The following is a 113,597-nucleotide window of genomic DNA, read 5'->3' as shown; positions in this document are numbered from 1 at the left end:
CGCACATGACGATCAACAAAAACGCCATCCCGAATGACCCAGAAAAGCCATTCGTGACCAGCGGCGTGCGCATCGGCACACCGGCCATGACGACCCGCGGTTTCAAGGACGAAGAAGCCCGCGCCACGGCTCACCTGATCGCCGACGTGCTGGACAAGCCGCTGGACGAGGACAATTTGGCCGCCGTGCGCGCCAAGGTGCACGCCCTAACCAGCCGCTTCCCGGTCTACGGCTGATCGGTAGGCACGATGAAATGCCCTTTTTGCGGTCACCTCGAAACCCAAGTGGTCGAGACACGGCTGGCCGAAGACGGGGATTTCATCCGCCGTCGCCGTCAATGTGGGGCGTGTGAAAAGCGCTTCACCACTTACGAAAAGCCGGAAGTTAACTTTCCGGCCATCGTCAAAAAAGACGGCCGACGCATCGAGTACCAACGCGAGAAACTGTGCGCCAGCCTCAACCTGGCCCTGCGCAAGCGGCCTGTCAGCACAGAACAGGTCGACGGTGCCATCGAGCGCATCGAAGAAAAGCTGCTCAACCTGGGCAACCGTGAAGTGGCATCGCACCACATTGGCGAATTGGTCATGCGCGAGCTGAAAAAACTCGACAAAGTGGCCTATGTGCGCTTTGCCAGCGTGTATCGCAACTTTGAAGACATTGACGCCTTTAAGACGCTGGTGGACGAAGTTCAAAGCTGACGCGCCAAGCTCGCCCTGCCGACAGGACGGGCACCCGCTTAGGGGCAGCTCGGCGGTGTGTACTTTTGCAAGCGAGGCTTGCCCAAGGCATTGCTGACCACTTGCCAACCCACCAACGACGAGGCCTGGCAAAAGCGCCATGTTCCAGCCATGAAAGCCCCGTTGGTGCTCATGCTGCGGCCCTCGGCACCATAAGAAAAGTAGGCCTTCACCGTATTGGTGACACCCAATTGCACGACCGGTGGCACCGGTGGATGTACTTCGATCACCACCTCCCCTGAATCGTGCAGGCCATTGTCGTTGGCATCCACAAACACCAGCCAGCCTTGCTGCCATTGGCCGTTGGCATCGCATGTGCCATCGGTCGCCCTGGCGCACAGGCTCACCCGCTGCTGACGGCGCAAGGCCTCTGAACGGGCCAGGACCAAACTGTCCAGAAACCCTTCAGCCTGGGCTTGCAGCTGGTGCCGTGCCCGCACGTCCGACAAAGCAGGTACTGCCATGGCGACCAAAATGCCGAGCAAAGCGACCACCACCAAAGCCTCCAGCAGGGTGAAGCCCCTCGCGCTGCAGTGGTCGCAGGGAGCTTGACGGCGTGTGAAGAAAGAGCTCATGGTTTTCTCACGGGTGATTTTGGACAGCCATGCCCAAACAAGTTGCTGCATCTTTGCGGACTGTACAAGGTGAATACATAAGACCACAATTCACCGACACATCAGGGAGACAACGCATGCCAATGCCACGAAGGGGCCCAAACACCCTGTTGAGCACATGCAGCACACGCAGCATCCGCAGTACAGGCTGGACGTTGACCGAACTGCTGATCAGCTTGGCCCTGATGAGCGTGCTCGCTGCGCTGGCCCTGCCCGCTTACCAGCAACAACAACGCCAGGCCAGACGCACCGATGGGCAAGCGGCCTTGCTCCAAGTGCAAATGGAACAGGCCCGTTGGCGCGGCTCACATGACCACTACGCCGACTCGCTGACGGCCTTGGGCTGGTCAAGCGACCGCTCCCCTTTGGGACATTACCAAATCACCCTCTCAGATGCCACAGCCGATGGCTATACCGCGCAGGCCGTTGGCCTGTTTGGCCAGGCGGCAGACCGCGACTGCAACCCTTTGCGCTTGAGCTGGCAGGGCACGGCAACCGCCATCTTCGGCGCGGGCGAATACCCTGACAGCGACCCCGCTCGCTGCTGGCGGCGATGACACACAAACAACGCCCGCTTGAAAATGGCGAAACCTTGATAGGTCTGCTCGTCGGCATGTCGGTGGGTTTGGTCGTTCTGGCCGCAGGCAGCGCCATGCTGGCCAACCACTTGCGCGGTCACCGCGCTGCCTTGCAAGACAGCCACTTGCACACCGACCTGCGCTCGGCCACGGACTGGATGGCCAGAGAACTGCGCAAGGCCCAATACTCAGCCAACGCCTGGCAAACCCGATCCCCCACGGCTTGCGATGACCCTTTTTGCCAAGATGGGCAAGACTTCAGCATCGAGGGCAGCAAGATCGACTTCAGCTATGACCGCAACCACAATGGCCAGCGGGACAACGACGAATGCATGGGCTTTCGCCAGGTCGGCACCGCACTGCAAGCACGCAGGACATGCAACGCCAGCGGGAGTTGGCAAGCCATCACCGACAGCGCCAATCTGAGCATCACCGCGTTGAACTGGCAACTGCACTGCGAAATGCGCAATGGCTGGCTGCACCGCAGCGTTCAAATGGACTTGGCGGCGCAGTGGCCCGGCGATGCCTCTCGACAGGTCAGCCTGTCGCAAACCATCCATTTGCGCAACGACTTGCCCACCAGCAAGCAGGCGCTGTTTTGCCCATGACAAACCACCATCCCTCAAGGCCCCAAAGTGGGGCCATCACCTTGCTGGTGGCGATTGGCCTGGTGATTCTGGCCAGCTTGACCAGTTTTTACAGCGCTCGCAGTGTGTTGATCGACCAACTGGCCAGCCACAACCACGCACACGCCAGCCAGGCCAGACTGGCGGCCGATGCGGCCTTGGCGAGTGCACAGGCCGCGATCGCGAACAGCAGCCTCAATGCCCATGCGCTGTTGACCACGCGCACCGTCTGCCCTGCGGGAATAACCGGCCCTCAGTGGCAATGCAGCGCCCTGAGCGTCATGCCACACCCCGCCCTGCCCCTGGCCGCACTGAGCGCCACTGCCGTGCGCGATCTGCTTCAGTCACCGCACGTTCTCACGGTGCAAGCCAGCGCCAGCATCGCTGGCCAAAACAGCCATGCACACGCGCGTGAAAGCTTGTTCGTGCCCTTTGTGGCCCCCGCGCCGGGTTTGGCTGCGCCTGCAGCGCTGGTGCTGAACGGCTGTGTCAGCGAAGCAGCAGGTGCCAGCCTGCGCGTGTGCCCCCTCAGCCAAAACGGTGAGGCCTGCAACGGCACAGCCATAGCGCCTGCCTTGCAAACGCACTTTGTGGTGGACACCGACCACAACGGCAGCATCTCCAGTGCCGAAAAAATTGCCTGTCTGGCCATCAGACCCATCAGCTTGCCCGGCGGGGGCGCGCAAACAGCGCCCAACACGGCAGTGCCGCGCAGCCCCTGCACACGTGCCGCCTGGCGAAGTGTGCTGGGCGACATCACAGACCAACAACTGCAAGCCTGGTCCAGCGCCCAAGAACGCAACGGTTTGACAGCGCAAACGACACCCCCGCGCTCTGTGTACTGGATCGACAGCCCCGCCGACTGGCAGCAAAATGTGGGCACATCAGCCCACCCGGCCCTGCTGGTGTTTTCTGCCCAAGCCTGTGCCCAGCGCTGCCCGCGCATGGGCACCAGCGTGCGTGTTGTGGGCAGCGTCTTGCTTGACTCTGGCTGCGACGATGAAAAGTTGCGGGGCTGGCAAGCGGGGACCATCGAGGGCCAACTGGTGGTGGAATCGGGCATGCCCGAGTGGCGCTCTGGCACGGTGTTGGCCCGCCCAGAAGGCCGCAATGCCTACATCCTGAACTGGCCCGAAGGCATCGATGCGACTCGGGTCCAGCGCATCAATGGCAGCTGGAGCGAGGGCACGCCATGACAAACCACGCCCCCGCCCAGCAAGGCATGGCCTTGATCGAAGCCCTGATCGCCTCGGCTGTCTTGGGCATCGGGCTGGTCGGCGCAACCCAGTTGACCCTTAAAACCCTCCACATGGCCAGCGCAAGCCGTCAACACACTGTGGCACAACACCTGGCCCAAGAAGCCATGGACTGCTTGCGTTCACAGGCCAACGCCACCTTGTGCCCCGGTCAAGATGACATGCAGCTGCAAGGCGTGCGCTACACCCGACAAACGCGCATCACCCCTCGGGGTGACGGCTTGGTGAACGACTTGCAAGTCAGCGTGGAATGGGTAGGCAGCGGAACAGGCACCAGCAACAATGCCGCGCAAGGCAGCAAGGCCAGCACCCGCATCGAATGGCACAGCAGCGCCTCGACCATCCCTCTGTGGGTTGGCGTATCCTCGCCCTAGTCTGTGCGGCCAATTGGCCGCGCCACCGCATCCACCCATTTGCTGACCGCCGTGCCCACTTCGACCGTTCACCCCACACCCATGCAACACGCCCTGGATCTGGCTCGCCAAGCCCTGTGGCTGACTTCGCCCAACCCGCGTGTGGGCTGTGTGATCACCGCCGCCGACGGCACCGTGCTGGGCCAAGGCCACACCCAACGCGCTGGCGGGCCGCACGCCGAAATCATGGCGCTGCGCGACGCCGCTGAGCGTGGCCGCAGCGTGCAAGGGGCCACAGCCTGGGTCACGCTGGAGCCCTGTGCCCACCAAGGCCGCACCAGCCCCTGTTGCGATGCCTTGGCCACAGCGGGAATAGGCCGCGTGGTCGCCGCCATGACCGACCCCAACCCCCAAGTCGCGGGCCAGGGCATGGCCCGATTGGCCGCCGCCGGAGTGCAGACCGAAACCCTGGCCCCCGGCAGTGACATCGCCCTGCAAGCGCGCGAATTGAATGTGGGCTTTTTCAGCCGCATGGAACGTGGCTTGCCTTGGGTGCGCTTGAAGGTGGCCGCCTCGTTGGATGGGCAAACGGCCCTGCCCAACGGCCAAAGCCAATGGATCACAAGCCCCCAAGCCCGCGCCGACGGCCATGCCTGGCGAGCCCGCGCCTGCGCCATCCTGACCGGCATCGGCACCGTGCTCGAAGACGACCCGCAACTGAACGTGCGTGGCCTTGAGGTGCCCCGCCAACCGCACTTGGTGGTGGTGGACAGCCGCTTGGACATGCCGCTGACGGCCCAACTGCTGGACACCCAAGGCGCAGGGGAACATGCACGGCAGATTTGGGTTTACACCGCCACCAGCGAGCAAGCCGACAAACGCGCTGCGCTGACGGCTCGCGGCGTGACCGTGATCGATTGCCCCGGCTCTGGCGGCAAGGTCGATTTGGCGGGCATGCTGCGCGACCTGGCCCGACGCGAAATCAACGAACTGCACGTGGAGGCCGGGCACAAGCTCAACGGCTCATTCATCCGCGAAGATCTGGTGGACGAGTTGTTGGTCTACCTGGCCCCGCAACTGCTGGGGCCTGGCCAAGGCATGGCCTTTTTGCCTGCGCTGACCACCCTGAGTGATTCGGTCAAGCTGGCCTTTCATGATGCGCAGCGCATCGGGCCAGACTTGCGCTTGCTGCTGCGCCGGGCTTGAGCCTCAATAGTTGAGGGTCTTCACGCCTTCAGAAGTGCCCAGCAAACAGACCTGGGCTTTTTGCAAGGCAAACACGCCCACCGTCACCACGCCGGGCCACTGGCTCACGGTGTTTTCAAAGGCCACCGGGTCGGTGATTTTCAGGCCCTTCACATCCACGATGTGCTGGCCGTTGTCGGTCACCAGCGGCTGGCCGTCTTTCAGGCGCACAGCAGCCGTGCCCCCCATGGCGGCAAACTGGCGCATGACGCGGGCCGTGGCCATGGGAATGACCTCCACCGGCAACGGGAAAGCGCCCAAAACCTGCACCAACTTGCTCTCGTCGGCGATGCAGACAAACTGCTTGGACTGGGCCGCCACGATTTTTTCGCGGGTCAAGGCCGCGCCACCGCCCTTGACCATGTGGCCTTGATGGTCGATCTCGTCGGCACCATCGATGTAGACCGACAGGCTCTCGACCTCGTTGCAGTCAAACACCGGAATGCCCAGCGCTTTGAGGCGCACCGTGGAGGCTTCGGAGCTGGACACCGCGCCTTTGATCTGATCTTTCATGGTGGCCAGCGCATCGATGAATTTGTTGACCGTGGAGCCGGTGCCCACGCCGACGATCTCGCCGGGAACAACGTATTTCAGGGCGGCTTGGCCCACCAGGGCTTTGAGTTCGTCTTGTGTCATGGGGTCGGGTCTGGGTAAAAAAAGAAAGCTGCGCCGGGTTTGCGACAATCAACACCATTGTTGTCACCGCCTTTGCTGGCCGGAATTATCCAATGTCCTTGATCCCCTACACCCTCGCCCGCTCGTTTTTGTTCAAGATGGACCCCGAAGAAGCCCACGAACTGACCATCGAGGGCCTGGCACGCACCCAAAACACCCCACTCGACCGTGTTTACCGCCAACCCTTTGTGGCGCAGCCCATCACATTGGCGGGCCTGCACTTCCCCAACCGCTTGGGCCTGGCCGCAGGTCTGGACAAAAACGCCCGCTGCATCGATGGTCTGGGTGCCATGGGTTTTGGCTTTGTTGAGGTGGGCACCGTCACACCCAAAGCGCAGCCGGGCAACCCCAAGCCCCGCATGTTCCGCCTGCCCGAGGCGCAAGCCCTCATCAACCGCTTGGGCTTCAACAACGACGGGCTCGACGCCTTCATCGCCAACGTCAAGCGCTCCAAATTTCGCCAGCACGGTCGCCTGCTGGGTCTCAACATCGGCAAAAACGCCGCCACCCCCATTGAAAACGCCACCGACGATTATTTGATCGCGTTGGCGGGCGTGTACCCGCATGCCGACTACGTGACGGTGAACATCTCCAGCCCCAACACCAAGAACCTGCGTGCCCTGCAAAGCGACGAGGCGCTGGACGGCCTGTTGGGCGCACTGGCCGCACGACGCGAAGAACTGGCTGCTGAACACGGCCGCCGGGTGCCCATGTTCCTGAAAATCGCGCCCGACTTGGACGAGACGCAAGTGGGCGTGATCGCCGCCACCTTGCAAAAGCACGGCATGGACGGCGTGATCGCCACCAACACCACGCTGGCGCGTGACGCCGTGAGCGGCCTGCCGCACGCCGAAGAAATGGGTGGTCTGTCGGGTGCGCCGGTGCTCGAAGGCAGCAACCGCGTGATCCGCCAGCTGCGCGCCGCTTTAGGCAAGGACTTCCCCATCATCGGCGTGGGCGGCATCCTGAGCGGTCATGACGCCATTGCCAAAATCGAAGCCGGTGCCGACGTGGTGCAGATCTACACCGGATTGATCTACAAAGGCCCGGCGCTGGTCACCGAAGTGGCCAGTGCGCTTCAGCAGATGAGGCGCTGAGAAAAAAACAGCCTGCGTCCCGATTCACGGCTGCGCAGGGTGTTCTGTCAGATAGCGCCTCAAAGCCTGGTTGATGCGGGTTTGCCAGCCCTGGCCTTGGGCTCGAAAGGCCTGCAGGATGTCCTTGTCCAGACGGATGGCCACCTGCTCTTTGACGCCGCTGCCTGCTGGCCTGCCGCGTTTGCGGGCCAATGCCAGGCCATGTGCCAGCTCCTCGGAGGTTGCTGGACGGTCGTCCTCATTTTGGCCATCCCACACATAGGGAGCCTCGCGCTCGCTGACCTTCAAAGCCTTGATCACGTCTTTACGGCTCATCGCATTCGTTTTCGATCCAGACAAGGTACGCCTCTCTTTCTTCACGGCTGGCACGGCGGAAACTGATGATTCGGCAAGACCCATCACGCGCCACATGGACCACCGTCAGGACTGCCAAAAATCCCATCGCATACGACATGGACAAGGCTCGCGGCTCTGCGCCTCGGACCACCGGGATGTCCAACCTGTAACGGGAATCGAGAACCACACCTGCCAAGGCAAAGTCCAGCCCATGCTTGCGCAGGTTGATTTGCCTCTTGGTTTCGTCCCAACTCAGCTTGGCATCCATCTGATTAATGTAGATGCAAATAATCAAACCGTCAAGGCTTTTGAAAAGTGCCGACAAAGGAAGGGCATGCGCCCACAGGCTCATGCCCTTCCGACATCAGAGTTCCTTTGAATAAATGATGAACCCTGTGTGGCTGGCCACCTTGTCATACAGGGCTCGGCCAGAAGCATTGCCGATCTGCGTCGTCCAATAGACAAGTGGTCACCATTGGGCATGGTCCTCGCGCTCTATGGGGCGGATGATGATGTCCTTGTGCATGCCTGCTCAATCCTTGAAATACACCAGCTGGTGCGTGCTGGCCAGCAACTGCCCATCGGGGCTCCAGAGTTCGCCCGGCTGGTCAAAGTAGTCGTGGCGGTAGTTCAGCGCCTTGGCCACACCCAGCACATGGCGCTCGCACACCTGCTCCAGCAAGGCGCTGTCGGCGTGAAAATAAGTGGTCATGGACACCGTGCCAACCATCGCGCGACGGCGGCGACTGACGTAAATGCGCGGAAAAAAAACTGTCGCTCATGGCCGCCAGCGAGGCGAAGTCCATGGCCCGGGCGGGCTCGTCGCGCACCCACAGGGTGGAGCGCGAGTGGGTTTGTTCTTGCTCGTCAAAGGCTGTGGGGAACGCGCCTTCGACAAAGCGCATGTCGTAGCGCTGCGGCCAGGCGGGCATGCCTTTCACAGGCATGCGTTGCAAGGCGTCAGGCGCGGGCACGTTGGCGGGCATCTTGGCCTCCACATCCGACCTAGGTCTCGCGCCGCACCGCGAACACAGCAGTGGCGGTTGCCACCACGCCTTCAGCTTGGTGGGCTTCGATGATCCAGTGCTGGGTCGATCGATTGGTACGCACGGGCCGGGCCACAAAGCGGATGTTGCCATCGGCCACAGGAGCCGCAAAGTTGACCGTGAGCGCCACCGGATCGCCCAGGCGATCCGGGTGCAGCATGGCTGACTGCAGTAACTGCGCAGCGGTGGTGCCACCAAAAGGCCCGACCATGTTGGCGTAGGCCGGGTGGGTCGTGCCTGTGAATTCGTGGGGCGAGTCCTGAAGTGCGGAGGGTTTCAGGTCAATGGCTTCGTCAAGAGGTTGCATGCAGGGCTGTTTTGTTCGATGGATCGGGTGCGATCCATCAGAGGAGTTCGCCCGTAAGCCGCGCTGTCCCGAAAGCGCTCAAGCCAGCCGAGCGCAGACCTCGGCGGCAATCGCCAGCGAGCTGGTCAGCCCCGGCGACTCGATGCCCAGCAGGTTCACCAGGCCGGGCACGCCATGCTCGGCAGGGCCTTGGATCATGAAATCGGCTGCCGCTTCATGCGGGCCACTGATCTTGGGGCGCATGCCCGCATAACCCGGCTGCAAAGCGCCGTCTTGCAAATCGGGCCAATAGCGGCGCACCTCGTCATAAAAGGCATCGCCCCGGCGCGGGTCCACTTGCAGGTCGGCGGGGTCATCGACCCACTGCACATCAGGCCCGAACTTGGCCTGCCCGCCCAGGTCGAGCGTGAGGTGCACGCCCAAGCCAGCCGCCTCGGGCACGGGGTAAATCAAGCGCGAAAACGGGGCCTTGCCCGCCAGCGTAAAGTAGTTGCCTTTGGCGAAATGGGCTGACGGCAGCAAGTCTTGCGCAAGCCCCTGCATGCCCCGCGCCAGTGCCACGGCGTTCAGGCCCGCAGCGTTGACCAATGTGCGGCAGGCCAGTTCGGTGCCGTCTTGCGTGATCACGCGGATCGGGTGCGTGGCCGTGCCTTGCTGGAGGCCGATGCCTTGCACGGGCGAGAGCAGCGCCAAAAGCCCCCCTGCGTTTTCCAAGTCGCCTTGCAAGGCCAACATGAGGCCGTGGCTGTCCACCACGCCTGTGCTGGGCGAAAGCAAGGCCGCTTCGCAGGCCAGTGCGGGCTCCAATGCCCTGGCTTGGGCTGCGCTGAGTTTTTGCAGGTCATGCACGCCGTTGGCCGCCGCCTTGGCCACGATGCCGTCCAGCGTGGGCACTTGCTCGGGGCGCGTGGCCACAATCAGCTTGCCCATCCGCTGGTGCGCCACGCCGCGCTCGGTGCAATAGGCATAAAGCAGCCCCTTGCCCTGCACACACAGCCGAGCCTTGAGCGAGCCCGCCGGGTAATAAATGCCCGCGTGAATGACCTCGCTGTTGCGCGAGCTGGTGCCAGTGCCAATCGCGTTTGCCGACTCCAGCACCATCACCTCGCGACCCGCCAGCGCCAGCGCCCGCCCCACGGCCAGGCCGACCACGCCCGCCCCGATCACCACGGCATCGACTTGTTCCACATCCACCTCACACCTTGTTGGTTTTGATTGAATTGTGGCCGATCGGCTCACAGGTCCACAGGCCAATAGGCCACATCGGCCCTTACCAAGCCTCTGACACGCGCAAGACAGCCCTGTGCGCCGCGCACGGGCAGACTGCCCAGCATTCAACAAGGAGTCCTTTTCATGTCGCTGTTCCATCTGCACGGCAAAGTCGCCATCGTCACAGGCTCCAGCCGGGGCATTGGCCGATCGATTGCCCACCAACTGGCCAAGCAAGGCGCCAAGGTGGTGGTGTCCAGCCGCAAACAAGACGCCTGCGAAAGGGTGGTCAAAGAGATTGAAGCCGCGGGCGGCCAGGCCATGGCGGTGGCCGCCAGCATTTCGAGCAAAGAGCAGCTGCAAAACCTGATCGACCAGACCCGCGCGGCCTGGGGCCCGATCGACATTTTGGTCTGCAATGCGGCCACCAACCCCTATTACGGCCCCACCACAGGCATGAGCGACGAAGTGTTTGACAAGGTCATGCGCAACAACGTGCTGTCGAACACTTGGCTGTGCACCATGGTCTACCCGGACATGAAGGCCAAGAAGGACGGCGCCATCGTGATCGTGTCATCGATCGGCGGCCTGCACGGCTCGGCCATCATTGGGGCGTACAACATTTCCAAGGCCGCCGACATGCAACTGGCACGCAACCTGGCCGTGGAATGGGGTCCGGACAACATCCGCGTGAACTGCATCGCGCCGGGCCTGATCAAGACCGACTTTGCCAAGGCGCTGCACGAAGACCCGGTGCTGAGTGCCAAGTACAACAGCGAGACCCCGCTGCGCCGCATGGGTGAGCCCGATGACATTGGCGGGGTGGCGGTGTTCTTGGCCAGCCCGGCTGGGCAATACGTGACGGGGCAGACCATCGTGGCCGATGGCGGGATGATGATCCGCTGACTCTGCTTGGTGCTCGGGTGCTCGGGTGCTCGGGTGCTCGGGTGCTCGGGTGCTCGGGTGCTCGGGTGCTCGGGTGCTCGGGTGCTCGGTGCTCGGTGCATCGGTGCATCGGTGCATCGTAGAACGCTGATCACGGGCTGGGGCCGGGCACCTCATGAGGGCGTACCCAAAATCGGCGCTCGGCCCCAACCCATGCTCAGCTCGGTTGTCGATCTCATTTGTCGATCTCATTTGTTGATCCAAAGTCCACCCAAGCAGCAGACTGTTGGCTCTCTTCAATCCACTGGCACAGAGGTCGCATTCACCGTCCACCCCTCAATGCAAAAAGCCCGCATCAGCGGGCTTTTTGACATCGAGAAACCTTCGATCAGCCGAAGTTCTTCTCTGCAAAAGACCAGTTCACCAGCTTGTCGAGGAAGGTCTCGACGAACTTGGGGCGCATGTTGCGGTAGTCGATGTAGTAAGCGTGTTCCCACACGTCCACGGTCAACAAGGCGGTGTCGCCAGTGGTCAAAGGGGTGCCAGCAGCGCCCATGTTGACGATGTCCACCGAGCCGTCGGCTTTTTTCACAAGCCATGTCCAGCCGGAGCCAAAGTTACCCACGGCACTTTTGACGAAGGCTTCTTTGAAAGCGGCATAGCTGCCAAATTTGGCATTGATGGCCGTGGCCAAAGCGCCTGTGGGCTCGCCGCCGCCGTTGGGCTTCATGCAGTTCCAGAAGAAGGTGTGGTTCCAGATCTGGGCCGAGTTGTTGTACACGCCGCCGCTGGACTTTTTGATGATTTCTTCGAGGCTCATGCTCTCGAATTCAGTGCCTTTTTGCAGGTTGTTCAGGTTCACAACGTAGGCGTTGTGGTGCTTGCCATGGTGAAACTCCAGGGTTTCCTGGCTGTAATGAGGAGCCAAAGCGTCGATCGCATAAGGCAGTGCGGGCAAGGTGTGTTCCATGGGGATGTCCTTTTGTTGTTGCGGGTTAAAGGTAGACCAGCCTATTTTAGAGGCTGAGTGATCGCCCTTTGCAGGGGCAGGTCACTGAAAACTAAGGCCAAGCAGCGGCCACCGTCATGTTGTGGGGCTTGCGCACCGATTTTGGACACTTCCTGTTGAAAGCCCGTGCCCTAACGTCCCATCGCCGTCGTGGGGCGGGCCTGGGCACCGATTTTGGGTACTCCCTCATGAGGTGCCCAGGCCCGCCCCACGACGGCTTACCTGCATCCCCAAAAAATCGGCATCAGCCCATGCAGCCATTCGGCCGCAGAGATGCTCACCCGCAAAAAGCCAAGTTTCTCTGATGACCCAATCAGCCCTGAACCTTCAAAGGCACGTCGCCATCTGCCAAAGTGGCTCGAACGGCTTGGCCCGCTTGAAACTGGGCCGCGTGGGTCAGGGCTTGGCCATGCTCATCGCTGAGCCAGGCATAACCGCGTTCCAGCACCTGGCGCGGGTCCACCGAGGACAAACGCAAAGCGGCCCGCTCCAAGCGCTGGGCACGTTGTTGAACTTGCTGACCGCGATTGAAGCTCAGGCGGTCTTCCAGGCGGGTCAGCTGGTGGCCACTGCCGATGGCTTGGCTTTGTACGCCCGCCTGCAAACGGTGCGCCAGCCGGTCCAGCCACTGGCTGTGTTGGCCCAACAAAGCTTGTGGTCGGCTCAGACGGGTGGCCATGGCGTTCAGACGCTGAACTTGACGTTCGTGCTGACGGGCAAGGCCAACACCCCAGCGAGCGGCCACGCTGTCCAGCCGCTGAGCTTGCCGGTCTTGCTGGCGCAGCAGGCCCCGGGTCAACCGGTGCTCCAGCACAGACAAGGCCTCCAGGGCCACGCCACGGTCGGATGCAGCCATCTCGGCAGCAGCGGTGGGTGTGGGGGCGCGCACATCGGCCACAAAGTCGGCAATGGTGAAATCGGTCTCGTGGCCCACACCGCAAATCAGGGGCACGGGGCTTTGGGCGATCACGCGGGCCAGGTTTTCATCGTTGAAAGACCACAGGTCTTCCATCGAGCCGCCGCCACGCACCAGCAAGATCACATCCACAGGAGGGCTGAGCGGGTTGTCTTCTGCCGTAAAGGCGTAAAGGTTGAGCAGCGCCTGAGCCAGCGTGGCTGGGGCGCTGACGCCTTGCACCAAGGCAGGCACCATCAGCACAGGGATGTGCGGCACGCGCCGCTGCAAGGCGGTCATCACGTCGTGCCAAGCGGCTGCGCCAGGCGATGTGACCACGCCAATGGCTCGGGGCTGGGCCGGTAACAAGCGTTTGTGTGCGGGATCGAAAAGACCTTCGGTCTCGAGCTTGGCTTTGAGGCGCAAAAACTGCTCAAACAGCGCGCCCTGCCCGGCCCGCTGCATGGACTCGACGATCAATTGCAAATCGCCCCGGGCTTCGTACACCCCCAAACGGCCACGCACCTCCACCAGTTCGCCATCACGGGGCGCGAAGTCCATCAAACTGGCGGCGCGGCGGAACATGGCGCAGCGGATCTGGCCTGTGTCGTCCTTGATCGAAAAATAACAATGGCCGCTGGCGGCCCGCGAAAAGCCCGAAACCTCCCCACGCACCGTGACGGGGTTGAACTGGGCGTCCAGCGTGTCAGCCATGGCGCGGCACAGCGCTGAAACTGTCCACGCGCGGGGCTTTAAATCGTCATTCACAGGCATGGTGTTGAGGTTTCATCGGCGTTTGCAGGGTGTTTCAGGCGTCTAAACCAAGCCAGCTGAGGCAAAGTACTCCACAAGCCATGCCCTGGGCTGGGTTTGGCCAGTGCGAAGCAAGGGGCATCACTACAAAATTACAAGTCATTGATTTCATTCATTATTTTTTAAAATGACGGGTTAAATTTTGGAGAAATAATATACACCTGAGTATGCTGAAAAACACGACAAGCCAAGTTCTTCACAAAGTTATCCACAGAAATCTCGGCTTCAAGCAAACTTCCAAGCCGTGGTGATGGGGCAGCCAAGGCATTCACCGATAATCAGCCACGTTCGATACCCAAAAACGGGAAGGTATTTTTTTGTTGTCCATCATACAAGCCGCAGGTTGGCCCATTTGGCCCTTGATTTTGTGTTCCGTCTTGGCCTTGGCGCTGATCCTGGAGCGCTGCGTTCAGCTGCAAAGCGCCAAAATCATGCCCGCCCACATCCTGGCGCAAACCATCGAGGCAAGCCAACGTGGCGTGCCTTTGCCAGAGATGATTCAGGCCCTGGACAAAGCAGGTGCCATGGGGCCGGTTTTGGCCAGCGGGCTGCGTTGCCTGCATGACAACCCCAAAGCCTCTGGAGAAGACATCCAGGCCAGCATGCAAATGGCGGGGCGTTTGGCAACACAAGGGCTGGAGCGCTACCTGCCTGCGCTGGCCACCATCGCCTCTGCCGCCCCTTTGCTCGGTTTGCTGGGCACCGTGGTCGGCATGATCGACATTTTTGGGGCGCACACGGCGGCCAACAACCAGCCTGCCCTGCTGGCACAGGGTATTTCGGTGGCCCTTTACAACACCGCGTTCGGCTTGGTTGTGGCCATCCCGTCCTTGATGTTCTGGCGTTACTTTCGCGCCGTGGTGGACCGCCATGTGCTGGCCATGGAAGTGGCCGCCGAGACCTTTGCTCGGCATCTCAGCCGTTTACGCGCGTAAAGGCTGGCTGTGAATTTCAGACCCCGCCCCTCGTCCCCCGAACCCGAGATCAACCTGATCCCGTTCATTGACGTGCTTTTGGTCGTCCTGATCTTTTTGATGCTGACCACCACATGGTCACGCCTGACCGAAATCCAGCTGAACCTGCCCGTGGCCGATGCCAGTGCATCCAGCCAGCGCCCGCGCCAAATTATCTTGACGATCACATCACAAGGGCGATACGCCATCAACAAATCACCCGTCGGGGGCAGCTCGGTCGGTCATTTGGTGGCGGTGCTGACGCCACTGGCCCACAAAGACGCGATGCTGGTCATCAGCGCTGACGCATCGGCCACGCACCAAAGCGTGATCAACGCCATGGAGGCGGCACGCCGCAGCGGCTTGCCCAAAATCACCTTTGCAGCCCAATCGGCCGAAGTGCCGGGTTCTTGATTGGCATGGGCCTGTCCGCATTCCTTCACCAGCACTTGCCCCGAGTCTGGCAGCGACGCGGCCCGCTCGCGTGGGCCTTGCGCCCGGTGGCGGCCATTTATGGCGCACTCACGACACTGCGGCGCATGGCCTACGCCACGGGCATCTTCAAAACCCGGCGCGTACCCGCCTTTGTCATCGTGGTTGGCAACGTGGTGGCAGGCGGTGCGGGTAAAACCCCGGTCACCATTGCCCTTGCCAGGCACTTGCAGGCCAAGGGCTTGCAGGTCGGGGTGATCTCACGCGGGCACGGCCGCAAAACGCAGGACACCCGTGCCGTGACGCACGACAGCCACCCACTGGAGGTGGGCGATGAACCCCTGCTGATTCACCAAAGCACTGGCGTGCCGGTTTGGGTGGCGCGGGCCAGGGCCGATGCGGCGCTGGGCTTGCTGCACGCGCATCCGTCGGTGCAAATTTTGATCTGCGACGATGGTTTGCAACACCTGGCTCTGGCGCGCGACATCGAGATTTGTGTGATGGACGAGCGCGCCGTGGGCAACGGCTGGTTGTTGCCTGCGGGTCCCCTGCGCGAAGCCTGGCCACGCCCAGTCGATTGGGTTCTGCACACCGGTCCATCCATTTCGGGTGGCAGCCCACTTGGTCATTACCAAGCCCCAAGGCAACTGGCAGACCACGCCCTGACCTCGGATGGACGACACCTTGACTTGAGCGCATTGACCAACCGCCCACTGCACGCGGTGGCCGGACTGGCCAGGCCTGAAGCATTTTTCGACATGCTGCGCCAATCGGGGTTGCAACTGACCAGCACCACCGCCCTGCCTGACCACCACGACTACCAAGACTGGAAAGCCAACCCCAACCGCACTTGGGTTTGCACCGAAAAAGACGCCGCCAAACTCTGGCCGCACGAACCCGGAGCCCTGGCGATCCCTCTGGTCATCACCCCAGAAAACGGTTTTTGGTCAGCGCTGGATGCGCGCGTTGAGCAACTTTTGCAGCACTGACCTTTCCTAAACGCCCCTGGCTTGGGGGCCGTTATCATTGACAGCATGGACAACAAATTGCTCGAATTACTGGTTTGCCCAGTCACCAAAGGCCCTCTCGACTTCGACCGGGAACACCAGGAACTGCTCTCGCGCAGCGCTCGCCTGGCGTACCCGGTGCGCAACGGCATTCCGATCCTGCTGGAAAACGAGGCCCGCACACTGAGTGACGAAGAAATCGAGAAACTCGCGGCCCTGCGTCCCGCGCTCTGAGCTCCAGCCATGACCGATTTTTCGCCCCCCGCAGGCTCTGCCGCGGGTTTCACCGTGGTCATTCCGGCCCGCATGGCTTCTAGCCGCTTGCCCGACAAACCTCTGGCCGATATCGCAGGACTGCCCATGGTGGTGCGCGTGGCGCAACGTGCCATGCTGTCCAACGCCAGTCTGGTGGTGGTGGCCGCTGACGATGAACGCATCGTCGCGGCCTGTGAAGCGCACGGCATACGCGCCTTGCTGACCCGAAAAGACCACGTCAGCGGCAGCGACCGCTTGGCCGAAGCTTGCCAGCTGCTGGGCCTTGCGCCCGATGCGGTGGTGGTCAACGTGCAAGGCGACGAGCCGCTGATACCGCCCGCGCTCATCAACGAGGTGGCCCGCGTGCTGACCGAGCGCCCTGACGCCAGCATGAGCACCGCAGCGCACGCCATCGGCTCATTGGAAGAATTCACCAACCCCAACGTGGTCAAGGTGGTCATGGATGCCCGGCAAATGGCACTGTATTTCAGCCGCGCGCCCATTCCGTGGTGGCGCGATGGCCAGTCGGACTCGGGTTTCAAGGCCCTGCCTAGCCCGGCACCGCTGCGCCACATCGGGATTTATGGCTACCGGGCGGGTTTTCTGGCTTTGTTTCCCACACTGCCCCCCGCGCCAGTGGAAACCATGGAATCACTCGAGCAGCTGCGCGCCCTGTGGCACGGCCACCGGATCGCAGTGCATGTCACCGCCGCCTCACCCGGTCCGGGAGTCGACACCCCCGAAGACCTCGATCGCGTGCGGCAACTGCTGTTGACATGAGCTGAAAACCGGGGTTGTCCCCGTAAGCCAACTTTGAGGCTGGCGTGATATTCTCAAAAGCAATCTAGCGGCAGGCCCTCAGGCTTGGCTGGCAGAAACGATTTCAAACGATAAGAGGACCCTCCCATGAGACTGATTCTGTTGGGCGCACCCGGCGCCGGCAAAGGCACACAAGCCACCTTCATCTGCCAGAAATACAACATTCCCCAAATCTCCACGGGCGACATGTTGCGTGCCGCCGTCAAGGCCGGTACCCCCTTGGGCCTAGAAGCCAAAGCGGTCATGGAATCTGGCGGTCTGGTCAGCGACGACCTGATCATCAACCTGGTCAAAGAACGCATCGCCCAGGCCGATTGCGCCAATGGCTTCCTGTTTGACGGCTTCCCCCGCACCATTCCCCAGGCCGATGCCATGAAGGCCGCCGGCGTCAAGCTCGACTACGTGCTCGAAATCGATGTGCCCTTTGACGCCATCATCGACCGCATGAGCGGCCGCCGCTCGCACCCCGCCTCGGGCCGCACCTACCACGTCAAGTTCAACCCACCCAAAGTCGACGGCGTGGACGATGTGACCGGCGAGCCGTTGGTGCAACGTGCCGACGACCAGGAAGAAACCGTCAAAAAACGCCTGGATGTTTACAGCGCCCAGACCCGCCCGTTGGTCGACTACTACGCCAACTGGGCCAAGGCCGATGCAGCGGCAGCCCCCAAATACCGCGCCATCAGTGGCACCGGCAGCGTGGAAGAAATCACAGCCCGCGCATTTGCGGCACTGGCCAACTGATTTTTCAGCGGTCCCAACGAACAAAGCCCCGCACTGCGGGGCTTTGTTGTTTCAGGGCTTTAAGGAGACTTCAGCCCATCAAATCCAACATCAAACTCACCCGCGCCTTGTAAGCATTGAGCCCCGTAGGTGCCATTTGCAGCGCGGCGGCTTGTCCCACGATCTGCCCTTCGGCGCAACGGGTGGTCAAACGCACAGCCACACCCTCAGCCTGCGCCTGTGCCAGTGCCGTCAACAGGCTTTGGTGCACGGTGCCATTGCCCGTGCCTGCCACGACCAGGCCTTTCACGCCCGCAGCCACGAGGGCCTGGACTTGGCGGGCATCGCTGCCTGCATGGCTTTGCACCACCGCCACCCAGGGCCAATCGGCCACACTCAATGCCATCGCTTGGCTGGCATGGACATGCGCCATCGGCCAGCTGCCGGGGTCGGCCCAGCGCACACGGCCTTGCTCCACCCAACCACGGGGGCCAGATTCGCCGGAGCTGAAAGCATCGAGCCGATATGGGTGAATTTTTTGCACCTCGCGGGCATTGTGGATGCGGCCTGCGCAGACGGCCAGCACGCCGCGCGCCATCGGGTCGAGGACCACGGCAACAGCGTCCAGCAGGTTTTGCGGGCCATCGGGGGTCAAGGCGGAGGCCGGACGCATGGCACAGGTCAGCACCACAGGCTTGGTGGTGCGCTGCACCTGCTGCAAAAACCAGGCGGTTTCTTCCAGTGTGTCGGTGCCGTGGGTGATGACGATGCCGCCCACATCGGGCTGCGCCAGCCAGTGGGCGCAGCGCTGCGCCAACGCTTGCCAAGTGGCGTGGTCCATGTCTTTGCTGTCGAGCTGGGCGACCTGCACACACTGCAGCGAGTCACCCTGCAAAACGTCATTCAGACCGGGTATGGCGTCCAGAAGTTGTTGTACACCCAGCTGGCCAGCGGTGTAGCCCGTGTGGTCGTTGGCGCTGGCCGCCGTGCCGGCGATGGTGCCGCCTGTGCCCAAAACCACCACTTTCTTCATTTTTTTTGTGTCCAACACTTGCATCGCCTCAAAAACTGGTTAAAAATACAGTCACTGGATGAAACAACAGTTTAACCAGTATCCCCAAGGAGACCGCCATGATCGACAGCCCCAAACTCACCGCCCGACAGCAAGAAATTCTGGAACTGATCCAGAACACCATTGCCAACACCGGTGCGCCACCCACGCGTGCCGAAATCGCCAGCGTGCTGGGCTTCAAGTCGGCCAACGCGGCAGAAGAACACCTCAAGGCCCTGGCCCGCAAAGGCGCCATTGACCTGGTCAGCGGCACATCGCGTGGTATTCGACTGAAAGGCAGCAATCGCAATCACCTGCGCGCACCAACAGACCTGTTCAGCCTCACACTGCCTGGCTTGGGCCAATTGAGTTTGCCATTGATCGGCCGCGTGGCCGCAGGCTCGCCTATTTTGGCGCAAGAGCATGTAGACCGAACCTACCAATTGGAAAGCACGCTGTTTTCTGAACAACCCGACTACCTGTTGCGGGTTCGGGGCATGTCCATGCGCGACGCAGGCATCATGGACGGTGACTTGTTGGCCGTGAAATCGACCAAAGAAGTCCGAAATGGCCAGATCGTCGTGGCCAGACTGGGCGACGAAGTCACCGTCAAACGCCTGCGCAAGACCGCCAACGGCATCGAATTGCTGCCCGAAAACCCCGATTACCAAACCATTGTGGTGAACCCAGAAGAGCCTTTTGACATCGAAGGCTTGGCTGTGGGGCTCATCCGCAACACGCTTTTGATGTAACGCACTGGCTTGTTGCCCCAGGTGGCGGGCGCTGACGGAATGGTTCTGTCAGCCCTGAGGCAACAGGCTCTACAGCAATCCTGCCTGTGTCCAACCTCCATACTTTTCAAAGGTTTCACATGGGAATCGCTCTGCTTGCACTCTCAGGTCTTTTTCAAGGCTTCTCCAATTTCAACCGGGCCGCACCTTCGGTGGCCAAGCCCCAGCGCGGAAACGCTTACTTGAGGCCCGTCTGGACCTCGCGCAGAACGGCCTGCACGCCCCTCGGCCTCAAAACCTCAGCCCATCCTCACCGATTCCCGGCAACTGCTGCTGTTCCTGCCTTGCGCGTCTTGCGGGTTACAGAGAGTGATCAACGTGTCAAAGGGGCCGGTCGAATGGTGATTTCCGGGCGCATGGCCGATGTCTGCGCTGAATTGGACCGCTTAGCGGCCATCGAATCAGCGCAAGCCAGCGCTTAACCCAAAGAGCAGCCCCCGGCGACTGAACCGGGCCGCCTCGTCAGGGCACAATGTAGGGATGAACATTGTGATCCTTGACGACTACCAAGATGCGGTGCGCAAACTCGACTGCGCTGTCAAACTCGAAAATTTTCCAGCCAAGGTCTACACCAACACGGTCAAAGGCATCGGCCAGTTGTCTGTGCGTTTGAAAGACGCAGACATCATCGTGCTGATCCGCGAACGCACCCATCTGACGCGTGCCGTGATTGAAAAACTGCCGCGCTTGAAATTGATTGCCCAAACAGGTCGTTTGGGCGGTCACGTCGATCTGGCGGCTTGCACAGAACGTGGTGTGGCCGTCGCCGAAGGGGTCGGCTCGCCCGTGGCACCGGCTGAACTGACCTGGGCCTTGATCATGGCTGCTTCACGGCGTTTGCCACAGTACATTGGCAACCTCAAACATGGTGCATGGCAGCAATCGGGTCTTAAAGCGGGCTCAATGCCTGCCAACTTTGGCTTGGGCACAGTCCTCAAAGGCAGAACTCTGGGCATCTGGGGTTACGGAAAAATTGGTCAATTGGTGGCCGGCTACGGCAAGGCGTTTGGCATGGATGTGATGGTCTGGGGCAGCGACGAGTCGCGCACCAAAGCCATCCAGAACGGATACCGTGCCGCAAGCAGTCGCGCTTCATTTTTTGAAGAAGCCGATGTGTTGTCTTTGCATCTGCGCTTCAACGAAACCACTCAAGGCATCGTCAAAGGCGAAGATTTGGGCCGAATGAAGCCATCGGCCCTGTTTGTGAACACGTCCCGCGCCGAATTGATCGAGCCCAATGCCTTGATCGGGGCCTTGAATCGGGGCCGACCCGGTTTGGCAGCCATCGATGTCTTCGAATCCGAACCCATTTTGCAAGGCTCCGCCTTGCTGCGTCTGGAAAACTGCATTTGTACACCTCACATTGGCTACGTCGAAAAAGACAGCTATGAGTTGTATTTCGGCACGGCGTTCGACAACGTGGTGAACTTCATCAAGGGCACTCCGACCAACATCGTCAACCCAGGCGCTTTGCAAGTGCGCCGCTGAGCGCGCTCTGTTATTTCAATCTTCGATTTACCTTCACAAACATGACTCTCGCATTCTCCAAAGTTGCCATCATCGGTGCCGGCGCCATGGGCCGGGGCATCGCCCAAATCGCCGCACAAGCAGGCAGTCAAGTCTGGCTTTATGACACCCAAGCCGACGCCATTCAAAAAGCACGCGATGCCGTTTTCCAGCAATGGGACAAATTGCAAGAGAAAGGCAGACTGACTGCCGAAGCCGTTGCAGGTCACAAAAGCCGTTTGCTGGGCGCAAGCAGCATGCAAGACTTGGCCGGGTGCGAATTGGTGGTTGAAGCCATCGTAGAGAAGCTCGACATCAAGAAAAGCCTGTTCACCGAGCTCGAAAAAGTACTGGCCCCCACGGCCGTGCTGGTGACCAACACATCGTCGTTGTCAGTCACCGCGATTGCCGCAGCACTGCAACGCCCAGGCCAGTTTGCGGGTTACCACTTTTTCAACCCTGTGCCTCTGATGAAGGTGGTCGAAGTGATCGCCGGCCTCAAAACCGACCCCGCTGTCTGCCAGCGCTTGTCGGACTTTGCACGCCAGATGGGCCACACCCCTGTACAGGCGCAAGACACGCCCGGCTTCATCGTCAACCACGCAGGTCGTGGGTACAGCACCGAAGCGCTGCGCATCGTGAGCGAAGGCATCGCCGATTTCGCAACGATTGACCGCATCCTGCGCGACCAGGTCGGCTTCAAACTCGGCCCATTCGAGCTGTTTGATCTGACCGCACTGGATGTGTCGCACCATGTCATTGAGGCCATTTACCACCAATATTACGAAGAGCCGCGCTACCGCCCGAACGTCATCACCGCCCAGCGTTTGGCCGGTGGTGTGGTGGGCAAAAAGGTCGGCGAAGGCTTTTACAAATACGTCGACGGCGTGGCGCAAGTGCCCGCTGAGCCCCCCGTGCCCGTGGTCGACAACATCCCGCCCGTGTGGGTCTCGCCCCGCGCGGCACGCCGCATGGAACTCCTCCAGCTGCTCAAAAATCTGGGTGCCACAATCGAAACGGCCGCATCTCCATCGCCCGATGCACTGACCATCGTTGCACCGTTGGGCTTTGACATCACCACGGTGGCCGTGGTCGAGCGCCTCGACCCGGCCCGCACAGTGGGCATCGACATGCTGTTCGACGATGCCGCCACCAAGCGCCGTGTCTTGGCCACGAACCCCGCCACCCGCACCGACATGCGCGACGCGGCTCACGCCCTGTTCGCCCGCGATGGCAAAGCGGTCTCGGTGATCCGCGACAGCGGTGGTTTTGTCACCCAACGTGTGGTGGCCACCATCGTCAACATTGCGTCTGATATTTGCCAGCAACGCATCTGCACACCACAAGATCTGGAAACCGCTGTGACCTTGGGATTGGCTTACCCCATGGGCCCATTGGCCATGGGCAACCGACTGGGGCCAGACAGCATCCTCGAGGTGTTGTTCAACTTGCAAACCGTTTATGGCGACACGCGTTATCGCCCCAGCCCTTGGCTGCGCCGCCGTGGTGCGATCGGCTTGTCTCTGATGCACACCGAAGAATGACTGCACAACTGATTGGCACCAGCGAAGGTCAAACCCTGATCCTGACGCTCAGCAACCCCGAGTTTCGCAACGCGCTCGGGCCAGAAATGTACGCCGCTGGGGTGGAAGCCCTGAGCGTGGCCGAGTCCAACCCCGATGTGCGCAGCGTGGTCATTACCGGGGCCAACGGCATCTTCAGCGCAGGCGGCAATTTGCAGCGCCTGCAAAACAACCGCCAACTGCCGCCTGAGCACCAAGCGCAAAGCATTGAAGGCCTGCACAACTGGATCGAAGCCATTCGCACTTTTCCCAAGCCGGTCATCGCAGCGGTCGAAGGGCCTGCGGCAGGGGCCGGCTTTTCTCTGGCACTGGCTTGCGACATGATCGTCGCGGCCCGCAACAGCGTGTTTGTGATGGCCTACAGCGGCATTGCCCTGTCCCCTGACGGCGGCGGCAGCTGGAGCCTGTCACGCGCTGTGCCCCGCCAGTTGGCCACCGAGTTGCTCATGTGCGGCGAACGCATCGGTGCCGAGCGCCTGCAGCAACTGGGCGTGGTCAACCGCTTGGCCGATGCTGGCCAATCTCTGCAGCAGGCTTTGCAGCTGTGCGAACAGCTCAATGCCCGCGCCCCCAATGCATTGGCCAGCATCAAAGAGTTGTTGTCCGATGCCGACGGCAGCACCTTGAATGCACAGTTGGCGCGTGAACGTGACCAATTTGTCAAAAACCTGCACCACAACAATGCCGGCATTGGCATTGCGGCGTTTTTGAACAAGCAAAAACCCGAATACGAATAAAGCCGCCTGGTCCCCCAGGCGACAAAAAAACAATCACCAGTCACTCAAAGGACAGAGCATGGACGAGCCCATTCTGACAATGGAGGAAAGAGAAGCGATCAACAGTGGTCGCTGGTTCTCAAGCCTTTCACCCTCACTTCGTCACGACATACTTCGATGCGCTTACGTCAAACGCCACAAAGACGGCGACATGCTCGCTGCGCGGGGCGACCCACCCGAGCAGTGGATCGCCTGCGCCAAGGGCGCGGTGCGTGTCAGCTCGACCTCGGTGTCGGGCAAGCAGATCACGCTGACCTATGTGGAGCCCGGCATCTGGTTTGGCGATGTGTCGATCTTCGACGGAGACCGTCGCACACACGATTGCTACGCACACGGCGACACCACCACCTTGAATGTGGCCAAAGCCGACTTCAAGAAAATTTTGTCCCAGCACGTCGAGTTTTACGAAGCCATGCTGCGTCTGCAATCGCGCCGCATTCGCCAGCTCTATGGTTTGGTGGAAGACCTCAACACCCTGCCCTTGCGTGCGCGCCTGGCCAAGCAGCTCAACCACTTGTTGCGCAGTTATGGGGTGCCGAGTTTGTCGGACGCCAAAGCCGTGCGCATCAGTTTGCAACTGGCGCAAGAGGAATTGGCGCAGTTGCTGGGCGCCTCGCGCCAACGCGTGAACCAAGAGCTCAAGCAAATGGAGCGCGAGCTGATCATCCGCATCGAACCGGGTGGTTTGGTGGTGCTGGACCGCGACGCCTTGCTGGCCATCGTGAACGCGGATCACTGACACGCTCTTTTTTAAACCCATCACCGCTGGACTCAGCGGACACAGGTACCCCATGAGTGCTTTTGACCATTTCGTGGGGACCCGACCTGTCACGGGCACGCACGCCTTTGACATCCTGGCATTGGAAGCCTGGCTCAGTGCCAGACTCCCCGGTTTTGCTGTCCCCTTGAGCGTGGAGATGTTCAAGGGCGGTCAATCCAATCCGACCTACAAGCTCATCACCCCATCGCGTCAATACGTGATGCGGGCAAAACCCGGTCCGGTGGCCAAATTGTTGCCTTCGGCACACGCCATTGAACGCGAGTTCGCGGTCATGAAGGGGCTGTATGGCACCGATGTGCCGGTGGCCGAAATGCACGTGCTTTGCGACGACGAATCGGTGATTGGCCGGGCTTTTTATGTCATGGAATTCGTGCAAGGCCGCGTGCTGTGGGACCAATCCCTGCCGGGCATGAGCCAGGCCGAACGCGCTGCCATTTACGACGAGATGAACCGCGTGCTGGCGGCACTGCACAAGGTTGATTTCGCCAAACAAGGTCTGAGCAGCTACGGCAAACCGGGCAATTACATCGAGCGCCAGATTGGCCGATGGAGCAAGCAGTACGCCGCATCCATCACCCAGCCCATTCCCGAAATGGACCAGTTGATCGAATGGCTACCGCAAAACATCCCGGCCAGTGCCCAAGACGATTCGCTGGTGAGCGTTGTGCATGGCGACTACCGCCTGGACAACCTGATGTTCCATCCCACCGAGCCACGCGTGTTGGCCGTGCTCGATTGGGAGTTGTCCACGCTGGGCCACCCCTTGGCCGATTTCAGCTACCACTGCATGGCCTGGCACATCAGCCCCGGCACTTTCCGAGGCATTGGTGGGCTCGATCTGGCCGCGCTGGGCATCCCTGTAGAGGCCGAATACATCCGCCGCTATTGCGATCGCACGGGCTTTACCACGCCCGAAGCGCTGGCCAAAGACTGGAATTTTTACCTCGCTTACAACATGTTCCGCATTGCGGCCATCTTGCAAGGCATTGCCAAACGCGTCGAAGACGGCACCGCATCGAGCGAGCAAGCCAGGACATCGGGCGCGGGCGCCAGGCCCATGGCCGAGCTGGCGTGGCGCTTTGCCAGCCAAGCCTGACGCCGTACCCATCACAACGAATCCCAACCCTAGGAGATAGACCATGGATTTTGAATACACGCCCAAGGTCAAAGACATGCAAGAGCGCTTGCTGGCCTTCATGGACGAGCACATTTACCCGAACGAGGCTCGCTTCTTCGCGGAGATTGCCGAAAACCGCGCCAAAGGCAACGCCTGGGTGCCGACCCAAATTGTCGAAGAGCTCAAGCCCAAAGCCAAGGCTGCGGGCCTGTGGAACTTGTTCCTGCCCAAGTCCACACGCGCACCACAAGGTTTGTCCAACCTCGAATACGCCCCACTTTGCGAGATCATGGGTCGTGTGCCCTTTGCCGCAGAAATCTTCAACTGCTCAGCCCCCGATACCGGCAACATGGAAACGCTGGAACGTTACGCCAGCGAAAACCTGAAAGATGAATGGCTGGAACCCCTGCTGCGCGGTGAAATCCGATCGGCGTTTTTGATGACCGAGCCCGATGTGGCCTCGTCTGACGCTACCAACATCGAATGCGAGATCCGCCGTGATGGCAACGACTACGTTATCAATGGCCGCAAATGGTGGTCGTCCGGTGCCGGTGACCCGCGTTGCGCTGTGTACATTGTGATGGGCAAAACCAACCCCGATGCGGGCCGCCACGAGCAGCAATCCATGATCGTGGTGCCCGCCAACGCCCCCGGTATTACGGTGGTCCGCGCGCTGTCCGTCTTTGGCTACGACGATGCGCCGCATGGCCACATGGAAGTTTTACTCAAAAACGTCCGCGTTCCAGCCGAGAATATTTTGCTGGGCGAAGGCCGGGGCTTCGAGATCGCCCAAGGCCGCTTGGGCCCTGGCCGCATTCACCACTGCATGCGCACCATCGGCATTGCAGAGCGTGCGTTGGAATTGATGTGCCACCGTCTGAACACACGGGTCGCCTTTGGCCGCGAAGTGGCGCGTCAAACCGTGTGGCAAGAACGTGTCGCAGAGTCGCGTTGCATGATCGAGCAGGCGCGTTTGTTGACGCTCAAGGCGGCTTACATGATGGACACCGTGGGCAACAAGGTCGCCAAAGCCGAAATCGCCATGATCAAGATCGTTGCGCCTCAAATGGCTTGTCAAATCATTGACTGGGCCATCCAGGCCCACGGCGGCGGCGGCGTGTCGCAAGACTTTCCGCTGGCTTATGCCTACGCCCACCAGCGCACGCTGCGGTTGGCTGACGGACCAGACGAAGTGCACCGCAACTCTTTGGCCAAGCTCGAGTTGGCGAAACAACTGGCCTTGCCTGGTGAGGTGGACATGCCCATCACTCGCGGCAGCTGACGCCTTGAAGCCCCGCCGAATGGCCTGCAAAAGCACGCCGTTTGGGGGTGGCAACACGGTCCCCGCTCAGCTTGACGGCCTTGCCTGTAAAAAAGACGACTCGAATGTGAATCCAACGCGACTTTTTTACCGACGTCGTCAAGAAAGGGCTGTTTGAGGGTTAGAATATCGCTTGTCGGAGCGTAGCGCAGCCTGGTAGCGCATCTGCTTTGGGAGCAGAGGGTCGCGAGTTCGAATCCCGCCGCTCCGACCAATCACCTGAATGTATTCAGGCAATTCAATAACAAAGACATGGGTAGATTCTAAAAAATCCACCTTGCTACTTTGAACAAAAAAGGCCCGTAAGGGCCTTTTGTGTTTCCAGATTCTGCCCGTAGCTCAGTTGGATAGAGCAACAGCCTTCTAAGCTGTGGGTCACAGGTTCGATCCCTGTCGGGCAGACCAACAAGGATCACAGCCTGTTTCAGTTTGCGTAATGTGTTTTGCGGCTGGTATCGGTCAGCAAGCTGGGCAGGGTTTGCCAAGCTTGAGAGATGTCCTTGATCAAGGATTTGACTTCTTCCAAGGCGGTCAGGTCGTTGTAGGCATTGATGTGAAACAGCCTGCGCGTGACGTACGCATACAGCTCATTCAGGTTTTGAGCCAATTCACCCCCACGCTCAAAATCAAGCGCCCCTTGCAAACCCACCACAATGCGACCGGCACGGGCCAGGGCTTTGGACTTGTCTTCGATGGCGTTGTTCTGGATATGGCCTGTTGCAGAAGCAATACTCTCCAGCAATCCATCAAATAACATCTGGATCAACTGAATGTTGTCCGCCGTGGCCACGCCGGTCACCACCTGAACGGAACCATAGCTCTCAGCAAACTTTGAATATGCACGCATGAATAAAACCCCTTTACGACTTCAGTAACAGAGGAATCGGCGCTGGTCCGGAAAACTTGAGCCCGGTCCTGCCTTTCAGCACACATTCATTCAGATCACGAGCCACCCGGCAAATTAGCGGAGGCATCGGCCAAGCTGCCCGCACCGGACAGAGCGGAATTGCCGTTCGTGCCGGAAGACGGCATCAACCAATCCGACAAGGGACTGCTGGTGTCGAGCTGGGTTTTGCTGAGCAAATACTGCCCAGCTTCGTCCATGGAGGCCCGAATGGGCCCCCAGTCAGCCTCGGGGGTTTGCGCGGCACTCAAACCACATTGGTACAAGGCATTGGCTTGCGCTGAAGGAATCCAGGACTCAACCGCGCCTTTTGCGGTGGAAATGAGCTTGGTATTTTGCGGCTCGACCGATAAGCCGCGAAATCCGTCTTTGTAGCCCGCTTGGTACAGCGCCTCCATGTGCTTGGACAAAATCATTTGGTAGCGAGTGCGCAACTCTGTCAAGGCGTCGGGGTCCAAGCCCTCGGCATCCCGGCCCGTCATGGCATCCCACAGCTTTTTGGCGGCCAGGCCCATGAATGGGGAGGCCACGCGTGTTGAGTTTTCCGTGAGGGTGTTCATCACCTGACGGGTATCTTTCTCAATTGAATTGACCCTGTCGATCAAATAGACAATCAAGATCAGCGTCAGCAGCAAGCCGATCGCCATCAGCGCATTGAGCAAAGCATCCATGGGGATCAAGATGTCGCCGCTCCGTCAGGAATGGCAGGACTCGGATCGGCGTTGTCCAACGGTGCTTGCAAGGCCGCCTCAGCAGCCAGCTCTTGGCGCAAAAAGTCCAACACCTGGAACGGCTCAGGCAGTCTCAGTTCGTAGCGGCTGAGTTGATTGGCCAAGGCCTGCATGGCGTCAATGGCCTTGGGTGCAGAAATGTCCATTTTTTGGTACCGCGAGCCCAAGCCAAACGCCTCGACCACATACTCTTCGGGCAAATAAGCGCAAATCTCGGTGTCGCCAGTGCTGATCTGCTGGAATTTGGAGGGCACGGGGACTTCAGGCAGAGGCTTGCCGGCAATGAGCGCCACTCTGGCCAGCTCTTGCCAAGCCGCCGTTTGCTCAGCCCCGGCCACAAAGGTTTTGTCCAGATGGGCGCGGCAAATCAGGCCCATGCGCAGTCGCAAACTGCGTGCATCGCGGGAATCAGAGGCAAGCGACACCACTTTTTCATACGCAGCAACGGCACGCTGCATCTCGTCTGCGGGTTTGCTGCGGCTGAAAAAACTGAACATGGTGATTTTGATGTTTTTATGTAATTTGCAAATTTTGCCGCAATTTCTTGACCACGGCAGAAAGAATTTGACTGATCCTTGACTCGCTCACACCCAAAACCTCACCAATTTCCTTCAAGTTGAGCTCTTCGACGTAATAAAGGGACATGACCATTCTCTCGCGCTCGGGCAATTGGTCGATGGCCTGCACCACCGCATCCATGAACTCGGCCTCTTCCACCATGACCTCGGGTTGCATGGCGCTGTCGCCGGGCATGCTCATGACTTCGTCGTTTACCACCTCCATCGAGAAGGTTTCAAAACGTTTGGCTTGGCCCCGTTCTTTGTGAAACTCTTCAAGCTCTTTGCCCATGAACTGAGCCAACTCAACCTGGGTGGGCGCACGACCCAACTCTGCGGCCAGGACATGAACGGCTTCGTTTTCGCTTTTGTTGAAGGCCACGGCCGAACGCGGCAAAAAGGACTGCCGACGGACCTCGTCCAGAATGGCCCCTCGTACTCTGCTGAGCGCGAAATGTTCGAACTCGAAGCCTTTGGTGGGGTCAAAGGACCGCGCGGCCTCGATCAATCCCACCATGCCAACTTGGACCAACTCATCGAGCTCCATGAACGGCGGCAAGCGGGCTTTCAAGTGCACGGCCACGCGCTTGACCATGGGCATGTGCGCCAGGATCAAGGACTCGTGCCGATTTCCGACCTCTTCGTACAAGGAAACATTGCTCATGTGCGTCACCTGTCGGCAGGAACACGGAGCATGCGCTCCATGAAAAACTGCATCCGCCCAGAAGCAGATTGAATGCGTGGCAGTTGATCGAGCGCTTCGGCCAAGCCCCTGAAATCGCGCGCGGCAGCGCTGCCTGGCGCGTAATCGAGGACGGACTGGTATTTGCGCAATGCCTGTAGCACCAACTCGTCGCCCTCGATGGCATGCAAATAGCGAATCGAGATACCCAGAAAACGGGTGCACACGTCGTTCAGGCGGCGGTACAGCTGTCGCCCCTCTTGGGCGCTGCCCACCATATTGGGAATCAGGTAAATCTCGTCCAGCGACTGCTCGGTCGACATGACCTTGATCAGGCCATAGGCATCGGCAATCGACGAGGGTTGGTCGCACACCACCACAAAGCGGCGTTGGCAAGCGGCCATGAACTCGAGCACGGCGGGTGCGATGCCTGCGGCCACATCAACCACCAGGTAATCCACCGGTTCGTCCAGGCTGTCAAATGAATGGATCATGGTGGCAATTTGCCCCGCATCCAAGGCCGCGATGTTGCGCAAACCCGAGGCGCCGGGCACCAAGCGAACGCCTTGCGCCGTGGTGACCAAAACCTCTTGCAGGGTTTTGCTGCCATTGAGCACATGGCTGATGTTGAAGGGGGCATGGGCGCCCAGCGCGATTTGGGCATTGGCCATGCCCAAGTCGGCGTCCAGTAGCATGACTTTGTGGCCCCGCATCGCCAAGGCCACGGCCAAATTGATGGCCACGGTCGTCTTGCCGGCACCGCCTTTGCCACTGGCCACACCAATGACCTGGGGGAAACTTGTCTTATCCATGAACTGCCTTGGCGGCCGACGGGGCCGTCACAGCCCTTGACCTGACGGCGCGTGGCTTGGGTTGAATTTCAAGAGGTGCAGCCACCTCTTTTTTGACACGGGGCTTGCGCACCGCTTTGGCGGGCTGAACAGCCGCGCTCAGATGCTGAATTTCGGGCAACAAAGCCTGCAAAGGCGTCATGGCCAAAGCCACCAAACGCTCTGCACCAAACGCCAAAGGCGGCACATTGATTTTGCTGTCATCGGCCATGCAGGAAACAGCCAACGACTGGTCGCACAGGCCTTTGATCAAAGGCCACGGATAGGCGGCTTCGTCGACTTTTGTCAGCATCACAGAGGACCAGCGAATTTCTTTGTTTTGGAGAATTTTTTGCACATTTGTCACTGTAGCATCAACGGGCAACACCGCATGGATGCCCACGCCAACACAAGACTGAAGCTGTTGTGCCTGGGCCGCAAAATCAGCACCGGGGGTATCGATCCAGATGGTTTTCCCGTGCAAATCGTCCAGCAGGGTTTGCAGCATGGCCATGTCGGCGGCCCGGAAACAGGCGGCACCGGCTTGCGAAGCCAGCAACTGGATTTGTGACCAGGCCCCTGGGCGTTGATCGCCGTAGCTGATCATCACTTGTTTTTCGGCACCATGGGTCTGGGATGCGGCATAAGCCAATCGGCCCAGCATGGAGCTTTTGCCAGCACCCGAAGGGCCGCACAAAGCATGCACTCCGGCCTCAGGCACTTTGAGGGCGGGTCGGCTGATGGCATCCACCAACAGGCGCTCGACCACAGCCCAGGCCTCTTCGAGCGTGTCCAGCGGCTGAATGCTGTCGGTCAGCAAGGTACGCAAGGCCACGGGCATGCCCACTTCTTGCATGGCCATGGACAGTTTCTGGATGTCGCCCGACAGGCCCAGCGTTTGCTGCCAGGGCTGCATTTGGCGGGACAGCGCGAACTCTTTGCGCAAAGCCGCCATCTCCTGACGCAGCATGTCCACAATTTCGTGGCTGCGCTGTTGTTCGTAGTGCGCTGCTTGCGCCACCGATGGCTCGTGCAAGGCGGCACTGACGGCAGCCGACGGGGCCGTCGGCAAGGGGGCGACCTCTTGAATCGAAACCAGTGCGCGTGCCATCAAGCCGGATTGAGCGGTCTGAAAGTCCCCGCTTGTCACATCGTCAAGCGCACGGGTTGGCACTGCTTGGCCACTGGCGTTTTGAAAAACCTCTGAGAACGGCAAAAACTGGTCGTTGTCTGGCTTGAAATTGTTCACATCCATGCGGCTGGCGGTTTGCGTGGCGGGCATTTGGGCGGCTGCCGCCGCAACGTGCACGGGCTCGCAGGTCTCATCGACCGCCACAATCAGTTCGGTTTGCTGATCGACCCTCTGGCTTGAAATGATGAGGACATCAGGGCCATACAACTGAATGGCTTTTTCATTGGCGGTGCGGCTGTCGCGGGCAATGATGCGTTTGAGTTCCATGATTTATCAGGCCTTGGGTGCAGAAGGGTTGTTGCGTGGATCGGCTTGCACGGTGTTGATCACCTTGACGGCCTGGTCATCCGGAATTTCGCTGTAAGACAAGACCGTGAGGTCATTCACGCGGTAGCGAACAGCACGGGACATCCACGGCCGAATGGCTGGCGACACCACCAGCACGGCAGGCAGGCCCAGCTCTTCGGTGGCCCGCGCACTTTCGCGCAAGGCGGCAAACAGGCTTTCGGCCAGGCCGGGCTCTAACACCATGCCGGTCGCGTTGGTGTTTTGTTGCAGCACGTTATGCAGCAACTGCTCCAGTTGAGGGTCCAGCGTCAGTACCGACAAGGTGTCTTTGTTTTCAGTCAGGCTCTGCACGATCATCCGACCCAGTTTGGGACGCACCAACTGGGCCAGTTGGTCAGGGTCTTGAGTGCGGCCACACACCTCGGTCAAAGCTTCGACGACGGTGCGCATGTCACGGATCGGCACCGACTCTTGCAACAGGTTTTGCAAGGTGCGGGTCACGACACCCAAAGACAATTTGCCGGGTACCAGCTCTTCGACCAGCTTGGGGGATTTGGCAGCCAGTTTGTCCAGCAGTTTTTGAGCTTCATCGTGGCTCATCAATTCGGAGGCGTTGTCGCGCAACACCTTGTTCATGTGGGTGGCGATCGCTGTGCTGGGGTCCACCACGGTGTAGCCCAAAGCCCGCGCCTGGTCACGCAAAACGGGCTGAATCCACACAGCCTCCAGACCGAAAGCAGGCTCTTTGGTGGCCTGACCTTCCACTTTGCCGTAGACCTTGCCCGGGTTGATCGCCAACTCGCGACCCACCTTGACTTCGCCACGCCCACGCACCACCCCATTCAACACGATGTGATAGGCGTCCGGCTCAAGGTTGAGCGCGTCACGAATGCGCACAGGCTGCACCAAAAAACCCAATTCGGCCGACAGTTTTTTGCGCACGCCCTTGACGCGGGTCATCAATTGCCCGCCCGACTCGACGTTGACCAAAGGGATCAGGCCGTAGCCGATCTCGAGACCAATCAGGTCAACTTGCTCCACATCGTCCCAGTCCAGCTCTTTGGGCGCTTCGCTGGTGGGCGCAGCGGGTGCCGCCGCACTTTGTTCCAACTGCATTTGTTTGCGCATGACCATGAATGCCATGCCTGCAGTGGCCGCGGCCAAGGTCAGGAACACCAAATGGGGCATGCCGGGCACCAAACCCAAAATGGTCAGGATGCTTGCCGCAATGAACAAGGCCGGCACATTTGACAACTGGCTGGTGGCCTGCTCGGTCATCGACTCGGATGTGGTCACCCGCGTCACGATGATGGCGGTGGCCAAGGACAAGAACAAAGAGGGAATCTGGGCGACCAAGCCGTCACCAATCGTCAACAAAACGTAAATGCGGCTGGCATCGCCCACAGACAAGCCATGTTGACCGATGCCGATGGCCAAACCACCCACAATGTTGATGATCAAAATCAACAGGCCCGCCATGGCGTCACCGCTGACGAATTTGGACGCACCGTCCATGGAGCCAAAGAAATCCGACTCTTGCGCCAATTCTTCACGGCGTTTTTTGGCAGTTTCCTGGTCAATCACACCGGCATTGAGGTCAGCGTCGATCGACATTTGCTTGCCTGGCATCGCATCCAAGGTGAATCGGGCATTGACCTCAGAGACGCGCCCTGCGCCCTTGGTCACCACAAAAAAGTTCACGATCATCAAGATCACGAAGATGATGAAACCCACGATGTAATTGCCGCCAATCACGAACTCGCCAAAGGCGGCAATCACTTTACCGGCGGCCTCTGGCCCTTCGTGGCCATTGACCAAAACCACGCGAGTAGAGGCCACGTTCAGGGCCAAGCGCAACATCGTGGCAAACAACAGCACCGAAGGAAAGGACGAAAACTCCAACGGCTTGCGTGTGCCAATCGCGATCATGATGACCACCAGGCCGATCATGATGTTGAAGGTGAACAAGATGTCCAACAACAACGGCGGCAGCGGCACCACCAACATCGCCATGATCAACAAGACCAAAGCGGGCAGACCCAAACCCGCCAAATCAAAGCGAGAAAAGTTCTGTCGGATGGCTGACAGGGTCAAAGTGTTCATGGAGAAATGGGCGCTGAGAGAGGCAACGTAGATCTGGGGTGTAAAAGTTCCAACACCGTTAAGCAAAGGACGTGCCACACAAACCGACACCCTCCAACTGATCTGATCAATTCCATCCTGAAAGCTGGTGCGCAAATTGCTCAATCAGGTCATAGCACTGCAGAGCGGCAAGAAATTTCCGCTGCATCTGGATTCGATCAACCCGTCAAAACACCACACAAGACGCCTCGCCCATGACCATCGCATTGATTGACTCACCTGCCCGCGCCAGCAACAGCCCCAAAATGAATGCTTTGGAAGTCCAAAACGAACATGATTTGCGCACCGAACCCTCTGAGTTTGGTCAAGTCATGTCCGGCATCCTGAACCCGACGGCCCAGCCACCTTCTGGTGTGGCCCAAGCCCTGGCGGCAGCAAGCGCCGAGGCACCCGCCCTGAATGGGCAAACCATGGCCGACAGCAAGTTGGGCCTGCCCCCACTGATGAACCCATTGGGCGGCGACTTTTTGAAAGCGGTGCATTTAGGCCCTCACCTGAATGTCATCACACCCGAAAAAGTCGCACCAGACGACCAAAGCCTAGAGGCATTTGCCAGGTCTCAAGGCTTGGACGAAACTGCCGTTCAGTGGCTCATGGGCACAGTGCCAGTGATGCCCCCTGTGGGACTGGCCTTGCCCACGGCAGATGCAGCGGCCGCTGCCTTAGGCGCAACGGGCGCGGTCAGCACCGCAATCGGCAGCGAAAAAATCAACAATTTGGAGGGGACATCAGTGCCAGCAGCCGGCCTGTCTGGTGTCTCGACGGGTGACCCCTTGAAGTCAGCAACCGCCCAGAAACCCGACATCCAGATCACCGCCATCGCCCTGAGCAGTGCCGCACTGTGGGCCATGGCCCAACCCACGGAGCCAGCGCAAACAGCCACCGCCTCACCAGAGGCCATGCCTGAAACGGGACAAGTTCAGATCAATTTGATGACGCCACAGGCGCAAACGGCCATGTGGATGTTGCGCAATGCCATCCAGGCAAGCCCGGCCAAAGAAGTCGCAAGCCCCAAGACCGACGTCGCCATGAGCGAAATCGACCTGTCGCAAGAGGCCACGCCTGAACTGTTGGAAAGCCTGGCGCAAAGCATTGGATCTGACGCTGCCGGAGCGCAACCCACGCCGTTGTCTGGCCACTCAGGCCATCGACTGGAAATAAATACAGCCAACACCCAAGCTTCTCAAACCCAAGGCGACAACCCCACAACGGCAGACACGGGCAGCGCCCAGCGCAGTGAAAAAGTGCAAGAGCTGGCCGAAAAAATGGGCCAAGCCGTGGGCAAGCGCATCTTGTCTGAAATGGAAAACGGCCAGTGGCACCTGAAACTGTCGTTGCGACCTGCGACTCTCGGTCATATTGAAGTGGAAATGCGGATGCGCAGCGGTGAGCTTGATGCGGTGTTTACAGCAAACCAGGCCTTGACCCGGGAACTGCTGCAAGACGGCATGTCCAAACTCAAAGACACCCTGAACCAAATGGGCATGGATGTTGCTTCCATGCAGGTAGGCGATGGTCAAACCCAGAAACGTGGCGGAGAGTCGACACCCGGTCAAATGTCAAAATCGACAAATACCGAAAATGGCGATTCACAATCCACGCAGGCACAGCCGATCAGTGCGCCCCGAATGAAAATGGGGAAAGACGGTTGGGATGTATTGGTTTGACACGCAATCAATCAAGGAATCAAGATGGCAGACGAAGAAATTGAAGTTGAAGGCAAGAAAAAATCGCCCCTGATCAAAATCGTGGTGATTGCACTGGTGGCCATATTGCTGCTGGTCGGCACGGCCGTGGGCACCATGTTTGTCACCGGCTTTTTTGACAAAAAAGACACCCATGCAGCCGAACAAGCGCTGAAACAAATGGAAGAAGGCGCGGCAGACAGCAAGGCCGGTGCCAGCGAGCCAGCGCCACCGCAAAAAGTGGCCAAGGAAACCCCCGAACTGAAACGCTTTGAAAACAGCTACATGGAGCTGGAAAAGCCTTTGGTCTCCAACCTGACCAACACCCGTAAAGTGATTCAATTGAGTTTGGCCATCATGACGCACTACGACGAACGCGTCTTCAAAAATGCCAAAAAACACGAGTTCGCTTTGCGTTCGGTGGCCCTTGACGCGATGCGCCAGATGACCGATGCCGATCTGGTCAAACCCGAATTCCGAAAAGAGCTCGCAGCAAAAATCCGCGAAGAAATGAACGCCGTATTGGAAAAGTACGAAGACTTCGGCGGCATCGAAGAGATCTATTTCACCAGCTTTGTGGTGCAGTGACGCGGCCTTTTGATCGATTTTCATGACCATGGCTGAAACCCAAAACCTCTTGTCGCCGGAAGAACTGGCCGCTTTGTCGGCCAGCTTCAATGACGGCAGCATGGAAGACGACACGGGCTACAACCTGGATGTCCAGGTGCGCAAACACGACTTGGCCGCCGAGGACAGCAGCCTGGGGGTGAACGTCGCCTCTTTGGACATGATCAACGAGCGCTTTATCCGCATGTTCCGACTGGGCATGCTGGAAGTGCTGCGCACCAGCCCCAGGGTCAACCCCACACGGGCGCAAATTGTGCGGTTTGGTGACTACATCAAAGACCTGAAAGCCCCTTTGTCCGTGAACATCATCCGCATGGCCCCCTTGCGTGGCTACGCGATGGTGGTGATCGACACCACGGTGGTCTTCAGTTCGCTGGACAGCTTTTTTGGCGGCTTTGGCCGGGGTGTGGGCCAACTGCCTGCAGGGCGCTTGTTCACCCCGACAGAGGCACGCATCATCAAAATCATCTTGCAGGTGTTTTTCCGATCTTTCAAGGAAGCCTGGGCGCCCGTAGCGCCGATTGACTTTGAACACGTCAGCTCGGAAATCAACCCACAATTTGCCCAGATCGCGGATGAAAACGATTTGGTGGTGCTCAGTCGGTTTGAATCCGACTCGACCAATCAAGGCTCTGGCTTCATCGACATGGTCATCCCCTACGTGGCGCTCAAGCCCGTGCGCGATGTGTTGCGCAGCCGTGTTCAAACGGGCGATGGCAACGAAGAATCAGACAAAGTGTGGCACTCACAACTGGACGATGCGGTGCGTGACGCAGAGCTCGAAATCCAGATCTTGCTGGGCAAAATGAGCATGTCCATGCACCAGTTGCAAACCATGCAACCAGGCGATGTATTGCCTTTCAAGAAATCCGAATCGGCACGGGCCATGATCGAAGACATGCCCGTCTTCGATGTGGAAGTGGGCGCTTTGGGCAGCCAGGTGGCTGTCAAGATCGTTCAACCCGTCAGCCCCAACGCGCCAGCCTGACCCCCTTTTGAGGAACGCCCATGAGCGATATGAACAGCGATACAGAATTCACCCAGGAACCTGCGGGAAAAGGCCAAATTCACGTCGATGTGTTGCAAAACATCCCGGTGACTTTGTCGATCGAGGTTGGCCGTGCCGTGATCAAAATTCGCGACTTGATGCGCCTGACCCAAGGCAGCGTGGTCGAGCTCGATCGCATTGCTGGCGAACCTCTGAACCTGTTGGTCAACAACACCGTTGTGGCGCAGGGCGAGGTAGTGCTGGTCAATGACCGCTACGGCATCCGCTTGACCCGCGTCGTCCCCGCCTCTGAGCGGCTTGAAAACCTCTGATACGGAGTCACTAAAGCATGAGCTCAGCATGGACTTGGGGTGACTGGTTGCAATACTTGTTCAGCTTTGTTTTCGTCATCGGTTTGCTGCTGATGCTGCTGTGGACCTTGCGCAAACTGCAAAACGGTTCACCGTTGTTGCGCAAAAATACCCAACGCCTGCAAACACTGGAAACCCTGTCGGTCGGTCCGCGCCAAAAGATCATGCTGATTCGGCTCGACGACCGAGAGGTCTTGGTGGGCGTCACGGCCCAGCACATGACCGTCCTGAACCCTTGGCCTGCCGCCTCTGACAGCAACGCCCCATCGCCTGAAACCACTACACCATGAAGCGTTCTGTTCACCTGGGTCTGATCCTCACCTTGTTGCTGGGCTTACTGCCCTTACTGGCGCAAGCTGCCCCAGACCTGCCGGCCATCACCAGCAGCAACACAGGCAAAGGCACGCAATACAGCATCACGCTGCAATTGCTGGCCTTGATGACCACCCTTTCGGTGTTGCCATCGGTGCTGCTGATGATGACGGCGTTTGTGCGCATCGTGATCGTCATGTCGATCTTGCGCCAAGCCCTGGGCACCGGCCAAACGCCGCCCAACATGGTCATCGTCGGCTTGTCACTTTTTCTGACGCTGTTTGTCATGTCTCCGGTGCTGGACGACGTGTACCAAAACGCCCTGCTCCCTTACATGAATCAAGGTCTGTCGTTTGACAAAGCGCTGGCGGCTGCCGAAAAGCCCATACGGGCTTTCATGCTCTTGCAAACCCGCGAAGACGACATTGCCATCTTCATGGAGATCGCCCGCAACAAAGGCGTGGCCAGCTCGCAGGATGTGCCCTTCATGACCCTGGTGCCAGCTTTCTTGACTTCCGAATTGAAAAGCGCCTTCACGATTGGTTTTCTGATTTACATCCCCTTTGTCGTGATCGACCTGATTGTGGCCAGCGTCTTGATGTCCATGGGCATGATGATGCTGTCGCCCATGATGATTTCGATGCCGTTCAAGCTGATGCTGTTTGTGCTGGTGGATGGTTGGAGCCTGATCATGGGCTCACTGGCCGCCAGCTTTGCCATGCCTTAAAGGAGCCCCCATGGACACCGCGATGGTCATCGATTTGGGACGACATGCCTTGTGGACTGCCGTGCTGGTTTGCGCCCCTTTGCTGGGGGTGGCTTTGGCCGTGGGCCTGGTCATCGGCATCATCCAGGCCGCCACATCGATCAACGAGTCGACCTTGAGTTTCATTCCGAAATTGATCGCACTGGCTTTGGCCTTGCTGGTTTTTGGCAGCTGGCAACTGGTCACGCTGATTGACTTTACGCGCAGTATTTTTCTGCGCATCCCCACCCTGTTCTCCTGAGAACGGGCTGTACGCACCATGAATTTCCTGGCCGCCGACGTCATTGAAAGGTTCTACACCTTCTTGTGGCCCATGCTGCGCATTTCGGCTTTGATGATTTCAGCTCCGATTTTTTCGCTCACAGCATTCAGTCTGCGCTTGCGGATTTTGCTGGCGCTGGTGCTGGCTTGGCTGGTCTACCCGCTGCACAAATGGCCCATGCTCGACCCCTCCACCGCTCCTGGGCTGGTAGAAGTGTTCAACCAAATCATGATTGGCTCCGTCATGGGCCTCATCTTGCAAGTGGTGGTGGGTGCCATTGTGGTGGGGGGTCAAAGCATTGCCGCCGCCATGGGCCTGTCCATGGCCAACATGCTCGACCCCAACATGGGTAACGTGCCGGTCATCTCGCAGTTGATGATCGTCATGTCGACACTGATCTTTGTAAGCTTTGGCGGTCACGCGATTTTGCTGGGACTCATTTCGGAATCCTTTCATTCCTTGCCAATCGGCACCTCCATCCTGAACCAGAACGTCTATGGCCGCGTGCTCCAGTGGAGCTCGATGGTCTTTTTGGGGGCAGTTTTGATGGCCTTGCCCGTGATGGTGTCGCTGCTGTTCATCAACATTGGCTTGGGTGTGGTCACCCGGGCTGCGCCCAGTTTGAACATTTTTGCGGTGGGTTTCCCAGCCATGATCATTGCGGGCTTCCTGATTTTGATCATCTCGATGGAAAGCATCGGTGCGCGCATCGAGTGGCTTTGGGTACAGGGTTTCAACGTGGTGCGTGACGTGATGGGGGTGCCCCATGTCTGAAGGCGCCAACGACGACAAAACAGAACAACCGACGGCCAGGAAACTCAGCAAGGCGCGTGAAGACGGACAGGTCGCACGCTCGTCAGAACTGCCTGCCGCCGTCATCGTGATCGGCGCGTTTTTGATGCTGCTGATGACCGGGGGTTGGTTGGTGACGCGCTTGGCCACCATCTTTGCAAACGGCTTTGTATTTGACCGCACCACCCTCAACAAACCCCTGCTTTTGCCCGCCCACTTTGGCGACCAAATGCTGTCAGCTTTTATCACCGTGATGCCCATCATGGTATTCACTGTGATCGCGGCCATCGTGGCCGCAGGCGTGACCGGCGGTTATCTTTTTTCGTTGCAGGCCGTGGCCCCCCAAGGCTCCAAACTCAGCCTGATCAACGGGCTCAGCCGCATTTTTGGTGCGCACGCGGCAGTAGAACTGGGCAAAGCCGTCCTCAAATTCTGTCTGGTCTCGGCGGTGCTGTGGTGGTCGATCATGTCCAATATGGACGATTTGATTCGAATGGGCCAAATGGGTCTGGAGCCCGCCCTGGCCTCAGCCGGCGTCATGATCATGAAATCGGCATTGCTGGTGGCTCTGAGCTTGGCGCTGATTGCGATGATCGATGTGCCCTACCAAAAATACGCATTCAACAAAAATATGCGCATGACCAAGCAAGAGGTCAAGGACGAGCACAAGCAAATGGAGGGCAGTCCCGAGGTCAAGGCTCAGATCCGTCGCCGTCAGCGCGAAATGGCCAACTCCCGCATGATGCAGCGCGTCAAAGACGCCGACGTGGTCATCACCAACCCCGAACACTTTGCGGTGGCGCTCGAATACGACCCCACCGGAGACGGTGCGCCCATCATGGTCGCCAAGGGCTCTGACCACATGGCGGCACTCATCCGCGAAGAAGCCAAAGCCCATGGTGTGCATTTGTTTGAAGCCGCACCGCTGGCTCGCGCCATTTACTTCACCACCGAAGTGGAACAACAAGTCCCCGAAGACCTCTACCACGCCGTCGCCCAGGTGATCGCCTATGTCTTCAGCCTTGAGGCGGCTTCGCCCATGAATCCGCCGCAAGCCAAACCCAAAGTCAAAGTCCCCCCAAGCATGCTGTTCAACCCCGACGGCAGTCGGCTTGAGAAAGCGGGAGCCCGAGCATGAACATCCAGATCCACCCTGACAGCGCCGCCTTGAACAACTACGTCTTTCGTGCCGCCGATCGCATGCGCATCGATGGCTGCGCCAATGCGGTCGCCCATGAAGGCTTGAGCCTGGCCCTGTATTGCCCTTTTGAGGCCTTGCTCGATCACTATCTGAGTTTGTTGCTGGCCCGTTTGCACCAACAAGCACCTGATCACCGGATCGAGGTCTACTTTCCCGCCAACACCGACTCTTTGCTCGGACGTTTCAACGAAGTGCTGGCCAGCCAAACGCTGAACCAAGCCGTCAAAGCGCCCTCGCAGGTGAACCAGGCGCAAATCTGGATCGTGCACGATGCCCAAACGCTGCCCGAGTCCGAAATCCAGTTGCTGGCGCGTTTGATCCAGAACTTTCCAGGGGCCAACATCCGGGCGATCTTGCTGATGTCGGGCAAGGTCAACGCCGACAAGTCGCCCCTGTCGGCATTTGGCCGAAAAATCTTGCGCTGGGACATCGAAGCCCCCACCGAAGAACAAGCCCAAGCCGCGCTTGATCTGGCACGCCATGAGGGCAATTTCAACGCGGCTCAGCAATTGATCCAGCGCATCCAGCGCCAACAACGCCCCGAGCTGGATGCGCCATTCTTTGCCGCTGCCTTGCCCGCCAGCGCCCCAAGCGCCGAGCCCATCCCAGCGCCCGCGTTGACACTGAAAAACAAGGTGCTCGCTTTTCACCAACGCGGCACTTCAGCCCTGCGCGCAATGGGTCAGCGCCTGACCCAATCCAGCACATGGCTTCGACAAAACAGCAAGCTGGCGCTGGGCATTGCGTTTGCGTTGTTCATGTCAATCATGATGATGCTGTGGATCCAACCAGAAGCGTTTGGCCTGAAGTCGGCGAAACCCATGGCCACGGTGCCGCTCAAGAGCCCGCAGGTGGCGGTTGCGCCCCCTGCGGATGTCGCGCCTACGCCTGAGCCAGCACCGCCTGCCCCCGCGCTGATGGCCCAAACCCCGGCAGAGACGGCCATAGAGGTCCCCGAGGCCACCCAAGAGGCTCAAGCCTGGCTGAAAAAACAGGAGGCCAACAGCTTTTTGCTCCAGCACGGCACTTCCAATTCCTACGAAAAAGTGCTGGACATCCAGCGCAAATACCCGGCCTTGAAACAAGCCCAGATCGTGGCGGCGTACCGACCCGGTGAAAAACTGGCTCACTTTGTGATCGTGTCTGGCCCTTACAGTGAGCTCGCGCAAGGCTATGAGGCTTCCAAGCGCCCAGGCATCCCCAGAAGCTGGGTTCGCCCGACACGCAGTTTGCAAGAACAGCTCAAAAGCCCGAACTGAGCCATGAAAGCGCCCCTATGACTCGCAAAAAACTCACCACAGACGACTCAGCCAAAGCGGCCTCCGTGCAGCCGGGGGCCAGCGTGGCTGAAAAAGCGCGCCCCAAAGTGGCTGCCGCCAAAAAGCCTTCGGCCAAAACCACAACAAAAACCAAAGCCAAGGCCCCATCCAAAATGGTGGCCCAAGTGATCGTTGAAGCCGAGGCAGACAGCCCTTCAGCCCCGATCGAAGTGTCCGCACCCGTGGTCTTGGCAGACACGCCCGTGGCACCGGTCGAGGTCTCCCCCCCCACACCCCCACAGGTGGCCAAACCGGCGGCCAAACGCGCTGCGAAGCAAAAACCGAAACGCTCAGCCGACAAAACACCTGCTAAGGCTCGCCCCAAAACGCCAGCGCAAGCCCCTGCAGCCAGCCCAGCAGCAGTTCAAGCATCTGTGATGCTGGACGAAGCCGCACTGTGGGAACAAGACGACCCTGTGAAAAGCCGTTTGGCCCAACTCAGAGCACGCAATGCACTTTTGGAGGAGCAACTCCAAAGACTGAAGCCCCCCTTTCAAGCCCGAGGAAAGAAACCATGAGCGAGAACACTTTCAAGCCCGACGCCGAACCACAGGCCAACCCCGCCTTGGAGTCCAGCGAGACGCCCGTGTCTGAAAAGCCCACACACGCCACCGAAACCGCAACGGCAGCGCCCCCCGCCAAACCCATGCATGTGGGCATCACGGTGGACCAGCGTGCGTACCAGCAATACCAGTCACTGGCCCAAGTGGTGTTGGACTCGGCTGACTTGGCGACCAAATCGGCCGAAGCGGCCGCCAACGCCAGCAGCCAGCTGAGAAAAACCACCGCTGACTTTCGTGAGCTCACCGAATCGGGTCATAAAAAGGCCCGGCTTTTGCTCGCCATCACGGGGGGGGTGTTGATCGTTTGCCTGATCTTCTTCCTCATCATGGGCGTGCGACTGGTCAGCCGCATCAACCAACTCGATGCCATGCTGATGGCCGTGGGCAAGCGCGTGGTCGAACTCAACTCGGGCATGGAGTCGCTGGAAGGCGTCAACCAAAGCGTGAAAGAACTGGCCTCTCAACAAGTGGCCTTGACCAAATCGCAGGGCCAGATTGAAGGACGCATTGACGCCTCGCTCAAGCAGTCGGAGAGCTTGGTGCAAAAAGTGCCCAGCGAAACCGCCAAACAAGTGGCTGCCAGCAGCGATTCGGTGATTCGCCAGGTGCAGGGCATCAACGCCAAATTGCAAAGCCAGGCCAATGCCGTTCAATCGATGGGCAATGAAGTGAAGTCGCTGAAAAGCGCTGTGGGCAATGTCGATGCGCTCAAGCGCGACGTCGAAGCCTTGGTCACGCTGCAAAAAGAACGCTATCTGGAGACCGTGCAAAAGAACAACGCGACCGCATCACGCGAACGCGCTGTGCAGTTCCCACGCTATGCAGCCCCCAAACCAGCCGAAGCGAATCCGGCCGCCACCGCGCCCGGTGCACCCGGTGCGGCCCCAACACCCGCCGCAAAACCGTGAAGTGTTCAGCGTGGTGTGCACGGCCCGTTAAAAAAGGCCGTGACTCACTCGATGCAGACGGCGATGTAGGTGAGGACAAAAACGCCGTTGGGCGGGATCTTTCGCCAATAGCCCATCTCGTTGACGGTGGCGATGACTTGACCGGTCATTTTGGGCCCTGAATAACTGGTCATCTGCCCCATGCGGTGCATCTTGTAGTTGCAGTCGTACTCATTCAGGTAACGCCTGGAACGCACGCCTTCAACATCGGGCGACTTCAGGTCTTGCATTTCCCAGACGCGGCGAACAGTGTCTTCTTTCTCAATCGAATTGCGGTTGACGTACAGCGTCACCTCAGGCGTTTCTCCGATGCGGGTCCAGGCCAAAGCCGCCACCGGGGCCAGGCTACCCAGCAAACCCAAGCCGATGGCTGCCAGATAAAACGGTCGCATTGAACACCTTCGCAGAGTCATGTTTGTTCTCAAAAATAAGTTCCAGCAAGCGTTACAGCACGGCCACCCGTGCCCAATTTGAAGCGCGAGATGCCCGGCAAATCGTGGGTATTGACCCCGCCCAAATCCAGCACCTCAATGCCCTGGGCTTGCAAATACAGCATGGATTGCCACAGCAGCGCGTTGTGGGTATTGAGCTGGCGACCCTCTTCATCGGCCCATCCCATATGGTAACTGGCAGCACGACCATGAATGAGAAACAACATGGCCGCGACCGTGTTCTTGCCCACTTCGGCATAGGCCACCACAAAAGCCTGCTTGGGGTCGGTGTGGGCTTGGATGAAGGCGTTGACAAAATTCGTGGGCAGACCGTGAAACTTTTTGGCTTCGCGCTGAGCCAGCTCTTTGCCCAGCAACCAGTCGCAGCGCTTGCTGCTTGGCTGAACATGCAGCCTGATTTTTCCGTTGGCCAGCGCCTTGGTCAAGCGGTTGCGCCACTTGCCATCCATCTGGGCTTTCAAACGGGTCTGGGGCACGGTCAAATCCAGCAACACCGTCGAATAACCCGTCATCACACGCGACAAACCCCGAAGCTCTGCAGCATCCAATTGCTGCGCCGTTCCGTCTGGCGAGAACAGCACCACTTTCAGACGTGCCAAAGGGATCGACTGGCGCAAGAGTTTGTAAATGACGGCACGCTGATCCGCTTGAACATCGGGATGCCAGACTGGCCCGCGCGTGCACGAAGCCAAAGAAATGTAGCCCACCATGCGTTTGCACATGAACTGGGCAATGGCCAGCAAGCGACCGTCTTGCCAGACCATGGCACGGCGAATATCCACCCCCAAAGAGGCCAAGGCGTCGCCGTAAGCCCAAGACTGCTGCAAGGCGCCTTGCTGGGCAAAATGCAGCTCATCCCATTGGGCTCGTGGCAGATGCTCCCATGTCGTTTTCATATTGTCATAATAGGCAAATTCTTCAAAATCAATTCAAGATACCCGATTTGCGACCGATATATTAAGGCGTTGATCAAAAATGACAGCGACACCCACTAAAGAACCGACCGTCCTCGGTCACGACATCCCGAAAGCGCGTTTGACTCTGTCAGGTTGGGCTTGGGGGGCACTTTATTTGGGTTTGCCCATCGTGTTGCTGGGCAATTTGATGGACTTTGTATTTCAGTGGGCATTGGGTTGGTGCATCGGTGTTTGGTGCATTGTCTAAAACAAAAGGGCCAGCATGTTTTTCTTTATCGGTTTAGCGGTGGTGTTTGGCGCCGTGTTTGGTGGCTACATTTTGGCGGGCGGCAAAATGGCCCCCATCATCAAGGCCGCGCCTTTTGAGTTCATCATCATCGGGGGCTCGGCCATCGGTGCCTCGCTGATCGCCAACAGTTTTCCGGTCTTCAAAGCGGCCATGGCCGGCATTGGCAAATGCATCAAAGGGCCCAGTTTCCATCAGGCCGATTATTTGGCCTTGATGCTGTTGGTGGGCAAGTTGCAAACGGTGATGAAAAAAGAAGGCGTGGTGGCCCTGGAATCACACGTTGAAAACCCAGACTCGAGCGCGATTTTTGGGGAGTTCCCCAAATTGGCCAAAGACCATTCCATTGTTCAGATGATCTGCGACCCCTTGCGCTTGATGGTGATCTCGCAGGGCAATCTGGACGCCGACGCATTGGATGACCTGATGAAAAAAGCCATCAAGGTCCACCACCACGAAGCTTTGTTGGCCCCCGCAGCGTTGGCCGGTATCGCCGGTGGTTTGCCTGCTCTGGGCATTGTGGCTTGCGTGCTGGGTGTGGTGAAGACCATGGGCGCGATTGACCAACCTCCTCCCGTGCTGGGTGCACTGATCGGTGCCGCCTTGGTGGGCACCTTGATGGGCGTGTTTTTGGCTTACGGCATGTTCGAGCCCTTTTCGGGTCGCCTGACGCAAATCATCAACGAAGATGCCCAGGCCTTTGACGTCATTCGTGAAATGATCGTGGGCAACCTCAAGGGTCACCCGCAACCCTTGGTCATCGAATCGGCCAGAGCCTGCATTGCACACCACAGCCAACCAAGCTTCTCTGAAGTCTTTGACGGCATGCGAGGCTCTTGATGACCGAGGCAGACAAAGCCGCAGCGGGCACGCCCGAGGAAATTGCTGCTGCCGAAGCCGCTGCAGCGGAGGCTCTGCGGCCCATCATCATCGTCAAAAAAATCATCGCCGACGATGGCCATGCAGGGGCCCACGGCGGCGCCTGGAAAATTGCCCTGGCCGACATGATGACGGCCATGATGGCTTTCTTTTTGCTGATGTGGCTCTTGGGTGCCAGTACCGAAGACAAACGCAAGAGCGTGGCCGACTACTTCAGGCCAACTTCTCACAGCCAAATTGCGATGGGTGAACTGGCCGGCTCTAACGGCATGTTTGGTGGCCAGTCCATCATCGACACCGATGGTTTTCCGTTCACCGCCAAGCAAACCGCCATGTTGGAGCGCTTGACTCCGCAGGCCCAAGGCGGTCCGGGTGAAAGCTTTGGTTCATCCAAAGAAGAGTTCAACAAGGACGGCCCCGTCGATCAAGACCCCGGCAAAGACAGCGGATCTGGCGCACCCGGCCAAGGCGGTGGCACGGGCTCACCGGGTCAAGGCGGCGGCAGCGGCTCACCCGGTCAGCAGCAGGACAAGCAAAATTTCGACAAGCTCGAGAAAGACATCAAGCAAAAACTGTCGGAGAGCAAGCAGTTCGAGAAAATCAAGGACCAGGTCAGCATCACCCGTGACAAGGAAGGCCTGCGCATCGAGGTGATCGACAAGGCCGACTTCGCGATGTATGGCTCGGGCGGTGCAGAAATGGGCGCAAAAGCCGCAGCGTTGATGTCCGAGGTCACCAAATCCCTCAAGCCTTTGCCCAACAAACTGGCCATTCGCGGACACACCGACAGCACAGGCTTCCCCCCTGAGAGCATGCGCAACAACTGGACCCTGTCTACCGAGCGCGCGGACGCCACGCGCCAGTTCATGCAAGGCCAGGGCATCGGTGCCAACCGTTTTACACGCATCGAAGGGGTGGCCGACACCAACCCCAATGTGCCCGGCAACCCGGCCGATCCACGTAACCGCAGGGTCAGCATCACCGTGCTCAATCAGTGATCCAGCACGCACTCAGGCCCACAAAAGGGCCTTTATGATGACCCCATTTCACAACGCACAGCGAGAGGTGCATCCATGATGAAGAACATTGCCATTGGTATCGCCATCGGCATCTTGGTGATGGGGGGCGTTTGGGGCCTGGTGCACGTCATGGGCGACACCGCCTCCAACTCCAGCACAGAATTGTCCAGCGACAACAACATGCCCGGCTCAAGCAAAGGCAAGATGGACCTGATTTGCGAGCTGCAACTGGACCTGGACGGTCAACTGATGCTGGGCATCAAAGAAAACGAACCCTCCCGCATCACCATGGCCGAAATCGATTTCGAGAAAAAATCAGGCTGGTACCAGGGCAAGATCTCGATTTCTGAAAGCCGTGCAGGCACCCTGACCTTGATGGGCACCCGTTTGAAGGTTTACCGTCCGGCCATGTTTCAGCGCTTTGGCGTGATGATCACGGGCGAAGAGTTTGTGATTGACCGCAAAACCGGCAGTTTTGTGCAGTCACTGAGTTTGAACGATGGACGCACCGTCAAACTGATCAAGGGCACCTGTGCCAAGGTGATCAAGCCGCCGTTTTAAACAAGCCGTCGCAGGGTGATCAAAGGCGAAGAGCCACCCCAGGCCCTTGCTGAGGGCCAGCGTAGCCAGAAGCCACAGCGCGCGATCACGCCGCCCCGCGCAACTCGTATTTGTTGATTTTCTCGATCAGCGTGGTTCTTTGCAGCTGCAGCAATTTGGCCGTTTGCGACACATTGCCCTGAGTCCGCGCCAGCGCCTGTTCGATCAGGCTGCGCTCGACTTCAACCAGATGCTGTTTGAGTGACATGCCCTCGGGTGGCAGGGTCTGAATGCCTTGGGCCATCAGAATGGCCCTTTCCACTTCGTTGATTTCGTCGTTAGAGGCTGACGCAGGGCTTAACACCTTGACGGGCATGCTGTACGAGCCTGCCGGACTGGACAGCAAATGGGCCATCGGATCGTCATCGCCCACAAAAGGCGACAAAGCCTCATGGTCAGAACCGGCCAGGCTGCCCGACACCAAACTGTCTGCTGCGGGCGCAAGCACATGGGACACGACCGCCGCAACCCTCAACGGCGGCGGAAACATGGCGGCGGCCGTCATGCCGCGCTGCGCCAACCATTCGGCCTGCAAGGCAGCCAAGCCCACCGGCATCATGCAAGCGGGCACGGTCTGGATCTGCAACAACTGCGAGGGGTACAGGGTAGAAAAACGGTCCACCAGGTTGGACAACTCGCGCACATTGCCAGGCCAGGCATAGGCCTGCATGAGTTGCATCATGTCGTTCGAAAAACGCAACGCCTTGGTCTGAGGCAATGCATGTTTGTCGGCATAAAAATTCAACAAAGCGGCGATGTCATCTGGCCGTTCACGCAAGGGCGTGGTGATCATCGGCAAGACGTTGATGCGGTAATACAAGTCTTCGCGGAAACGGCCCGCTTCGACTTCGGCCTCGAGTTTTTTGTGGGTGGCGGCCACGACACGCACATCAAGGGGCACCTCTTTGGAAGCGCCCACGGGCAAAATGCAGCGCTCTTGCAACACGCGCAACAGTTTGACCTGCATGTCCATGGGCAAATCGCCAATTTCGTCCAGAAACAAAGTACCGCCGTGCGCCAACTCAAAACGCCCTAAACGGTCAGACACCGCCCCCGTGAAACTGCCCTTGCGGTGGCCGAAAAGCTCGCTTTCGATCAAGTCACGCGGAATGGCACCACAGTTGATGGGCACAAACGGCCCCCCCGCTCGCGGCCCTTGCTGGTGCAGCGATTGCGCGACCAACTCTTTACCGGTCCCGCTTTCCCCTGTGATCAATGCCGTTGATGAGGACGCCGCCAGGGTTTTGATCAAGTCCCGCAGAAACTGGGTTGCCTGGCTTTCACCAATGATGAGGGGCTTGATGTTCGATTTCATCGGCATTGGGGACAAAGTGTGGAGAGGGTCCGGGCGAACCCCACGCACAAGCAGAGGTGAAACAAAACCAAAATTAATATAAAAGTGAATTTTCTTGTTTATAAATCACATATGTCAATATTTGCAAGATGTACGGGCTACTTTGGGGAACAAACCGCTAAAAATCACAATATTGTGCATTTTTTGACCGGCTCACCCCCCAAATACAGGACTGTGCAATGGCCAATGCCCGCTCAAGACTTGCTTGCTTGTGCCGATACACCTTGCAAGACAAATCAAGTTGGCCGACCATTTCAGGGCGTGCCCGGCTTGCCTCTGGAGTTTTTATGATGACCTTGAACCGACCCGTGGCCGTCACGCTGCTCACCCTGCTCGCCTTGGCGGGCTGCCAATCAGTGCCGTTGAACCATTCGAACATGGACGCCACACCAGCCCCTACGGCGGCCGCATCGATGATCACACCCTTGGTCGAGAAGCGCGAAACCCTGGTGGCCACAGGCTATGCCGTGGTCAGCATTCAAAACCACAAAAATCCCGCTCAGCAACGCCTGTTGGCCATTCGGGCCTCGAAGCTCGATGCCTACCGTTCTTTGACAGAACAAGTTTATGGTCAGCAACTGGACGCCACCACCAGCGTGGCCGACATGACCATCATGAGCGACACCTTCCGCGCCAAAGTCGAGGGCGTAATTTATGGCGCGGTGCTGGTCAGCATCGCCCCGGTGGGTGACGACACTTACGAGACCACGCTCTCGCTCGACCAGCAGGTGGTTCGGGATCTGCGCAGCTTGTACCTGAGCCAGTTGGCCGCTCGTCGGCGCTAAAACCATGACCACGTCACTGGCATCAACGGTGCGCCAACGAAGTGGCCCAGTCGCTCAATTCAAGCGGGCGGGCCAAGCGGCGGTCATGCTGCTTTTGTGGCTGGCCGCTTCAGGCGTGCATGCCCAAAGCGCCCAGCCCTCGGCTGTGGCCGATGGCATGCTGCAGGCAGTCAACCCGCCAGGCAAAGTTAAAACCGGACTCACGCCGACCGCCAAACAACACGAAGCCCAGTTGAGCGCGATCCGGCAAGCCATTTTGCAAGCCACCATGGACCGTCCCACACGCGTGCTCAGCAGCGCCTGGATCGATGACAAAGGGGCGTTGCACGAAAGCGCCCACTTCCAATCCGAAGCGCAGGTGCGCGGCGTGCGCGTGCTGTCTTATGTGACCGACGAAAAAGACACCGCCCCGCAAGTCAGCGCCGAGGTATTGCCCTGGGGCTGGCGCACGGCGCAGACCAAAGCCACCACTTGCACTGCCCCGCCCCGCCCCTGGCGCCTGCCCTTGGTCTTGCAGACCCGTGCCGACAGCGGTTTCGGTGGCACGCAGCAGTTTGCCAGCCAAGCCGTGCTGAACACCGTCAGCCAAGCCTGGACACAGCACATGCAAAGCTCTCAACGCTGGCGCGCACTGCACAAAGAAACACCGCCGGAAAGCGCCTATCTGCGAGCCCTCACAGGCCCCAGCGAGGGGACCACAGGCTGGACGGCCGAATTGGTGCTCAAACCCTACGCACCTGAACCGGATCTCAACTTGCGCCAAGCCTGGCATGCGATGAACCGCGACGTATCCGACTGGCGCTGGACATTGAGCTTCACTTTGGGTGAGCGCCACACGCCCGGCGGCCCGATCGAGGCGCATTGGCAAATCGAACACATCATCTCGATCGACCCCTTGGCTGCAGGACAAAACCCCAGCGCCTGGGTGCACCAACTCAAAGAGCCCCTGCAAAAACAAATGCAGGCCTGGGTGCAACAACTCGACAAGCGTTCGGCGTGTGAACCCATCCAGTTCCATGTACGCCGCAACGGGCAGGACACCTTGCAACTGCAAGCCGGTTTGGGCAGCGGCCTGCGGCCAGGCGACCGTGTTTTGCTGTTGAACCCCAGTCAGATCCCCAGTCAAATGCTCGAGCCGGGGGCTACCCAGCACCTGGCCTTGGCCCAAGTGGTCAAAGTGGGCAACGACCAGACCGAACTGCAACAACTGGCGGGCCCAGCCTTGCCGACACAAGGCCACTGGATGGCTTTGCCCCTTTGACCTGGCACGACGAGCAAGCGATGCAACCACAAAACCAATCCGCCTGGCGGTCATCCGCAGCCACAAGCACAAGCATCCCTGCGCGCCAGGCTTTTGCCCCGGTGCACCGGCTCGTGCTGTGTGGGGCATGGCTGGTATGTGCGGCCTGCGCCACGCTGAACAGCCAGACCGCCCAAGCGGCCGACATGTCGGCGGCGGCCGCCTCGGCGCTCAAGGTTTTGTCGCTGCCTTTGCCAGACACTGACAACGTGGCCAACGTGGCCGCTGCACCTGATTCGGCCGCGGCCTCCCCCGAAACGTCGGTATTTCCAGCCAGCATCACGGTCAAACGCGGCGAAAGCATCGATGCCGTGATCCGGCGCGGCCTGCCCGGCTTGCCTTTGCGCGATGAGTTCATGCGCCAAGCCTTGGCCAAGGCCAATCCTCGAATTTTTCCCAAGGGCACCACCTACCCGGTTCGTCCTGGCACCGTGCTGCAAATGCCCTCGATAGATGCGCTGCGCCAGTTGATGCTGGCCAATCACCCTCAAGCCGCGGTTTTGTTTCAGGCAAGCCCCGCGCCCTCGGCGGAAACCCCTGCGGGCCTGGACAAGCGCCGCTGGGTGCGGTATCCGTAGGCTCTGTTCAGGCCGACTCGCATGATCACTGGGGCTGAAACCGCCCACCTTCTGCCCAAAACGCCCACCATTTTCCTGGACGGCACGCTGCCGCTGGTCCTCGAAAAAACCGCTGCCGAACTGGGTTTGCGCGACGGTCAGGTGGTGCAGGCCACGCTCGAGGCCAAACTCGACGCACTGCGCCTGGTTTTGCAAGGTCCGCTGCAAGGGCAATCGATTGATTTACCCAAAGAACTCCCGGCCAGTTGGCGTTTGGCCTCGGGCGACACGGCCCTATTTCGGGTACAGGTGCTGGCCAATGGCAGCATCGTGCTGCGCCCCCTGCAGTCGGGTCCGGCACCGGGCGTAACCACCGGGGCTGACATCGCCCCGCAGGCCTTGGTGCCGGGTCGCGCTGACCAACTGGGCTTCAGGCCCCCCGACATGCAGGCTTTGGCCCAACTGCTCAGGCCCGGCATGCTCGAAGGTTTGCTGCAAGGCTTGAATGCGTCTGCGCCCGAGTTGGGCGCGCTGCAGCGTTGGCTCAAATTGCGGCCCGCGATGGCGCAGCTGACCCCCGAAAAACTCCAACAAGCCATGCAGCGCAGTGGGTTCATGACCGAAAACCTGCTGACCCTCGGCATGGGTGCCGGGCTGATTGACCTGAAAAGCGTGCTGAGGCAAATACTGCGCAGCGGCTCCCAACCGGACAAGGCCGACCTGATGAGCGACAGCCTGGACGACATCGAGTCGCGGCAGTTGATGGCCAACGAGAGTTTGAACGGCCGCGAATGGGTGCTTTCGATGATGCTGCCTTTTGCCGATGCCGAGCCAGTGGCCCTGCGACTGGTGCGCGGCAGACGCCAGCCCGGACAAGACAAACCGCCGCTGGTCATCCACCTGCACACACGCAATCAGGATTTGGGCGAGGTCTGGCTGCAAACCCGCATCAGTGACGAGACCGAGGTCGACATGGTGATGTGGGCCTTGCGCGAAGACGTGGTCAAGCGGGCCCAATCTCTGGCCCCCAACCTGGCTCAAGAGCTGGACAGCGCCGGGCTGCACATGACACGGCTGCAAATCATCCATGGGCAGGGGCCGCAAGAACCCATGCCCTTTGCGCCGCCAGCTACTGGCAGTTTGCTGGACGTGCAAACATGAAAAGACCTTTGCAAGAAGCCATTGCGCTGGAGTACGGCGCCCGCAAAACGCCCATCGTCAGCGCCAGGGGGCAAGACGATTTGGCGCAAAAAATCGTTGAGGAAGCCCGCAAACACGGTGTTTATGTTGCGCAAGACCCGCAATTGCTGGCCTTGCTCAGCCGCGTGGACTTGGACGCCGAAATTCCACCCGAGATGTACACGGCGGTGGCGGTCATATTGTCTTGGGTCTATTGGCTCAAGGGCATGCGCCCGGGCGATGAGAAAAAATCAGGCTGAAGGCGCGCCCACAGAATGGGCCCAAGCGCTGGCTGATGGGCAGCAAGCTTCAGGCGAGCTGGTAGCCCCAAGCGCCGGAACGTCGGGCGAGCTGACCCATGCGGTCGTACAAATCGACCGTGAGCGCTGACCCACCCTGCAAGGCCTCCAAAGTGCCTTTGACGGCTTGCAACTGGCGCTGTAACAGCTGAATGTTGCGCAAATGGTCTTGCTTGCTTTGCTGCAAACTGCCCAGCAACTGTTGCCACAGCGCCGGAACGGGCTGTTGCTGCGACGCCCACTCAGCCACGGTGGACAGTGCCTGCAACAACTGATTTTTTTCGGCCTGCAAGGCTTCAAACACCACCAAGTCACGGGTTTTGAGGGCCTCAAACTCCAGGCCCATGATCTCCGCCAAACGGGCCGCCGCCTCCGGGGCCGCCAGCAAGGCGTCTTCCCGAGAGTTGTTGGCGGTAACAGCAGAGACGGAGAGCTCGGTCATGGACGCATCAGCCTTTGATCATTTTCTCGATGGCGACGAAATTTTCCGCGATTCGGCGGGAATCCAGCGGGTACTGGCCCTGTTGGATGGCCGTTTTAATGGCTTCCACCTTGGCGCGGTCAAATTCGGGTTCTTGCATGGCTTGGCGAGCCACTGAGCTCAGTTGCAACTCGTCGGTGGCAGGGGGCGCAGCGCGCACAGGCGCCTCAGCGGTGGGCGCAAACACGCGCGGCTCACCCTTGCCTGTGGCCTGTCGGCTGGCAGATTCTATTTGGGCCTTACGGCCGAAATGAGAGATGGGATCGGTCATGATGTTTCTCTTTTCTGGTCTCTTCACATTGAGCTGAGACCTTGCTCGAATACTGAATCGGCATGAGATTCTAGAACTTGAGCACAATAAATTGAATTTTTCATCGTCCCCGAATGTCAAACAACACCGCGGTCTGCCACATCACAAACCCACCAATTGGTTGGGGCCTTGCACGCGGCCACTGAGCTCACGGCCAGAATCGCGGTTTTTGAGCTTGATTAGTTCACCAAATCGGCCATCCTGCATGGCTTCTACCCGGGCCGAAATTTGAAAACCTTGCGGCTGAACCACTGACAACAAAACCATCTGGCCTCTTTTCACCAAAACAGTGGGCCGAATGTCGTGGCTCCGCAAAGGCACTCCGGGACGAACATCCCGAACCACCTCGGCATGCATGACCTCAGAGGCTTGTTCCAAGACATTCACAAGCAACGTTGATGTATCGACCTGAACACGCTCAACATGAGTCTCATTGAGTGTCATTCCGCGTTGCAAGGGCACGCTTGCCACCAAAACCCATCGCTTGGGCGGCTCTGGCAACAGGTTGGGCCGGGCTGTTGCCACGGTCTCGGGTGCTTTGCCCGCCACGCTGACGCGCACATATTGCTGCCAAACGGGCTGGCTGCATTGCACGCGCACCGACTCAACACTTGAGAAAGGTTGGTCCATGGACAGTGCTTTGTCGCAGGCACGCACCTCGACACGGCTGTCCAGAGGGGCTAATAAAACCTGATCGGCACTCACTTTTCTGGATTGGGCCACCCAATTCTTGACTGAGGACTGCATGACTTGCAAAGGCGTCGCCACGGCCGCGGGTTTGGCGGCCGGTGCCGCCATGGACGACGCACTGAACAGGCAGATCGCACACCCCATCAGCAGCCCACGGGCCACCCACTGATCGAGCAGTCGGCACAGAATTTGAAGTGCGTTTTTCATGGTGTGGAAGTTTTGACAGGGATTGACTTTTCAGGTGTTAAGCAAAAACAAGACCAGCTTTGGTCCGCGACCCACAGCAGCCGCCCAAAAAGAAACACGCAAGGCCAGAAACAAAACACGGGGCCCCACCAAGCTGCCCCCAAAGCCGCAAAGCCTTGCCGCACCGGCAAGGCTTTGCCGCCAGCGACAAAAGTGGCCGCCCGCCCTGGGCGCACCCTTGAATGCAGCACCCACCCGACCTGACAGACCCGGCAAAAGGTGACAAAAAAACTTGGCACAACTTTTGCAGCATTCGACACAAACCCGCTCAACTTGAGCGGACAACGTCAAAAGACCGACGGACCGGGCGCACAGCATTCGGTCAGTTGCCCAGGAGCCCCGATGAATTTGTTGAACCAAGCACTTGGCGTGCATGAGCAGGCCTTGCAAGTCAAAAGCCGCCGCCTCGAAGTGTTGTCGCAAAACATTGCCAACGCCGACACACCGCACTACAAAGCACGCGACATCGACTTCAAGGCTGTGCTGGGCGCTGCACAAAAGCAAGACACGACCATGACATCGACCAACGCCGGGCACTTTGGCGCGGGGGCAGAACTGAGCCCCGACGGCATGCGTTACCGCACCCCATTCAACACCTCGTTTGACGGCAACACCGTGGAAATGAGCGTCGAGCAAGCCCAATACGGCAAAGCTGCCGCTGACTACCAAGCGACATTGAACTTTTTGGAAAACCGGGTCAGCAGCCTGCGTAAAGCACTGCGAGGAGATTGAACATGGGCATGGACAACATTTTTGGCATTGCGGGTTCGGCACTCAACGCGCAACTCACCCGCATGAACTCAACCGCTTCCAACCTGGCCAACGCAGGCACGGTCTCCAGTTCGGAACAAGACGCCTTTCGCGCCAAGCGGCCGGTCTTCAAGGCGCTGGTCGACGAACAAATGACCAACGCTGGCTCACCTTATGTGGGCGGCGTAAAGATCGACCGCATGGCCGATGACAGCGCCCCTCCTCGCCGCGTGTCGGACCCCAAAAACCCACTGGCCGACAAAGACGGTTATGTCTACCAATCCAACGTCAGTGAAGTCACCGAAATGGTGGAAATGATGGCGGCAGCCCGGTCCTACCAAAACAACGTTGAAGTCATCAACACGGCGCGTCAACTCATGATGCGCACGCTGGACATCACCAAGGCTTGATCAGAAAGAACCCCATGGCCACTGCTACCGTCACGTCCTCCAGCTTGTTAGACAACGTCACACGTTACGAAGACGTCAAGAATAAATCCGCGTCCAAAACCAGCGCCGACATGGGCAAGCAGGACTTCCTTGCGTTGTTTACTGCTCAGCTGCAAAACCAGAACCCGCTTGAGCCCGTCAAGAACGAAGCCTTCGTGGCCCAGTTGGCGCAGTTTTCTCAGCTCGAAGCGCTGACCAATATGCAAACCTCACTGGACACCTTTGTCAGCGCCATGTCGGGTGAGCGCATGCTCAACAGCGCCTCACTGATTGGCAAAAAAGTGGCCATGGCAGACACCCCCACCTTGTTGACATCCGGCTCAAGCATGGAGGGCAGCCTCGATTTGCCTTTGGGTGCCAGTGGGATCCAAGTCAACGTGCAAGACAGCCAAGGCCGATTGGTGCAAGAGTTGATCGCAGGTCCTCAATTGCCCGGCACCATGCCCATCACCTGGAACGGCAAAGATGCTGCCAACAACGCGGTGCCCACAGGGCTTTACCGCTTGAGCGCCACGGCGGTGGTGAACGGCCAAACGACCACAGTTCCCGTCAGCACTTTGTCAACGGTTCGCGCCATATCGACCAACCCTAGTGACGGCAGCGTCAGCGTCGAGGTCGAAGGCGGCAAAACCATGTTGCTCACCGACGTCAAGCGCGTCGGCTTGTAAATCAGCCGCACAGCCACGCTCAACACCCCACACCCCACGCATCACAGGAGCTTTCCAGCATGTCGTTCTACACCTCGCTCACCGGACTGAACTCGGCCACCGCCCAGTTGGCCGTCACCTCCAACAACATCGCCAACGTGGGCACCTCGGGCTTCAAGCGCTCGCGTGCCGACTTTGGCGACATCTTCTCGACCTCGCCATTGCAAAAGTCTTCCAGCAACATCGGCCAGGGCGTTTCGCTCAAGCAGGTGAGCCAAGAATTCAGCCAAGGCAACATTTCCACCTCCGGCAACTCGCTGGACTTGGCCATCACAGGTGACGGCTTCTTTCCTTTGAAGACGCCTGACGGCCTGCAAGACACCTACACCCGCAACGGCTCGTTCACCCTGAACGACCAAAACAACGTGGTCAACTCAACCGGGCAACGCCTGATGGCCGCATCGGTCGACTCGTCCGGCAAGGCCGACTTGACCAACCTGAACGCCTTGACCATTCCGCCCAAAACTTCCGGCGAAGCGGTAGAAACCACCAAGATTCAATTGGGCCTGAACCTGCCAGCCGACTCTGCCGTGATCACGGCAGATTTTGACCGCACCAACGCCAGCACATACAACAAAAGCACCGCCCTGACCGTGTACGACAGCGGCGGCAACGGTTATCTGGCCACGGTCTATTACGCTAAAACCCAAAACGCCACCCTGGACAGCCCGTTTTCCAAATGGCAAACCTACTTTTTTGTCGGCGACACCGAGGTCAAGCCGGCCTTGCAGCAAGCCACCGACACCGTGGGCAGCAACTTTTTTGTCAACAAATACGGCGACGTGCTGCCCAAGAGTGACCCCCGTGTGGTGCCCAGTTCCGGCACCACCGAAATGTACTCACTGGACCAATTGACAGACATTCGCGCGTCCTCCCCAGCCACCGCCGTTGGCAGCGCTTTGCCCAATGCCAGCTTCACAGGCGGCGCCTTGGTCAACGCCACATCGGGTTCACTGAGCTTCAAAATCAAAGTGGACGGCGCAGCGCAAGCGCAAGAGATCAGCTACACCCTGCAGGACGAGGATTCAGACCCCGCGGTGCTCGCCAACCATGTAGAGATCGCCATCAACAACGTGCTGGGCTCGGTTGCCGACACGGTCGACAATCCGGCCACTGCCGATGTCAACGAGTTCCGGAAAAATGCGCGGTTTGGCATCACGGTGGAGTTTGACCCCGACAACGCCAAATTCTCGATCTCTTCTGGCACCACAGGAGATTCCTCCAGCATCACCATCTCTGAGGCCAACAGCAAAGCCATCTCCGTGATGGGCTTGGCCGATGCACCTAACCTGACTGTGGCGGCTTCGACCACCGAAGCTCTGCGCGGCAAGGCCAGCGAACCCGCCGTATTGAGTGGCGAGGTCATGACCATCAACACCACAAAAAGTGTGTTGGTCACTTCCGCCAACAAAGACTTTTTTGTCTCGGTTGACGGCATTGCCGCCAAGGTCGAACTGCCCTTCCCCACCACCTACACCAACATTGAATCTTTTGCGAAAGCTTTGCAGGACAAGATCAACAGCATCGTAGACCCCGACACAGGCCGCAAGGTTTCAGGGGTGACCGTGGCCTTTGATACCAAAACCAAACAACTCAATTTCACCACGGGCACCACCGGCAGCAATGCGGCCATCCAGGTCACAGGCCCTGCTGACTGGGGTTTGGCCAACACTGAGATGCAGTTTGGTGCCACCACCGACTGGAAAAAGCTGGCGCAATTCACAGAAAACGGTGCTCTGCAATTCGTCAAAAATGGCGTACAGACCGAAGACGCCACGGGCCTGTCGGGCAAAACCGAATGGTGGCCCGTTTACCTTGACCGAGGCGAGTTGAGCTTTGACCTGACCGGTAAACCCGTCTCGCCATTGACGGGCATGCCCTTCGAAACCGCCTTCTTGCAAGGCGGCAAGGGTGCGCTGACCATGTCGATCGACTTCACCAAGTCCACCCAGTATTCCAGCGCATTTGCCGTGCTCTCGCAATCGCAAGATGGCGCACCCGAAGGCGAACTGATGGGTCTGAACATTGGCCCCGATGGTTTGGTCAACGCCACTTACTCCAACGGCTCGCAAGTGTCGCTGGGCAAGATCGTTTTGGCCAACTTCTCAAGCCCGTCGGGTTTGCGTCAAGTGGGTGACGCCAGCTACTTGGCCTCGGCCTCATCGGGCATCGCCAAAATCGGCGAAGCGGGTTCTGCCGGCTTCGGCTCGATCCGCGCAGGTGCCACTGAGCGCGCCAACGTGGATTTGACACAAGAGTTGGTGGACTTGATCACCGCACAGCGGAACTTCCAGGCCAACGCCAAAGCCATTGAGACCAGCAGCACGATGACCAGCGCGATCATCAACATCCGCTCTTGATCGTTTAACAACCTGAGACCGCCCCCATGGACCGCCTTGTCTTTACCTCCAACGCCACCATCAAAGAGCAGGCCACAGCCCGCCAGGTCTTGGTCAATGACCTGGCCAACGTGTCCACGGTGGGTTTCAAAAGCAGTTACGACGTGGCCTTGCAATCGGTCAAGGTCGAGGGTCCGGGTTTTGACTCACGTTACCAAGCCCAAGCTGTAGCCCGTGATCAGATCCGTCTGACGCCAGGCCCCGTCATGGCCACCGGTCGGCCGATGGACATTGCGTTGGCCGAAAAATCGGTGCTGACCGTGCAGGCACCCAACGGTGACGTGGCCTTCACGCGCCGGGGCGATTTGAGAGTCAACCCTCAGGGTCAATTGGAAAACGGTTCAGGCCACTTGGTCTTGGGCAACGGTGGTCCTATTGCCGTGCCGCCAGGCATGCAAGTCAGCATCAATCCGGACGGCACCATCTTCGCCCGTGATCCGGCCCAAACCGGCGCGGCCGCTTCGGTCTTCATTGACCAGCTGCGCCTGCGCGATGCGTCCAGCGTGAATCTGGGACGTCGCCAGGATGGTTTGTTCAAAGTGGATGGCCAAACCGACGGCACCGACATCGCACTGGGCGGCACGGTCCCCAAACTGATTCCACAGGCGCTGGAGGGCAGCAACGTCAGCGCCATCGAAGCCATGACCCGGCTGATTGACCAATCGCGCAGCTTCGAAACCCAAATTCGCATCATCAAAGAAATGAAAACACTCGACGAGTCGGGTGCTTCCATGATGAAACCCGCTTGAAGAAATAACAGGAGAACACCATGGACGCATCAATGTGGATTGCCAAAACCGGACTGGACGCGCAGCAAACGCGCATGTCGGTCATCTCCAACAACCTGGCCAACGTCAACACCACTGGTTTCAAGCGCGACCGGGCCTCGTTCGAAGACATGCTCTACCAAAACCTGCGTCAACCTGGTGCACAGGTGGGCGCCAATGCACAAGCCCCAACGGGCCTGATGCTGGGCACTGGTGTGCGCATTGTGGCGACCGAAAAAACCCATACCCAAGGCAGTTTGGTCAGCACCAAAAACGCCTTGGATCTGGCTGTGCAGGGCGACGGTTTTTTCCAAATCGCCCAATCTGACGGCACCACTGCTTACAGCCGCGATGGTGGTTTCAAGCTCTCGTCCACCGGCCAGTTGGTGACGCCCAACGGGGCAGCACTGCAACCGGCCATCACGATCCCGCCCAACGTGGCCAGCATCACCGTGGGCCAGGACGGCACCGTTTCGGTGGAAGCCGCAGCTGGAGGCGGCAGCCAGGTGATCGGTCAAATCCAGATCGCGCGCTTTGCCAACCCCGCGGGCCTGCAGTCCATCGGTCAAAACCTGATGAAGGAAACCACAGCCAGCGGTGCTCCGCAGGTCGGCCAGCCCGGCCTGGCAGGTGCCGGTCAGCTGATGCAAGGCGCGCTGGAAGCCTCCAACGTGAACGTGGTGGAAGAAATGGTCAACATGATCGAAACCCAGCGGGCTTACGAGATCAACTCCAAAGCCATCTCGGCGGTGGACGGCATGTTGCGCTTCTTGAACAACAACATGTAAGCGCAGCATGAACACTCGATTCTTTTTATCGTCTGCACTTTGGCTGGCTTTGGCCTTGAGCCTGACCGGCTGCGCCACGAGCACGGCGCCCATGGCGCATACCCCTCAATTTGCCCCCGTTCTTCCGGTCGCTGTCGAAAAGCCGCGCATGGCCACTGGGGCCATCTACAACGGCCGTCAAAGCGACAACTGGTTTGGACGTGTTCGGGCCTACAACGTGGGCGACGTGATCACCGTGTTGCTCAACGAATCCACGCAAGCCGGCCGCACCCAAAGCGGGACCGTCAAACGGGCAGCCAAAAACGACGTCATCCCTTCCGTTGGCAGCGCCCCCGATGGCCTGAACGCACGGGTGCAAGGCCTGCGCCTGCCCACCAAAATTTTGGGCACGCGCCTGCAAGGCATCATGGGCGGCGTAGACCTGAGCAAAGCCAACATCGAAAGCGTGGGCGGCGGAGAAGCCGACCAGCAAGCCAGCCTGACCGGCGATGTCTCTGTGACCGTGGTCGATGTGCTGGCCAACGGCAATCTGATGGTGCGTGGCGAGAAGCAACTGGCCCTGACCGAAGGGGCCGAAATCATCCAGGTCAGCGGCATCATTCGCCCCGAAGACATCTCGCCCAACAACACCGTGCAATCGCGCCGCCTGGCCAATGCCCAAATCGCCTACCGTGGCACGGGTGACATGGCCAACGCCGCCAAAGCCGGCTGGGGCACCAACGCCTTGATGAAATTCTGGCCTTTCTAACGCACCGCTCTGCTGGACACCTCCATGAAATCCGCCCTTTTCACTCTCATCGTCTTGCTCGGCTTGTCGGGCTCGGCTTGGGCTGACCGCGTCAAAGACCTGGCATCGGTGGCCGCTGGCCGCAGCAACCAGCTGATTGGCTACGGCTTGGTGGTGGGCTTGCAAGGCACGGGCGACGGTGCCGATGTGTCCTTCACCGCGCAAAGCATGAAAGCCATGCTGGCCCGTTTGGGTGTGGGCATTGATGGCCCGCTGTCAGACTTTGAACAAAGCGCCACCAGCGGCAAGATCGACATCAAAAACGTCGCCGCCGTGATGGTGACCGCCGAGCTGCCTGGCTTTGCCAAACCCGGTCAAAAAATCGACATCAACGTTTCGGCCATTGGCAAAGCCACGAGCTTGCGCGGCGGCAGTTTGTTGCTCACGAGCTTGCGCGGTGTCGATGGCGAGATTTACAGCTTGGCACAGGGTGCACTCACAGCCACAGGCGTGGAGACCAGTGCTGCCGGCTCCAAAGTGAGCATCGGTGTCCCTACATCGGCGCGCATTCCCGGTGGTGCAACGGTGGAGCGCACTGTTGAGACCCCCTTTGAAAAATCGGACCATGTGGTCATGAATGTGCGTGAGTCGGACTTCACAACCACCACCGCCATCGTCAACTCCATCAACAAGAATTTTGGACAAGGCACAGCGCAAGCCTTGGACGGCATGTCGTTTGCCATCAAAGCCCCCAGCGACATGTCGCAACGCGTGGCCTTTTTGAGCATGGTCGAAAACCTGGATGTGGTGCCCGGCGAGCCACCGGCTCGCGTGGTCGTCAACTCCCGCACCGGCACCGTGGTCATCAGCCGCAACGTGCGGGTGACGGCTGCGGCCGTCGCCCACGGCACGATCTCGGTCGCCATCACGGCCACCAACGAAGTCTCGCAGCCCAACGCCTTGTCTCGAGGTCAGACCGCCGCGGTGCAAAACGCCGACATTGCAGTGTCTGAACCCAAAAACCCGATGTTCCTGTTCCAGCCCGGTGTAGACCTGCGCCAAGTGGTGGATGCGGTCAACCAAGTGGGGGCCACGCCCTCGGCATTGATTGCGATTTTGGAAGCACTCAAAAGCTCGGGCAGCTTGCGTGCCGAGTTGATCGTGATCTAAACGGAAAAAAGCCATGAGCGACCTGTCCACCGACACCTCCAGCACCTATCTGGACTTCAACGCCCTCACGCGGCTGAAGGGTGAGGCGGCGCAGGACCCGTCCAAAGCCATCCGCAAAACCTCAGAACAGTTTGAGGCTTACTTCATCCAGCAAATGATGAAAACCATGCGCGAGTCGATCGAAAAAAGCGACCTGGTTGAAGGCGGCAACATGGACCAGTACCAAGATTTGATGGACAAAGAGCTCTCTTTGGAAATGGTCAAGCGAGGCGGCATGGGCGTGGCCGACATGATGGAACGCCAGATGAAGCTGGCCCAAGGCCTGAGCACGCAAGATGCCTTGCAACTGCGTGCCGTAGAAAGCAAAGCGATGCCACTGAACCCGACACGCGAAGCCATGCCTCTCAAGCCCGAGGTCATCAAAGCCTACCAACTCGAGCGCTTCAACGGCTACAAGCTGGACAACGCTACGGGGGCTAAACCATGAGTGATTTGCTCAGCATTGGCAGCTCGGGTGTCACCGCCTACCAGCGTGCGCTGGCGACTGTGTCCAACAACATTGCCAACGTCAGCACCGACGGTTACACCCGGCAAGATGTTTCACTGAGCTCCAACCAACCTCGTTTGTTGGGCAACAGCTATTTGGGCACCGGTGCCCGCTTTGATACCGTTCAACGCCAGTACGATGCTTTTGTCGAATCCAACTTGCGCAACAGCAACAGTGATCTCGAAAGTCAAAAGCCTCTGCTGTCCTACGTCAACCGCCTGATCGACGTGATGGGCGACGAAAGCATTGGCCTGACCACGGCCATGAATCGGTTCTTTGAATCGTCCAGAGACTTGGCCAGCGACCCGGCTTCGGTCGTTTCGCGCAGCTCATTTTTACGCGATGCCGAAGGCTTGGCTGCGCGCTTTCAACAACTGGCCGGCCAGTTTGAATTGCTCGACAACGAAACCCGCCAATCGGTGGACACCGACGTGGGCCAAATCAACTCCTTGACCCAACAACTGGGTTTGCTGAACAAGCAAATGGTCAAGCACAGCAGCGTTGACAACCAACCATCCGAGCTGCTGGACCAACGCGACCGTTTGTTGCGTGAACTGTCGGGTCTGATCGCGGTCAAAACCAAATTCGAGCCCAACGGCGCAGTCATGGTCAGCGTAGGCGACACCTTGGACCAAGGCATTTTGGTGGACAAGGCCAACACGCGGGCCATCAGCGTTCAGCCCTCGGCCATCGACAGCAACAAACTCACGTTTGTGATTGACGCTTATGGCACGCCCGAAACCATGCCAGGCATCAGCAGTGGCAAGATCGGCGGCGTGATGAATTTCCGCGAACAGGTCCTGACCCCGGCCTTCAACTCGCTGAACGACCTGGCCGAGGTGATGACCCGTGAAATCAACGCCATTCACCGCGAAGGCGTGGATGCCGAAGGCCTTTTGGGGGGCGATCTGTTTGCCTTCAGTGCCGATAAGCCCTTGCAGGCTGCCGGCATGCAATTGATTGTCAAAGACGCCAACCGGGTGGCCGCAGCAGGCCAGTTTCGGGTCATCGACAACCCACTGAACAGCGGCTCTGCACAAGCGCGCGTGGTCTACAACGCGACCAACTTCGAAGGCCCCACGGCCTTGTTGGGCGAACTGGCGCTGGCCCAAGTGCCACAAATTGGCCAAGTCACGGTCAGCACCAGTGCCAGCCAACCCTTCGCCAGCCTGGGCCTGGTGCCCGTGGGCACCCAAGAGTTGTCGTTGACACTGAAAAACCCAAGCGCCAACCAGTCGTTTCAAGTGCTGACACGGGACGGTCGCCACCTGTTGGGTACAGCCCTCACAGCCAGCGAACAAGCTTTGCTGATCAAAACCGGCAACGGCATGGAAGCCGGTGCCACTTACAGCACCACCGAGCTCAACGCGACAGGCGATGCGAGCTACCTGGAGATGGACATCTTCATGGGAGCCAAGGCCGATGTCGGTCTGCTGCAACAGTTCAACCCGGCCACGCGGGAATTGTTGTCGCCGCAAAAAACGGCCGCCGTGTTGACCGGCAACCCCTTTGTACCGTCTGCGGGTGGCATTGCGGCCGGAACCCTCACGCTCAACGGTCAAGCACTGACCGCCTTGGCGGGCCCCCTGACACTGAGCTCTGTGGTCAATTGGCTGAACACCGAATCGGCTAACACCGGGATCACGGCCAGCGCGTCCGAGGGCAAACTGGTGCTCTCACGCGCAAGCACCAACACCACCGACGATATCCGTCTGGGCATGGGCAGCAATGGCACCCCGGCCGACCTCAGCCGTCTGGGCTTTGACACGCGCATCTCGGTCAAGGGCGGCACCACCGACGACTTGCTGGTGTTTGTAACCGACCGCAGCGGCGCAGACAGCAGCGCCACAGTGCTTGCGCAGTTTGCCGGCCAAGAAGGCAGCATGAAGCAAACTTTGCGGGCATCTTCCTTGCAAGTTTCCTTCACGACCGCCACCACTTACAAGATTCTGGACACCCAATCCGGCAGCATCGTGGCCGAGCGCAGCTTGCAGGTGGACCCCAACGTCACCACACCGAACCTGACCTACCGCGGCTTGAGGCTCGAATTTTCGACCGCCCCCAAAGCTGGCGACGTCTTCACCATCGACGGCAACAAGGACGGCATTGGCAACAACGAAGCCATGCTGCGCATGGTGGCGCTGGAAGAAGACGCCATCATGCCCGGCGGCCTGACCATGACCGAGGCCTATATTGAACGCGTCAACCAGGTTGGCAGCGTGGCCCGGCAGTCGGCCATTGCCGAGCAAGCCCTGAGCGTGGTTTATCAACAAGCCCAGGAAGCGCGTGATGGCATTTCGGGCGTGAGTCTGGACGAAGAAGCCTCGGCCTTGGTGCGTTTTCAACAGGCCTACCAGGCCAACGCCAAGGTCATGCAAGTGGCCATGGCTTTGTTTGACTCCATCTTGCAAGTTCGCTGACCGGAGGTCCCATGAAAATATCCACCTCTTTTTTATTTGACCGTGCGACCGAGCGCATGAGCACGATCCAGAACAAGCTGGCCACCACCCAGGCCCAAATGGCCGAGTCCAAACAAATTTTGTCGCCCAGCGATGCGCCCGACCAAGCGGCGGCCATTCAGCGCCTGAAGGGCGAAGTGCAACGGCAAGACAGCCACATGCGCACGCTCGATGTGGCCATGCGCCGCTACACCGCCGAAGAAACAGCGCTGTCGGCCTCGAACGACATCTTGATCCGCATGAAAGAGCTGGGCTTGCAAGCCGCCAACGACACGCTGGCACCGGACGATCGCAAAGCCGTCGGCGTGGAAATGAAAGCCCTGCGAGACCAACTGCTGAGCTTGGGCAACACCCGCGACGACAGCGGCAACTATTTGTTTTCGGGCACACGGGTGAACACACCGGCCTTTGCCGAAGGGGTCAACGGTGAAGTGGTCTACCAAGGCGACCAGACCCAAACCCGCATCCCGGCCGGTGTGGAACGCACGGTGCAATTCACCCGCGCGGGCACCGACGTGTTCAGCCGCGTGGTGCGTGAAAACCCCGACCAAAGCACCACCAGCGTGGGGTTTTTTAATGCACTGGATCAGATGATCGACGGCATCAACGGCAGCCAGACCAACAAGATCCAGCAGGGCATTGCCGACCTCACCCAAATGCACGACAGCCTGACTTTGTCGCAAGCGCAAAACGGCTCGGACCAAATCGTCGTGCAATCGCAGCTGGATGTGCTGAGCGAAACGGCGCTGCGCTTCAAGTCAACCCTGTCCGAAATCGAAGACCTCGACTACGCCGAAGCCGTGACCCGCATGAACAAAGAGATGATGGCCATGCAAGCGGCCATGGGCAGCTTTGCCAAAATCTCCGGCCTGTCCCTGTTTGACTACATCCGGGGCTGAAGGCCACACCCACACTTCATTTATGGGAAGCGGTGCCGATTCTCTAAATTGAGCTTCTTTACCGCACCCACCACAGCGAACCCAACCCATGGCCACCACCAGCAACATTGTCAACACCCTCGGAGCCGGCTCCGGCATCGACATCAAAGGCTTGGCCCAAAGCTTGGTGGACGCCGAGAAAACACCCAAAAAAGAGCGGATCGACGCCAAGATTGCCCAGTCCGAGGCCAAGATCACCGGCTACAGCGCGATCAAATACGCTTTATCCGAACTCAAAACTGCTTTTGGCAAGCTCAACGATGCGAGCGACTTCAGCTCCATCAAGCCCAGCAATACCCAACCTGCCGCTTTTGGCGTCACCGCCAGCAGCACTGCCGAAGCCGGCAGCTACAGCATCGAAGTCTTGCACACTGCCCTGGCCCAGCGCACCCCCAGCAGCATATTTGTCGACCGCGCCGAACAACTTAATGTGGTCAGCCCCGCCACCACCGGCACGGCCTTTAGCCTGAACCTGAGCGTGGGCGGGGTGAGCAAAGGGGCCATCAATGTCACCAACCCCACACCCGCAGGCATGGTCAGCGCCATCAATGGCGCCAAACTGGGCGTGACCGCCCAGCTCATCAACACCGGAAACGGTTACCAGGTGGTCGTCACGGGCGAAACCGGCGCGGATCAGGCTTTCAGCCTGACGAGCGACGACGGCACCGGTACGGCCGTGTCGGGCGTCGAGTTTGGGGTCGACCTGCAATCGGCCACCAATGCCAGCTTCAAAGTCAACGGCCTGACGGTCTCGCGCAGCAACAACACCGTGACCGATGTGATCGACGGCGTCACGCTGGACCTCTATGCCAACACCACAGGGGCGGCCCGACTTGATCTGAATCGCGACACAGCAGGCATCAAAGACAACATCAAAGGCCTGGTCACGGCCTACAACGATTTTGAAGAGAGTCTGAAAGTTTTGGGCGATCGCAGCAGCGAAGTTAAAGATTTCGGTGGTGTTTTGGCAGGCGAGAGCCTGCTTGAATCGGTACGCAGCCAAGTGCGCGCCATGGTCACCAACAACTCCAGCACACCGGGCACCCACATCAAAGCCGCCCGCGATGTCGGACTGAGCCTTGACCGCTACGGCAAACTCAACCTGGACGAAGGCAAACTCGACACGGCCTTGCAAAACAACTTTGGCGAAGTCTCCACCCTGTTCAGCGCGGGTACCAACAACCAAAGCATTTACAGCCCAGCACCCGCAGGCTTGGCGGGCGATGCCATCAATAAAATCGAAAAGATGCTGCTGTCTAACGGCAACATCGCAACGCAAAGCGCTAACGCGACCACCAAGATCGCCCAGTACAAAGAAGAATTGGTCACGCTGGAGGCCCGCATGGAGAAAATGCTCAACCGCTACATGAGCCAGTTCAGCGTCATGGAGAGCATTGTGGGCAACAGCAACAGCACGCGCGAAGGTCTGACGAGCACCTTCAAAGGCATGATGGCCGCCTACAACAATTGAGCCAGCGCCATCAGTGCACCGCTTGTAGGCCTGTCAGGCCTGAAGCAACATTTGCTTTTTGATTTGTGCAACCTGCTGAAGTTTGACTTCATCCATGCCCAACAAACGGGCTGCTGGACTGGAAAACAAAGCAGCATGCTCGAGAAACAGCAATCGGTTTTGCGGCAACAACAATTGCTCGGCCGCTTTGGGCTGGGTTGGAGTCCATTCACGGGACAGCGCTTGCGTCAAGCCTTGCTGAGTCTGCGGCATTGTGCTGGCCAAGATGTCTGCCTCTTGCACCAACACCGCCAGGCAATCGCGCTGGCGAAGGTCAAATACCTGCGAGCGAACAGCCAAATGAAACGATTTGACCCGCACAGGATCGGTGGCCAAGATGCAATAAGACAACTGCTCCTGATCGGACTCAACCAGGCCCGCAGCTTGCATCAATGGCCGCAAATCGTGCACAGCACGGGCCTCAAACTCGCTTGGCTGAGAATTGGTGCCCCCAGGGTGCAAAAAATCATGGCCGGCCATGATGGCCAACGCCAGCGCCGCCACAGGGGCTTGACGGGCACCTGGCACTTTCAAATAAGCCGAGGCTTTGAGCAAGTAAGTCATGCACACCAAGGTATCGGCGATGTGCAAGCGGTTGTGATAAGCAGGTTCTTGGCCTTGTGCATGCCGCTGTGCGCCATCGCGCTCAACCTGTTCAGCCACCGAACGTCCAAACGCCAACAGCGCGTGAGCCCGTGAACCGGTGCGCGGCACACCCAGCGCCAACTGCTGCCAAGCACGTTCAAACACAAGCGGCAAACCGGGCCATTTTTGCGGCCAAGCTTGACGCAAATGGCCCAGCACAGCGTTGAGTTCGGTCAAGGTCGGCATCGCCGCCGGTGGAGCTCGATCGTCCATGTCAGGCTTTCGTACGCAGCGCGTTTTGCATGTTTTGCTGCAGCATCATGGCTTCAAAGACGGCCGTCAAAATCGGTGAAGCCGTTTTGAGCATCCCGCGCAGGCCTTCCGCCGTGATTTCAAGAAGAACCGTGCCATTGCCTGCCAACGCCGTGGCGCCGCGAATACCGCCCTGCAACATGGCCTGCTCACCAAACGAGTCGCCCTCATGCAAGGTGGCAAATACGGCACCCGTATTTTTGTCCGCCATCTGAATGGAGCCCGCCTGAATGAAATACAACTTGTCGGCAGGCTCGCCCGCCTTGAAAAGTATTTGGCCCTCTTCGAGCCGAATTTCGTCAAAAGAGCTCATGACAGCAATGGGGGTGGTGACGTCAATTGCAGGGTGCGCATGACGGTGGATTTGAGAATGCCCTTGAGCCCAGGCGGCATGTTTTTCACCAATTTGGAGATCACATAAATAGGGAAAACACGCACTTGCACGTCGTCTACCGCAATGGCGTCCATGTTGTAGGGCAATCCGCCAACCCCTTCGGCCAGGCCGATCACGCTGCCCGGTCCCAAACGGTAAATATCGTCGCCTTTGACACCCAGTACGGCGCCCTTGATCACAAAATAAGCCGAACTGACGGGCTCGCCTTGGCGGGCAAAACGTGTTTTGGCTCGAATCAGTGAGGTGCTGAGCTCGGATGAACCCCAAAGTGAAAAATACAACCGTTCATTGGCGTTGAGCTTGCCAGAATGATAAAGCTGCAAACTTTGCTCAGAATATGGGTCACGAACACCCAAAGCATGCAAATGCTCAATATTGACAGAAAACGAAGCAGCAACGTATTTGCTGGTGCTCATGGCGTCACCAAGCCCAAAAGCTGAGAAAAAATATCAATTTTCATGGCGTCAACGAACAATTTGGCAGGCAGTTTTTTGCCGTGTACTTTTTTGCGATTGTTAAAGAAATCACGCGTCGATTCAACCCTCTGGCACAGCAGCCAAAGGGATGCCCATGCCGAGTCAGGCTTGTGAGGATAGCATTGATTAATTGAAGCACGGGACGCATGACTTTGCGGGCACTGCCCGACACAAAACGAGCGCCACGTCGGCAACCATTTCGCCGCAAAACAAAGCTCAATCTGACATGCTTTGAAGGCTCAAAACAGGACTCAATTTTGATGTTTTGAGGCACAAATAGTTGACAAAATTTTATTAAATTTCAAGATGTCGGTGTTTATACCAATAAAAGTATCAATAAATCAAATTAACCCGACATAATTGCTATCATCAACAAAGTTTGGCCCAAGCACCAGCGCTGTGTCAACGCCCTTTCAACTGCTGAACATTGCTCATGAACCACTTAAGCGTCAACATTCGCCTCTTCTTTTTGGTGGGGCTGCTCTCATTGGTTTCCATCGTTGTAGGACTGATGGGACTCAGAGGCATGGCAGAAACGGTTGGCGGACTCCGCACTGTTTATGAAGACCGGGTGGTGCCTCTGCGCGATCTCAAGGTCATTGCCGACTTTTACGCAGTCAACATTGTGGACACCACACACAAAGTGCGCAACGGCAACATTCCTTGGGCCGAAGCCCGTAAAAACCTCCAGGATGCGCGTCAAGGCATTGACAAAACATGGACGGCCTACAAAGCCACCTTCTTGGTCGAGGAGGAGAAAAAACTGGTCGCCAGCATCGAACCCATGCTGGTGGATGCCGAATCGAGCCTCAACAAGCTGCAAGCCATTCTCGACAAAGAAGACATGGATGGCATCACACGTTTCACCGTGGACGTTTTGTATCCGGTGATCGACCCCATCAGCAACAAATTTTCCGATTTGATCGAAGTTCAACTCAATGTGGCCAAATCCGAATACAACCGGTCTGAAGCACAGTACGAGCAGTCGCAACTGATCAGTGTCGTGTTGCTCGCAGTCGGCACCTTGGCTGGCGTGATTCTGGCCTATCGCATCGTCGGCTCGGTGGTCAAGCCCTTGCGCTTGGTGCAAGAAACAGCGCAACGTGTGTCGCAAAATTTTGACTACGGCAGCCGCATCGAGATCACGCAAAACGACGAGGTTGGTGAAACGGCCCGCGCATTCAACACGCTGTTGCAAGCGCAGCAAACCGCCATTGGTCAAGTCAATCGCGTCATCCAGCACTTGGCTGACGGTGATCTGAGCCAGCGCATTGAAGGCAGCATGCAAGGCGATTTGGCGCAAATGCAAAGGGCCATTAACCATTCTCTGGACTCGGTGCAACGCACCATGAACGGTTTCAATGGGCTGTCACAGGCTTTGTTGCATGGCCAGTTCAACCACGAGATTGACTACACAGACAGCCGTGGCGAGTTCCGCCAAAGCCTGGAGCAGGCCAGCACCGCTTTGCAATCTTTGCACCGCATGATTGGCAATGTCGATGGCGTGATGGGCTCGGTTGCCCGTGGCGATCTGACGCAACGCGTTCAAATCGAAGCCACTGGCGACCTGTTGCGCTTGAAGCAAAACATCAACAGCTCGCTCGAAGCGCTCGGCCAGGCTTTGGGTGCGGTGCACAACAGCACCCGCCAAGTGGCTGCGGCCGCCAACCAGACCAGCACCGCCATCGGTCAAATCTCGGATGGCGCACAAAACCAGACACACGCCATCGGTCAGGTGGCCCTGGCGATCAAACACACCGCCGAATCGGTCACCGATGTGTCGCGCAACACGGCCATCGCCAGCCAGAAGTCCCGTGAATCCATGGCCATCATGCAAACCGGCATGGACAAGATGGGCTTGATGGTGCAGGTGGTCAACAACATTTCGGTGCACTCGGACAAGATCAACAAGATCACCGAAGTGATCGAAAAAATCGCCAACAAAACCAACCTGCTTTCACTGAACGCTGCCATCGAAGCCGCCCGTGCGGGCGAGCATGGCAAGGGCTTCTCGGTGGTGGCCGAAGAGGTCGGCAAACTGGCCGCCAGCAGCGCCGAGAGCTCACAAGAAATTGCCCGATTGGTGCAACAAGCGGTGGCAGAAACCGCCCACGCGGTGCAGGTGGTGAAAGAGGTCAGCCGCGACATGTCGATGATCGAACAGGGCTCTCAGGAAACCGACCAAATGCTGCAGCGCATCTCCTCGGCCCTGGAACAACAATCGGCGGCAGTCGAGGAAATCAACTCCAACTTGGGCAGCCTGGACCGCATTGCCATCAGCAACGCTTCGGCCTCTGAAGAGATCACAGCCACGGTGATCGAGCTGTCCAAACTGGCGGAACAAACCCGCCAGGACCTGGGCCGCTTCAGCGTCTGATGGTTCCGCGGGCTTGCTGACCACTCAGCAAGCTTTCCAGTGTTTCAAAGGCCGGCCGTGACAGCGCGCGGTAAAGCCTTTGAACTCGCTCGGATCCTGAGCAGTCACGCACTCAAGGCGGTCTAGAAATCCGAGTTTTACTTAATTAATTTCCCATTGAACCAGTCGGAATCCTCGTTAAACACCCGCCCGTCCTTGCCCGCAAGGACGACACGGTGGGTGTGGGTCTTGCTGTTGTGCTGGTTGCTTTACAGCTTTGCCACCTTGGCTTGGTATCTGTTGAACGATCCGGCATTCATGGGCGGTATTTGCAGGGAAAGATGATATGAAATTGAATCAGGGTTTATCCGCGTCAGGTCATACAGAGCTGATGCTCCAGCCTCAACGCATGGCGGCAGACCGCATCATGCTCAGCATGATGGTGTTTTTACTGGCCGTCTGCTTGAGCGTCGGATGGTTCACTGACAGCACCTCGCTGAGCTTGCTGGTGGGCTTGCCAACCTTGCTGGTGCCTTGGGCCATTTACAAAATGGCACCTGGCTCGGTAGCCTCGCGCCTGGCCATTGCTTGCGCCCTGATGGTGTTCTCTGCGCTGACCATTCAGCAAACGAATGGCATGGTCGAGAGCCACTTTGGCATCTTCACCCTGTTGGCTTTTTTGTTGTACTACCGCGATTGGCGTCCGATCGTGGCCGCTGCGGGCTTGATTGCTGTGCACCACGTCGGCTTTGGCTATTTGCAGTTCGTCAACGCGGGCGGCATCACCTTGCTGCCAGGCCAAGTGCACTTGACTGTCATTGCCTTGCATGCCGCCTATGTCGTCTTCGAGGCAGCCATGTTGATTTTCATGGCCACCATCTTGAAGCGCGAGGCACTCGAGTCGGCCTTGGTTGCTGAACTCTCGGGGCACATCAGCGAGGGGGACTTTTCGGCACGCGGGGACGCCGTCGATCAGGTCGAATTCCCTTTGCTGCACAAAGTCTCACAAATGCAAAAGTCTTTGCAATCCACCATGCAAGACATCGTGGGTGTGATGACGGCAGTGGCCCAAGGCCACCTGGACCGCCGTGTGACTGTCGAAGCCCGTGGTGACTTGGGGGCCCTCAAAGAAAACATCAACCAGAGCATCCACGTCCAACAGTCGGTGTTCCAGGACATCACGCAGGTGATGCAAGGTGTTGCTCAGGGTGACTTTGCGATGCGCGTGACCGCCGAGGCCAAGGGCGAGCTCAACACCCTCAAGCAAAACATCAACCAAAGCATGGCCGCGCAACAGACCGTGTTCCAGGACATTCGCCAAGTCATGCAAGGCGTGGCCCAAGGCAACCTGCAACGGCGCGTGTCGGCACAGGCTTTGGGTGACCTGAACGAACTCAAGAGCAACATCAACCAGTCGCTCGACGCCCTGCGCGAAGCCATGACCACCATTCACCTGAATGCCCGCCAAGTGGCCGCCGCATCCGGTGAGGCGTCCAACGCCATTGGCCAGATTTCCGATGGAGCCCGGCACCAGACCGATGCCATCAGCCAGGTCGCCATGGCGGTGCGCCAGACGGTGACCTCGGTGACCGAAGTGTCCGAAAACACTGAAATCGCCAGTCAGAAATCACGCCAGTCGTTCACACTGGTGCGCGGCAGCATGGTCAAGATGGACGAGATGGTCAAGGTGGTCAACAACATCGCCACCAACTCGGAAAAGATCAACAAGATCACCGAGGTGATCGAGAAGATCGCCAACAAAACCAATTTGCTGTCCTTGAATGCGGCCATTGAAGCCGCGCGTGCAGGCGAGCACGGCAAAGGCTTTGCCGTGGTGGCCGACGAAGTGGGCAAGTTGGCCCTGAACAGCGCCGAGAGCTCGCAAGAAATCGCGGTGCTGGTCCGGCAAGCCGTCGAAGAAGCCCGCAGCGCCGTCACGGCTGTGATGGACGTCAGCCAAGACATGTCCGGCATCGAACGCGAAACCCAGGCCACCGATCAAATGCTGCAGCGCATTGCCTCGGCCCTGGTGCAGCAAAGTTCAGCAGTTGAGCAAATCAATGTGAACCTGAACAACCTTGACCAAATCGCACGCAGCAACTCGGCAGCGTCTGAGGAAATCGCGGCCACGGTGGTCGAACTGTCCAAAATTGCAGACGCTACGCGCCGTGAGGTGCAACGCTTCGAGACCTGAGCGCCGAAGAGCGCCAAGGCAGGCAGATGGCGCCGAGTCTTAAACCGGTGCGGCCAACAACTGCCGTATCTGGGCCAGCAGATCGGTGCTTTTGAATGGTTTGGACAAGCTCGCATTGGCACCGGGCACCTGAATGGTGTCGATGCCAAAGCGTTGCATGATGTTGCGTGTGCTGCCCGACACCACGATCACAGGCAGATCGGGCTTGATCTTGCGCAGCTGCTCAACAAAATCAATCCCATTCATCTGAGGCATGACCAAGTCGGTGACGACCAGATCAATGACCTCTGTGGCCAAACAGGCCAGCGCCTCTTGCCCATTGGGTGCCGTGATGACACGAAAGCCCTGGATTTCGAGCATCTCCTGCACCCCAGCCCGGAGCAACTCTTCGTCCTCAACAAGCAAGATGGTGGCAATGGTTTTTGACATGGTGATTCTCGTTGTGTCTGGCTGAATTCAGGCTTCGGTGCAAGGCAAGCTGATGGTGAAGGTCGTGCCCTTGCCTGGCTCGGACAGGCACTCGATGGCCCCGCCCATCTGGGTGATGATGCTGCGCACCATGGCCAGGCCCAAGCCGGTGCCCTTGCCCACCTCTTTGGTGGTGAAAAAGGGCTCAAAAATACGCGACATGATTTCGGGCGGAATGCCGTCCCCGTTGTCAGAAACCGCAATGCTCACATGCCCGGCATCGGGCCGGTCGAGTTTGATGCGGATCAGGCCATCGCGTCTGTCGCCAATCGCATGACTGCCGTTGACGCACAAATTCACGATGACTTGCTGCAAGGTGCCACTTTGGCCGCGCAACACCACACCTGAGCCAATGGCATCGGCTTCAACCAGAATGTCGATGCCCTTCAGGGTCGCTTGCAACAAACCTTGGGTTTCTTCGATGACCGGCAAAAGATCGAACGGCACCGAGACCTCTTGCTCATCGTGCACGCTGCCGTCTTCTTCGAGCCGCTTGCGCTCACGGCCCAAAGCATTGAGCTTGAGCACAATGTCCCTGGCCCGTGTGGTGGCCTGCAAAATGGCTGACAGGTTTTTGGCCGCCTTGGTCTCACTGCCCAGCTTCATCTCCACCAACTCGGCGTGGTTTTGAATCACCCCCAACAAGTTGTTGAAGTCGTGGGCCACGCCGGCCGCCAACTGGCCCAGCGCATCCAGGCGCTGAGACTGCTCGACCTTTTGAACCATGCGCAGATTTTCGGACTCTTTTTCTTTGATCTCCCGCATGTCCTTGATGGTGACCACCGCACCCGTGAGGCGGTTGTAGGGGTCAACCAAAGGCGAAGCGGTCAAGACCACAGGCAAGAGGCTTTCCGACTGGTTGTGCAAGACCAACCACTCAATGTTGTGCATGCGCCGGATCATGAATGCACTCAAGGCATCCAGATCAGGGATCAACCAGACCATCATTTCTTCGTTGCTTGAAGTCGTATTGGGCACCAACAGTGTGGGCAAACGCATGACCGGCGCATTGCCCGCGCGCCAAGCCACCTCGATCACCAGCGGATCATTGCCCAAATTTTCCACGTTGGTGTGTTCACGCAAGGCCAGCAATTCGCGACTGGTTTGCTCGGCCAACAGCAAGGGCTCGGGGGTGGACTGCGGTGCCACAGTCAGACCCAACAAGGCGCAAGCAGTTGGGGTGGCCCATTTCAAACGGCCCATGCGATTGGCGTACAGCAAGGGAATCGGCAAAGACTGAACCAAGCCTGGATCTTGGGCCAGGTCCTGCACCAATCGGCGCAGCAGCGAGGCCGTCTGCAAAGGCAACCAATAAGCGAGGTCGTGCCCTTTTTGCTGGCCAGGCAACAACTTGTGCACCGGCTGCAAAGATGTGCTGGCCTTGTCACTGCCCAACAAATCCAGCGCCATGGGGTTGGCACTGATCACGCGGCCGTGGCGGTCCAGACGCAGAACACCGTCTTGCATCGCATCCATGCTCATCTCCAGCAGCTGGTGCTGGGCACGAATTTCTTCGCCCTTGTTCACCAGGCTGGACACATCGTGCAGGTTGATCACGGTCTGTTGTGGCATGCCCGTGGCATCGGCCAAAAACGACGAACTCACCCGAACTGGAATGTAGGTTCCAGAGCGGTTGCGCAGCTTGGCAATCATGGCCTCTTCGTCGCCCGGGGTGAGCTTTTGCAAAGTGGTCGAGTTGGCCACGCCCCATGGCAAGTCACGCTCGCCGCGCACCATCACCAGCGTGACGCGCTCGCCCACCAAACGGTGGTTGATGAAGCTGATCTCGACCTGATGCAAGGGCTGCCCCGCATGAAAACGCACGGCCATGGTCTGGCCAGAGCCTGAACGGTAATAGCTGTCGTCGCTGGACAGCAAGGCTTGCAAGTCCTCCAACTCATCGGCAGGCACATCTTGCAGCAGCTTCCAAAAGGAATGGCCCTTCAGCTGGTCGGTGCCGCAGCCAAGCAACTGGGCCATGCGGTGATTGGCTTGCATCACCTGACCATCGACGTCGATCACCGCTGCGCCCAACAGGTTGTCGGTCAGCACATGCCAGTAAGCCTGTGGGTTTTCCACACCCAAGCGTGTGAGCATGTGGCCATAGCCCTTGAAGATCGACAACAAGCGTGTCTCGTCCTCTTCGAACAACAAACTGCTGGGTTGGCCAATCAACAAATCGCGGTCAAACCCGGTCAGCTTGAGCAAAGCCGGATTGCAGTCCTGAATACGGCCCGCACGGTCCACCACCACCAGACCGCTGTGCATATTGCCCAGAATATCGTTGACATAAGTCATCTGCTTCTTCAGCGCGACTTCACTGGCTTGCAACTTTTCGTGATGGTCCTGCAACTCGCGCGTCAACTCGTTGGCGCGCGCCAAGGAAGACTCCAGGGTCTCGCGAGCCCGCGCCGACTGCAAGGCCACGGCGATGGCCGCAGACACGGGCTCCATCAAAGCCTCGAGCTGCAAAGGCAAGGCTTGCGCCGCAGCCATCAACAGCACCCCGCGCACCTGAGCCTCAATCACCAACGGCACCAGCACCGTGTCACCCGACTCAGGCCGCCGCACAAATTTCAGGATGGCCGCAGGAATTTCGCTGTTCCGCAAAATGGTCTTGCTGGCCGCCAAGGCCTGCAAGCTGGCATAGGTGCAACCCATCCACTCTGGCAGGGCCAAGGGCTGGCCCAGCACCGAGCTTTGTCGACGCAACTTGCACTCTTCATGCAAACGCTGGGTCGACGGGTCAAACTCCAACACATAAACAGCGCAGCCAGTCAGCCCCATAAAACGGATCAGCGTCTGCGAAACCCGGTCAGACAAGGCTTGCGGTGTGTGGTCGTGGCGAACTGTCTCGTGAATCAAAGACAGACCTTGGTCACGCCAAGTGCGCTCGTCATGGCGGGTTTGAGCCGTTTGCAAATTGGTCACCACAGTGGCCAGGTCACCCCATGCACCTTGACCGCCCTGCCCCAGCACGCTGCGCGCCTGCTCGTGTTGGCCTTGCGCCAACAAGTGCGTTGCGCGGGCCAGCTGCTCGGGCGAAGCCCCGAGATGACTTTGGTCAAGCCACCACCATGCCGCCGCCAACAGCAAAATGAAACACGAAATAACCACAATCAAGGCCCACGCACTGCGATCAGCGAGTAGCGCCCAAACGACCGCCAGCCCAATGCTGAACACACACACACCGATCAGACTCAGCCAAACTTTGGGCGTCCATGCGCGAAACAGGTTCATAGGAAAGGGGGGTCTCTAAAATACAAAAAATACTGAAAAGATCAAAACTTAAACAACAAACAGCGTCTAAACGGCTGTAAGAAGTTGTCATTTTAATTTACAGATCATTATTATTGGCGATTTTATTGATAGAATCATCAATGATTTGGAGAATATTTGAATGACCACGATTTTGCTTGTTGATGACGAGGATCTGTTGCGCGAAGGTGTGCGCGAGATTCTGGAATTTTCTGACTTCCAGGTCATCGAGGCACGTGACGGCATGGAGGCCTTGGAGCTTTTTGCGATCAACAATGTTGATCTTGTCATTTCCGACATCGTTATGCCCAATATGGACGGTGTTGACTTCGTCTCTCGCCTGCGCGAGTCTTTTCCAGCTGTGCCAATTTTGACAATTTCGGGTGGCAGCCGCGTGGTCAGCGCCCGATTTGGCCTGGATTCTGCTCTGCTGTCCGGTGCCAACGACAGTTTGACCAAACCTTTTACTGCCGTGCAGTTGCTAGAAAAAGTCAACCATTTGCTGGCCGTTAACTGATTCCGGCCATGTCCACGTCCGCCAGCACCGCCGCACAGGGTGTCGACAGCCGCCAAGTCGCGGCCGAATTGGACATTTCAGCGAAAGTCTCGTCTGACTTTGAAAAAGCCAAAGTGCTTTTGGTGGATGACAGCCGCTTGATCCGCATGGGGCTGCGCCGTTCTTTGGTAGAGATTGGCCTGACCGACATCACCGAAGCGGGCGACGGACGCGAAGCCATCGAAACCTTGGTGCGAGAGCATTTCGACCTGATGTTGCTCGACATGGAAATGCCCGAAATGAACGGCATGGAAGTTTTGGCCGTGCTGCGCGACACCCCGCACCACCCTTGGCCCCCCGTGATCGTGATCTCTGGCGGCACCAGCCTCGAAGATGCCGTGCGCTGCATCGAACTGGGCGCAGAAGACTACCTGTCCAAACCATTCAACCCGGTGTTGTTGCGCGCCCGCGTCAAGACATCGGTGGAACGCAAACGCCTGCGCGACCAAGAAGCCTTGCGCATGCGTCAACTCAAACGCCAACACGAGGCGCTGGCCTCTGAACAGGCCAAAACAGAACAACTGCTGCTGAACATCTTGCCGCGCAAGATTGCACAGCGCCTGAAGGCAGGCGAAGAACACATTGCCGATGCCTTCCCCAACGTGAGCGTGCTGTTTGCCGACATGGTGGGTTTCACCGCCATGTCCCGCACCATGACAGCCAGCGCTTTGGTCGAAGTTTTGGGCGATTTGTTCTCACGCTTTGACCTGATCACCGAGAAGCACGGGCTGGAAAAAATCAAAACCATCGGCGACTGCTACATGCTTGCAGGTGGCGTGCCCGAGCCCATGGATGACCATGCCCATGCCGTCATCGACGCGGCAGTCGAATTTTGCACAGCACTCGAAGAGATGCGCGAGCGCACCGGCGGCGCTCTGCGCATGCGCATCGGCGTGCACAGTGGCCCCATCGTGGCGGGTGTGATTGGCCTGCGCAAATTTACCTACGACCTGTGGGGCGACACCGTCAACGTGGCCAGCCGCATGGAATCCACCGGAGAGCCGGGCCGCATTCACGTCTCGGTCAACACCGCAAACCTGATTCGCAATGATTTTCAACTCGAGTCACGCGGCTCTATTGAAGTCAAAAGCCTGGGTCAGGTCGAAACCTTTTTTGTCAACGGACGCAACTGAACACATCACACGCGGACATGCTAAGCACGTTGAAAAACGGCTGAGACCCGCCCAAAACAAGAGGATGCCATGGCAAGACAACACACTCAACCCACCCAGCAAGAAAGGCTCATGCGGGACGACGACTTCATCGTCTCCAAAGCCGATCTGAAGGGACGCATCACGTACAGCAACCAAGTTTTTGCTGAATTTTCGGGCTTTCTTGAATCCGAGTTCATCGGCAAACAGCACAACTTGGTGCGTCACCCCGACATGCCGCGCTGCGTCTTCAAGTTGCTGTGGCAGCACCTCGAGAGTGGCCAAGAAATCTTCGCCTACATCAAGAATCTGTGCAAAGACGGCTCCTTTTATTGGGTCTTGGCCAACGTCACACCGTCGCGCGATGCACAGGGAAAAGTCGTGGGTTACTACTCGGTGCGCCGCAAGCCCAACCCCAAGGCCATTGCCGTTATCACACCGCTTTACAAACAACTGTTGCAAATCGAAAAAAATGCCGGAGCAAAAGACGCCATCGCAGCCTCTCTTGCCCAAATGGACAACCTCCTCAAAGATAAGGGCGTAAGCTATGAGCGCTTCATCCTCGACCTCCAAGCACTTTGAACCCAGCCCGCTGATCCTGTTGGGTCTTGCGGGTACTTTGGGCTTGGTGGCTGGTGCCATCGCGTTGTGGCAAGCGCCCGACAGCTATGGCCTGATGGGCTTGTGGGCTGTGATGGCCTTGTTGTTGATCGCTGGCATCAAAGTGTGCTGGCATGAAAACACCCAACTCGAACGCATCAACCACGTTTTGTCCGAAGCGGCCGAAGGCAAGCTGGAAGCACGCATCATCAACATCCCGCAGCAAGGCCGCTTGGTCGATGCCGCTTGGCGCATCAACGATGTGCTCGACCAAATTGAAGCCGTGTTCCGCGAATCCATGACTGTGGTCACGCGCATGGGTTCGGGCGATTTTTCGCGTCGCCCACAAGCCCAAGGTCTGCGTGGTCTTTACCCTCAGGTGCTTTCACAGATCGCCCAAGTCCAGCAAAACATGGCAGCCACCGTGCACATGCTGAGCCAAAGCATGCGTGCCATGGCCGACGGCAACTTTGACCTGCGTTTGTCCACACAAGGCCAATCGGGTCAATTTTTGGACATTCTGAACGACGCTCGCAAAACCATCGAAGTGCTCGACACCCTCATCAGCGACGTCGTGCGTGTGATGGATGCGGTGTCTCGAGGCGACTTGAGCCACCGGGTGCACGCCCAAGGTTCAGGCGCACTGGGCAAGCTCAAAGACGACATCAACCAATCTCTCGAGGCATTGGCTGTGTCCATGCGCCAAATCGGCGAAAACGCCCAGCAAGTCGCAGGCGCGGCCAACGACACCAGCACCGCCATTGGCCAGTTGGCCGATGGTGCGCAAAGTCAAACCCAGTTCATCGGCCACATGGTCAGCGCGATCCGCCAGACCGCCGCCGCCGTGAACGACATCGCATCCAACACCGAACACGCCAGCCGACAAGCCCAAGAGTCAACCACCATCGTGCGCGATGGTCAGCAAAAAATGGTGCAAATGGTCGATGTCGTCAACGGCATTGCCTTGAGCTCGGAAAAGATCAACAAGATCACCGATGTGATCGAGAAGATCGCCAACAAAACCAACCTGCTGTCCCTGAACGCCGCCATCGAAGCGGCGCGTGCAGGCGAGCATGGCAAAGGCTTTGCCGTGGTGGCCGACGAGGTTGGCAAACTGGCGGCCAGCAGTGCCGAAAGCACCAAAGAAATCACATTGCTGATCCAGCAAGCCAGCACGCAAGCCAAAGAGGCTGTGGTCGCCGTCAAAGAAGTCAGCTCGGACATGGAGCGCATCGTGAAATCCTCCACCCAAACCGACGGCATGCTGCAGCGCATCTCGGCCTCGGTGGAAGAGCAAACACGGATGATTCAAGAGATCAACAGCAGCGTCGAAAACCTCGAGCTGATCGCTCGCAGCAACTCTGCGGCATCTGAAGAGCTAGCGGCCTCCATGATCGAGTTGTCCAAGGTGGCGGATTCCACCCGCACCGAAATCACCAAGTTCAGCACCTAAGGCACCGAGACTTCACACCATGGAACTGGTCCTTTTCGACATTCAAGACAACCGCTTTGCTTTGCGCGCCTCGGCGGTCAGCCAGGTGCTGGAGTCATTGGCGATCACCCCCCTGCCTTATGCACCCACGGAGGTGGAAGGCTTGGTCAATGTGGCCGGTACTGTGCTGCTCAAGATCGACCTGGCATTGCGCCTGGGCATTGGCGCTCGCGCAGCGGATCAAAGTGGCAATTTGTTGGTGGTCATGACTGGCCACGAAAACATCGCCGTGCAGGTAGACCGCGTTCACAACAAAATCAATCTGGACGAATCACTGCTCACGCCTTACGTTGATCCGGGTCAGCGCAACCTGGTGTGCGGCGAATTCACACTCAATGAACGCATGGTGCTGCTGCTGGACGAGCGCTCACTTGACATGCGCGAGATGGACCCTGTGGGTGTGCCCGAAGGCGGTGGTGGCTTGATCGGGTTCGACCTGAACGACGACAACCGAACCGAAACCGCCAAACAATCCAATCTGGACATGGCCACCGTCACGGTGGAAGACAGCGAAGAAACCTACGCCCTGCACATGGCCCATGTGCAAGAAATTGTCGAGATCGGCCCGTTGACCCAACTGCCCGGTGCCACGTCCGAAGTTCAGGGCCTCATGCAGTTGCGCGGTCAGGCTTTGCTGGTGGTATCGCTCGGCGGCTTGCTCAACAGACCGCACATCACGCCCCCCCGCTTTGTGCTGGTGGTGAAAGTGCAAGGGCTGCAACTGGGCGTGAGTGTGGCCACCATCTTGGGCATTGAGCGCTATGCCCGTGAAGCGGTTCAGTCGGTCGCTGGTGCGCACGATGCACAACTGGAGGGTTATCTCAATGGTGCCGCCACGCGCGAAGGCCACATGACAGGACTGTTGTCCATGACCGGCTTGCTCTCGCCCCAGGCCATTGCCCACTACCAGCGCTTTCTGACACAGCAAACCACTTTCATGCTCCACAACAACCATTTAGCAGCCAGTGCTGTGCGTCGCATGCTGTCCTTCAGGCTCGGGAGTGAACGCTGCGCCCTGCCCTTGGCACTGGTGGACCGTGTCGAAGAGTACAGCCCCAGTGTGGACCTGCCCGATGGCGACAAGAGCCTGAGCGGCGTGATTCAAATCAAGGGCGAAATCGCCCCCGTGATTGACCTGCGCAGCATGCTCGGGGTCAAGCCCATCGAGACATCGTCTTACGTCGTCGTACGTGTCGACAACGAACCCTGGGCCTTGATTGTTGACCGCATCGAACGTGTGATCGATATAGAAGAAGCCAACATCACGCCGGTTCGAAATCAGCAAAACGATTACCTGAACGAAGTCGGCAAACTCGACGGTGAACTGATTTCACTCATCACATTGGCTCCGCTGACTTTGGCGGCCAAACGACAAATGAAATGAACACCCTGTGACACAAGACAAAAAAGTCAACGATCTGCTCAGTCAGATGCGCACTGCGGTGGACACGGCGCGAGCCGCCACAGCGGCCGCACCTGCGCCGAGCTTCAACTTGCAAGCGGCCAAGCCCATGCAGTCCTTCAGCAAACCTGAAGAGCCCAGCCAGTCGCGTGCGCTCTTGCTGCTGATCAATGAGTTGATGACGGGTGTAGAAACTCGTTTTGGCATCAAGCCCGGCACCTTGGTTGAACGCAAGTTGGTGCGTATTTTCAAAGACATGCCCATGGCCACGTTGAAAGACTGGGTCGAGAGCATGAACAACTGCTCAACCGAGCACTCCGAATGGCAATCCCTGGTGGAAAACTTGACGGTGCATGAAACCTATTTCTGCCGCGACCCAGACCTGATGAGCATGCTGGGTGATGAAATATTGCCGCACCTGTTGAGCCTGCGCAAAACCCAAAAGCAACTGCAGATTTGGTCAGCCGCCAGCTCTACAGGCGAAGAGGTCTATGACCTGACCTTTTCGGCCCTGCGCGCCATGCAAAAAGCGGGCTTTGCCCGCCTGTTCGAGGGCAAGCTGGTGCCCGAATCGGGCTGGGGGGTGTTCTCGTTCGGCACCGACATTTCCAACCAAGCTTTGCGCACAGCCAAAGCGGCGGTCTACGGTGACTTAGGTATGGGTTCGTTTCGCAACCTGCCTGACGATTGGAAGGCCATGTTCGAGGACGTCAAGATCGCACCCGCCAACGCGATGCCGGGCGTCAACTACTTCAAGATCCGCGAATGGGTGCGCCAGTGCACACGCTTTGAACGCTTCAACCTGATGAACAACCGCCCACCCGTCATGGGCATGGACTTGGTGTTTTGTCGCAACGTGCTGATTTACTTCGAAGACCCGATCAAGAAAGCCGTGCAAACCATGTTGGCGCGTGCCATGTCGCCTGGCGGCGTGATGGTGCTGGGGGCTTCGGTGCAAATGCTGGTGCCCGAGTACTTTGAATCGCGCTTGGGCAAAGGCGGCCCTTGGTATGTGAGAAACGACACCCGCGTATGATCCGACTGCTCATTTCAGACGACTCGGCTTTCATGCGCATTGCCATCCGCAAGATGGTGGAGAGAGAGCCCGACATTCAGGTTGTTGGTGAAGCCAAGACAGGACAGATGTGTGTCGAGATGGCACGCGAGCTGCGCCCTGATGTCATCACCATGGACGTGGAAATGCCCGTCATGGATGGCTTGGAGGCCACACGCCAGATCATGGCCGCAACGCCCTGCCCCATCATCATGCTCAGCAGTTTGACCGAGCGTAACTCGGTCACCACCATCCGCGCGCTGGAGCTGGGTGCCGTCGATTTCATCGCCAAAAAGTCCTCGTTCGTCCAACTGGACATCGTGCAGATCGGGGCTGATCTGGTTGAAAAATTGCGCTATTGGGGCAAAAAGAAAACCCGCTTGGGCGCCATCCGTGGCTTCGGCAGTACCGCACTGGCACCGATACCCAAGCCCGAAGCGAGCACAAGGCAACTGCGCAGCGTGACAGGCGGCCAGCCTGCAGGCTTGGTGGTGCTGGGCATCTCGACGGGCGGGCCGGCCACACTGCCTCATGTGCTCAAAGCCATGGGCCGCTTGGGCTGCCCCATGGTGGTGGCCCAACACATGCCGCCGATGTTCACCAGCGGTTTTGCAGCGCATTTGCGCAGCGAAACAGGCTTGGACGTGGTGGAAAGCACCGAGCAGATGGAGCTCAAACCCGGCATGGTCGTGATCGCCAAAGGCGGTGCCGACGTGGTGATTCGCGAGCCCTTCCCCGGCAAATTGATGCTGTATCAAAAAACCGATTTGCAAGCGACCATTCACCCCAACGCCGATGTGCTGTTCCGCTCTGCGGCGGCGGCCTCGTGTCCTGTCGTCGCTGTGGTGATGACCGGCATGGGCAGCGACGGCATGCTGGGCGCCAAAGACCTTGTAGCCCGAAAAAATTCGCATGTATTAGCCCAAGACCCTGACAGCTGCATTGTTGACGGCATGCCCGCCTCGACCATCAACGCTGGCTTGGCCACTGCGGTGCTTTCACCCCAAGAGATTGGCATGCGCCTGTCCCGTTTGTGTGCAAATCGCACAATTTCTTCTTTTAAAATCTCTGCTTTATAGAGAATGCCCCATGACCAAGAAACGCATACTCATCGTTGACGACTCCTTTGTGATGCGCGCCCTGCTGCGTGGCATCGTCACGTCTGACCCTGACCTTGAAGTCGCTGGTGAAGCCACCAACGGCCTTGAAGCACTTCAGCAAGTCAAAGAAATCGCGCCCGACCTGGTGTTGCTCGATATCGAGATGCCCCACATGGATGGCATCGAATGCATCAAGCGCCTGCGCCTGATGAGCAAAGTGCCCGTGATCATCGTGTCCTCTGTGGCCCAAGCGGGTTCGCCGCAAGCCATCGAAGCGCGCAAGTTTGGCGCGGCCGAAGTGATTGCAAAACCCTCTGGTGCCATGAGCCTGGACCTCAATGCCAAAAAAGGCCACGAGATCGTTACCGCCTCACGTCGCGTGCTCGGCCTGTCGTAAACCGACCTTGCCAGTTATTCGACATTAAGCTCGAAAGGAGTGTGGGACCGTGTCTGACGATTTTCTAGAAACCATCTGGGCGCAGTACGCAGTAGAGACCGAAGAACACATCGAAAGCATCGAGTCCTTGCTCGTCAAGGCCGACGCTGAGTCGCTCAATGCAGAAGAAGTGTCGGGTCTTTTCAGAGCATTTCACTCCCTGAAAGGTCTCAGCCGGGTCATGGAGTTGGGGGCCCTCGAATCGGTCGCTCATCGCTGCGAAGACCTGCTGGGCATGGTGCGCGAAGGCACCGCTGCGCTCGACAAAAATACAGTGGATCTGCTGCTGCGTTCGCTCGATGCCATCAAAGTCTTGTGCGAAAAGGCCGTGGCCGAGCGCGCCGATGGCGAAAAACCGCAAGCCTTGCTGCAAGAGCTCGAACGCGCCTTCAAAATGGTCAGTCAGGGTCAAGCGCTGACGGTTGCACCGGCAAGCACAGAACCCAGCCCGGCGCCCGTTGCGCAAGCGAGCGCGCAAGCCTCCCAAGCCCCCGAACAAACGACCGCAAGCCAACCTGCCGACACCAGTGGCCCCGCGCCTGTCCGCACCGAAGCAACCAAAGCCGCTGACGGCACGACGGACAACCGTCAAGTGGTTTTTTTGCGCCTGATCAGCAACGGCTTGCCGATCCTGGAGCGGCTGGCCAACTCGATTGCCACCAAGCAAGACGCGCCCCAAATTTTGGCGGTGGCCAACGACATCCGAAAGCCTTTGAGCTGGATGCTCAAAGGCTCCAACAGCTTGGGCTATGCGGGTCTGGACACGCGCATCGAGGAAATTCTGGCGGCATTGCCGGTCTCCGAAGAAATTTCGCAAGCCGATGGCGAGCGCATGGTCGACGTGATCGTTGCCTTTCTAGATGACTTGAAAACCCTAGGCGAAACCACCGGGGTCGACCTGGGTGGCGAGTCTTTGGCAAAAGTGTTGGCCCGGACCCTCAAAGAAAACCTGCTCATGCATTTGGGCCAGGTCGAAGAGTTGCTGCAAACACTGGAAAAGCCAGTGGATGCGCAAGACGATGAAATCGCCAACCTGTTGTCGCAACGGTTCTCACGCATTCATGGTTACCTGTCGTCGCTTTATCCGCAGTCACGCACCGATGTACCGCTGCTTTTAGTCGATGCTTTTGCACGCGCGGGCCGCAACCAAATGGGCATTTACAGCGAGGTGATCACCCTGTGCCGTGATGCTTTGCTGTTCATTCGTGACCTGCTCAACACCAGCGGCCGGCACCCCCTGAAGCAAGCGCCACTCAAAGCCGCCGACGAGCAATTGCACCAACGCATTCGCGATTACCTGTGGTCCCACGACGACGCAGGCGATACACCGGTTGACACCGTGCGTCAGTTCGTCGCTGCGATGAACATCCCGGTTGAATTGTCCGAGCTGCTCTCGCCTGACAACACGCGTGAACTGATGGAACTGATCCAAGATGGCTCTCTTGCCTATCTGATCAAAGCCCACCTGGAATCGTCCGAAGGCATCGCCACCGCCTTTCTGGAATGGGTGCACGACAAAGGCCGCGTGATCACAAACCGCACACTGATCGAGGCCGATCTGAGCTGGTACGAGATGCTCTTTATCTCGAAAGCGCCCCGCGCCGCCATCGAGCAAGACTTGCGCACGATCGACCAAGGCTCGGGCCATGTGATCTTGCTGGGTGAACTGGGCAAAGACAACCACAAACCGACAGCGGCAAAAGCCGCTGCAGCCCCCGCCCCTGTGGCGGCACCCACTACTGGGGCCACTGCTGCAACTGCAACTGCAACTGCGCCTTCACCTGCGCCAAAAACCCCAGCATCAAGCACGGCCGCAAAGCCAGTCGCCTCTGCGGCAGCGCCCGTCGAATCAGCGCCATCGAGCGAAGTGGCCAGCGTGAAACCTGCTGCGCCTGTTGCAACAGCCACCGCGGCAGCGGCACCCGCCCCAAGGGCGGCCACACCCGCTGCGGCCAACGCGTCCTCTAATGTGATTCGTGTCCCAGGCGAGATGCTCGACCAGTTCATGAACCAAATCGGTGAGATGGTGCTGGTGCGTGGCCAGTTGGCACACATCATTGGCGACCAGCGCGTGCGTGAGGGCTTGCACCGTTTGCGTCACGGCCAAGAAGGCCAACTCAAAGACCCGCAAAACCATTTGATCGATCTGCAGCAAGTGGCCGAGAGCCTGGACGACCAGCTTCGTCGCCTGCAAGAAACCGATGCGCTGATTCAGGGTGCACTGTCCCGCTTGCAAGACAGCGTGATGGGTTTGCGTGTGGTGCCGGTTGAACTGGTCTTCAAACGCTTCCCTCGCATGGTCCGAGACTTGGCGCTGGCACAAGGCAAACAAATTCGCCTGGAACTGATCGGACAAGAAGTCAAGATCGACAAAGCCATGGTCGAGTCTTTGGCCGACCCTCTGCTGCACATGGTGCGCAACAGCGCCGACCACGGTGTGGAAAAGCCCGAAGATCGCCGCCAGGCCGGCAAGCCAGACGAAGCGGTCATCCGCATCCAGGCCGAACAGCAAGGCAGCCGCATCATGATTCGCGTGATCGACGACGGCAAAGGCATTGATCCGGAACGCGTGCGCCGCAAGGCCATTGAACGCGGACTGGTCAAGGAAGAAGAAAGCCTGCAAATGAGCAAGGAAGACATCCTGAGCTACATTTTCAGGCCCGCATTCAGCACCGCCGATGTGGTCACCGAGACCTCGGGCCGAGGCGTTGGCATGGACGTGGTGCGCACCAGCGTCATGCGTCTGGGCGGCACCATCCACCTCGACTCTGAAGTCGGTCGCGGCACTACGTTCACCATGCAAATGCCGCTGTCTGCAGCGGTGCAAGAAGTTCTGCTGGTCAACACCGCCAACCAGACCATGGCCATCCCCGGCCGCTATGTGGCCGAGTTGGTCGAGGTCAGCCCCGACGAATACCAAACCGTCAAGGGCCGCACGGCCATCTTGCTGCGAGGCAACTTCTTGCCCATCGTGCGACTCGAAGAAGTGCTGGGCTACCCGGCCGCCGAAACGCAGTCACACCGCTATGTGGTCGTGCTCAGCGATGGGCAACGCACACTGGGCGTGTCGGTGCAAGAGTTTGTGGGCAGACAAGAGTTGTTCACCAAAGACATCCATCCGCGCTTGGCCGCCCTGCCCGGCGTGGGCGGTGCCAGCATTTTGGGTGACGGTCGGGTGGTGCTGATTCTGGATGCAGCAGCGCTTTACCGTTTGGCAGAAAACCTGCAAACCCCGCACCACTTGCCCGCAAACTGACCCCACGCCAATGGCACAGTACCTTCACATCCGGGTTGAGGACATCGACCTCTTGCTACCTGCTCTGCAGGTGCATGAGGTCATTGGGCTCGAACACACAGAAAGTCAGTCGGATGGCCATGCCATCTGGCGTGACGAAGTGATTGCGGCTTTTGACTTGGGGAAAATTTTGCACCGGTGCAGCACATCAGTAGCAAGGGATTACGGCGTGGTGTACAGCCCTGACGACTCGGACGCCCCGCCCGTTTTGATGGCGATCGACGAGGTTTTGGGCTTGAGAAATCCGCTGCGTGACCAGTTGCACAAACTGCCAGGGGCCATGACGACGGCCCACAGCTTGTTTGATGCCATCTGGATTGACAACAAATTGGGCCTTAAAGCCTATTGCGTCAAGGCACAACTGCCTGCGGATATTTTGGGTTGAGTCATGGCATTGAGGTTGGCCAAAGGCCAACCACGCCATCACTCGTGTGACATACCGCTCAGGTCTTCTTCAACGTCAGACGCTTTTTCGCTGTTCGTGAGTTCTTGGCGCAAGAACTTCAACACCACGATCTCGAAACCCAAGCCGATCTCTGACATGCAAATATTGTCAGACAACTGTTGCATCGCGGTGATGGCTTGCTCGCAAGTGAGTTCTGTGCGCTGGTACTTGGCCCCCAGCATAAAGGCGCTGTCCGCATACTCGCTGGGCAAATAAGCCCACATGTCGGTTTTACCGGAGCGGATTTTTTGGAAGCAATCTGCTTTGGGCAGAGGCGGCGGCTCCTCGCTCTTGGCCACTGCGAAAGCGGCCATTTGCTGCCAATCGGCCATGCGCTCGGCACCGGAAATGAATGTTTTGTCCAAATGGGCGCAGCACAACAAGGCCATGCCCCGGCGCATGCGGTTGGCCTCGAAAGTATCGGCAGACAACTCGATCACCTTCTCATAAGCTTGCTTTGCACGCTTTTTAAGAACTTCCGGTGACTCGGATCCCTTGAAGATCGAAAACATGAGAACCTGTAAAAAATGCCAACGCTTGCGATGTCTGGCGCCTGAGGAAAACAGATCCCAATGCAGCCAAGCGCATCAGGATCAGCTAAAAAACTGCGTTCCAGTATAAGTGTTCTTGATGATATTGTGAATTTTTTTAGGCTAAAAAATCATATTTTGCATTTTTGACTGTCACGGAAATCGCCGGCTTTGAAAAGGGACCGGCAATAAATGGCCGCTTTTTTGATAAAACCGCTCAAGTTACCGCCCTCGCCTCCGAATCATGGAGACGATACCCCCACGTTGGGCAACCAAGAGACCGGTTGGCCAACAGTCAGTACTGCCAGCGGGGGTGCCTTGAACCAAGGACAACACCATGAGCAACGACATTTCTCCCAGCCGCATGCCAGCGGCGCTGGCCGTGCCCAACAGCCATGCAGCCAAGGCCGTAGAAGCCATTCGCCCCCAAGTGGCAGAAACCGCAAAACCCGTGGCCGAGGCCAAACCTGACCCTCAAGAAACGCGCCGCACACTCGAAGAAGCCACAGAACATCTGAACCAGCAAATGCGCCGCAACAGCCGCGACCTGAGCTTCAGCGTGGACGACGTGGCCAACAAGGTGGTGGTGACTGTGAAAAACCGCGAAGGTGAAGTGGTACGCCAGATCCCTAACGAAGCAGCCCTGCGTGTGGCCCACAACCTGGACAACATGAAGGGCCTGCTGCAAGACGGCAAGTCTTGAGGCCTGCAAAAAAATTCAAGCAAACACTAAAGCTTGTTGACCAGCAACCGATTCATCAAGTAACAGAGATTCAAATCCGATTTTCTGTGAAACCAGGCAGGTCCTACTCCCTTCGGGTTCCTGCCAACCATTTGAAATACCTCTTCAAGGAGTAAGACCATGACTGTTATCAATACCAACACCAAGTCCATCGTGGCTCAAAACGCATTGATCGTTAACAACCGCGCCATGAGCAAAGCCATGGAGCAGCTGTCAACTGGCAAACGAATCAACAGCGCCAAAGACGACGCTGCTGGTTTGGCAATCGCATCCACAATGACCGCACAAATTCGGGGTCTTAATCAAGCGATACGCAATGCCAACGATGGTGTTTCATTGTTGCAAACCGCTGAAGGCGCCATGGTTGAACAAACCAACATGATGCAACGCATGCGTGAAATTGCAGTCCAATCATCCAACGACACCGTTAGTGCCGACCAGAAAGGCTACCTCGACACTGAATACCAGTCATTGTTGACCGAGATCGACCGAATCGGTGGAGCTACCCAGTGGAACGGTGAAAACGTACTTGATGCAACGGGCGGTACAGGTGCAGATGGCTCCTATGTTTTCCAAGTCGGTGCCAATGCTGACCAGACCATTACTGTCGCTATTGGCGACATGAGTACAGCTGGTGATCTGAGTGATCTTGATGGGACAGACATTACAGACTCAACAAACGCCAACCTGGCGATCACTGCTATCGATACCGCCTTGGATGCCATGAACAGCCAACGTGCAACCCTTGGTGCGGGCATTAACACCCTCACCTATGCAGCAGATAATTTGGCCAACGTTTCACAAAACACAACGGCTTCACGCAGCCAAGTTGTGGACACCGACTACGCACAAACCACCACCGAGCTGGCTCGCACGCAGATCATCTCGCAAGCGGCTACTGCGATGTTGGCTCAGGCGAACCAAGCCCCTCAGTCGGTCCTCTCGCTCCTGCGTTGATTGATCTTTGACCAGAGCCTGGTTCAATCCGAACCAGGCTCTTTTTACTGGAGGCGCATGGCTTTCGGTTTCAAAGCTCACAAAGCTGCCCTTCTACGTGTCATGACGGGAGCCTGTCCATGTCTATCGTGAATACCAACATCAGCGCGCTGGTCGCCCAAAAAGCATTGGGGCTGAATAACCGGGTCATGAGCGATGCCATGGCACAGCTCTCAACCGGGAAACGACTCAATTCAGCGGCTGACGATGCAGCAGGAACCGCCATCAGCGCAAAACTGGCCACACAAGTCCAAAGCCTGAACATGGCCGTGCGAAACACCAATGACGGAATTTCCATGATGCAAACAGCCGATGGCGCCGCCGGCGGTATTCAAGACATGTTGTACAGAATGAAAGAGTTGGCGGTGCAGTCGATCAACGATACCAACAGCAGCACCGATCGCGTGGCGCTTGATAGCGAATTTCAACAACTCGAAGCCCAAATCAGAAATTCCGTAGCCAACACAACTTGGAACGGTATTAACTTGCTAGATGGCAGTTTGGGCAACAACAGCGGTATCGCAACCTACCATGTAGGCGCAACTGCTAGCGATGGCGTTGCCGTGACTTATGCGGACTTCGACTTGGCGGCCCAACCCCTGACCACCGCCCGTGCGGTGAACACGGGTGCCAACGCCGACACCGCGCTGACTTCTATCGAAGGTGCCATCAACCAAATCAGCACCGCCCGAGCCACTTGGGGTGCAGCCATGAACCGGCTTGTGCATGCCGGGGATAACGCCATGCAAGTGTCGCAAAATTTGGGTGAATCCTACAGCCGCATCATGGACACCGACTATGCGCAGGCCACAGCAGATCTGGCCCGCAGCATGATCTTGGATCAAGCCGGCTCAGCCATGCTGACCCAAGCCAATCAACAGCCCTATTACGTGCTGACGTTGCTCAGTTGAACCTCACCAGGCTTTGGCATGTTCTTTGCAGTTGGAAGTTATGGAGGCCATTTTTTGCCGACATACTTTCCTTCAAGGAGCCCCATGCTGCACGCCGCCCCCGCCTTTTTGGCCAAAACCTCTTATTCCGCCCTGCTCGCCAGCGCGACCCAAGAGCTGAGCCCGACCAAAATCCGGCAATCCATTGCCGACCTGGTGGGCCAAAACCGCTTGACCGAGGCCGATACGCTCTCGCATGAGGCCATGCAGCGGTTTCCGCAAAGTGAAGACATTTTGGTCATTCGCGCTTTGGTCACGCAAGTGCGACAAGACTGGCCGGCGGCCAGCACGGCACTGGAAAAGTTGATTACCCTGCAAGGCCACGCCGCTCAGGCCGTGACCTGGAGCCAGTGGGTTCGCGTGCTGCGATGCATGGGCGACGATGCCCGAGCCATGACAGCCGCAGCCCAAGGCCTGGCCACCCACCCCAAACACCCCGAACTGCAAGAAGAGTTCAGCGCGTTGCAACGCGTGGGCATCGTGCCCGCGCTCAAGGTGGCTTGAAGCGCGCCTGATCATCTCAGGCTCTAAACGCCTGCAGAAAACATCTTTCGGCGGCCAAACCTTTCTGGGTTTGGCCGCTTTTTTACGCCTGCAATTTGACAGGATGCAGGAACCCACACCAACCCATAGCGGCAAAGCATTGCCACAGGTCAAGGCTCAAAGCTTGCTGAATCCCGCAGTGACACGGGATTTCGACACCCTCGCCTTTAAAAAAACCAGATTCCGCAGGTTTTTTTCAAATATTTAGCGAAAAAAGCGCGTGAAGGGCTAAAGAAAAGCTGGCACAGGGTTTGCTTAAATGGTTCATCTTCGGTTTTGACCCCTTGTCGCCGAAACTTTTTTGACACCTTCATTGGAGCCCGTGATGTCCACATTATTGAAAGCCATGTTGTCGCAGTCGGCGTCTGGCCAGTTTTTGACCATGCGCGAAGTGTCCCGGTTCACAGCGGCAGAAATTCGCCAGACCATGGCCGATTTGGTCGGCAGCAACCACATCGAGCTGGCCGACGCTTTGTCTGCAGCGGGCTTGAGCCTCTATCCCGAGAGCGAAGACATTTTGGCCATCAGCGCCCTGCTGGCCGAAATCAAACGTGACTGGACCACAGCCGAACAGCTGCTGACCCAGTTGATGACCCAACAAGGTCAACACACCACGCCCTTTACCTGGCGCCACCTGATTCGCGTGCTGCGCTGCCAGTGCGAACCCGGCAAAGCGCTGCTGATGGCCAAAAAAGCCATTGCGGCCTACCCCGAAGACGACATTTTGCGTGACGAGTTTTTGTCGCTGCAAGAACTGGTCTCCGAGCAGATGCCCGTTGCGGCTTCAACCCAACTGCACTGAAGACTCACCGAGTCGGCACTGCTCAACCCCTCATTTGAAACTCACCTAGAGAGTCACCGCCATGTCTGTTATCAACACCAACATCAAGTCATTGGTCTCGCAAAACGCGATGGTCAAAAACAACCGTGATCTGGCCGATGCCATGCAACAGCTTTCGACCGGAAAGCGCATCAACTCGGCCAAAGACGACGCAGCCGGCCTGGCAATTTCGTCTCGCATGACTGCTCAAATCACCGGTTTGGACCAAGCCGTGCGCAACGGCAACGATGCGGTGTCGATGTTGCAGACCACTGAGGGCGCGATGATCGAGATGACCAACATGCTGCAGCGCATGCGTGAGTTGGCCGTGCAATCTTCCAACGACACCTACACAGCTGTTGACCGTGGCTATTTGGACCTTGAGTTTCAACAACTCAAAACAGAAATCAACCGCATCACCGACACCACCGAGTGGAACGGTATGGCTTTTCTGAACGGCTCAACCACCAACGACGATGGCACGGTTGGAAAATTTGAGTTTCAGGTCGGTGCCAACAACGGCCAAATCATCACGCACACGATTTCAGACATGGGCTACCGTGCTGATCCAGGGCTGGCAGCATTCGCCACCACAACACCTAACGTGGTTGCAGCGGTAGGCCCTCCAGCGGTCGCGGCACAAGCCCAAGTTTCGACGCTGACCCTCAGCGGGATTTACATGGCAGATGACGTGATTTCGTTTACCGCTGGCGGTGAGACCAAAACGTACACCGTATTGGCTGCTGATTTGGCAAGCGCTGACAACGCAGTCAACCTTGCCAGCATTGCGGCAAAGTTGCTGACCGCAGCGGACACCCCCATGGGCACTGCTGGGGTGACACGAACAGGCAATGTTTTGACATTCACGGCCGCAACAGCCGGTACGGGCTTCTCAACGAACTCCAGCATCACCCTGACCAAAGACAACGGTGCCTTGACCAATCTGCGGGCTCTGACGATTCTGAACAACACAGACGCCAACACATCTCTGAACCAATTGGACGTGGCCATCAACCGCGTCAACACCGAGCGCGCTGGCTTGGGTGCGGTCATCAACCGCCTGAATTACGCGGTCGACAACTTGGCCAACGTGTCGCTGAACACCTCCGAGTCGCGCAGCCGCATCATGGATGCCGATTACGCCAAGGCCAGCAGCGAGTTGGCACGCACGCAGATCATCTCGCAAGCGGCCACTGCCATGCTGGCCCAGGCCAACCAGCAACCCCAATCGGTGCTGAAGCTGCTGCAAGGCTGAGCGTTGGGGCGCTCTGCGCAGACCTGCAAACCGTCACGGTTTGCAGGTTTTTTTTCGTGCAATTTTTCCTGTTTTTGGCACAGCTTTTGCTCAATCGGAGGTGATCGCCCGCAAGCCGAATGGTCGACGATTTTCTGACAGGGTGTATTGCCCCTGCACAGTCGTTGGCCTGGCTTGAAGCCTAGAACTTGAACGCCGTCAACGAAAAACCAATGCATCCGCTTGCCCCACACACCGCTGAAACCACCCGTCAGTTTTTGATGGCCATGTGCGCCCAAGCGCACAGCCAGCTTGCCTTGCAACACTTGGGCTCAATGCCCCAAATGGCCATTCAAGCGCAGGCCAACCTCAATCGGCAGGCTGCGTTGGAATTGCTGCGCGACTGAATGAGCACGTCCGCAAATCCTCAGCAACGCGGCCCGAACTGTTGGCAATGCCAACATTTCGCGATCACCCACATGCCCTCAGCGCCCTATGCCTGCCGGGGCATGGGGTTTCAGTCTCGTCTGCTGCCATCCTTGGAAGTGCTGCGGATAGACGGGCAGTTTTGCCGAGTGTTCCACGCCAAAACCCCGGCAACACCGCGTTGATGCAAAGAACTTCGCAGCGCACTTAGCCGCTCCAAAGCGCTGTCAATCTTTCGTCAAGCTGGTGTCAATTTCCCCAATAGCTTTGAAAATAATTAAGTGTTCATTTTGAAGTTTTTTTAACTTTTAAAACGACAAAATATTCTGGCACAAGGGTTGCTTAGCTAGTCTCATCAGAACATGAGGCCAACGCCGTGAAGTCACCCATCGCATCCACCCCTCTGGCCATTTGGCTGGACCCCGAAAGAGCCTTGAGCCCCGAGCACAGCCAAGCCTTACAGGTCAGTGGCTGGGCCGTGATGCCAGTGACCACACTGGACAATTTGTTGGCCCACGCCGCCGATGCGGCCATGGTGGTCTTGCACCTCACGCTCGACGTGACCCGACTCAAAGCCGTTCAACAACTCTTGCAGGACGCCGGCTTGAGCACACCGGTGGTTTGCCGCGTGGACCGTCAAGAACTGGACCTGGCCGTAGAAGCCACCCAAGCCGGTGCCCTGACGGTGCTGGCCGCGCAAGACGTGCGCACGGCCTCATGGCAACGGCTGCAAAGCCAACTCAACCCTGCTATCAGCCAAAAGACGCCACAGCCCGTGCGCAATGTGGTGTTTGTGGACCCCGCCAGCCAGCACCTGTTGGCATTGGCCCAAAAAGTGGCCCAAGCCGATGTGACCGCACTGCTGGTCGGCCCCACCGGCTCGGGCAAAGAAGTTTTGGCCCGCGTGCTGCACGAAGCCTCTGGCCGTGCCCAAGGCCCGTTTGTCGCACTGAACTGCGCGGCCATGCCAGAAAACCTGATCGAAGATATGTTGTTTGGTCACGAAAAAGGCGCCTTCACAGGGGCCCACCGTGAACAAAAGGGTTTGTTTGAACAAGCCCAAGGTGGCACCTTGTTTCTGGATGAAATTGGCGAAATGCCCATGCACCTGCAAAGCAAATTGCTGCGCGTGCTGCAAGAGCGCCAACTCACTCGCCTGGGGGGGCAAAACCTCATTCAGCTGAATGTGCGCATCGTGGCCGCCACCAACAAAGACCTGAAAAAAGCCATTGCCGAGCGTGAGTTTCGCGAAGACTTGTATTACCGCATTGCCACCTTCCGCATGCGTTTGCTGCCACTGGCCGAGCGCCCGGGCGACATCGTGCCCCTGGCTTTGCAGTGCTTGCTGCAACACGACAAAAAGCCCTGGCAGCTAAACCCGCAGGCCCAAAGCTTGTTGCTGCAATACCCTTGGCCCGGCAATGTGCGCGAGCTGGAAAACGTGATGCGCCGCGCCATGGTGCTGTGCTCCGACCACCAAGTCACACCGGCCCACCTGATGTTTGACGACTGGTTGACCAGCGCCGCGCCCACACTGACACCGACCATCACACCCACTGCCACATTGGCGTCAGTGGCGTCAGTGGCGTCAGTGGCGTCAGTGGCGTCAGTGGCGGCACCGGCACCCGCAGCGGCCCATACAGCGTCACCCACCGCTGTTGAACAATTCATGACAGCGGCCGTAAACAGTTTGGGGATTGAGGCCAATGCCGCGTCTGTCGAAGCAAGCCCGCTGCCCACCAACCTGAACAGCGCCGCTCGCATCAATGAGCACCAAGTGATCATGGCCACGTTGGCCAACACCCCCAGCAAAACAGAAGCTGCCAAACGCCTGGGCATCAGCCCACGCACCCTGCGCTACAAACTGGCCCAGTTGCGTGAGCACGGGCTGGGCATGGCCAGCGCCGCTTACTGAAGGAGACACGCATGATCGACAAAGCCATTTCTCCAGCCAGCATCCAGTCGATGCTGCAAACGCTGCGCAGCCACCAGGCCGAAGCTTCGGGCAAGTCCGGGGCCATGTCCGGCATCGGTGATTTGACCGGCGGTGCGAGCGCTACGGGCGATGCTCAAAAAACAGGTTTTTCTGAATTGGTCACGGGTGCGCTCGGCCAAGTCAACCAACTGCAAGTCCAGGCATCGGACATGCGCGAAGCCTTTGACCGAGGCGAAGACATGGCCTTGACCGATGTGGTCTTGGGCATGCAGAAATCTTCATTGGCTTTTGAGGCGACCTTGCAGGTCCGCAACAAAGTGCTCAAAGCCTACGAAGACATTTTGAACATGCCTGTCTGACCCCCCTGAACTGAAGAAGAAAAAACATGGCTGCAGCAATCGCAACAATGAACCCCGGCATGACGGCAGCGCCCCTAGCGGCTGCTAACACTCCGGCCACCATCGCAGGCAACACCGCGGTCGCCACCGTCCCTGGTGCGCCAGAAAAAGACGGCGCTGCCAGCAACAGCCTGAGCCCTTGGCACACCAAGGGGTTTTCAGATTCGTTTTCCAAAGTCATCAACCAGCCGTCTGTGCGCCGGGTCTTGCCCCTCATCGTCATGTTGGTGGTGCTGGTGATTTTTGGTCTGATCTACGCTTGGATGAACGTCACGCCCTACCGCCCCGTGATGCCTGGCCTGCAAGAGGCTGACCAGCAAAAAGCCTACGAATCGCTGAAGAACGCTGATTTCAGCCCCAAGATCGACCCCACCACCGGGCAACTCACGGTGCCCAGCCCGCGCTTTCACGAAGCCCGTATTTTCCTGGCCTCGCAAGGCTTGCCCAAAGCCGGGGCCACAGGCCTGGACGGTCTGAAAGAGCAATCGTCCATGACCACCAGCCAGTTCATGGAACAGGTCAAGGTCAATGCGGCCATGGAGCAAGAGCTGGCCCGAAGCATCATGCAAATTGGCAGTGTGCAAAGTGCCCGCGTGCACTTGGCCACACCCAAGCAAAGCGTGTTTGTGCGTGACCGCACGCCGCCCAAAGCCTCGGTGGTGCTGGCGCCTTATCCGGGCCGCGCCGTATCGGCCTCGCAAGTGCAGGCCATCGTGCACCTGGTGTCGTCCAGCGTGCCCTACCTGGCACCTGACCATGTGACCGTGGTCGACAACGTGGGCAAGCTGATGACCGAATCGGCCACCGAACAAAAGCTGGGCCTGACCTCTGCACAAGAGCAACACAAACAACACCTTGAAGAGGTGTATCGCACCCGCATCATGGAAATCCTGTCGCCCATGGTGGGCGAGGCCAATGTGCGCTCGCAGGTGAACCTGTCGCTGGACTTCACCCAGATCGAAAGCACCACCGAAGACTTTGACAACCGCGACAAAGGCCCCCGCACCCGTTCCGAAGTGCTGGCCGAAGACCGCGCCGCCAGCCGCGCCGCTGAGGGTGTCCCGGGTTCTTTGGCCAACACGCCACCCGCCGATCCCACCACCACCAACAACACCCAGGTCAATGGCGACAAAGGCCAAGCTGAATCGGGCAACAAACTCAGCAGCCGGTCCACACGCAACTTTGAGCTCGACCGCACCGTGCGCCATGTGCGCAATGCAACGGGCGGCATCATGAAGGTGAGCGTGGCCGTGGTGGTCAATGAACGCCCTGCGCCACCGCCGGCCAAAGACGCACCCGTGGTGCCCAATGCCCCGACCTCGGTGGCCTTTACACCGCAAGAACTCGAACAAATGCTGCAAGTGGTTCGTGGCGTGGTGGGTTTTGACCCGCAACGCGGCGACAACGTGTCGGTGGTGCCTGCCAAGTTCGAACCGACGGCCGCTTTGGAAACCATTCCGTGGTACCTCGAAGATGCCGTGCAAACAGGCATCAAGAGTGGCTTGCTCGCCATCAGCTTCATCGTATTCATGTTGATCGTGATCCGCCCCATCATGCGCAACATGTACGCCAACCATGCCGCCGAAGAGCAACAGGCCAAGGCCGCTCTGAGCGATGGCGAATTGAGCGAAGACGACATGCGCATGATCCAGATTGGCGAAGGCGACAGCCTGCAAGAGATCAAGGCCAAGCTCAAGCCCAAGAAGTCGAGCATCTCGATGGACATGCTGGACACCGCCAACACTTACGACGACAAAGTGGCCCTCATCCGCATGCTGGTGGCCGAAGACTCGGGCCGCGTGGCCAACGTGCTCAAGGGCATGATCAAGGTCAACTGAAAAAGAACAACAAGGAACAACGACCATGGCCACCAAAAAACCCGATGACAAAGACGTCAAAGACGGCAAGGACGCACCAGCCGCCACTGCGGCCAATTTGGCGGTCCCGATGACCGAAGAATTGGTCAAGGAACTGGCCGAGCTGACGGGCACCCAACGTGCTGCTGTGTTAATGCTGCTGCTGGGCGAACAGCAGGCTTCTGAAATCATCCGCTTCATGAGCCCCAAAGAGGTTCAATCCTTGGGCGCGGCCATGGTGTCGGTGTCCGACTTGTCGCAAGAAGCCGTGAACATCGTGCTGGACGAGTTCGTCACCATGCTAAAAAAGCAGACCAGCCTGGGCCTAGGCACAGGCGACTATGTCGAAAAAGTGCTCAAGCGCGCTTTGGGCGACGACAAAGCGGCCTCGGTGCTCAGCCGCATCATGCCGGGCCAGGGCAGCAAGGGCCTGGAGATTCTGAAATGGATGGATGCCCGCTCAATTGCCGAAATGATTCGGGGTGAACACCCCCAGGTGGTGGCCATCATCTTGTCGGTGCTGGAGTACACCGTGGCCGCTGACGTGTTGAACTTCTTGCCCGGCGAATCTCGTCCCGAGATCATCCAGCGCATTGCCAGCCTGGAGACGGTGCAACCGTCTGCGATGGAAGAGCTGGAGCAAATCATGATGAAGCAGTTCGCCACGAACTCCTCGTCCAAATCGTCCAGCTTCGGCGGCATCAAGGCCGCGGCCCAGATCATGAACTCGGTCAAGGTCGAACTCGAATCGTCCATCATGTCCGGTTTGTCGCAGATCGACGGCGATTTGATGCAGCGCATTCAGGACAATATGTTCACCTTCGAAAACTTGGTGAGCGTGGACAACCGCGGCATCCAGGCGATCATGCGCACCGCAGAGCCCGACCTGCTCATGGTGGCCCTGAAGGGTGCACCCGACTACGTCAAAGACAAATTCCTGGACAACATGTCGGCACGCGCACGCGTCATGTTTGTCGACGACATGGAATCCAAAGGCCCCTTGCGCATCACCGAAGTGGAAGAAGCGCAAAAGAACGTCATGCGCCTGGCACGCAAGCTGTCCGATGCGGGCGAGCTGGTGTTGGCGGGAGGCGGCGATGGCTTCGTTTGACACGCCGCAAGCGCCTACCGCCAGCGACTGGAGCACCAACCCCTTGCTCAACAGCAAGGTGCAGACACCCCACTTTTTGCGCACCCAATGGGACGAGGCCTCGGCCCAATCCTTTGGCCCTTGGCGAATGGCGCCAAAGGCAGAGCCAACCGACGGCTTGCTGAGCGCCCCACCCGATGCCGATCTGGCCACGCCAGACGATGCCGAGGCCGCAGCCCATGGCGACGACCTGTTGCCTGCCGAAGACGGCTTGGCCCCCTCACCCTGGAGCGAGACCGAACTCGCTCAGTTGCGCGACGAAGCCTTTGAAAAAGGATTTCTCGAAGGTCAGGCGCAAATGCGCACCGAGCACGAGGCCGAACGCGCCAAAGAGCGCGAACTCATTCGTCACCTGGGCATTGAGTTGCGCAGCATCGGACAAGACCCGCAGCGTTTTTTTGAGCCCCTCAAGCGCCTGGCCCTGCATGTGGCCGAGCAATTGGTGCGGGCCGAATTGCAGCTGTCTGGTCAGGCCGTGAGCAACCTCATTCAGGCCTGCATTCAGCAGCTGGACCACCCGCCTGAGTCGGTCAACGTGAGCGTCAACCCCGAAGACTTGCAGCGCCTCAAAGCCATGGGTGAGTCGGCCACGCAACACCTGCAACTGGAGGCCGATGCCCAGTTGCGCCCAGGCAGTGTGCGCGTTCGCGCCAACGACACCGTGGTGCAAGACCTGATTGAACACCGGCTCGAACCGCTGGCCCGGCGTCTGTTGGCCCAGCCCGAAGCCTGGATGCAACAGTCCTCGCTGGTCAAAGACCAGGCCGAAGCCATGCCCGCCGACACGCCCAGCCGCGATTGGAGTCGCCAGGTGATCGACGTGGAAGACACCGAAATGAAACCCGCTTCTCAGCCAGCATCGCCCGAAGATGACAACATCCCATGATGAATTTTGACGCCGAAGTCAGCCAACTGGTCGGTGAACTTCGCACGCCCGACCCGCAACGCAGCGGCACCCTGGTGCGCTTGGTGGGCATGCGCCTAGAGACACGCGGCTTGATGGCCCCACTGGGCGCTTGTTGCGAAGTGGTGGGCCAGTTTGGCCACCGTGTCGAGGCCGAAGTGGTGGGATTCAACGACGAAACGCTGTACCTTTTGCCCTTCACAGAGCCTCAAGGCATTGGGCCGGGTGCCAAGGTCAGCGTCATCAGCCACACCTCGCAGGTGGCATTGGGGCCGGCGCTGTTGGGGCGCGTGCTGGACGGCCGGGGCCAACCCCTGGACGGCAAACCGGCACCGGAATGCACCGACATCTTGAGCTTGCAGGGCCGCCCCATCAACCCGATGGAGCGCGGCCCGATCCGGGACATTCTGGACGTGGGCGTGAAAGCCATCAACGGCATGCTGACCATCGGACGCGGGCAGCGCCTGGGCCTGGTGGCCGGCTCTGGCGTGGGCAAAAGTGTGCTGCTGGGCATGATGACGCGTTTTACCGAAGCCGATGTCGTGGTCATTGGCCTGATTGGCGAGCGTGGCCGCGAGGTGCAGGCCTTTATCGAAGAATCCCTGGGGCCTGTGGGTCTGGCCAAGTCGGTGCTGATTGCCGCCCCCGCCAACGAATCGCCCGTGCTGCGCCTGAAAGCGACGCACATGACGCATGTGATCGCTGAGTACTTTCGCGATCAGGGCAAAAACGTCTTGATGCTGGTGGACAGCCTGACCCGCGTGGCCCATGCACAACGCGAAATCGGCCTTGCCGTGGGCGAACCACCCACCGCCAAGGGCTACCCGCCGTCGGTGTTTGCCTTGCTGCCTAACCTGATTGAGCGCGCGGGCGTGGGCCGCCATGGCGTGGGTTCGATCACCGCCATCTACACCGTGTTGGCCGAAGGCGATGATGCCAACGATCCGATCGTGGACATCGCACGCGCCTCACTCGATGGTCAGGTCATGCTGTCGCGCAAGCTGGCCGATGCTGCGCACTACCCCGCGATTGACCTGAACGGCTCGATCTCACGGGTGATGCAAAACCTGCTGTCGCCAGAAGACCAAAAACTGGCCAACCGATTCAGGCGGCTGTGGGCGCTGTACCAGCAAAACCAGGACTTGATCCAGGTGGGTGCCTACGAAGCAGGCAGCAACCCCGATCTGGACCAAGCCATCCGCTTGCGTTCGGCGATGGAACATTTTTTACAACAAGACATGCACACAGGCCAGGACGCTGCCACCACGCGCCGCGACGTTCAGGTATTGATGAGCAGCTAAGCCCCCCAGAAAGCCATTGATGCGACAAGCCCGAAACTGCTGGCCCGTACTGGTTCGCAAAGCCCAGGACACGGTGAACGAGGTGCAAACCGAAATCGCCCAGGCCATGGCCCGCGTCGAGCAGCTGCAAGCCAGTCACCAGCGACTGTGCAATCTGTACGACGAATACCGTCTGCAAGAAACCCAGAGCAACGCCACCGTGATGGGCATGCAAGCGAGCATGAACCACCGGCAGTTCATGGCGCAACTGCTCACGTTGCAGCAGCGCGTGGTGGTCGACTTGGGCAAAGCGCAGGCCACCTTGACGCAAACGCGCAAAAAACGCGTGCAAGCCGAAATCGAGCTGCACAAGATGCAATCACTGGCCGACCAAGATGCCAAAGCGGTGGCCAAAGACGTTCAACGTCATGAACAACGGCAAATGGACGAACTGGGTGTGCGCCAGTTCAATCTGGGTCTTCAGCATTAAAGGCTGCGGTCCGGTCCCACGATCAGACCCTCCAGGCCACACGCATGGGCCATCGCCCAAAGCCCAGTTTTTAGGCAGGAATCACTGCAATTTCCAACTTGCCAAATTTAAAAATACCAACAATATCAACAACATCTCGTTAGAATAATTTATATTCAATTATCAAATGGCAGCCATGTTCAAGAATTTCAGCGTTTCTGTCCGACTTTTGGTGCTGGTGATCTGCTTCAGCCTGGTTTCTTTGGTGGTGGGCCTCATTGGCCTCAATGGCATGACCCAGGCCATCGCCAGTTTCAAGTTTGTCAACACCGACCATCTGGTGCATTTGCGTGACCTGAAGATCATTTCGGACCAATACACCCAAAACGTCATTGATACCACCATCAAGGTCCGTTCAAAACAGATGTCTTGGGCAGACGCGCAAACACGTTTGGCCAACGCACGCCAAACCGTGAAAGACAAATGGGCCGCTCACCCCACAGACGACTTTGTGGGTGAAGAAAAGAAGCTGGTCACCGCCATCGAAGCCGGGTTTGAAAAACTTGAGGTTCAACTCAACGCCCTGCAAAGCTTGCTGGAAAACAAAGACCGCGAAGAATTGGCCGAATTCTCAGAAAAACAGCTGTACCCAGCCATCGACGTGGTGATCGAACTGCTGTCTCAATTCATCGAGGCCCAATTGACCGAGGCCAACAATGAGTTCAATTCGGCCCAAGCCACTTACGAGTTCGACCGCAACCTGACCGTGGGCATCGTCGCGGCGGGCCTGGTAGGCGGCTTGCTGCTGGCCATGTCCATCATCCGATCCATCACCACCCCGCTGGCGCAAGTCCAAAAAGTGGTCGGTGACATTGAAAAGACCGGCAACTTCTCTTTGCGCATTGAAGTGGACCAGAAAGACGAAGTTGGTCAAACCGCCAAAGCCATCAACCGCATGATCGCGGCCCAGCAGTCAGCTGTCACCGAAGTGAACCAAGTCGTCAATGCCTTGGCAGCAGGCAACTTTGGCCCCCGGATTCAAGCCGACTTGAAGGGCGACTTGGCCGACATGAAAATTGCGGTGAACAACTCGGCCAACGCCATTCAGAGCACCACCCGCAGCTTGATCCAAGTGATGGCGGCCCTGGAAAACGGCCACTTCTCACAACGCGTACAAGCCGATGCCCAAGGCGAATACAAAGCCGCCATGACACAGGCCACCAACGCCATGCACACCCTCGAGAACATGCTGGGCGATGTGGCCAGCGTCCTCCAGCAAGTGGCGCAAGGCAACCTCAGGCAGCGCGTGCAAGCCCAGGGCAACGGTGAGTTGGCCTTGCTCAAAGAAAACATCAACCTGTCTTTGGAGTCTTTGTCGCTCGCCATGCGGGCCATCAACAACAACAGCCAGCAGGTGGCTGCCGCCGCCAACCAAACCAGTCAAGCCATCGGCCAGATCTCGGACGGTGCGCAAAACCAGACCCATGCCATCTCACAACTGGCGTCCGCGGTTCGTCAAACGACCGATGCCGTGAGCGACGTGTCGCGCAACACCACGGTCGCCAGCCAGAAGTCACAAGAATCCATGAGCATCATGCGCGACGGCATGAAACAAATGGAACAGATGGTCGAAGTGGTCAGCTCCATTGCATCCAACTCGGAAAAGATCAACAAGATCACCGAAGTGATCGAAAAAATCGCCAACAAAACCAACCTGCTGTCACTCAATGCGGCCATCGAGGCCGCCCGTGCGGGCGAACATGGCAAAGGCTTTTCTGTGGTCGCCGAAGAAGTGGGCAAACTGGCGGCCAACAGCGCCGAAAGCTCGCAAGAAATTGCCCGACTGGTGCAGCAAGCGGTCGCCGAAACCCAGCGTGCCGTTGAAACCGTTAAACACGTGAACAACGGCATGCACCAGATCGAACAAGGCTCGCGCGAAACCGACAACATGCTCCAACGCATTTCGTCAGCCCTGGAAGAGCAAAGCACGGCGGTGGAGCAAATCAACGCGAACATCTCCAGCCTGGACGCCATTGCGCGCAGCAACGCGGCTGCATCAGAAGAGATCACCGCCACCGTGATGGAGCTGTCCAAAATTGCAGACTCCACTCGCCACGAAGTCAGCAAATTCGAAATCTGAGCCGCCCAGGCTTGGGCCAAAAACGGTGGGCCAGGGCTGAATTCGGGTTGAAATCGGGTGTTACGGTGCCACGACTGCCTTAAACTTACGCCCCATGAACACCCCTGCCCGCCCCCGCCCCATCCGCGGCCAATACGAAGACTTCATGCGCCACGTCTACACGACGGGCGTGCAAAAAGGTGACCGCACCGGGACCGGCACGCGCAGCGTGTTTGGCCACCAGATGCGCTTTGACCTGAACGAAGGCTTTCCGCTCATCACCACCAAAAAAGTCTTTTTACGGGCCATCATTGTTGAATTGTTGTGGTTTTTGCGTGGCGACAGCAACGTGAAATGGCTGCAAGATCGCGGCTGCTCCATCTGGGACGAATGGGCGCGCGACGATGGCTCGCTCGGTCCGGTGTACGGGGTGCAATGGCGCAGCTGGCCCACACCAGGCGGCGGGCACATTGACCAGATTCAACAGGTCATGGACACGCTGAAAACCAACCCGGATTCACGCCGCATCATTGTCAGCGCCTGGAACGTGGCCGAGCTTGACCAAATGGCGCTGATGCCTTGCCATGCGTTCTTCCAGTTTTATGTCGCACCGCCGCAAAACCCCGGCGACAAGCCACGCCTGAGTTGCCAGTTGTACCAGCGCAGTGCCGACATCTTTTTGGGCGTGCCCTTCAACATTGCCAGCTACGCTCTGCTCACCCACATGGTGGCGCAGCAGTGCGACATGGATGTGGGCGACTTCATCTGGACCGGTGGTGACTGCCACATTTACAGCAACCACCACGAACAGGTGGAACTGCAACTGAGCCGCACACCCATGGCTTACCCCACCTTGAACATCAAACGCAAACCCGATTCAATTTTGGATTACGCGTTTGAAGACTTTGAGGTCGTGGGCTACGAAAGCCACCCCGCCATCAAAGCGCCGGTCGCCGTCTGAGCCCGCTGGTTTGAACCCTTTTTGGCCTGATCGCCTGCCCCTGATGAAACTGCATTTGATTTATGCCCGCGCCCGCAATGGCGTGATCGGCGTCAACAACCAACTGCCCTGGCACCTGCCCGAAGACCTGGCGCATTTCAAACGCACAACGCTGGGCCAGCCCGTGATCATGGGTCGCAAAACATGGGATTCGTTGCCCCCACGCTTTCGCCCCCTGCCCGGTCGCCTCAACATCGTTGTGACGCGCCAGCCAGACTGGCAGGCCGAAGGTGCGGTGCGGGCTGGCTCTGTGGAAGACGCCATGCGCCAATGCCCCGACGCCGCAGAGGCCTGGGTGATCGGCGGGGCCGAAATTTATGCCCAAGCAGCACCGTTGGCCGCGAGTGCCGTTGTCACGGAAATCGAGCAAGATTTTGAAGGCGATGCCTTCGCGCCTGAGTTGGGCGCTGGCTGGCAAGAAGTCGAGCGCACATCCCATGTGGCAGGCAATGGCCTGCCATTCAGCTTTGCAACCTACCAACACACTCTTTAAGGAAACACACATGTCCGGACACGGTTTTCACGTTCATGGCCCGCATGACCACGAGTTGGAACACGCTACTCAAGGCCATGGCGGCGCACACACCAACAGCATTGCCATGTTCACCGCCATCATCGCCACGGTGGGTGCTTTGTTTGGTTATATGGGCGGGGCCACACAGGCCAATGCCGGCTTGTACAAAAACAACGCGGCCATCAAAAAGACCGAAGCCTCCAACCAATGGAACTATTACCAAGCCAAAAGCAGCAAGCAAAACCTGAGTGAGCTGGCCATGGAGCTGACACCGCTCAAAAAAGACTTCTATCTGGACGAAGTCAAACGCTATAAGAGCGAAAAATCAGAGATCAAAGCCGCCGCTGAAAAACTAGAAGCCGAGTCCAAACACTGGGACGAACAGTCCGACGAGCAAATGCACCAGCACCACCGCTGGGCGCAAGCCACCACCGTGCTGCAAGTGGCCATTGCCATGGCGGCGATTGCCCTGCTGTCCAAAAAGAAATGGCTCGAATATGTGATGTACGCAGCAGGCGGCATCGGTTTGGTGGTGGGCGGCTTGGCTGCCTTCCACATTTGAGCGCAACCCCTTTTTAAGACCTCATGAAAATTGCCACCTGGAATGTGAACTCGTTGTCTGTGCGACTGCCGCAGGTGCTGGACTGGCTGGCTGCCAACCCCACCGATGTGCTGGCCCTGCAAGAACTAAAGCTCACTGACGACAAGTTTCCCGTGGCCGCTTTGGCCGAAGCAGGCTACCAAGCCCAATGGTTTGGCCAAAAAACCTACAACGGTGTGGCGCTGATTTCAAAAGCCGCTGGCACCGATGTGGTCAAAAACATCCCGGGCTTTGAAGACGACTTGTCACGCGTCATCGCCGCCACCTACCCCGATGGCGCAGGGGGTGAAGTGCGGGTGATCTGCGGCTATTTTCCGAACGGCCAAGCCCCCGACAGCGACAAATTTGTCTACAAGATGCGTTGGCTCGATGCACTGCGCGATTGGGTGGCCAGCCAGATGCAACAGCACCCGAACTTGGTGCTGCTGGGCGACTACAACATCACTTTTGACGAGCTCGACATGTGGGACCCGGTGGCGCTGGCAGGCACCATCCACTGCACCGACGCCGAGCGCGAAAAACTGCAAGCCTTGATCGACCTGGGCCTTTACGACAGCTTTCGCCTGTTTGAGCAGCCTGAAAAAAGCTTCAGCTGGTGGGACTACCGCGAGTTTGCCTTCCGCCGCAACCGGGGATTGCGCATCGACCACATTTTGATTTCAGAATCGCTCAAAGCCCGCGCCAACGCCTGCGTGATCGACCGCGCCCCGCGCAAGAACGAGCGGCCCAGCGACCACACGCCGGTGGTGCTGACGCTGGGCTGAATCAAGCCGCCTGAGGCATCAAAAATTCCCGGCTGATGCGCCCACCCAAGCCGTTCACGCGCTCCAAAAATTGCGTCAGATAAGCGTGCAATCCGGTGGCCAGGATTTCGTCGATGCGGCCAAAAGCCAGCTCAGAGCGCAAGCGGCCTGCATGGCGCAAGGTGTCGCTGTCGGGATCGTGCGAGACCAGCTTCAAATTGGACAGCACCTCGTTCAAACTGGCGTGCAATGAGCGGGGCATATCCGGACGCAAGATCAGCAATTCGGCCACGCGTTCGGGACGGATCACATCGCGGTAAACCTTGCGGTACACCTCAAAACCGCTGACGCTGCGCAAGATCGCACTCCAGTGGTAGAAATCGTATTCCTGCGTCACTTCGGCCTCGATGCCGCTGTAGTTGGGGGCTCCAAAAAAATCGTTGTTCATGGCGTGGAACTTCACATCCACCAGCCGCGCCGTGTTGTCGGCCCGCTCCAAAAACGTGCCCATGCGCATGAAGTACAGCGACTCGTCCATCAGCATGGTGCCCACCGTCACGCCGCGTGACAGGTGCGAGCGGAACTTGACCCACTCAAAAAACTGGCCCGGATCGCGCTCGAACTCACCGCTTTTGAGCATGCGGTTCACTTCAAGCCAGGTCTGGTTTTGCGTTTCCCACACCTCGGTGGTGAGCGTGCCGCGCACGGCGCGGGCGTTTTCGCGGGCTGCACGCAGGCAAGAGAGGATGGACGATGGGTTGTCTGCGTCTTTCACCATGAAGGCCATGACGTCGCGTGGCGTGATGGTTTTGTAGCGCGTCAGGTACGAGGGCAAGAGCTCACTGATGGACAAGATGCCTTCCCAACCGGCCTCCACCGCGGCGGCAGACTGGGGCAAGAGCGATGTCTCGTAGCTCACATTCAGCATGCGAGCCGTGTTTTCGGCCCGCTCCATGTAGCGAGACATCCAGAACAAGTGGTCGGCGGTTCTTGAAAGCATGTGTGTTCTCCCCTTTTCAGTCCTGCAAAATCCAGGTGTCTTTGGTGCCCCCGCCTTGTGACGAGTTGACCACCAAAGAGCCTTCTTTGAGCGCCACCCGCGTCAAGCCACCGGGCACCATCTGCACGGTGCGCCCACTCAGCACAAAGGGCCGCAGATCGATGTGGCGGGGTGCGATGCCGCTGTCCACATAGGTCGGGCAAGTGGACAAGCTCAAGGTCGGTTGGGCGATGTAGCCCTCAGGGTTGGCCAGCAGCGCGCCACGGAATCGCTCGATCTCGGCCTGACTGGCCGCAGGCCCCACCAGCATGCCGTAGCCGCCTGCGCCGTGGACTTCTTTGACCACCAAGTCTTTCAAATGGGCCAGCGTGTATTGCAAATCGTCGGGCTTGCGGCACATGAAAGTGGGCACGTTTTTGAGAATGGGTTCTTCACCCAAGTAGAACTTGATCATGTCCGGCACATAGGGGTAGATCGACTTGTCGTCGGCCACGCCCGTGCCCACCGCGTTGCAAATGGCCACATGACCGGCCTTGTAGGCGTCCATCAGGCCCGCGCAGCCCAAGGTCGAGCTGGGGCGAAACACATTCGGGTCCAAAAAGTCGTCGTCCACACGGCGGTAGATCACGTCCACCCTTTGCGGGCCGCGTGTGGTCCGCATGTAGACAAACTTGTCTTTGACAAACAGGTCTTGCCCTTCGACCAGTTCCACACCCATTTGTTGCGCCAAAAAAGCATGCTCAAAGTAAGCGCTGTTGTACATGCCGGGCGTGAGCACCACCACCGTGGGCTCGGCCGTGGTGGCGGGGCTGCTGGCGCGCAGGGTCTCGAGCAGCAAATCAGGGTAATGCGCGACAGGTGCCACGCGGTGTTGGCTGAACAACTCGGGGAACAGGCGCATCATCATCTTGCGGTCTTCGAGCATGTAGCTCACACCGCTGGGCACGCGCAGATTGTCTTCCAGCACGTAGTACTCGCCCTTGCCTGCGCTGTCGGGGGCACGCACGATGTCGATGCCGCTGATGTGCGAATAGATGTTGTTGGGCACATCCACCCCCACCATCTCGGGGCGAAACTGGGCGTTGTTTTCGATCTGCTCACGCGGGACTACACCGGCTTTGAGGATCTCCTGATCGTGGTACACATCGTGGATGAAGCGGTTGAGTGCGGTGACGCGTTGCACCAAACCGGCTTCCATGCCTTTCCACTCTTGGGCCGCAATCACACGGGGAATCAGGTCAAACGGGATCAGGCGCTCGGTGCCCCCTTCGTCCGTGTTCGCGTCTTCGTCCTTGTCACCGTAGACCGCAAAGGTGATGCCGACACGGCGGAAAATCATCTCGGCTTCTTCACGGCGCGAAGCCATGGTCTGGCTGTCTTGCGCTTGCAACCAGCGGGCATAGGCTCGGTAATGGTCTCTGACCTCCCCCAAATCGCCTGCGGCAGGCAAGCGGCTGTACATTTCATCGAATTGGCGCATGGCTCGTCACTCCTGATGACAGGATAGCAAGATGCATACCCGCTCCGCTTGAGCCGAATCAACTCCACCAAAGCGCATCACCCGCAACAAACACGGTCACACCCACCCAACGCTGTCACCCCTACCCAACGTTGTTACCTCTACCCAACGCTGTCACCCAACCCAACGCTGCCACCCCCACCCAACGCTGTCSCCCCACCCAACGCTGTCACCCCACCCAACGCTGTCACCCCACCCAACGCTGTCACCCCTACCCAACGCTGTCACCCCACCCAACGCTGTCACCCCACCCAACGCTGTCACCCCTACCCAACGCTGTCACCCCCGACTTGATCGGGGGTCCATGCCTTCGGCGGCCATGGATACCCGGTCAAGCCGGGTATGACAAATGTTCCGGGTATGACAAATGTGCTGGGTGGAACAGATGCGTCAAGGTGCGATGACGTGGTGCCAATAGCGCTTGGACAGCGCCCGTTCACATTGCACCTGCGTGGGCGCATCACTTTGCCAACGAGCGGCGCCACAGCGGACGGACTCCACCAGTGCAATGCCCTCGGCGTGGTAGCGATCGACTACCGGTTCTGCCGGGTGCCCATAGCGGTTGCGGTAACCCGCCTGCACCAGCGCCAGCCGGGGTTGCAGCGCTTGCATCAATGACAGGGTCGAGGACGTTTTGCTGCCATGATGCGGCACCAAAAGTACATCGACGGGTGCCAGGCCCGTGCGCACCAACAACAGCTCTTGGGCCGCCTCGATGTCGCCCGTCAACAAGGCCGAAGCCTGCCTGTTGCCGATGCGCAAGACACAACTGACTTCATTGGGTTTGGGCTTTTTAGCGGCTGCACGTGGGCCAAAGGCCCCCGAAGAGGCAGAAGAAGCAGAAGCAGAAGCAGTAGGCGCTGCGCCCGAAATCTGCGTACTGCCAGGCGGGTGGAGCACCTCAAAAAGCACGCCATCCCACACCCAGGACTGACCTCTTTGGCAACGCGTCCAGCCAGGCCGCAAGGCGTGCAAAGCGTGTTCATCTTCCAGCGAGGACCACAAAGCCGCCTGGGGCTGCATGGCCAGCACCGCCGCTGCGCCGCCGGTGTGGTCGCTGTCACGGTGGCTGAGCATCAGCACATCAAGGCGCTCGCCCATTTGTGCCAGCAGGGGCACCAGCACCCGATGCCCAGCGTCGCTTTCGGCCGAATAGCGCGGCCCCGCGTCGTACAGCAGGCTGTGCGTGGCGGTGCGCACCAGCACCGCATTGCCCTGCCCCACATCGGCCGCCAAGAGCTCGAAAGCGCCCTCTGGCGGGCGCGGGTGCGTCCAAAACAACACGGGCCACAAAAGCGGCAAGCACAACACTTTGAAGGACAACGGCAGCCTGAGCACCAAGCCCACTGCACCGACCAGCGCCAGCATGGCCAGGCCCCAAGGCGGCATGGCGGTGGACACGCTGGCCAATGGCCAGGTTGACAGCCAGCCCAGCCAGGCCGTCATGGGCTGCAGCGCCCAGAGCGCCAGGTCCCAGGACCCGGACCACGCCACGCCAAGCAAAGCCAGCGGAGTCACCACCAAAGTCACCCATGGAATCGCCAGCATATTGGCCAGCAGGCCCACCACAGACACTTGGCCAAAAAACAGCAAGGTCAGAGGCGCCAAGGCCAAGGTGATGACGGCTTGTTCACGCAGCAAACCCCACGCAGCGCGCAGTACTGACATTCCCCAAATGGGAACTTTTTTCGCACTTGATCGGTGCGAAAGCTCTTCGGGCACCAAATCGGTGCGCCGCAGGGAGGCCATCAACACCCCAACGGCCACAAAGCT

At 58.5% G+C, this 113,597-nt stretch carries 115 protein-coding genes, 2 tRNA genes and 1 pseudogene (2 of these 118 cut by a window edge); 87 read left to right on the top strand and 31 right to left on the bottom strand.

Translation table 11 applies throughout. From position 1 onward, the window contains the following. Positions 1–236, top strand: partial view of a serine hydroxymethyltransferase gene (glyA, locus tag BN3544_RS11750; protein WP_019431273.1) — the final stretch only. 1,009 nt of this gene lie to the left of the window's left edge; only the last 236 of its 1,245 coding nucleotides appear in the window; its start codon lies beyond the left edge, outside the window; the stop codon is at positions 234–236. A gap of 12 nt (positions 237–248) precedes the next feature. Further along, positions 249–698, top strand: coding sequence for a transcriptional regulator NrdR (nrdR, locus tag BN3544_RS11745; protein ID WP_019431274.1), 450 nt, complete (start codon positions 249–251; stop codon positions 696–698). 38 nt (positions 699–736) lie between these two features. Here nrdR and BN3544_RS11740 read toward each other — a convergent pair whose 3' ends face one another. After that, entirely contained in the window at positions 737–1,312 is a 576-nt protein-coding gene (locus BN3544_RS11740; protein WP_231733965.1) for a GspH/FimT family pseudopilin, read from the bottom strand. A gap of 149 nt (positions 1,313–1,461) precedes the next feature. Here BN3544_RS11740 and BN3544_RS11735 point away from each other — a divergent pair, with 149 nt between their 5' ends. The 5 genes from BN3544_RS11735 (at position 1,462) to ribD (ending at position 5,370) form a co-directional block, all read left to right on the top strand. After that, complete coding sequence (locus BN3544_RS11735) at positions 1,462–1,908, top strand: type IV pilin protein (RefSeq protein WP_231733963.1); 447 nt, start codon at positions 1,462–1,464, stop codon at positions 1,906–1,908. Next, positions 1,905–2,537 (top strand): PilW family protein, encoded by a 633-nt coding sequence (locus BN3544_RS11730; protein ID WP_019431277.1) that lies wholly within the window; start codon positions 1,905–1,907, stop codon positions 2,535–2,537. Before BN3544_RS11735 ends, BN3544_RS11730 begins: the two co-directional genes overlap by 4 nt. Beyond that, positions 2,534–3,751 carry a hypothetical protein gene (locus tag BN3544_RS11725; RefSeq protein ID WP_019431278.1) on the top strand — a complete coding sequence of 406 codons (1,218 nt, stop codon included), beginning with the start codon at positions 2,534–2,536 and terminating at the stop codon, positions 3,749–3,751. Before BN3544_RS11730 ends, BN3544_RS11725 begins: the two co-directional genes overlap by 4 nt. Continuing rightward, on the top strand, positions 3,748–4,185 hold the full coding sequence (locus BN3544_RS11720; RefSeq protein ID WP_019431279.1) for a type IV pilus modification PilV family protein: 438 nt from the start codon (positions 3,748–3,750) through the stop codon (positions 4,183–4,185). The genes BN3544_RS11725 and BN3544_RS11720 overlap by 4 nt, the downstream gene beginning before the upstream one ends. Before the next feature lie 81 nt (positions 4,186–4,266). Further along, positions 4,267–5,370, top strand: a complete 1,104-nt coding sequence (gene ribD / locus BN3544_RS11715; protein WP_026036879.1) for a bifunctional diaminohydroxyphosphoribosylaminopyrimidine deaminase/5-amino-6-(5-phosphoribosylamino)uracil reductase RibD — start codon at positions 4,267–4,269, stop codon at positions 5,368–5,370. A 3-nt stretch (positions 5,371–5,373) separates the two neighbouring features. Here the strand turns inward: ribD and rpiA are convergent, their stop codons facing one another. Then, positions 5,374–6,045, bottom strand: a complete 672-nt coding sequence (gene rpiA / locus BN3544_RS11710; protein WP_019431281.1) for a ribose-5-phosphate isomerase RpiA — start codon at positions 6,043–6,045, stop codon at positions 5,374–5,376. Positions 6,046–6,137: 92 nt separating this feature from the next. Between rpiA and BN3544_RS11705 the strand changes: the two genes are divergently transcribed. Then, the gene (locus BN3544_RS11705) at positions 6,138–7,181 is read left to right on the top strand and encodes a quinone-dependent dihydroorotate dehydrogenase (protein WP_019431282.1); all 1,044 of its coding nucleotides are present in this window, start codon (positions 6,138–6,140) and stop codon (positions 7,179–7,181) included. A gap of 24 nt (positions 7,182–7,205) precedes the next feature. Here the strand turns inward: BN3544_RS11705 and BN3544_RS11700 are convergent, their stop codons facing one another. From BN3544_RS11700 to BN3544_RS11685, 4 genes and pseudogenes are all read right to left on the bottom strand, one after another. Further along, positions 7,206–7,496 (bottom strand): BrnA antitoxin family protein, encoded by a 291-nt coding sequence (locus BN3544_RS11700; protein WP_019431283.1) that lies wholly within the window; start codon positions 7,494–7,496, stop codon positions 7,206–7,208. Continuing rightward, positions 7,486–7,785, bottom strand: coding sequence for a BrnT family toxin (locus BN3544_RS11695; RefSeq protein WP_026036880.1), 300 nt, complete (start codon positions 7,783–7,785; stop codon positions 7,486–7,488). The genes BN3544_RS11700 and BN3544_RS11695 overlap by 11 nt, the downstream gene beginning before the upstream one ends. A 264-nt stretch (positions 7,786–8,049) precedes the next feature. Next, positions 8,050–8,870: pseudogene (locus BN3544_RS14560) on the bottom strand (acyl-CoA thioesterase). A 78-nt stretch (positions 8,871–8,948) separates the two neighbouring features. Next, positions 8,949–10,058, bottom strand: coding sequence for an NAD(P)/FAD-dependent oxidoreductase (locus BN3544_RS11685; protein ID WP_026036881.1), 1,110 nt, complete (start codon positions 10,056–10,058; stop codon positions 8,949–8,951). A 165-nt stretch (positions 10,059–10,223) separates the two neighbouring features. Between BN3544_RS11685 and BN3544_RS11680 the strand changes: the two genes are divergently transcribed. Further along, complete coding sequence (locus BN3544_RS11680; protein ID WP_019431286.1) at positions 10,224–10,985, top strand: SDR family NAD(P)-dependent oxidoreductase; 762 nt, start codon at positions 10,224–10,226, stop codon at positions 10,983–10,985. Positions 10,986–11,352: 367 nt separating this feature from the next. Here BN3544_RS11680 and BN3544_RS11675 read toward each other — a convergent pair whose 3' ends face one another. Together BN3544_RS11675 and xseA are read right to left on the bottom strand one after the other, a co-directional pair. Next, a complete protein-coding gene (locus BN3544_RS11675) occupies positions 11,353–11,934 on the bottom strand; it encodes a superoxide dismutase (RefSeq protein ID WP_019431287.1) in 582 nt (193 codons plus the stop codon). A 352-nt stretch (positions 11,935–12,286) separates the two neighbouring features. Then, entirely contained in the window at positions 12,287–13,642 is a 1,356-nt protein-coding gene (gene xseA, locus BN3544_RS11670) for an exodeoxyribonuclease VII large subunit (protein WP_026036854.1), read from the bottom strand. Between the two features lie 356 nt (positions 13,643–13,998). On the opposite strand from xseA, the gene BN3544_RS11665 reads away from it, so the two are divergent. From BN3544_RS11665 to adk, 6 genes are all read left to right on the top strand, one after another. Beyond that, positions 13,999–14,616, top strand: a complete 618-nt coding sequence (locus BN3544_RS11665) for a MotA/TolQ/ExbB proton channel family protein (RefSeq protein WP_019431122.1) — start codon at positions 13,999–14,001, stop codon at positions 14,614–14,616. Positions 14,617–14,625: 9 nt separating this feature from the next. Continuing rightward, positions 14,626–15,048: an ExbD/TolR family protein gene (locus BN3544_RS11660; RefSeq protein ID WP_019431123.1), complete on the top strand. Its 423-nt coding sequence runs from the start codon at positions 14,626–14,628 to the stop codon at positions 15,046–15,048. After that, on the top strand, positions 15,045–16,055 hold the full coding sequence (gene lpxK, locus BN3544_RS11655; RefSeq protein ID WP_019431124.1) for a tetraacyldisaccharide 4'-kinase: 1,011 nt from the start codon (positions 15,045–15,047) through the stop codon (positions 16,053–16,055). Before BN3544_RS11660 ends, lpxK begins: the two co-directional genes overlap by 4 nt. Before the next feature lie 45 nt (positions 16,056–16,100). Next, the gene (locus BN3544_RS11650) at positions 16,101–16,307 is read left to right on the top strand and encodes a Trm112 family protein (RefSeq protein WP_019431125.1); all 207 of its coding nucleotides are present in this window, start codon (positions 16,101–16,103) and stop codon (positions 16,305–16,307) included. Positions 16,308–16,316: 9 nt separating this feature from the next. Continuing rightward, entirely contained in the window at positions 16,317–17,108 is a 792-nt protein-coding gene (gene kdsB / locus BN3544_RS11645; protein WP_019431126.1) for a 3-deoxy-manno-octulosonate cytidylyltransferase, read from the top strand. 126 nt (positions 17,109–17,234) lie between these two features. Beyond that, positions 17,235–17,891, top strand: a complete 657-nt coding sequence (adk, locus tag BN3544_RS11640; RefSeq protein ID WP_019431127.1) for an adenylate kinase — start codon at positions 17,235–17,237, stop codon at positions 17,889–17,891. A 70-nt stretch (positions 17,892–17,961) separates the two neighbouring features. On the opposite strand, the gene BN3544_RS11635 is transcribed toward adk, so the two are convergent. Further along, complete coding sequence (locus BN3544_RS11635; protein WP_019431128.1) at positions 17,962–18,927, bottom strand: asparaginase; 966 nt, start codon at positions 18,925–18,927, stop codon at positions 17,962–17,964. Positions 18,928–19,001: 74 nt separating this feature from the next. Here BN3544_RS11635 and lexA point away from each other — a divergent pair, with 74 nt between their 5' ends. The 9 genes from lexA (at position 19,002) to BN3544_RS11585 (ending at position 27,201) form a co-directional block, all read left to right on the top strand. After that, positions 19,002–19,673 carry a transcriptional repressor LexA gene (lexA, locus tag BN3544_RS11630; protein ID WP_026036856.1) on the top strand — a complete coding sequence of 224 codons (672 nt, stop codon included), beginning with the start codon at positions 19,002–19,004 and terminating at the stop codon, positions 19,671–19,673. Positions 19,674–20,192: 519 nt separating this feature from the next. Next, complete coding sequence (locus BN3544_RS11620; RefSeq protein ID WP_019431130.1) at positions 20,193–21,200, top strand: D-2-hydroxyacid dehydrogenase family protein; 1,008 nt, start codon at positions 20,193–20,195, stop codon at positions 21,198–21,200. Between the two features lie 41 nt (positions 21,201–21,241). After that, on the top strand, positions 21,242–22,762 hold the full coding sequence (locus BN3544_RS11615) for a 3-hydroxyacyl-CoA dehydrogenase (protein WP_019431131.1): 1,521 nt from the start codon (positions 21,242–21,244) through the stop codon (positions 22,760–22,762). Then, the gene (locus BN3544_RS11610; protein ID WP_019431132.1) at positions 22,759–23,538 is read left to right on the top strand and encodes an oxepin-CoA hydrolase, alternative type; all 780 of its coding nucleotides are present in this window, start codon (positions 22,759–22,761) and stop codon (positions 23,536–23,538) included. Before BN3544_RS11615 ends, BN3544_RS11610 begins: the two co-directional genes overlap by 4 nt. Before the next feature lie 58 nt (positions 23,539–23,596). Then, positions 23,597–24,316, top strand: a complete 720-nt coding sequence (locus BN3544_RS11605; protein WP_026036857.1) for a Crp/Fnr family transcriptional regulator — start codon at positions 23,597–23,599, stop codon at positions 24,314–24,316. Positions 24,317–24,368: 52 nt separating this feature from the next. Further along, positions 24,369–25,454, top strand: coding sequence for a phosphotransferase (locus BN3544_RS11600; RefSeq protein WP_019431134.1), 1,086 nt, complete (start codon positions 24,369–24,371; stop codon positions 25,452–25,454). Positions 25,455–25,497: 43 nt separating this feature from the next. Beyond that, a complete protein-coding gene (locus BN3544_RS11595; RefSeq protein WP_019431135.1) occupies positions 25,498–26,757 on the top strand; it encodes an acyl-CoA dehydrogenase family protein in 1,260 nt (419 codons plus the stop codon). A gap of 176 nt (positions 26,758–26,933) precedes the next feature. Then, a tRNA-Pro gene (locus BN3544_RS11590) sits at positions 26,934–27,010 on the top strand. A gap of 114 nt (positions 27,011–27,124) precedes the next feature. Further along, positions 27,125–27,201 (top strand) — tRNA-Arg (locus tag BN3544_RS11585). A gap of 19 nt (positions 27,202–27,220) precedes the next feature. Here BN3544_RS11585 and fliS read toward each other — a convergent pair. From fliS to flhA, 7 genes are all read right to left on the bottom strand, one after another. Next, entirely contained in the window at positions 27,221–27,643 is a 423-nt protein-coding gene (fliS, locus tag BN3544_RS11580) for a flagellar export chaperone FliS (RefSeq protein WP_019431136.1), read from the bottom strand. A 95-nt stretch (positions 27,644–27,738) separates the two neighbouring features. After that, positions 27,739–28,371 (bottom strand): hypothetical protein, encoded by a 633-nt coding sequence (locus tag BN3544_RS11575; protein WP_019431137.1) that lies wholly within the window; start codon positions 28,369–28,371, stop codon positions 27,739–27,741. A 5-nt stretch (positions 28,372–28,376) separates the two neighbouring features. Next, a complete protein-coding gene (locus BN3544_RS11570) occupies positions 28,377–28,928 on the bottom strand; it encodes a hypothetical protein (RefSeq protein ID WP_019431138.1) in 552 nt (183 codons plus the stop codon). A 16-nt stretch (positions 28,929–28,944) separates the two neighbouring features. Then, entirely contained in the window at positions 28,945–29,652 is a 708-nt protein-coding gene (gene fliA / locus BN3544_RS11565; RefSeq protein WP_036075589.1) for an RNA polymerase sigma factor FliA, read from the bottom strand. A gap of 5 nt (positions 29,653–29,657) precedes the next feature. Further along, on the bottom strand, positions 29,658–30,482 hold the full coding sequence (locus tag BN3544_RS11560; RefSeq protein WP_036075584.1) for a MinD/ParA family protein: 825 nt from the start codon (positions 30,480–30,482) through the stop codon (positions 29,658–29,660). Beyond that, positions 30,475–31,959: a hypothetical protein gene (locus BN3544_RS11555; protein ID WP_019431141.1), complete on the bottom strand. Its 1,485-nt coding sequence runs from the start codon at positions 31,957–31,959 to the stop codon at positions 30,475–30,477. Before BN3544_RS11555 ends, BN3544_RS11560 begins: the two co-directional genes overlap by 8 nt. 6 nt (positions 31,960–31,965) lie before the next feature. Continuing rightward, positions 31,966–34,083, bottom strand: coding sequence for a flagellar biosynthesis protein FlhA (gene flhA / locus BN3544_RS11550; RefSeq protein ID WP_019431142.1), 2,118 nt, complete (start codon positions 34,081–34,083; stop codon positions 31,966–31,968). Between the two features lie 233 nt (positions 34,084–34,316). On the opposite strand from flhA, the gene BN3544_RS11545 reads away from it, so the two are divergent. The 12 genes from BN3544_RS11545 to BN3544_RS11490 are packed head-to-tail and all read left to right on the top strand — an operon-like array spanning position 34,317 to position 43,916. Continuing rightward, on the top strand, positions 34,317–35,789 hold the full coding sequence (locus BN3544_RS11545; protein WP_019431143.1) for a flagellar hook-length control protein FliK: 1,473 nt from the start codon (positions 34,317–34,319) through the stop codon (positions 35,787–35,789). A gap of 24 nt (positions 35,790–35,813) precedes the next feature. Continuing rightward, positions 35,814–36,395, top strand: coding sequence for a flagellar basal body-associated FliL family protein (gene fliL, locus BN3544_RS11540; RefSeq protein ID WP_019431144.1), 582 nt, complete (start codon positions 35,814–35,816; stop codon positions 36,393–36,395). 28 nt (positions 36,396–36,423) lie between these two features. After that, positions 36,424–37,422: a flagellar motor switch protein FliM gene (gene fliM / locus BN3544_RS11535; RefSeq protein ID WP_231733961.1), complete on the top strand. Its 999-nt coding sequence runs from the start codon at positions 36,424–36,426 to the stop codon at positions 37,420–37,422. A 20-nt stretch (positions 37,423–37,442) separates the two neighbouring features. Then, positions 37,443–37,754 (top strand): flagellar motor switch protein FliN, encoded by a 312-nt coding sequence (gene fliN, locus BN3544_RS11530; RefSeq protein WP_155820576.1) that lies wholly within the window; start codon positions 37,443–37,445, stop codon positions 37,752–37,754. A 17-nt stretch (positions 37,755–37,771) separates the two neighbouring features. After that, entirely contained in the window at positions 37,772–38,083 is a 312-nt protein-coding gene (gene fliO / locus BN3544_RS11525; protein ID WP_019431147.1) for a flagellar biosynthetic protein FliO, read from the top strand. Beyond that, on the top strand, positions 38,080–38,832 hold the full coding sequence (gene fliP, locus BN3544_RS11520) for a flagellar type III secretion system pore protein FliP (protein WP_019431148.1): 753 nt from the start codon (positions 38,080–38,082) through the stop codon (positions 38,830–38,832). Before fliO ends, fliP begins: the two co-directional genes overlap by 4 nt. Positions 38,833–38,842: 10 nt before the next feature. After that, complete coding sequence (fliQ, locus tag BN3544_RS11515) at positions 38,843–39,112, top strand: flagellar biosynthesis protein FliQ (RefSeq protein ID WP_019431149.1); 270 nt, start codon at positions 38,843–38,845, stop codon at positions 39,110–39,112. An 18-nt stretch (positions 39,113–39,130) separates the two neighbouring features. Further along, on the top strand, positions 39,131–39,907 hold the full coding sequence (fliR, locus tag BN3544_RS11510; protein ID WP_019431150.1) for a flagellar biosynthetic protein FliR: 777 nt from the start codon (positions 39,131–39,133) through the stop codon (positions 39,905–39,907). Further along, positions 39,900–41,063 carry a flagellar biosynthesis protein FlhB gene (gene flhB / locus BN3544_RS11505; RefSeq protein WP_019431151.1) on the top strand — a complete coding sequence of 388 codons (1,164 nt, stop codon included), beginning with the start codon at positions 39,900–39,902 and terminating at the stop codon, positions 41,061–41,063. The genes fliR and flhB overlap by 8 nt, the downstream gene beginning before the upstream one ends. Continuing rightward, positions 41,060–42,385 (top strand): hypothetical protein, encoded by a 1,326-nt coding sequence (locus BN3544_RS11500; protein WP_019431152.1) that lies wholly within the window; start codon positions 41,060–41,062, stop codon positions 42,383–42,385. The genes flhB and BN3544_RS11500 overlap by 4 nt, the downstream gene beginning before the upstream one ends. Before the next feature lie 17 nt (positions 42,386–42,402). Beyond that, positions 42,403–42,963, top strand: a complete 561-nt coding sequence (locus BN3544_RS11495; protein ID WP_026036858.1) for a hypothetical protein — start codon at positions 42,403–42,405, stop codon at positions 42,961–42,963. Further along, positions 42,960–43,916, top strand: a complete 957-nt coding sequence (locus tag BN3544_RS11490) for a hypothetical protein (protein ID WP_019431153.1) — start codon at positions 42,960–42,962, stop codon at positions 43,914–43,916. The genes BN3544_RS11495 and BN3544_RS11490 overlap by 4 nt, the downstream gene beginning before the upstream one ends. A gap of 44 nt (positions 43,917–43,960) precedes the next feature. On the opposite strand, the gene BN3544_RS11485 is transcribed toward BN3544_RS11490, so the two are convergent. Together BN3544_RS11485 and BN3544_RS11480 are read right to left on the bottom strand one after the other, a co-directional pair. Continuing rightward, positions 43,961–44,347: a surface-adhesin E family protein gene (locus BN3544_RS11485; RefSeq protein WP_019431154.1), complete on the bottom strand. Its 387-nt coding sequence runs from the start codon at positions 44,345–44,347 to the stop codon at positions 43,961–43,963. 29 nt (positions 44,348–44,376) lie between these two features. Beyond that, positions 44,377–45,303, bottom strand: a complete 927-nt coding sequence (locus BN3544_RS11480) for a lipid II:glycine glycyltransferase FemX (protein ID WP_019431155.1) — start codon at positions 45,301–45,303, stop codon at positions 44,377–44,379. A gap of 283 nt (positions 45,304–45,586) precedes the next feature. Between BN3544_RS11480 and motA the strand changes: the two genes are divergently transcribed. The 3 genes from motA to BN3544_RS11460 all read left to right on the top strand — a co-directional run bounded on the left by motA (position 45,587) and on the right by BN3544_RS11460 (position 48,069). Beyond that, positions 45,587–46,450 carry a flagellar motor stator protein MotA gene (gene motA / locus BN3544_RS11470; RefSeq protein ID WP_019431157.1) on the top strand — a complete coding sequence of 288 codons (864 nt, stop codon included), beginning with the start codon at positions 45,587–45,589 and terminating at the stop codon, positions 46,448–46,450. After that, positions 46,450–47,487, top strand: a complete 1,038-nt coding sequence (locus tag BN3544_RS11465; RefSeq protein WP_019431158.1) for a flagellar motor protein MotB — start codon at positions 46,450–46,452, stop codon at positions 47,485–47,487. Before motA ends, BN3544_RS11465 begins: the two co-directional genes overlap by 1 nt. Before the next feature lie 75 nt (positions 47,488–47,562). Next, positions 47,563–48,069, top strand: coding sequence for a hypothetical protein (locus tag BN3544_RS11460; RefSeq protein ID WP_019431159.1), 507 nt, complete (start codon positions 47,563–47,565; stop codon positions 48,067–48,069). Positions 48,070–48,154: 85 nt separating this feature from the next. Here BN3544_RS11460 and BN3544_RS11455 read toward each other — a convergent pair whose 3' ends face one another. Further along, positions 48,155–49,429: a sigma-54 interaction domain-containing protein gene (locus BN3544_RS11455; RefSeq protein ID WP_231733960.1), complete on the bottom strand. Its 1,275-nt coding sequence runs from the start codon at positions 49,427–49,429 to the stop codon at positions 48,155–48,157. A gap of 323 nt (positions 49,430–49,752) precedes the next feature. Between BN3544_RS11455 and BN3544_RS11450 the strand changes: the two genes are divergently transcribed. From BN3544_RS11450 to BN3544_RS11430, 5 genes are read left to right on the top strand one after another with little or no spacing between them, the layout of a single operon-like run. After that, positions 49,753–50,247 (top strand): LPP20 family lipoprotein, encoded by a 495-nt coding sequence (locus BN3544_RS11450; RefSeq protein WP_155820577.1) that lies wholly within the window; start codon positions 49,753–49,755, stop codon positions 50,245–50,247. A gap of 4 nt (positions 50,248–50,251) precedes the next feature. Then, complete coding sequence (locus tag BN3544_RS11445; protein ID WP_155820578.1) at positions 50,252–51,508, top strand: hypothetical protein; 1,257 nt, start codon at positions 50,252–50,254, stop codon at positions 51,506–51,508. 20 nt (positions 51,509–51,528) lie between these two features. Next, positions 51,529–52,125: a hypothetical protein gene (locus BN3544_RS11440; protein ID WP_026036860.1), complete on the top strand. Its 597-nt coding sequence runs from the start codon at positions 51,529–51,531 to the stop codon at positions 52,123–52,125. Between the two features lie 21 nt (positions 52,126–52,146). Beyond that, positions 52,147–53,265, top strand: a complete 1,119-nt coding sequence (locus tag BN3544_RS11435; protein ID WP_019431164.1) for a flagellar hook-length control protein FliK — start codon at positions 52,147–52,149, stop codon at positions 53,263–53,265. Continuing rightward, complete coding sequence (locus BN3544_RS11430; RefSeq protein ID WP_019431165.1) at positions 53,262–53,543, top strand: EscU/YscU/HrcU family type III secretion system export apparatus switch protein; 282 nt, start codon at positions 53,262–53,264, stop codon at positions 53,541–53,543. Before BN3544_RS11435 ends, BN3544_RS11430 begins: the two co-directional genes overlap by 4 nt. A 49-nt stretch (positions 53,544–53,592) precedes the next feature. Here BN3544_RS11430 and BN3544_RS11425 read toward each other — a convergent pair whose 3' ends face one another. From BN3544_RS11425 to flgA, 3 genes are all read right to left on the bottom strand, one after another. Continuing rightward, the gene (locus tag BN3544_RS11425) at positions 53,593–54,024 is read right to left on the bottom strand and encodes a flagellar protein FlgN (protein WP_019431166.1); all 432 of its coding nucleotides are present in this window, start codon (positions 54,022–54,024) and stop codon (positions 53,593–53,595) included. A 7-nt stretch (positions 54,025–54,031) separates the two neighbouring features. Next, on the bottom strand, positions 54,032–54,334 hold the full coding sequence (gene flgM / locus BN3544_RS11420; protein ID WP_019431167.1) for a flagellar biosynthesis anti-sigma factor FlgM: 303 nt from the start codon (positions 54,332–54,334) through the stop codon (positions 54,032–54,034). A 141-nt stretch (positions 54,335–54,475) separates the two neighbouring features. Then, a complete protein-coding gene (gene flgA / locus BN3544_RS11415) occupies positions 54,476–55,270 on the bottom strand; it encodes a flagellar basal body P-ring formation chaperone FlgA (RefSeq protein WP_019431168.1) in 795 nt (264 codons plus the stop codon). A 381-nt stretch (positions 55,271–55,651) separates the two neighbouring features. On the opposite strand from flgA, the gene flgB reads away from it, so the two are divergent. The 12 genes from flgB (at position 55,652) to fliD (ending at position 68,481) form a co-directional block, all read left to right on the top strand. After that, on the top strand, positions 55,652–56,041 hold the full coding sequence (gene flgB, locus BN3544_RS11405) for a flagellar basal body rod protein FlgB (protein ID WP_019431170.1): 390 nt from the start codon (positions 55,652–55,654) through the stop codon (positions 56,039–56,041). Positions 56,042–56,043: 2 nt separating this feature from the next. After that, a complete protein-coding gene (flgC, locus tag BN3544_RS11400; protein ID WP_019431171.1) occupies positions 56,044–56,469 on the top strand; it encodes a flagellar basal body rod protein FlgC in 426 nt (141 codons plus the stop codon). Between the two features lie 14 nt (positions 56,470–56,483). After that, positions 56,484–57,176, top strand: coding sequence for a flagellar hook assembly protein FlgD (locus BN3544_RS11395; RefSeq protein ID WP_019431172.1), 693 nt, complete (start codon positions 56,484–56,486; stop codon positions 57,174–57,176). 59 nt (positions 57,177–57,235) lie between these two features. After that, positions 57,236–59,575, top strand: a complete 2,340-nt coding sequence (locus BN3544_RS11390) for a flagellar hook-basal body complex protein (RefSeq protein ID WP_019431173.1) — start codon at positions 57,236–57,238, stop codon at positions 59,573–59,575. Positions 59,576–59,601: 26 nt separating this feature from the next. After that, positions 59,602–60,363, top strand: coding sequence for a flagellar basal body rod protein FlgF (locus tag BN3544_RS11385; RefSeq protein ID WP_019431174.1), 762 nt, complete (start codon positions 59,602–59,604; stop codon positions 60,361–60,363). A 20-nt stretch (positions 60,364–60,383) separates the two neighbouring features. Next, positions 60,384–61,169, top strand: a complete 786-nt coding sequence (flgG, locus tag BN3544_RS11380) for a flagellar basal-body rod protein FlgG (protein WP_026036861.1) — start codon at positions 60,384–60,386, stop codon at positions 61,167–61,169. A gap of 7 nt (positions 61,170–61,176) precedes the next feature. Next, complete coding sequence (locus BN3544_RS11375; RefSeq protein ID WP_019431176.1) at positions 61,177–61,917, top strand: flagellar basal body L-ring protein FlgH; 741 nt, start codon at positions 61,177–61,179, stop codon at positions 61,915–61,917. Between the two features lie 24 nt (positions 61,918–61,941). Then, a complete protein-coding gene (locus BN3544_RS11370) occupies positions 61,942–63,066 on the top strand; it encodes a flagellar basal body P-ring protein FlgI (RefSeq protein WP_019431177.1) in 1,125 nt (374 codons plus the stop codon). Between the two features lie 13 nt (positions 63,067–63,079). Then, a complete protein-coding gene (locus BN3544_RS11365; RefSeq protein WP_019431178.1) occupies positions 63,080–63,553 on the top strand; it encodes a rod-binding protein in 474 nt (157 codons plus the stop codon). Continuing rightward, on the top strand, positions 63,550–66,033 hold the full coding sequence (gene flgK / locus BN3544_RS11360) for a flagellar hook-associated protein FlgK (RefSeq protein WP_019431179.1): 2,484 nt from the start codon (positions 63,550–63,552) through the stop codon (positions 66,031–66,033). The genes BN3544_RS11365 and flgK overlap by 4 nt, the downstream gene beginning before the upstream one ends. 11 nt (positions 66,034–66,044) lie before the next feature. Continuing rightward, positions 66,045–66,971 carry a flagellar hook-associated protein FlgL gene (gene flgL, locus BN3544_RS11355; RefSeq protein ID WP_019431180.1) on the top strand — a complete coding sequence of 309 codons (927 nt, stop codon included), beginning with the start codon at positions 66,045–66,047 and terminating at the stop codon, positions 66,969–66,971. 88 nt (positions 66,972–67,059) lie between these two features. Beyond that, complete coding sequence (fliD, locus tag BN3544_RS11350) at positions 67,060–68,481, top strand: flagellar filament capping protein FliD (RefSeq protein ID WP_019431181.1); 1,422 nt, start codon at positions 67,060–67,062, stop codon at positions 68,479–68,481. Positions 68,482–68,514: 33 nt separating this feature from the next. Here fliD and BN3544_RS11345 read toward each other — a convergent pair whose 3' ends face one another. The 3 genes from BN3544_RS11345 to BN3544_RS11335 are packed head-to-tail and all read right to left on the bottom strand — an operon-like array spanning position 68,515 to position 70,227. After that, a complete protein-coding gene (locus BN3544_RS11345; RefSeq protein ID WP_155820580.1) occupies positions 68,515–69,378 on the bottom strand; it encodes an HD domain-containing protein in 864 nt (287 codons plus the stop codon). Position 69,379: 1 nt separating this feature from the next. Continuing rightward, complete coding sequence (locus BN3544_RS11340; protein ID WP_019431183.1) at positions 69,380–69,730, bottom strand: cyclic nucleotide-binding domain-containing protein; 351 nt, start codon at positions 69,728–69,730, stop codon at positions 69,380–69,382. After that, positions 69,727–70,227: a Crp/Fnr family transcriptional regulator gene (locus BN3544_RS11335; RefSeq protein ID WP_019431184.1), complete on the bottom strand. Its 501-nt coding sequence runs from the start codon at positions 70,225–70,227 to the stop codon at positions 69,727–69,729. Before BN3544_RS11335 ends, BN3544_RS11340 begins: the two co-directional genes overlap by 4 nt. 493 nt (positions 70,228–70,720) lie before the next feature. On the opposite strand from BN3544_RS11335, the gene BN3544_RS11330 reads away from it, so the two are divergent. Further along, complete coding sequence (locus tag BN3544_RS11330; RefSeq protein WP_019431185.1) at positions 70,721–72,664, top strand: HAMP domain-containing methyl-accepting chemotaxis protein; 1,944 nt, start codon at positions 70,721–70,723, stop codon at positions 72,662–72,664. Positions 72,665–73,034: 370 nt separating this feature from the next. Further along, the gene (locus BN3544_RS11325; RefSeq protein ID WP_019431186.1) at positions 73,035–74,837 is read left to right on the top strand and encodes a methyl-accepting chemotaxis protein; all 1,803 of its coding nucleotides are present in this window, start codon (positions 73,035–73,037) and stop codon (positions 74,835–74,837) included. Positions 74,838–74,876: 39 nt separating this feature from the next. On the opposite strand, the gene BN3544_RS11320 is transcribed toward BN3544_RS11325, so the two are convergent. Together BN3544_RS11320 and BN3544_RS11315 are read right to left on the bottom strand one after the other, a co-directional pair. After that, positions 74,877–75,266 carry a response regulator gene (locus tag BN3544_RS11320; protein ID WP_019431187.1) on the bottom strand — a complete coding sequence of 130 codons (390 nt, stop codon included), beginning with the start codon at positions 75,264–75,266 and terminating at the stop codon, positions 74,877–74,879. A 27-nt stretch (positions 75,267–75,293) separates the two neighbouring features. Beyond that, positions 75,294–78,545: an ATP-binding protein gene (locus BN3544_RS11315; RefSeq protein WP_019431188.1), complete on the bottom strand. Its 3,252-nt coding sequence runs from the start codon at positions 78,543–78,545 to the stop codon at positions 75,294–75,296. 160 nt (positions 78,546–78,705) lie between these two features. On the opposite strand from BN3544_RS11315, the gene BN3544_RS11310 reads away from it, so the two are divergent. From BN3544_RS11310 to BN3544_RS11265, 10 genes are all read left to right on the top strand, one after another. Beyond that, positions 78,706–79,080: a response regulator transcription factor gene (locus BN3544_RS11310; RefSeq protein WP_019431189.1), complete on the top strand. Its 375-nt coding sequence runs from the start codon at positions 78,706–78,708 to the stop codon at positions 79,078–79,080. An 8-nt stretch (positions 79,081–79,088) separates the two neighbouring features. Beyond that, positions 79,089–80,252, top strand: coding sequence for an adenylate/guanylate cyclase domain-containing protein (locus tag BN3544_RS11305; protein ID WP_019431190.1), 1,164 nt, complete (start codon positions 79,089–79,091; stop codon positions 80,250–80,252). 69 nt (positions 80,253–80,321) lie between these two features. Then, a complete protein-coding gene (locus BN3544_RS11300) occupies positions 80,322–80,852 on the top strand; it encodes a PAS domain-containing protein (RefSeq protein WP_026036863.1) in 531 nt (176 codons plus the stop codon). Then, positions 80,818–82,323, top strand: coding sequence for a methyl-accepting chemotaxis protein (locus BN3544_RS11295; protein WP_050999126.1), 1,506 nt, complete (start codon positions 80,818–80,820; stop codon positions 82,321–82,323). Before BN3544_RS11300 ends, BN3544_RS11295 begins: the two co-directional genes overlap by 35 nt. Before the next feature lie 19 nt (positions 82,324–82,342). Continuing rightward, entirely contained in the window at positions 82,343–83,746 is a 1,404-nt protein-coding gene (locus BN3544_RS11290) for a chemotaxis protein CheW (RefSeq protein ID WP_019431193.1), read from the top strand. Between the two features lie 7 nt (positions 83,747–83,753). Then, positions 83,754–84,800, top strand: coding sequence for a CheR family methyltransferase (locus tag BN3544_RS11285; RefSeq protein WP_019431194.1), 1,047 nt, complete (start codon positions 83,754–83,756; stop codon positions 84,798–84,800). Then, complete coding sequence (gene cheB, locus BN3544_RS11280) at positions 84,797–85,897, top strand: chemotaxis-specific protein-glutamate methyltransferase CheB (protein ID WP_019431195.1); 1,101 nt, start codon at positions 84,797–84,799, stop codon at positions 85,895–85,897. Before BN3544_RS11285 ends, cheB begins: the two co-directional genes overlap by 4 nt. A gap of 10 nt (positions 85,898–85,907) precedes the next feature. Then, positions 85,908–86,315 carry a response regulator gene (locus BN3544_RS11275; RefSeq protein ID WP_019431196.1) on the top strand — a complete coding sequence of 136 codons (408 nt, stop codon included), beginning with the start codon at positions 85,908–85,910 and terminating at the stop codon, positions 86,313–86,315. 49 nt (positions 86,316–86,364) lie between these two features. Next, complete coding sequence (locus BN3544_RS11270) at positions 86,365–89,610, top strand: chemotaxis protein CheA (protein ID WP_019431197.1); 3,246 nt, start codon at positions 86,365–86,367, stop codon at positions 89,608–89,610. Between the two features lie 10 nt (positions 89,611–89,620). Further along, positions 89,621–90,034 carry a chemotaxis protein CheW gene (locus BN3544_RS11265; RefSeq protein ID WP_019431198.1) on the top strand — a complete coding sequence of 138 codons (414 nt, stop codon included), beginning with the start codon at positions 89,621–89,623 and terminating at the stop codon, positions 90,032–90,034. A gap of 38 nt (positions 90,035–90,072) precedes the next feature. Here the strand turns inward: BN3544_RS11265 and BN3544_RS11260 are convergent, their stop codons facing one another. After that, on the bottom strand, positions 90,073–90,525 hold the full coding sequence (locus tag BN3544_RS11260) for a hypothetical protein (protein WP_155820581.1): 453 nt from the start codon (positions 90,523–90,525) through the stop codon (positions 90,073–90,075). A 436-nt stretch (positions 90,526–90,961) separates the two neighbouring features. On the opposite strand from BN3544_RS11260, the gene BN3544_RS11255 reads away from it, so the two are divergent. From BN3544_RS11255 to xth, 19 genes are all read left to right on the top strand, one after another. Beyond that, positions 90,962–91,327 (top strand): flagellar protein FlaG, encoded by a 366-nt coding sequence (locus BN3544_RS11255; RefSeq protein WP_019431200.1) that lies wholly within the window; start codon positions 90,962–90,964, stop codon positions 91,325–91,327. Between the two features lie 159 nt (positions 91,328–91,486). Then, positions 91,487–92,323, top strand: a complete 837-nt coding sequence (locus BN3544_RS11250; protein ID WP_019431202.1) for a flagellin N-terminal helical domain-containing protein — start codon at positions 91,487–91,489, stop codon at positions 92,321–92,323. A 119-nt stretch (positions 92,324–92,442) separates the two neighbouring features. Then, entirely contained in the window at positions 92,443–93,273 is an 831-nt protein-coding gene (locus BN3544_RS11245; protein WP_019431203.1) for a flagellin N-terminal helical domain-containing protein, read from the top strand. A gap of 84 nt (positions 93,274–93,357) precedes the next feature. Further along, positions 93,358–93,816: a tetratricopeptide repeat protein gene (locus tag BN3544_RS11240; protein ID WP_019431204.1), complete on the top strand. Its 459-nt coding sequence runs from the start codon at positions 93,358–93,360 to the stop codon at positions 93,814–93,816. Between the two features lie 364 nt (positions 93,817–94,180). Beyond that, the gene (locus tag BN3544_RS11235; RefSeq protein ID WP_155820582.1) at positions 94,181–94,657 is read left to right on the top strand and encodes a hypothetical protein; all 477 of its coding nucleotides are present in this window, start codon (positions 94,181–94,183) and stop codon (positions 94,655–94,657) included. Between the two features lie 61 nt (positions 94,658–94,718). Continuing rightward, positions 94,719–95,930 (top strand): flagellin N-terminal helical domain-containing protein, encoded by a 1,212-nt coding sequence (locus tag BN3544_RS11230; protein ID WP_019431207.1) that lies wholly within the window; start codon positions 94,719–94,721, stop codon positions 95,928–95,930. A 188-nt stretch (positions 95,931–96,118) separates the two neighbouring features. After that, positions 96,119–96,316: a hypothetical protein gene (locus BN3544_RS11225; protein WP_059355995.1), complete on the top strand. Its 198-nt coding sequence runs from the start codon at positions 96,119–96,121 to the stop codon at positions 96,314–96,316. 395 nt (positions 96,317–96,711) lie between these two features. Then, positions 96,712–98,250 carry a sigma-54 interaction domain-containing protein gene (locus BN3544_RS11220; RefSeq protein ID WP_019431209.1) on the top strand — a complete coding sequence of 513 codons (1,539 nt, stop codon included), beginning with the start codon at positions 96,712–96,714 and terminating at the stop codon, positions 98,248–98,250. Between the two features lie 11 nt (positions 98,251–98,261). Further along, on the top strand, positions 98,262–98,630 hold the full coding sequence (fliE, locus tag BN3544_RS11215) for a flagellar hook-basal body complex protein FliE (protein ID WP_019431210.1): 369 nt from the start codon (positions 98,262–98,264) through the stop codon (positions 98,628–98,630). Between the two features lie 26 nt (positions 98,631–98,656). Further along, complete coding sequence (gene fliF / locus BN3544_RS11210) at positions 98,657–100,507, top strand: flagellar basal-body MS-ring/collar protein FliF (protein ID WP_155820583.1); 1,851 nt, start codon at positions 98,657–98,659, stop codon at positions 100,505–100,507. Between the two features lie 25 nt (positions 100,508–100,532). Then, entirely contained in the window at positions 100,533–101,636 is a 1,104-nt protein-coding gene (fliG, locus tag BN3544_RS11205; RefSeq protein ID WP_019431212.1) for a flagellar motor switch protein FliG, read from the top strand. After that, the gene (locus BN3544_RS11200) at positions 101,623–102,561 is read left to right on the top strand and encodes a FliH/SctL family protein (RefSeq protein WP_019431213.1); all 939 of its coding nucleotides are present in this window, start codon (positions 101,623–101,625) and stop codon (positions 102,559–102,561) included. Before fliG ends, BN3544_RS11200 begins: the two co-directional genes overlap by 14 nt. Then, positions 102,558–103,880 carry a FliI/YscN family ATPase gene (locus BN3544_RS11195; protein ID WP_155820584.1) on the top strand — a complete coding sequence of 441 codons (1,323 nt, stop codon included), beginning with the start codon at positions 102,558–102,560 and terminating at the stop codon, positions 103,878–103,880. The genes BN3544_RS11200 and BN3544_RS11195 overlap by 4 nt, the downstream gene beginning before the upstream one ends. 19 nt (positions 103,881–103,899) lie before the next feature. Further along, positions 103,900–104,349, top strand: coding sequence for a flagellar FliJ family protein (locus tag BN3544_RS11190; protein ID WP_019431215.1), 450 nt, complete (start codon positions 103,900–103,902; stop codon positions 104,347–104,349). A gap of 175 nt (positions 104,350–104,524) precedes the next feature. Beyond that, positions 104,525–106,468: a HAMP domain-containing methyl-accepting chemotaxis protein gene (locus BN3544_RS11185; protein ID WP_155820585.1), complete on the top strand. Its 1,944-nt coding sequence runs from the start codon at positions 104,525–104,527 to the stop codon at positions 106,466–106,468. A gap of 94 nt (positions 106,469–106,562) precedes the next feature. Further along, positions 106,563–107,408 (top strand): thymidylate synthase, encoded by an 846-nt coding sequence (locus tag BN3544_RS11180; RefSeq protein WP_019431217.1) that lies wholly within the window; start codon positions 106,563–106,565, stop codon positions 107,406–107,408. Between the two features lie 43 nt (positions 107,409–107,451). Further along, the gene (locus tag BN3544_RS11175) at positions 107,452–107,940 is read left to right on the top strand and encodes a dihydrofolate reductase (protein WP_019431218.1); all 489 of its coding nucleotides are present in this window, start codon (positions 107,452–107,454) and stop codon (positions 107,938–107,940) included. Between the two features lie 10 nt (positions 107,941–107,950). Then, positions 107,951–108,523, top strand: a complete 573-nt coding sequence (locus BN3544_RS11170; RefSeq protein ID WP_019431219.1) for a DUF4337 domain-containing protein — start codon at positions 107,951–107,953, stop codon at positions 108,521–108,523. A 23-nt stretch (positions 108,524–108,546) separates the two neighbouring features. Continuing rightward, complete coding sequence (gene xth / locus BN3544_RS11165; RefSeq protein ID WP_019431220.1) at positions 108,547–109,326, top strand: exodeoxyribonuclease III; 780 nt, start codon at positions 108,547–108,549, stop codon at positions 109,324–109,326. A 1-nt stretch (position 109,327) separates the two neighbouring features. Here xth and BN3544_RS11160 read toward each other — a convergent pair whose 3' ends face one another. The 3 genes from BN3544_RS11160 to BN3544_RS11150 form a co-directional block, all read right to left on the bottom strand. Continuing rightward, the gene (locus BN3544_RS11160) at positions 109,328–110,305 is read right to left on the bottom strand and encodes an alpha-E domain-containing protein (RefSeq protein ID WP_026036866.1); all 978 of its coding nucleotides are present in this window, start codon (positions 110,303–110,305) and stop codon (positions 109,328–109,330) included. Positions 110,306–110,321: 16 nt separating this feature from the next. Continuing rightward, entirely contained in the window at positions 110,322–111,785 is a 1,464-nt protein-coding gene (locus BN3544_RS11155) for a circularly permuted type 2 ATP-grasp protein (protein WP_019431222.1), read from the bottom strand. 429 nt (positions 111,786–112,214) lie between these two features. Then, positions 112,215–113,597, bottom strand: partial view of a DNA internalization-related competence protein ComEC/Rec2 gene (locus BN3544_RS11150; RefSeq protein ID WP_026036556.1) — the 3' portion only. 1,263 nt of this gene lie beyond the right edge of the window; 1,383 of the gene's 2,646 nt are visible here — the last part of the coding sequence; its start codon lies off the right edge, out of view; it ends in the stop codon at positions 112,215–112,217.

The organism is Limnohabitans sp. Rim47 (assembly GCF_001517545.1).
Taxonomy (GTDB): domain Bacteria; phylum Pseudomonadota; class Gammaproteobacteria; order Burkholderiales; family Burkholderiaceae_C; genus Limnohabitans_A.
This window is presented reverse-complemented; position numbering and strand designations above follow the sequence as displayed.

Bases quoted from the DNA above. Each gene is read 5' to 3' on its own strand.
- cheB (WP_019431195.1), top strand. From the start codon at position 84,797: ATGATCCGACTGCTCATTTCAGACGACTCGGCTTTCATGCGCATTGCC.
- BN3544_RS11545 (WP_019431143.1), top strand. From the start codon at position 34,317: ATGACCATCGCATTGATTGACTCACCTGCCCGCGCCAGCAACAGCCCC.
- kdsB (WP_019431126.1), top strand. From the start codon at position 16,317: ATGACCGATTTTTCGCCCCCCGCAGGCTCTGCCGCGGGTTTCACCGTG.
- flgK (WP_019431179.1), top strand. From the start codon at position 63,550: ATGAGTGATTTGCTCAGCATTGGCAGCTCGGGTGTCACCGCCTACCAG.
- BN3544_RS11315 (WP_019431188.1), bottom strand. From the start codon at position 78,545: ATGAACCTGTTTCGCGCATGGACGCCCAAAGTTTGGCTGAGTCTGATC.
- lexA (WP_026036856.1), top strand. From the start codon at position 19,002: ATGATCGACAGCCCCAAACTCACCGCCCGACAGCAAGAAATTCTGGAA.
- fliS (WP_019431136.1), bottom strand. From the start codon at position 27,643: ATGCGTGCATATTCAAAGTTTGCTGAGAGCTATGGTTCCGTTCAGGTG.
- BN3544_RS11495 (WP_026036858.1), top strand. From the start codon at position 42,403: ATGACTCGCAAAAAACTCACCACAGACGACTCAGCCAAAGCGGCCTCC.
- fliQ (WP_019431149.1), top strand. From the start codon at position 38,843: ATGGACACCGCGATGGTCATCGATTTGGGACGACATGCCTTGTGGACT.
- flgM (WP_019431167.1), bottom strand. From the start codon at position 54,334: ATGACCGATCCCATCTCTCATTTCGGCCGTAAGGCCCAAATAGAATCT.
- BN3544_RS11185 (WP_155820585.1), top strand. From the start codon at position 104,525: ATGTTCAAGAATTTCAGCGTTTCTGTCCGACTTTTGGTGCTGGTGATC.
- adk (WP_019431127.1), top strand. From the start codon at position 17,235: ATGAGACTGATTCTGTTGGGCGCACCCGGCGCCGGCAAAGGCACACAA.
- fliL (WP_019431144.1), top strand. From the start codon at position 35,814: ATGGCAGACGAAGAAATTGAAGTTGAAGGCAAGAAAAAATCGCCCCTG.
- BN3544_RS11600 (WP_019431134.1), top strand. From the start codon at position 24,369: ATGAGTGCTTTTGACCATTTCGTGGGGACCCGACCTGTCACGGGCACG.
- BN3544_RS11310 (WP_019431189.1), top strand. From the start codon at position 78,706: ATGACCACGATTTTGCTTGTTGATGACGAGGATCTGTTGCGCGAAGGT.
- BN3544_RS11615 (WP_019431131.1), top strand. From the start codon at position 21,242: ATGACTCTCGCATTCTCCAAAGTTGCCATCATCGGTGCCGGCGCCATG.
- BN3544_RS11250 (WP_019431202.1), top strand. From the start codon at position 91,487: ATGACTGTTATCAATACCAACACCAAGTCCATCGTGGCTCAAAACGCA.
- BN3544_RS11335 (WP_019431184.1), bottom strand. From the start codon at position 70,227: ATGAGCACCAGCAAATACGTTGCTGCTTCGTTTTCTGTCAATATTGAG.
- BN3544_RS11330 (WP_019431185.1), top strand. From the start codon at position 70,721: ATGAACCACTTAAGCGTCAACATTCGCCTCTTCTTTTTGGTGGGGCTG.
- BN3544_RS11200 (WP_019431213.1), top strand. From the start codon at position 101,623: ATGGCTTCGTTTGACACGCCGCAAGCGCCTACCGCCAGCGACTGGAGC.
- BN3544_RS11460 (WP_019431159.1), top strand. From the start codon at position 47,563: ATGATGAAGAACATTGCCATTGGTATCGCCATCGGCATCTTGGTGATG.
- flgL (WP_019431180.1), top strand. From the start codon at position 66,045: ATGAAAATATCCACCTCTTTTTTATTTGACCGTGCGACCGAGCGCATG.
- BN3544_RS11650 (WP_019431125.1), top strand. From the start codon at position 16,101: ATGGACAACAAATTGCTCGAATTACTGGTTTGCCCAGTCACCAAAGGC.
- BN3544_RS11300 (WP_026036863.1), top strand. From the start codon at position 80,322: ATGGCAAGACAACACACTCAACCCACCCAGCAAGAAAGGCTCATGCGG.
- fliE (WP_019431210.1), top strand. From the start codon at position 98,262: ATGATCGACAAAGCCATTTCTCCAGCCAGCATCCAGTCGATGCTGCAA.
- BN3544_RS11345 (WP_155820580.1), bottom strand. From the start codon at position 69,378: ATGGACGATCGAGCTCCACCGGCGGCGATGCCGACCTTGACCGAACTC.
- BN3544_RS11265 (WP_019431198.1), top strand. From the start codon at position 89,621: ATGGCACAGTACCTTCACATCCGGGTTGAGGACATCGACCTCTTGCTA.
- BN3544_RS11675 (WP_019431287.1), bottom strand. From the start codon at position 11,934: ATGGAACACACCTTGCCCGCACTGCCTTATGCGATCGACGCTTTGGCT.
- BN3544_RS11180 (WP_019431217.1), top strand. From the start codon at position 106,563: ATGAACACCCCTGCCCGCCCCCGCCCCATCCGCGGCCAATACGAAGAC.
- BN3544_RS11610 (WP_019431132.1), top strand. From the start codon at position 22,759: ATGACTGCACAACTGATTGGCACCAGCGAAGGTCAAACCCTGATCCTG.
- fliP (WP_019431148.1), top strand. From the start codon at position 38,080: ATGAAGCGTTCTGTTCACCTGGGTCTGATCCTCACCTTGTTGCTGGGC.
- BN3544_RS11570 (WP_019431138.1), bottom strand. From the start codon at position 28,928: ATGTTCAGTTTTTTCAGCCGCAGCAAACCCGCAGACGAGATGCAGCGT.
- BN3544_RS11680 (WP_019431286.1), top strand. From the start codon at position 10,224: ATGTCGCTGTTCCATCTGCACGGCAAAGTCGCCATCGTCACAGGCTCC.
- BN3544_RS11490 (WP_019431153.1), top strand. From the start codon at position 42,960: ATGAGCGAGAACACTTTCAAGCCCGACGCCGAACCACAGGCCAACCCC.
- BN3544_RS11440 (WP_026036860.1), top strand. From the start codon at position 51,529: ATGCAACCACAAAACCAATCCGCCTGGCGGTCATCCGCAGCCACAAGC.
- fliD (WP_019431181.1), top strand. From the start codon at position 67,060: ATGGCCACCACCAGCAACATTGTCAACACCCTCGGAGCCGGCTCCGGC.
- BN3544_RS11390 (WP_019431173.1), top strand. From the start codon at position 57,236: ATGTCGTTCTACACCTCGCTCACCGGACTGAACTCGGCCACCGCCCAG.
- fliA (WP_036075589.1), bottom strand. From the start codon at position 29,652: ATGAGCAATGTTTCCTTGTACGAAGAGGTCGGAAATCGGCACGAGTCC.
- fliM (WP_231733961.1), top strand. From the start codon at position 36,424: ATGGCTGAAACCCAAAACCTCTTGTCGCCGGAAGAACTGGCCGCTTTG.
- BN3544_RS11620 (WP_019431130.1), top strand. From the start codon at position 20,193: ATGAACATTGTGATCCTTGACGACTACCAAGATGCGGTGCGCAAACTC.
- BN3544_RS11295 (WP_050999126.1), top strand. From the start codon at position 80,818: ATGAGCGCTTCATCCTCGACCTCCAAGCACTTTGAACCCAGCCCGCTG.
- BN3544_RS11305 (WP_019431190.1), top strand. From the start codon at position 79,089: ATGTCCACGTCCGCCAGCACCGCCGCACAGGGTGTCGACAGCCGCCAA.
- BN3544_RS11170 (WP_019431219.1), top strand. From the start codon at position 107,951: ATGTCCGGACACGGTTTTCACGTTCATGGCCCGCATGACCACGAGTTG.
- BN3544_RS11425 (WP_019431166.1), bottom strand. From the start codon at position 54,024: ATGACCGAGCTCTCCGTCTCTGCTGTTACCGCCAACAACTCTCGGGAA.
- fliG (WP_019431212.1), top strand. From the start codon at position 100,533: ATGGCCACCAAAAAACCCGATGACAAAGACGTCAAAGACGGCAAGGAC.
- BN3544_RS11275 (WP_019431196.1), top strand. From the start codon at position 85,908: ATGACCAAGAAACGCATACTCATCGTTGACGACTCCTTTGTGATGCGC.
- rpiA (WP_019431281.1), bottom strand. From the start codon at position 6,045: ATGACACAAGACGAACTCAAAGCCCTGGTGGGCCAAGCCGCCCTGAAA.
- BN3544_RS11445 (WP_155820578.1), top strand. From the start codon at position 50,252: ATGACCACGTCACTGGCATCAACGGTGCGCCAACGAAGTGGCCCAGTC.
- BN3544_RS11700 (WP_019431283.1), bottom strand. From the start codon at position 7,496: ATGAGCCGTAAAGACGTGATCAAGGCTTTGAAGGTCAGCGAGCGCGAG.
- BN3544_RS11450 (WP_155820577.1), top strand. From the start codon at position 49,753: ATGACCTTGAACCGACCCGTGGCCGTCACGCTGCTCACCCTGCTCGCC.
- BN3544_RS11340 (WP_019431183.1), bottom strand. From the start codon at position 69,730: ATGAGCTCTTTTGACGAAATTCGGCTCGAAGAGGGCCAAATACTTTTC.
- BN3544_RS11190 (WP_019431215.1), top strand. From the start codon at position 103,900: ATGCGACAAGCCCGAAACTGCTGGCCCGTACTGGTTCGCAAAGCCCAG.
- BN3544_RS11595 (WP_019431135.1), top strand. From the start codon at position 25,498: ATGGATTTTGAATACACGCCCAAGGTCAAAGACATGCAAGAGCGCTTG.
- fliF (WP_155820583.1), top strand. From the start codon at position 98,657: ATGGCTGCAGCAATCGCAACAATGAACCCCGGCATGACGGCAGCGCCC.
- BN3544_RS11725 (WP_019431278.1), top strand. From the start codon at position 2,534: ATGACAAACCACCATCCCTCAAGGCCCCAAAGTGGGGCCATCACCTTG.
- BN3544_RS11160 (WP_026036866.1), bottom strand. From the start codon at position 110,305: ATGCTTTCAAGAACCGCCGACCACTTGTTCTGGATGTCTCGCTACATG.
- BN3544_RS11635 (WP_019431128.1), bottom strand. From the start codon at position 18,927: ATGCAAGTGTTGGACACAAAAAAAATGAAGAAAGTGGTGGTTTTGGGC.
- fliN (WP_155820576.1), top strand. From the start codon at position 37,443: ATGAGCGATATGAACAGCGATACAGAATTCACCCAGGAACCTGCGGGA.
- flgC (WP_019431171.1), top strand. From the start codon at position 56,044: ATGGGCATGGACAACATTTTTGGCATTGCGGGTTCGGCACTCAACGCG.
- BN3544_RS11255 (WP_019431200.1), top strand. From the start codon at position 90,962: ATGAGCAACGACATTTCTCCCAGCCGCATGCCAGCGGCGCTGGCCGTG.
- BN3544_RS11740 (WP_231733965.1), bottom strand. From the start codon at position 1,312: ATGAGCTCTTTCTTCACACGCCGTCAAGCTCCCTGCGACCACTGCAGC.
- fliO (WP_019431147.1), top strand. From the start codon at position 37,772: ATGAGCTCAGCATGGACTTGGGGTGACTGGTTGCAATACTTGTTCAGC.
- BN3544_RS11605 (WP_026036857.1), top strand. From the start codon at position 23,597: ATGGACGAGCCCATTCTGACAATGGAGGAAAGAGAAGCGATCAACAGT.
- BN3544_RS11435 (WP_019431164.1), top strand. From the start codon at position 52,147: ATGATCACTGGGGCTGAAACCGCCCACCTTCTGCCCAAAACGCCCACC.
- fliR (WP_019431150.1), top strand. From the start codon at position 39,131: ATGAATTTCCTGGCCGCCGACGTCATTGAAAGGTTCTACACCTTCTTG.
- BN3544_RS11385 (WP_019431174.1), top strand. From the start codon at position 59,602: ATGGACCGCCTTGTCTTTACCTCCAACGCCACCATCAAAGAGCAGGCC.
- BN3544_RS11245 (WP_019431203.1), top strand. From the start codon at position 92,443: ATGTCTATCGTGAATACCAACATCAGCGCGCTGGTCGCCCAAAAAGCA.
- BN3544_RS11240 (WP_019431204.1), top strand. From the start codon at position 93,358: ATGCTGCACGCCGCCCCCGCCTTTTTGGCCAAAACCTCTTATTCCGCC.
- nrdR (WP_019431274.1), top strand. From the start codon at position 249: ATGAAATGCCCTTTTTGCGGTCACCTCGAAACCCAAGTGGTCGAGACA.
- BN3544_RS11155 (WP_019431222.1), bottom strand. From the start codon at position 111,785: ATGCGCCAATTCGATGAAATGTACAGCCGCTTGCCTGCCGCAGGCGAT.
- BN3544_RS11695 (WP_026036880.1), bottom strand. From the start codon at position 7,785: ATGGATGCCAAGCTGAGTTGGGACGAAACCAAGAGGCAAATCAACCTG.
- BN3544_RS11455 (WP_231733960.1), bottom strand. From the start codon at position 49,429: ATGCCGATGAAATCGAACATCAAGCCCCTCATCATTGGTGAAAGCCAG.
- flhB (WP_019431151.1), top strand. From the start codon at position 39,900: ATGTCTGAAGGCGCCAACGACGACAAAACAGAACAACCGACGGCCAGG.
- flhA (WP_019431142.1), bottom strand. From the start codon at position 34,083: ATGAACACTTTGACCCTGTCAGCCATCCGACAGAACTTTTCTCGCTTT.
- BN3544_RS11370 (WP_019431177.1), top strand. From the start codon at position 61,942: ATGAAATCCGCCCTTTTCACTCTCATCGTCTTGCTCGGCTTGTCGGGC.
- BN3544_RS11480 (WP_019431155.1), bottom strand. From the start codon at position 45,303: ATGAAAACGACATGGGAGCATCTGCCACGAGCCCAATGGGATGAGCTG.
- BN3544_RS11235 (WP_155820582.1), top strand. From the start codon at position 94,181: ATGTCCACATTATTGAAAGCCATGTTGTCGCAGTCGGCGTCTGGCCAG.
- ribD (WP_026036879.1), top strand. From the start codon at position 4,267: ATGCAACACGCCCTGGATCTGGCTCGCCAAGCCCTGTGGCTGACTTCG.
- flgA (WP_019431168.1), bottom strand. From the start codon at position 55,270: ATGAAAAACGCACTTCAAATTCTGTGCCGACTGCTCGATCAGTGGGTG.
- BN3544_RS11465 (WP_019431158.1), top strand. From the start codon at position 46,450: ATGACCGAGGCAGACAAAGCCGCAGCGGGCACGCCCGAGGAAATTGCT.
- BN3544_RS11230 (WP_019431207.1), top strand. From the start codon at position 94,719: ATGTCTGTTATCAACACCAACATCAAGTCATTGGTCTCGCAAAACGCG.
- BN3544_RS11175 (WP_019431218.1), top strand. From the start codon at position 107,452: ATGAAACTGCATTTGATTTATGCCCGCGCCCGCAATGGCGTGATCGGC.
- BN3544_RS11560 (WP_036075584.1), bottom strand. From the start codon at position 30,482: ATGGATAAGACAAGTTTCCCCCAGGTCATTGGTGTGGCCAGTGGCAAA.
- BN3544_RS11555 (WP_019431141.1), bottom strand. From the start codon at position 31,959: ATGGAACTCAAACGCATCATTGCCCGCGACAGCCGCACCGCCAATGAA.
- motA (WP_019431157.1), top strand. From the start codon at position 45,587: ATGTTTTTCTTTATCGGTTTAGCGGTGGTGTTTGGCGCCGTGTTTGGT.
- flgG (WP_026036861.1), top strand. From the start codon at position 60,384: ATGGACGCATCAATGTGGATTGCCAAAACCGGACTGGACGCGCAGCAA.
- BN3544_RS11395 (WP_019431172.1), top strand. From the start codon at position 56,484: ATGGCCACTGCTACCGTCACGTCCTCCAGCTTGTTAGACAACGTCACA.
- BN3544_RS11500 (WP_019431152.1), top strand. From the start codon at position 41,060: ATGAACATCCAGATCCACCCTGACAGCGCCGCCTTGAACAACTACGTC.
- BN3544_RS11575 (WP_019431137.1), bottom strand. From the start codon at position 28,371: ATGGATGCTTTGCTCAATGCGCTGATGGCGATCGGCTTGCTGCTGACG.
- BN3544_RS11325 (WP_019431186.1), top strand. From the start codon at position 73,035: ATGCTCCAGCCTCAACGCATGGCGGCAGACCGCATCATGCTCAGCATG.
- BN3544_RS11485 (WP_019431154.1), bottom strand. From the start codon at position 44,347: ATGCGACCGTTTTATCTGGCAGCCATCGGCTTGGGTTTGCTGGGTAGC.
- BN3544_RS11730 (WP_019431277.1), top strand. From the start codon at position 1,905: ATGACACACAAACAACGCCCGCTTGAAAATGGCGAAACCTTGATAGGT.
- BN3544_RS11365 (WP_019431178.1), top strand. From the start codon at position 63,080: ATGAGCGACCTGTCCACCGACACCTCCAGCACCTATCTGGACTTCAAC.
- BN3544_RS11430 (WP_019431165.1), top strand. From the start codon at position 53,262: ATGAAAAGACCTTTGCAAGAAGCCATTGCGCTGGAGTACGGCGCCCGC.
- BN3544_RS11720 (WP_019431279.1), top strand. From the start codon at position 3,748: ATGACAAACCACGCCCCCGCCCAGCAAGGCATGGCCTTGATCGAAGCC.
- xth (WP_019431220.1), top strand. From the start codon at position 108,547: ATGAAAATTGCCACCTGGAATGTGAACTCGTTGTCTGTGCGACTGCCG.
- xseA (WP_026036854.1), bottom strand. From the start codon at position 13,642: ATGCCTGTGAATGACGATTTAAAGCCCCGCGCGTGGACAGTTTCAGCG.
- BN3544_RS11320 (WP_019431187.1), bottom strand. From the start codon at position 75,266: ATGTCAAAAACCATTGCCACCATCTTGCTTGTTGAGGACGAAGAGTTG.
- BN3544_RS11705 (WP_019431282.1), top strand. From the start codon at position 6,138: ATGTCCTTGATCCCCTACACCCTCGCCCGCTCGTTTTTGTTCAAGATG.
- BN3544_RS11375 (WP_019431176.1), top strand. From the start codon at position 61,177: ATGAACACTCGATTCTTTTTATCGTCTGCACTTTGGCTGGCTTTGGCC.
- BN3544_RS11290 (WP_019431193.1), top strand. From the start codon at position 82,343: ATGGAACTGGTCCTTTTCGACATTCAAGACAACCGCTTTGCTTTGCGC.
- BN3544_RS11195 (WP_155820584.1), top strand. From the start codon at position 102,558: ATGATGAATTTTGACGCCGAAGTCAGCCAACTGGTCGGTGAACTTCGC.
- flgB (WP_019431170.1), top strand. From the start codon at position 55,652: ATGAATTTGTTGAACCAAGCACTTGGCGTGCATGAGCAGGCCTTGCAA.